This window comes from Nocardia sp. NPDC049526 (genome assembly GCF_044465765.1).
In the GTDB taxonomy this organism is placed as follows: domain Bacteria; phylum Actinomycetota; class Actinomycetes; order Mycobacteriales; family Mycobacteriaceae; genus Nocardia.
Genome location: NZ_JBITMA010000001.1, coordinates 751019 through 865350, shown reverse-complemented (window position 1 = coordinate 865350; position 114332 = coordinate 751019). Strand labels below are relative to the sequence as shown.

The 114332-nt window shown below is 65.6% G+C and carries 103 protein-coding genes, 5 tRNA genes, 1 other RNA gene and 1 pseudogene (1 of these 110 cut by a window edge); 53 read left to right on the top strand and 57 right to left on the bottom strand.

Annotation, left to right across the window (positions count from 1 at the left end):
* The 3 genes and pseudogenes from ACIBW7_RS03795 to ACIBW7_RS03785 form a co-directional block, all read right to left on the bottom strand.
* Positions 1-1011: the beginning of a 3-hydroxyacyl-CoA dehydrogenase NAD-binding domain-containing protein gene (locus ACIBW7_RS03795; RefSeq protein ID WP_364479855.1), read on the bottom strand. It extends 1140 nt beyond the left edge of the window; the window shows 1011 of its 2151 coding nt (coding positions 1-1011); the start codon lies at positions 1009-1011; the stop codon falls past the left edge of the window.
* A 115-nt stretch (positions 1012-1126) separates the two neighbouring features.
* Positions 1127-2341, bottom strand: a complete 1215-nt coding sequence (locus ACIBW7_RS03790) for an acetyl-CoA C-acetyltransferase (RefSeq protein WP_387294101.1) — start codon at positions 2339-2341, stop codon at positions 1127-1129.
* Between the two features lie 1877 nt (positions 2342-4218).
* Positions 4219-5793 (bottom strand): annotated as a pseudogene (locus tag ACIBW7_RS03785) (DNA polymerase III subunit gamma and tau); the annotation flags it as partial.
* Positions 5794-6260: 467 nt separating this feature from the next.
* On the opposite strand from ACIBW7_RS03785, the gene ACIBW7_RS03780 reads away from it, so the two are divergent.
* Both ACIBW7_RS03780 and ACIBW7_RS03775 read left to right on the top strand, forming a co-directional pair.
* Positions 6261-7085, top strand: a complete 825-nt coding sequence (locus ACIBW7_RS03780; protein ID WP_397043725.1) for a hypothetical protein — start codon at positions 6261-6263, stop codon at positions 7083-7085.
* 148 nt (positions 7086-7233) lie between these two features.
* Positions 7234-8463 carry an ammonium transporter gene (locus tag ACIBW7_RS03775; RefSeq protein ID WP_397044191.1) on the top strand — a complete coding sequence of 410 codons (1230 nt, stop codon included), beginning with the start codon at positions 7234-7236 and terminating at the stop codon, positions 8461-8463.
* A 76-nt stretch (positions 8464-8539) separates the two neighbouring features.
* Here ACIBW7_RS03775 and ACIBW7_RS03770 read toward each other — a convergent pair whose 3' ends face one another.
* The gene (locus ACIBW7_RS03770; protein WP_397043723.1) at positions 8540-9553 is read right to left on the bottom strand and encodes a neutral zinc metallopeptidase; all 1014 of its coding nucleotides are present in this window, start codon (positions 9551-9553) and stop codon (positions 8540-8542) included.
* Between the two features lie 166 nt (positions 9554-9719).
* Positions 9720-10787 carry a neutral zinc metallopeptidase gene (locus tag ACIBW7_RS03765; protein ID WP_397043721.1) on the bottom strand — a complete coding sequence of 356 codons (1068 nt, stop codon included), beginning with the start codon at positions 10785-10787 and terminating at the stop codon, positions 9720-9722.
* A 174-nt stretch (positions 10788-10961) separates the two neighbouring features.
* Here ACIBW7_RS03765 and ACIBW7_RS03760 point away from each other — a divergent pair, with 174 nt between their 5' ends.
* Complete coding sequence (locus tag ACIBW7_RS03760) at positions 10962-12572, top strand: DUF2207 family protein (RefSeq protein ID WP_397043719.1); 1611 nt, start codon at positions 10962-10964, stop codon at positions 12570-12572.
* 213 nt (positions 12573-12785) lie between these two features.
* On the opposite strand, the gene ACIBW7_RS03755 is transcribed toward ACIBW7_RS03760, so the two are convergent.
* From ACIBW7_RS03755 to ACIBW7_RS03745, 3 genes are all read right to left on the bottom strand, one after another.
* Complete coding sequence (locus ACIBW7_RS03755; RefSeq protein ID WP_397043717.1) at positions 12786-14051, bottom strand: ROK family protein; 1266 nt, start codon at positions 14049-14051, stop codon at positions 12786-12788.
* A gap of 403 nt (positions 14052-14454) precedes the next feature.
* Positions 14455-15888, bottom strand: coding sequence for an MFS transporter (locus ACIBW7_RS03750; protein ID WP_397044189.1), 1434 nt, complete (start codon positions 15886-15888; stop codon positions 14455-14457).
* A gap of 141 nt (positions 15889-16029) precedes the next feature.
* Positions 16030-16419, bottom strand: a complete 390-nt coding sequence (locus ACIBW7_RS03745) for a hypothetical protein (RefSeq protein ID WP_397043716.1) — start codon at positions 16417-16419, stop codon at positions 16030-16032.
* Between the two features lie 220 nt (positions 16420-16639).
* Between ACIBW7_RS03745 and ACIBW7_RS03740 the strand changes: the two genes are divergently transcribed.
* Positions 16640-19912, top strand: a complete 3273-nt coding sequence (locus ACIBW7_RS03740) for a protein kinase (RefSeq protein WP_397043714.1) — start codon at positions 16640-16642, stop codon at positions 19910-19912.
* A 67-nt stretch (positions 19913-19979) separates the two neighbouring features.
* On the opposite strand, the gene ACIBW7_RS03735 is transcribed toward ACIBW7_RS03740, so the two are convergent.
* The gene (locus ACIBW7_RS03735) at positions 19980-20693 is read right to left on the bottom strand and encodes a hypothetical protein (RefSeq protein ID WP_397043712.1); all 714 of its coding nucleotides are present in this window, start codon (positions 20691-20693) and stop codon (positions 19980-19982) included.
* Positions 20694-20806: 113 nt separating this feature from the next.
* Positions 20807-21400 carry an HhH-GPD-type base excision DNA repair protein gene (locus ACIBW7_RS03730; RefSeq protein ID WP_397043710.1) on the bottom strand — a complete coding sequence of 198 codons (594 nt, stop codon included), beginning with the start codon at positions 21398-21400 and terminating at the stop codon, positions 20807-20809.
* Between the two features lie 189 nt (positions 21401-21589).
* Here ACIBW7_RS03730 and ACIBW7_RS03725 point away from each other — a divergent pair, with 189 nt between their 5' ends.
* Positions 21590-22438, top strand: coding sequence for a class I SAM-dependent methyltransferase (locus ACIBW7_RS03725; protein WP_397043708.1), 849 nt, complete (start codon positions 21590-21592; stop codon positions 22436-22438).
* A gap of 60 nt (positions 22439-22498) precedes the next feature.
* Here ACIBW7_RS03725 and ACIBW7_RS03720 read toward each other — a convergent pair whose 3' ends face one another.
* Positions 22499-23788, bottom strand: a complete 1290-nt coding sequence (locus ACIBW7_RS03720) for an aminotransferase class I/II-fold pyridoxal phosphate-dependent enzyme (RefSeq protein WP_397043706.1) — start codon at positions 23786-23788, stop codon at positions 22499-22501.
* A 142-nt stretch (positions 23789-23930) separates the two neighbouring features.
* Positions 23931-24025: signal recognition particle sRNA small type (ffs, locus tag ACIBW7_RS03715), an RNA gene on the bottom strand.
* A gap of 139 nt (positions 24026-24164) precedes the next feature.
* On the opposite strand from ffs, the gene ACIBW7_RS03710 reads away from it, so the two are divergent.
* From ACIBW7_RS03710 to ACIBW7_RS03700, 3 genes are all read left to right on the top strand, one after another.
* Positions 24165-24252 (top strand) — tRNA-Ser (locus ACIBW7_RS03710).
* Positions 24253-24785: 533 nt separating this feature from the next.
* Complete coding sequence (locus ACIBW7_RS03705) at positions 24786-25778, top strand: zinc-binding dehydrogenase (RefSeq protein WP_397043704.1); 993 nt, start codon at positions 24786-24788, stop codon at positions 25776-25778.
* 157 nt (positions 25779-25935) lie between these two features.
* Complete coding sequence (locus ACIBW7_RS03700; RefSeq protein WP_397044187.1) at positions 25936-26940, top strand: RNA polymerase subunit sigma-70; 1005 nt, start codon at positions 25936-25938, stop codon at positions 26938-26940.
* A gap of 671 nt (positions 26941-27611) precedes the next feature.
* Here the strand turns inward: ACIBW7_RS03700 and ACIBW7_RS03695 are convergent.
* The 3 genes from ACIBW7_RS03695 to ACIBW7_RS03685 all read right to left on the bottom strand — a co-directional run bounded on the left by ACIBW7_RS03695 (position 27612) and on the right by ACIBW7_RS03685 (position 29927).
* Entirely contained in the window at positions 27612-28154 is a 543-nt protein-coding gene (locus ACIBW7_RS03695) for a hypothetical protein (RefSeq protein ID WP_397043702.1), read from the bottom strand.
* Positions 28155-28343: a hypothetical protein gene (locus tag ACIBW7_RS03690; protein WP_397043701.1), complete on the bottom strand. Its 189-nt coding sequence runs from the start codon at positions 28341-28343 to the stop codon at positions 28155-28157.
* 123 nt (positions 28344-28466) lie between these two features.
* Positions 28467-29927, bottom strand: a complete 1461-nt coding sequence (locus ACIBW7_RS03685; RefSeq protein ID WP_397044185.1) for a wax ester/triacylglycerol synthase domain-containing protein — start codon at positions 29925-29927, stop codon at positions 28467-28469.
* A 173-nt stretch (positions 29928-30100) separates the two neighbouring features.
* Between ACIBW7_RS03685 and ACIBW7_RS03680 the strand changes: the two genes are divergently transcribed.
* A complete protein-coding gene (locus ACIBW7_RS03680) occupies positions 30101-31726 on the top strand; it encodes a cytochrome bc complex cytochrome b subunit (protein WP_397043699.1) in 1626 nt (541 codons plus the stop codon).
* Between the two features lie 82 nt (positions 31727-31808).
* On the opposite strand, the gene ACIBW7_RS03675 is transcribed toward ACIBW7_RS03680, so the two are convergent.
* Positions 31809-32018: a DUF397 domain-containing protein gene (locus tag ACIBW7_RS03675; RefSeq protein ID WP_397043697.1), complete on the bottom strand. Its 210-nt coding sequence runs from the start codon at positions 32016-32018 to the stop codon at positions 31809-31811.
* 420 nt (positions 32019-32438) lie between these two features.
* On the opposite strand from ACIBW7_RS03675, the gene ACIBW7_RS03670 reads away from it, so the two are divergent.
* Genes ACIBW7_RS03670 through ACIBW7_RS03660 form a run of 3 tightly spaced genes read left to right on the top strand, consistent with a single transcriptional unit; the run spans position 32439 to position 34639 of the window.
* Positions 32439-32939, top strand: a complete 501-nt coding sequence (locus ACIBW7_RS03670; protein ID WP_397043696.1) for a DUF309 domain-containing protein — start codon at positions 32439-32441, stop codon at positions 32937-32939.
* Between the two features lie 20 nt (positions 32940-32959).
* Positions 32960-33892, top strand: coding sequence for a tRNA glutamyl-Q(34) synthetase GluQRS (gluQRS, locus tag ACIBW7_RS03665; protein ID WP_397043694.1), 933 nt, complete (start codon positions 32960-32962; stop codon positions 33890-33892).
* Between the two features lie 45 nt (positions 33893-33937).
* Complete coding sequence (locus ACIBW7_RS03660; protein WP_397043692.1) at positions 33938-34639, top strand: RDD family protein; 702 nt, start codon at positions 33938-33940, stop codon at positions 34637-34639.
* Positions 34640-34705: 66 nt separating this feature from the next.
* Here ACIBW7_RS03660 and ACIBW7_RS03655 read toward each other — a convergent pair whose 3' ends face one another.
* Positions 34706-35218: a DUF4190 domain-containing protein gene (locus ACIBW7_RS03655; protein WP_397043690.1), complete on the bottom strand. Its 513-nt coding sequence runs from the start codon at positions 35216-35218 to the stop codon at positions 34706-34708.
* Between the two features lie 29 nt (positions 35219-35247).
* Here ACIBW7_RS03655 and ACIBW7_RS03650 point away from each other — a divergent pair, with 29 nt between their 5' ends.
* Entirely contained in the window at positions 35248-36030 is a 783-nt protein-coding gene (locus ACIBW7_RS03650) for a queuosine precursor transporter (RefSeq protein ID WP_040685938.1), read from the top strand.
* A gap of 29 nt (positions 36031-36059) precedes the next feature.
* Here the strand turns inward: ACIBW7_RS03650 and tgt are convergent, their stop codons facing one another.
* The 5 genes from tgt to ACIBW7_RS03625 form a co-directional block, all read right to left on the bottom strand.
* On the bottom strand, positions 36060-37313 hold the full coding sequence (gene tgt, locus ACIBW7_RS03645) for a tRNA guanosine(34) transglycosylase Tgt (protein ID WP_397043688.1): 1254 nt from the start codon (positions 37311-37313) through the stop codon (positions 36060-36062).
* Positions 37314-37422: 109 nt separating this feature from the next.
* Complete coding sequence (locus ACIBW7_RS03640) at positions 37423-39336, bottom strand: ABC transporter ATP-binding protein (protein WP_397043686.1); 1914 nt, start codon at positions 39334-39336, stop codon at positions 37423-37425.
* Positions 39333-41141: an ABC transporter ATP-binding protein gene (locus ACIBW7_RS03635; RefSeq protein ID WP_397043683.1), complete on the bottom strand. Its 1809-nt coding sequence runs from the start codon at positions 41139-41141 to the stop codon at positions 39333-39335. The genes ACIBW7_RS03640 and ACIBW7_RS03635 overlap by 4 nt, the downstream gene beginning before the upstream one ends.
* 104 nt (positions 41142-41245) lie before the next feature.
* Positions 41246-41740: an Rrf2 family transcriptional regulator gene (locus tag ACIBW7_RS03630; RefSeq protein WP_329414363.1), complete on the bottom strand. Its 495-nt coding sequence runs from the start codon at positions 41738-41740 to the stop codon at positions 41246-41248.
* A 38-nt stretch (positions 41741-41778) separates the two neighbouring features.
* Positions 41779-42372, bottom strand: coding sequence for a TetR/AcrR family transcriptional regulator (locus ACIBW7_RS03625; RefSeq protein ID WP_364479936.1), 594 nt, complete (start codon positions 42370-42372; stop codon positions 41779-41781).
* A gap of 242 nt (positions 42373-42614) precedes the next feature.
* Between ACIBW7_RS03625 and ACIBW7_RS03620 the strand changes: the two genes are divergently transcribed.
* Positions 42615-44912 (top strand): MMPL family transporter, encoded by a 2298-nt coding sequence (locus ACIBW7_RS03620; protein WP_397043680.1) that lies wholly within the window; start codon positions 42615-42617, stop codon positions 44910-44912.
* Positions 44913-45163: 251 nt separating this feature from the next.
* Here the strand turns inward: ACIBW7_RS03620 and ACIBW7_RS03615 are convergent, their stop codons facing one another.
* Entirely contained in the window at positions 45164-45349 is a 186-nt protein-coding gene (locus tag ACIBW7_RS03615; RefSeq protein ID WP_397044183.1) for a hypothetical protein, read from the bottom strand.
* A 244-nt stretch (positions 45350-45593) separates the two neighbouring features.
* On the opposite strand from ACIBW7_RS03615, the gene ACIBW7_RS03610 reads away from it, so the two are divergent.
* Positions 45594-46484: an EamA family transporter gene (locus tag ACIBW7_RS03610; protein ID WP_397043678.1), complete on the top strand. Its 891-nt coding sequence runs from the start codon at positions 45594-45596 to the stop codon at positions 46482-46484.
* Here the strand turns inward: ACIBW7_RS03610 and ACIBW7_RS03605 are convergent.
* Complete coding sequence (locus tag ACIBW7_RS03605; RefSeq protein WP_397044181.1) at positions 46481-46681, bottom strand: hypothetical protein; 201 nt, start codon at positions 46679-46681, stop codon at positions 46481-46483. The genes ACIBW7_RS03610 and ACIBW7_RS03605 overlap by 4 nt on opposite strands.
* Before the next feature lie 164 nt (positions 46682-46845).
* Entirely contained in the window at positions 46846-47061 is a 216-nt protein-coding gene (locus tag ACIBW7_RS03600; RefSeq protein WP_063047047.1) for a hypothetical protein, read from the bottom strand.
* 144 nt (positions 47062-47205) lie between these two features.
* Here ACIBW7_RS03600 and ACIBW7_RS03595 point away from each other — a divergent pair, with 144 nt between their 5' ends.
* The gene (locus tag ACIBW7_RS03595) at positions 47206-47493 is read left to right on the top strand and encodes a DUF6191 domain-containing protein (protein WP_397043676.1); all 288 of its coding nucleotides are present in this window, start codon (positions 47206-47208) and stop codon (positions 47491-47493) included.
* Between the two features lie 88 nt (positions 47494-47581).
* Positions 47582-47755, top strand: a complete 174-nt coding sequence (locus tag ACIBW7_RS03590) for a hypothetical protein (RefSeq protein ID WP_397043674.1) — start codon at positions 47582-47584, stop codon at positions 47753-47755.
* Positions 47756-48213: 458 nt separating this feature from the next.
* On the opposite strand, the gene ACIBW7_RS03585 is transcribed toward ACIBW7_RS03590, so the two are convergent.
* The 3 genes from ACIBW7_RS03585 to ACIBW7_RS03575 form a co-directional block, all read right to left on the bottom strand.
* Positions 48214-48304: transfer RNA gene (locus ACIBW7_RS03585), tRNA-Ser, on the bottom strand.
* A gap of 62 nt (positions 48305-48366) precedes the next feature.
* The gene (locus tag ACIBW7_RS03580) at positions 48367-48801 is read right to left on the bottom strand and encodes a nucleoside deaminase (protein ID WP_397044179.1); all 435 of its coding nucleotides are present in this window, start codon (positions 48799-48801) and stop codon (positions 48367-48369) included.
* A gap of 28 nt (positions 48802-48829) precedes the next feature.
* On the bottom strand, positions 48830-49369 hold the full coding sequence (locus ACIBW7_RS03575; protein ID WP_397043672.1) for a tRNA adenosine deaminase-associated protein: 540 nt from the start codon (positions 49367-49369) through the stop codon (positions 48830-48832).
* A 58-nt stretch (positions 49370-49427) separates the two neighbouring features.
* Here ACIBW7_RS03575 and ACIBW7_RS03570 point away from each other — a divergent pair, with 58 nt between their 5' ends.
* Positions 49428-50378 carry a prephenate dehydrogenase gene (locus tag ACIBW7_RS03570; protein ID WP_397043670.1) on the top strand — a complete coding sequence of 317 codons (951 nt, stop codon included), beginning with the start codon at positions 49428-49430 and terminating at the stop codon, positions 50376-50378.
* 244 nt (positions 50379-50622) lie between these two features.
* Here the strand turns inward: ACIBW7_RS03570 and ACIBW7_RS03565 are convergent, their stop codons facing one another.
* From ACIBW7_RS03565 to ACIBW7_RS03545, 5 genes are all read right to left on the bottom strand, one after another.
* Positions 50623-51138 (bottom strand): putative glycolipid-binding domain-containing protein, encoded by a 516-nt coding sequence (locus ACIBW7_RS03565; protein ID WP_040685928.1) that lies wholly within the window; start codon positions 51136-51138, stop codon positions 50623-50625.
* 126 nt (positions 51139-51264) lie between these two features.
* Positions 51265-53484, bottom strand: coding sequence for an ABC transporter ATP-binding protein (locus tag ACIBW7_RS03560; protein ID WP_397043668.1), 2220 nt, complete (start codon positions 53482-53484; stop codon positions 51265-51267).
* Positions 53481-55292 carry an ABC transporter ATP-binding protein gene (locus ACIBW7_RS03555; protein ID WP_397044176.1) on the bottom strand — a complete coding sequence of 604 codons (1812 nt, stop codon included), beginning with the start codon at positions 55290-55292 and terminating at the stop codon, positions 53481-53483. Before ACIBW7_RS03555 ends, ACIBW7_RS03560 begins: the two co-directional genes overlap by 4 nt.
* Before the next feature lie 274 nt (positions 55293-55566).
* The gene (gene fadD32, locus ACIBW7_RS03550) at positions 55567-57486 is read right to left on the bottom strand and encodes a long-chain-fatty-acid--AMP ligase FadD32 (RefSeq protein ID WP_397043665.1); all 1920 of its coding nucleotides are present in this window, start codon (positions 57484-57486) and stop codon (positions 55567-55569) included.
* Positions 57487-57592: 106 nt separating this feature from the next.
* Positions 57593-58843, bottom strand: coding sequence for a KasA/KasB family beta-ketoacyl-ACP synthase (locus ACIBW7_RS03545; RefSeq protein WP_397044175.1), 1251 nt, complete (start codon positions 58841-58843; stop codon positions 57593-57595).
* A gap of 239 nt (positions 58844-59082) precedes the next feature.
* On the opposite strand from ACIBW7_RS03545, the gene ACIBW7_RS03540 reads away from it, so the two are divergent.
* The 3 genes from ACIBW7_RS03540 to ACIBW7_RS03530 all read left to right on the top strand — a co-directional run bounded on the left by ACIBW7_RS03540 (position 59083) and on the right by ACIBW7_RS03530 (position 61682).
* On the top strand, positions 59083-60237 hold the full coding sequence (locus ACIBW7_RS03540; protein ID WP_397043663.1) for a DNA cytosine methyltransferase: 1155 nt from the start codon (positions 59083-59085) through the stop codon (positions 60235-60237).
* A gap of 13 nt (positions 60238-60250) precedes the next feature.
* Entirely contained in the window at positions 60251-60673 is a 423-nt protein-coding gene (locus ACIBW7_RS03535) for a very short patch repair endonuclease (protein ID WP_397043661.1), read from the top strand.
* A 298-nt stretch (positions 60674-60971) separates the two neighbouring features.
* Complete coding sequence (locus tag ACIBW7_RS03530; protein WP_397043659.1) at positions 60972-61682, top strand: DUF998 domain-containing protein; 711 nt, start codon at positions 60972-60974, stop codon at positions 61680-61682.
* On the opposite strand, the gene ACIBW7_RS03525 is transcribed toward ACIBW7_RS03530, so the two are convergent.
* Positions 61679-63247 (bottom strand): esterase-like activity of phytase family protein, encoded by a 1569-nt coding sequence (locus ACIBW7_RS03525; RefSeq protein WP_397043657.1) that lies wholly within the window; start codon positions 63245-63247, stop codon positions 61679-61681. The genes ACIBW7_RS03530 and ACIBW7_RS03525 overlap by 4 nt on opposite strands.
* A 71-nt stretch (positions 63248-63318) precedes the next feature.
* Here ACIBW7_RS03525 and ACIBW7_RS03520 point away from each other — a divergent pair, with 71 nt between their 5' ends.
* Positions 63319-63729 (top strand): RidA family protein, encoded by a 411-nt coding sequence (locus ACIBW7_RS03520; RefSeq protein ID WP_397043655.1) that lies wholly within the window; start codon positions 63319-63321, stop codon positions 63727-63729.
* A gap of 10 nt (positions 63730-63739) precedes the next feature.
* Positions 63740-64468: a maleylpyruvate isomerase family mycothiol-dependent enzyme gene (locus tag ACIBW7_RS03515; protein ID WP_397043654.1), complete on the top strand. Its 729-nt coding sequence runs from the start codon at positions 63740-63742 to the stop codon at positions 64466-64468.
* A gap of 150 nt (positions 64469-64618) precedes the next feature.
* Here the strand turns inward: ACIBW7_RS03515 and ACIBW7_RS03510 are convergent, their stop codons facing one another.
* The 5 genes from ACIBW7_RS03510 to ACIBW7_RS03490 all read right to left on the bottom strand — a co-directional run bounded on the left by ACIBW7_RS03510 (position 64619) and on the right by ACIBW7_RS03490 (position 68304).
* Positions 64619-65056: a hypothetical protein gene (locus ACIBW7_RS03510; RefSeq protein WP_397043653.1), complete on the bottom strand. Its 438-nt coding sequence runs from the start codon at positions 65054-65056 to the stop codon at positions 64619-64621.
* Positions 65053-66135 carry a molybdopterin-dependent oxidoreductase gene (locus ACIBW7_RS03505; RefSeq protein WP_397043651.1) on the bottom strand — a complete coding sequence of 361 codons (1083 nt, stop codon included), beginning with the start codon at positions 66133-66135 and terminating at the stop codon, positions 65053-65055. The genes ACIBW7_RS03510 and ACIBW7_RS03505 overlap by 4 nt, the downstream gene beginning before the upstream one ends.
* A gap of 146 nt (positions 66136-66281) precedes the next feature.
* A complete protein-coding gene (locus tag ACIBW7_RS03500) occupies positions 66282-66944 on the bottom strand; it encodes a methyltransferase domain-containing protein (protein WP_397043649.1) in 663 nt (220 codons plus the stop codon).
* Positions 66941-67636, bottom strand: a complete 696-nt coding sequence (locus tag ACIBW7_RS03495) for a DUF2064 domain-containing protein (RefSeq protein WP_397043648.1) — start codon at positions 67634-67636, stop codon at positions 66941-66943. The genes ACIBW7_RS03500 and ACIBW7_RS03495 overlap by 4 nt, the downstream gene beginning before the upstream one ends.
* The gene (locus ACIBW7_RS03490) at positions 67633-68304 is read right to left on the bottom strand and encodes a glycosyltransferase family 2 protein (RefSeq protein WP_397043645.1); all 672 of its coding nucleotides are present in this window, start codon (positions 68302-68304) and stop codon (positions 67633-67635) included. The genes ACIBW7_RS03495 and ACIBW7_RS03490 overlap by 4 nt, the downstream gene beginning before the upstream one ends.
* Before the next feature lie 124 nt (positions 68305-68428).
* On the opposite strand from ACIBW7_RS03490, the gene ACIBW7_RS03485 reads away from it, so the two are divergent.
* Genes ACIBW7_RS03485 through ACIBW7_RS03475 form a run of 3 tightly spaced genes read left to right on the top strand, consistent with a single transcriptional unit; the run spans position 68429 to position 71468 of the window.
* Positions 68429-69751: a hypothetical protein gene (locus ACIBW7_RS03485; protein ID WP_397043643.1), complete on the top strand. Its 1323-nt coding sequence runs from the start codon at positions 68429-68431 to the stop codon at positions 69749-69751.
* 3 nt (positions 69752-69754) lie between these two features.
* Positions 69755-70450: a response regulator transcription factor gene (locus tag ACIBW7_RS03480; RefSeq protein ID WP_397043641.1), complete on the top strand. Its 696-nt coding sequence runs from the start codon at positions 69755-69757 to the stop codon at positions 70448-70450.
* Positions 70443-71468 (top strand): sensor histidine kinase, encoded by a 1026-nt coding sequence (locus tag ACIBW7_RS03475; RefSeq protein WP_397043639.1) that lies wholly within the window; start codon positions 70443-70445, stop codon positions 71466-71468. The genes ACIBW7_RS03480 and ACIBW7_RS03475 overlap by 8 nt, the downstream gene beginning before the upstream one ends.
* Position 71469: 1 nt before the next feature.
* On the opposite strand, the gene ACIBW7_RS03470 is transcribed toward ACIBW7_RS03475, so the two are convergent.
* The 4 genes from ACIBW7_RS03470 to ACIBW7_RS03455 form a co-directional block, all read right to left on the bottom strand.
* On the bottom strand, positions 71470-72522 hold the full coding sequence (locus tag ACIBW7_RS03470; protein WP_397043637.1) for an NAD-dependent epimerase/dehydratase family protein: 1053 nt from the start codon (positions 72520-72522) through the stop codon (positions 71470-71472).
* A gap of 385 nt (positions 72523-72907) precedes the next feature.
* A complete protein-coding gene (locus tag ACIBW7_RS03465; RefSeq protein WP_397043635.1) occupies positions 72908-73525 on the bottom strand; it encodes a carboxymuconolactone decarboxylase family protein in 618 nt (205 codons plus the stop codon).
* 2 nt (positions 73526-73527) lie between these two features.
* Entirely contained in the window at positions 73528-73851 is a 324-nt protein-coding gene (locus ACIBW7_RS03460; RefSeq protein WP_397043632.1) for a hypothetical protein, read from the bottom strand.
* Between the two features lie 46 nt (positions 73852-73897).
* Entirely contained in the window at positions 73898-75028 is a 1131-nt protein-coding gene (locus ACIBW7_RS03455; protein ID WP_397043630.1) for a nitric oxide synthase oxygenase, read from the bottom strand.
* Positions 75029-75514: 486 nt separating this feature from the next.
* Between ACIBW7_RS03455 and ACIBW7_RS03450 the strand changes: the two genes are divergently transcribed.
* Complete coding sequence (locus tag ACIBW7_RS03450) at positions 75515-76546, top strand: HoxN/HupN/NixA family nickel/cobalt transporter (RefSeq protein WP_397044174.1); 1032 nt, start codon at positions 75515-75517, stop codon at positions 76544-76546.
* Positions 76547-76631: 85 nt separating this feature from the next.
* A complete protein-coding gene (locus ACIBW7_RS03445; RefSeq protein WP_397043628.1) occupies positions 76632-77696 on the top strand; it encodes an alpha/beta hydrolase in 1065 nt (354 codons plus the stop codon).
* On the opposite strand, the gene hisC is transcribed toward ACIBW7_RS03445, so the two are convergent.
* Entirely contained in the window at positions 77693-78775 is a 1083-nt protein-coding gene (gene hisC / locus ACIBW7_RS03440; RefSeq protein ID WP_397043626.1) for a histidinol-phosphate transaminase, read from the bottom strand. The genes ACIBW7_RS03445 and hisC overlap by 4 nt on opposite strands.
* Before the next feature lie 96 nt (positions 78776-78871).
* Between hisC and ACIBW7_RS03435 the strand changes: the two genes are divergently transcribed.
* From ACIBW7_RS03435 to ACIBW7_RS03425, 3 genes are all read left to right on the top strand, one after another.
* Positions 78872-79612, top strand: a complete 741-nt coding sequence (locus ACIBW7_RS03435; RefSeq protein WP_397043624.1) for a dienelactone hydrolase family protein — start codon at positions 78872-78874, stop codon at positions 79610-79612.
* Positions 79613-79703: 91 nt separating this feature from the next.
* Positions 79704-79793: transfer RNA gene (locus tag ACIBW7_RS03430), tRNA-Ser, on the top strand.
* Between the two features lie 40 nt (positions 79794-79833).
* Positions 79834-79906, top strand: a tRNA-Arg gene (locus tag ACIBW7_RS03425).
* A 370-nt stretch (positions 79907-80276) separates the two neighbouring features.
* Here the strand turns inward: ACIBW7_RS03425 and ACIBW7_RS03420 are convergent.
* Positions 80277-81233 (bottom strand): helix-turn-helix domain-containing protein, encoded by a 957-nt coding sequence (locus tag ACIBW7_RS03420; protein WP_397043622.1) that lies wholly within the window; start codon positions 81231-81233, stop codon positions 80277-80279.
* A 191-nt stretch (positions 81234-81424) separates the two neighbouring features.
* On the opposite strand from ACIBW7_RS03420, the gene ACIBW7_RS03415 reads away from it, so the two are divergent.
* The gene (locus ACIBW7_RS03415; RefSeq protein WP_397043620.1) at positions 81425-82252 is read left to right on the top strand and encodes an alpha/beta fold hydrolase; all 828 of its coding nucleotides are present in this window, start codon (positions 81425-81427) and stop codon (positions 82250-82252) included.
* A gap of 185 nt (positions 82253-82437) precedes the next feature.
* On the opposite strand, the gene ACIBW7_RS03410 is transcribed toward ACIBW7_RS03415, so the two are convergent.
* The 4 genes from ACIBW7_RS03410 to ACIBW7_RS03395 form a co-directional block, all read right to left on the bottom strand.
* The gene (locus ACIBW7_RS03410; RefSeq protein WP_397043618.1) at positions 82438-83274 is read right to left on the bottom strand and encodes a hypothetical protein; all 837 of its coding nucleotides are present in this window, start codon (positions 83272-83274) and stop codon (positions 82438-82440) included.
* 184 nt (positions 83275-83458) lie between these two features.
* On the bottom strand, positions 83459-83665 hold the full coding sequence (locus ACIBW7_RS03405; protein WP_397043616.1) for a DUF397 domain-containing protein: 207 nt from the start codon (positions 83663-83665) through the stop codon (positions 83459-83461).
* A complete protein-coding gene (locus tag ACIBW7_RS03400) occupies positions 83662-84555 on the bottom strand; it encodes a helix-turn-helix domain-containing protein (protein ID WP_397043614.1) in 894 nt (297 codons plus the stop codon). The genes ACIBW7_RS03405 and ACIBW7_RS03400 overlap by 4 nt, the downstream gene beginning before the upstream one ends.
* Positions 84556-85336: 781 nt before the next feature.
* Positions 85337-85507: a hypothetical protein gene (locus tag ACIBW7_RS03395; RefSeq protein WP_397043612.1), complete on the bottom strand. Its 171-nt coding sequence runs from the start codon at positions 85505-85507 to the stop codon at positions 85337-85339.
* Here ACIBW7_RS03395 and ACIBW7_RS03390 point away from each other — a divergent pair.
* A complete protein-coding gene (locus tag ACIBW7_RS03390) occupies positions 85506-85754 on the top strand; it encodes a hypothetical protein (RefSeq protein ID WP_397043610.1) in 249 nt (82 codons plus the stop codon). The genes ACIBW7_RS03395 and ACIBW7_RS03390 overlap by 2 nt on opposite strands.
* Complete coding sequence (locus ACIBW7_RS03385; protein ID WP_397043608.1) at positions 85751-85969, top strand: hypothetical protein; 219 nt, start codon at positions 85751-85753, stop codon at positions 85967-85969. The genes ACIBW7_RS03390 and ACIBW7_RS03385 overlap by 4 nt, the downstream gene beginning before the upstream one ends.
* Before the next feature lie 232 nt (positions 85970-86201).
* On the opposite strand, the gene ACIBW7_RS03380 is transcribed toward ACIBW7_RS03385, so the two are convergent.
* Positions 86202-87203 carry an NAD(P)H-quinone oxidoreductase gene (locus tag ACIBW7_RS03380; RefSeq protein WP_397043606.1) on the bottom strand — a complete coding sequence of 334 codons (1002 nt, stop codon included), beginning with the start codon at positions 87201-87203 and terminating at the stop codon, positions 86202-86204.
* Between the two features lie 340 nt (positions 87204-87543).
* Between ACIBW7_RS03380 and ACIBW7_RS03375 the strand changes: the two genes are divergently transcribed.
* The 3 genes from ACIBW7_RS03375 (at position 87544) to ACIBW7_RS03365 (ending at position 89529) form a co-directional block, all read left to right on the top strand.
* Positions 87544-88719, top strand: a complete 1176-nt coding sequence (locus tag ACIBW7_RS03375; RefSeq protein ID WP_397043604.1) for a lactate 2-monooxygenase — start codon at positions 87544-87546, stop codon at positions 88717-88719.
* A 273-nt stretch (positions 88720-88992) separates the two neighbouring features.
* Positions 88993-89400, top strand: a complete 408-nt coding sequence (locus ACIBW7_RS03370) for a MarR family winged helix-turn-helix transcriptional regulator (protein ID WP_306306451.1) — start codon at positions 88993-88995, stop codon at positions 89398-89400.
* Between the two features lie 44 nt (positions 89401-89444).
* Positions 89445-89529: transfer RNA gene (locus ACIBW7_RS03365), tRNA-Ser, on the top strand.
* A gap of 280 nt (positions 89530-89809) precedes the next feature.
* On the opposite strand, the gene ACIBW7_RS03360 is transcribed toward ACIBW7_RS03365, so the two are convergent.
* Complete coding sequence (locus tag ACIBW7_RS03360; protein WP_397043602.1) at positions 89810-90868, bottom strand: hypothetical protein; 1059 nt, start codon at positions 90866-90868, stop codon at positions 89810-89812.
* A 300-nt stretch (positions 90869-91168) separates the two neighbouring features.
* Here ACIBW7_RS03360 and ACIBW7_RS03355 point away from each other — a divergent pair, with 300 nt between their 5' ends.
* Both ACIBW7_RS03355 and ACIBW7_RS03350 read left to right on the top strand, forming a co-directional pair.
* Positions 91169-91696: a DUF4231 domain-containing protein gene (locus ACIBW7_RS03355; protein WP_397043600.1), complete on the top strand. Its 528-nt coding sequence runs from the start codon at positions 91169-91171 to the stop codon at positions 91694-91696.
* Between the two features lie 68 nt (positions 91697-91764).
* Positions 91765-92115 (top strand): hypothetical protein, encoded by a 351-nt coding sequence (locus ACIBW7_RS03350; RefSeq protein WP_397043598.1) that lies wholly within the window; start codon positions 91765-91767, stop codon positions 92113-92115.
* 19 nt (positions 92116-92134) lie between these two features.
* Here ACIBW7_RS03350 and ACIBW7_RS03345 read toward each other — a convergent pair whose 3' ends face one another.
* The gene (locus ACIBW7_RS03345) at positions 92135-93337 is read right to left on the bottom strand and encodes a cysteine desulfurase-like protein (RefSeq protein WP_397043596.1); all 1203 of its coding nucleotides are present in this window, start codon (positions 93335-93337) and stop codon (positions 92135-92137) included.
* 228 nt (positions 93338-93565) lie between these two features.
* Between ACIBW7_RS03345 and ACIBW7_RS03340 the strand changes: the two genes are divergently transcribed.
* The 8 genes from ACIBW7_RS03340 (at position 93566) to ACIBW7_RS03305 (ending at position 101432) form a co-directional block, all read left to right on the top strand.
* Positions 93566-94174: a bacterial proteasome activator family protein gene (locus ACIBW7_RS03340; protein ID WP_397043594.1), complete on the top strand. Its 609-nt coding sequence runs from the start codon at positions 93566-93568 to the stop codon at positions 94172-94174.
* Between the two features lie 377 nt (positions 94175-94551).
* A complete protein-coding gene (locus ACIBW7_RS03335) occupies positions 94552-95379 on the top strand; it encodes an ABC transporter permease (protein WP_397044171.1) in 828 nt (275 codons plus the stop codon).
* A gap of 13 nt (positions 95380-95392) precedes the next feature.
* Positions 95393-96232: an ABC transporter ATP-binding protein gene (locus tag ACIBW7_RS03330; protein ID WP_364388457.1), complete on the top strand. Its 840-nt coding sequence runs from the start codon at positions 95393-95395 to the stop codon at positions 96230-96232.
* A gap of 206 nt (positions 96233-96438) precedes the next feature.
* Complete coding sequence (locus ACIBW7_RS03325) at positions 96439-97389, top strand: glycosyltransferase (protein ID WP_397044169.1); 951 nt, start codon at positions 96439-96441, stop codon at positions 97387-97389.
* Positions 97390-97591: 202 nt separating this feature from the next.
* Positions 97592-98710 carry a ribosome small subunit-dependent GTPase A gene (rsgA, locus tag ACIBW7_RS03320; protein ID WP_397043592.1) on the top strand — a complete coding sequence of 373 codons (1119 nt, stop codon included), beginning with the start codon at positions 97592-97594 and terminating at the stop codon, positions 98708-98710.
* A 56-nt stretch (positions 98711-98766) separates the two neighbouring features.
* A complete protein-coding gene (locus tag ACIBW7_RS03315; protein ID WP_397043590.1) occupies positions 98767-99471 on the top strand; it encodes a hypothetical protein in 705 nt (234 codons plus the stop codon).
* 200 nt (positions 99472-99671) lie between these two features.
* Positions 99672-100523 carry an SDR family oxidoreductase gene (locus tag ACIBW7_RS03310; protein ID WP_397043588.1) on the top strand — a complete coding sequence of 284 codons (852 nt, stop codon included), beginning with the start codon at positions 99672-99674 and terminating at the stop codon, positions 100521-100523.
* 348 nt (positions 100524-100871) lie between these two features.
* Positions 100872-101432, top strand: a complete 561-nt coding sequence (locus ACIBW7_RS03305; RefSeq protein ID WP_397044167.1) for an O-acetyl-ADP-ribose deacetylase — start codon at positions 100872-100874, stop codon at positions 101430-101432.
* A gap of 52 nt (positions 101433-101484) precedes the next feature.
* Here the strand turns inward: ACIBW7_RS03305 and ACIBW7_RS03300 are convergent, their stop codons facing one another.
* On the bottom strand, positions 101485-103380 hold the full coding sequence (locus ACIBW7_RS03300) for a glycosyltransferase (RefSeq protein WP_397043586.1): 1896 nt from the start codon (positions 103378-103380) through the stop codon (positions 101485-101487).
* A 124-nt stretch (positions 103381-103504) separates the two neighbouring features.
* On the bottom strand, positions 103505-104041 hold the full coding sequence (locus ACIBW7_RS03295) for a GtrA family protein (RefSeq protein WP_245720867.1): 537 nt from the start codon (positions 104039-104041) through the stop codon (positions 103505-103507).
* A gap of 108 nt (positions 104042-104149) precedes the next feature.
* Between ACIBW7_RS03295 and ACIBW7_RS03290 the strand changes: the two genes are divergently transcribed.
* Positions 104150-105130 (top strand): glycosyltransferase, encoded by a 981-nt coding sequence (locus tag ACIBW7_RS03290; protein ID WP_397043583.1) that lies wholly within the window; start codon positions 104150-104152, stop codon positions 105128-105130.
* Positions 105127-106713: a DUF2142 domain-containing protein gene (locus tag ACIBW7_RS03285; RefSeq protein ID WP_397043581.1), complete on the top strand. Its 1587-nt coding sequence runs from the start codon at positions 105127-105129 to the stop codon at positions 106711-106713. Before ACIBW7_RS03290 ends, ACIBW7_RS03285 begins: the two co-directional genes overlap by 4 nt.
* 176 nt (positions 106714-106889) lie before the next feature.
* On the opposite strand, the gene rfbB is transcribed toward ACIBW7_RS03285, so the two are convergent.
* On the bottom strand, positions 106890-107897 hold the full coding sequence (rfbB, locus tag ACIBW7_RS03280) for a dTDP-glucose 4,6-dehydratase (protein ID WP_397043579.1): 1008 nt from the start codon (positions 107895-107897) through the stop codon (positions 106890-106892).
* A gap of 305 nt (positions 107898-108202) precedes the next feature.
* Here rfbB and ACIBW7_RS03275 point away from each other — a divergent pair, with 305 nt between their 5' ends.
* Positions 108203-108910 (top strand): hypothetical protein, encoded by a 708-nt coding sequence (locus tag ACIBW7_RS03275; protein WP_397043577.1) that lies wholly within the window; start codon positions 108203-108205, stop codon positions 108908-108910.
* 344 nt (positions 108911-109254) lie between these two features.
* Here ACIBW7_RS03275 and ACIBW7_RS03270 read toward each other — a convergent pair whose 3' ends face one another.
* The gene (locus tag ACIBW7_RS03270; RefSeq protein ID WP_397043575.1) at positions 109255-110262 is read right to left on the bottom strand and encodes an alpha/beta hydrolase; all 1008 of its coding nucleotides are present in this window, start codon (positions 110260-110262) and stop codon (positions 109255-109257) included.
* Between the two features lie 221 nt (positions 110263-110483).
* Here ACIBW7_RS03270 and rfbA point away from each other — a divergent pair, with 221 nt between their 5' ends.
* Both rfbA and ACIBW7_RS03260 read left to right on the top strand, forming a co-directional pair.
* Positions 110484-111356, top strand: coding sequence for a glucose-1-phosphate thymidylyltransferase RfbA (rfbA, locus tag ACIBW7_RS03265; protein ID WP_063039813.1), 873 nt, complete (start codon positions 110484-110486; stop codon positions 111354-111356).
* Positions 111357-111359: 3 nt separating this feature from the next.
* A complete protein-coding gene (locus ACIBW7_RS03260) occupies positions 111360-111908 on the top strand; it encodes a dTDP-4-dehydrorhamnose 3,5-epimerase family protein (RefSeq protein ID WP_397043572.1) in 549 nt (182 codons plus the stop codon).
* Between the two features lie 86 nt (positions 111909-111994).
* Here ACIBW7_RS03260 and ACIBW7_RS03255 read toward each other — a convergent pair whose 3' ends face one another.
* On the bottom strand, positions 111995-113452 hold the full coding sequence (locus ACIBW7_RS03255; protein ID WP_397043570.1) for an MFS transporter: 1458 nt from the start codon (positions 113450-113452) through the stop codon (positions 111995-111997).
* A gap of 85 nt (positions 113453-113537) precedes the next feature.
* On the opposite strand from ACIBW7_RS03255, the gene ACIBW7_RS03250 reads away from it, so the two are divergent.
* Positions 113538-113960 (top strand): MarR family winged helix-turn-helix transcriptional regulator, encoded by a 423-nt coding sequence (locus tag ACIBW7_RS03250; RefSeq protein WP_063039799.1) that lies wholly within the window; start codon positions 113538-113540, stop codon positions 113958-113960.
* Positions 113961-114332 lie beyond the last annotated feature (372 nt).

Below are 114332 nucleotides of genomic sequence, written 5' to 3'. Positions count from 1 at the left end.
GGCAATGCCCGCGCCCATCATGCCCGCGCCGAGCACGCCGACCTTGCGGATCTCCTTCTTCGGGACATCCTTGGGCCGCGAACCACCGTTGTTGATCGACTGCAGGTCGAAGAAGAACGCCTGGATCATGTTCTTCGCGACCGGGCCGGTCAGCAGCGAGACGAAGTAGCGCGATTCGATCAGCGACGCGTTGTCGATGTCGACCTGCGAACCCTCGACCGCGGCCGACATGATGGCGCGCGGCGCGGGCATGTTGGTGCCCTTGAGCTGCTTGCGCAGGTTGGCCGGGAAGGCCGGGAGGTTGGCGGCGAAGGCCGGGCTGGACGGGGTGCCGCCCGGAATCTTGAAGCCCTTCTTGTCCCAGGGCTGCACGCCACCCTCGGGGTTGGCCTTGATCCACGCCTTGGCGGCGGGCACCAGCTCCTCGACCGAGCCGACGACCTCGTTGATCAGGCCGATCTCCTTGGCCTTGCCGGGGCGGTACTTGTTGCCCTGCAGCAGGAACTGCATCAGCGCGCCCTGCAGGCCGAACATGCGCACGGTGCGGATGACACCGCCACCGGCGGGCAGCAGGCCCAGGGTCGCCTCGGGCAGGCCGAGCTGCACGCCCGGCACATCCGCGGCGATCCGGTAGTGCGTCGCCAGGGTGATCTCCAGGCCACCGCCGAGTGCGGCGCCGTTGATCGCCGAGACGACCGGCTTGCCCAGGGTCTCCAACCGACGCAGCGCCGACTTGATGGTGCCGAGCTCCTCCATGAGGGCCTGGCCGTCTTCCGGGCCGACCTTCATCATGTTCTTCAGGTCGCCGCCGGCGAAGAAGGTCTTCTTCGCGGAGGTCAGCACCACGCCGGTGATGCTGTCCTTCTCGGCCTCGAGCCGGTCGACGGTGGCGGTCATCGACGTCTTGTACAGCTCGTTCATCGTGTTGGCGCCCTGGTTCGGGTCGTCCATCGTCAAAACGACGATGCCGTCCGAATCCTGCTCCCAACCGATCATGTTGGTCTCGCTCACAGCTCTGTGTCTCCTGTGTCTAATTGGCGGCGTTCGCGGTCCCTACGTGGTTACGCAAGCTCCCGCCTCCGGGCCTGCGCGAACGCCGCCGTGAATTCTCAGCTGTCGGTTGGGTTTAGACGCGCTCGATGATCGTGGCGACGCCCATGCCGCCACCGATGCAGAGGGTGACCAGCGCGTAGCGGCCGTTGCGGCGCTCCAGCTCGTCGACCATGGTGCCGGTGATCATGGCGCCGGTGGCGCCCAGCGGGTGGCCCATCGCGATGGCGCCACCGTTGACGTTCAGCTTCTCGTCCGGGATCTGCAGATCCTTCTGGAACTTCAGCACCACCGAGGCGAAGGCCTCGTTGATCTCGACCAGGTCGATGTCATCGAGGGTCAGCCCCGCCTTGGCCAGCACCTTCTTGGCGGCCGGAGTCGGACCGGTCAGCATGATGGTGGAGTCGGCACCGCTGGTGGCGGTCGCGACGACGCGCGCACGCGGGGTCAGGCCGGAGGCCTTGCCCGCCTCTTCCGAACCGATCAGCACCAGCGCGGCGCCGTCGACGATGCCCGAGCTGTTGCCACCGTGGTGGACGTGGTTGATCTTCTCGACGAAGTGGTACTTCTGCAGCGCCACGGCGTCGAAGCCACCCATCTCGCCGACCACGGCGAAGGACGGGTTCAGCTTGGCCAGATCCTCGGCGGTGGTGCCGGGACGCATGTGCTCGTCGTTGTCGAGGACGACGAGGCCGTTCTGGTCCTTGACCGGAACGATCGACTTGGCGAAGTAGCCGCCGGTGGTGGCCTTGGCGGCGAGCTCCTGCGAGCGCACGGCGTAGGCGTCCACGTCGTCGCGGGAGAAGCCCTCGATGGTGGCGATCAGGTCGGCGGAGACACCCTGCGGCACGAAGTAGGTGTCGTAGTTGGTGGCCGGGTCCAGCGCCCAGGCGCCACCGTCGGAGCCCATCGGCACGCGGGACATGGACTCGACGCCACCGGCGAGTACCAGGTCGTCGAAGCCCGAGCGGACCTTCTGCGCGGCCAGGTTGACGGCCTCGAGGCCGGAGGCGCAGAAGCGGTTGAGCTGGAAGCCGCCGACGGTGTCGGGCAGGCCGGCCACGGTCACGGCGGTGCGGGCGATATCGGCGCCCTGGTCACCCACCGGCGCGACCACGCCGAGGATCAGGTCGGAGATCCGGTCCTCGTCGAGGTTCGGGAAACGGCCGCGCAGCTCCTGGATCAGACCAACAGTCAGGTCGATCGGCTTGACCGAGTGCAGCGAACCGTTCTTCTTGCCGCGTCCGCGCGGGGTGCGGATGGCCTCGTAAATGTAGGCCTCTGTGGTCATATCGGAGTGTTCCTTCCTTAAGGGTGCGGCGGCCGAACATTCGTCCGTCCATGCGAGTGACCTCGCCGATCGGTCCGGAGACCGACCGTCCTGACGCTGTACAAAAGTCGACAAGCAGCGGCGATGACGAGTTCTTGATACCCGCATGCCTCCGCATACCATAGAACTTCGTCACACCGCGGCTCGCGGCCACCCGTTCATACTACCGCGGTGTGCGAACTCCGGTTAACTTAACGTCCTGTGAACAAGGGTTGTCAACCATCCAGCCGTGTGGCACCGAGCTCACTTTTGAGCAACTCCAAGGCCACCTCATCCGGGTCGCGCCGATCCCCCGGCGCCACCGGGGTCTGCGATTCGGCCAGCATCTCCTGTTCCTCCTCCGGTGTGGAGGGCGGCGGGACGCCATCGATCGGCGCGTAATCCATCGGGCCCGGGTCATCCGGTAGATCCGGGAAGTCGGGCGGCGGAATATCGTCGTCGCCGCGGAACGACCGTGCGTCACTACTCGGTGCGGGCCGCTGACCAGGGCCCGCCGCCGGATCGGAGGCCGCCGCCCTGGCCTGGCTCGGCCGCGAGAACCGCGGCGGCGCAGGTGCATCCGAAGCGCGTCCGGCCGGGTTGCCGGATTCACGTCCCGGCGCATTAGTAGCCTGCTGCCCGGCCTGACCACGCCCCCGGCTCGCCTTCGGCGCGGCAGCCGCGGGCCGAGGCGCGGCCCCACCCGCCTCCCAGCGCACCGGATGATCGCTGCCCAGCACGGCCCGCACTGCCGACCGCACCGCCTCCACATTCCGCGGATCCGACAACCGCTGCGCCAACGGCGCATGCTGATGCGCGAATACGATCACCTCCCCCTCGATCCGCGCCACCGACGCCCCCGACAACAACGCCTGCACCGTAGGCCCGAACTCCCGGACCTTCGCCCGAATCTCCCCCCAGGCCCCCTCCACCGCACGCAACAAATCCCCATCCCCCTGCCCCCCAGCCTCCGCACCGGCCTGGTCCGCGAGACCCTGCGCACCGCTGTCCTGCGCGGCACCTTGTGCGCTCCCCTGCCGCACAGCAGCAGCTTGCGCGCCGCCTGGCGGCGCCGCACCACCCGGCCGCGCGAGAGCAGGAGCCGCGGCCGCCTCGGTCGTCGACTCACTCACTTGCGCCGCCGCGCCAGCTCCGGTCTGATCCGCGACACCTCGCTCCGACCGTTGCACCGCAGCGTCGTGGTGCGCTGCGGCACTCGCGCCTGCGCCACTGGTCTGCTCGCTCGCTTGCGCCGCACCGGCCCTGGACGCCGCCTGATCTGCGGCAGCCCGGTCGGACTGCCGAGCCGAAATCGACTGCGCAACTTCCGAATCAGACGACGCTGGATTTTCGCCAGCCCCTGCGGCTCCGGCGTAGTCGTGCTCTCGCGGTGCAGTTTTCTCGGAGACCGCCTGTGTCCCTTCGGATTCCAACAATCCGGCCGCAGCCTGCGAATCCGCGCCGCCCGCCGGGCCGGCCACACCTCGACCGGGTGCGGCGGCTCGATCTGCAGATTCGACGCCTGAAGCGGCAAAGGCCTCACTACGAGCGGCATCGGCCAGGTCGACGCCGGCACCCGACGAAGCATCGGAGCGTGCTTGTCCCACAGCTGCCGCGTCGACGGGTGCGCCGACTGTCCCGGCCGAGGCATCGATTCCGGCCGGCTCTGCGGCACCGACCTGTTCATTGCTCGAACCCCGGTCGACAGCCGTGCGATCGGCACCCGCCCGAGTCTCGCCGCGCTCGGCCGTCGAATCATCCGGCACGAAAGCGAATCCGGCTCCCGTATCGGCTTGCCCTGCGGCCGCAACCTGCTCGGCCGAAGCCTCTGCTTCCGAAGCCTCTGCTTCCAATGGGGTCTGTGCTGCCGCAGCGCTCGGTCCGACCGCAGGATCCGGCCCACCGGCCGAACCCTCTGGATCGGCATCATGCCCGGCGGTCGAGTGCTGTTCAACAGCCGCTGCCCGCTCTGCAGGCAGGCTCTGCCCCAGGCCACCAGCCTGCGCGGGAGCACCAGCCTGCGCGGGAGCACCAGCCTGCGCGGGAGCACCAGCCTGCGCGGGAGCACCAGCCTGCGCGGGAGCACCAGCCTGCGCGGGAGCGCTCGCTGGGCTCGCGCCCGCGCGAGTGGCGTCCTTTTCGCGGCGGGCGGCGGCGAGGAGTTCTGCGCCTCGACGGCGGGGAGCTTCGTTGGACGAACGCGACGGTGCCGATTGGGCAGGGGCTTCGGGAAGTGCTGGAGCGGATGGGGCCGCGGCGGTGGGCGGTGCCATTGCTCCGGTGGCTATGCCGCGTTCGAGGCGCTCCAGGCGTTGCAGGGTTGCGGATTCGGCGTCGGAGACCGATGGGAGGAGCATGCGGGCGCAGACGATCTCGAGCAGGAGGCGCGGGGCGGTGGCGCCGCGCATTTCGCCGAGGCCCTCGTGCAGGAGTTCGGCGTGCCGGGCCAGGGTGGCCGGGCCGGTGCGTTCGGCCTGTTCGCGCATGCGGTCCAGGACATCGCCGGGGCCGGAGACCAGGCCGCGGTCGGCGGCATCGGGAACAGCCTGCAGCAGGATCAGGTCGCGCAGACGTTCCAGCAGGTCGACGGCGAAGCGACGCGGATCGTGACCCGCCTCCATGACGCGATCGATGGTGCCGAAGAGGGCAGCGCCGTCGCCGGCGGCGAGCGCGTCGATCGCATCGTCGATCAGCGCGACATCGGTCACGCCGAGCAGCGAAACCGCCCGCGAATAGGTGACACCCTCGGGTCCGGCGCCCGCGAGCAGCTGGTCGAGCACACTCAGGCTGTCGCGCGGCGACCCACCGCCCGCGCGAATCACCAACGGGTACACCGCTTCCTCGACCGGCACCTGCTCCTGCTCGCAGATCTTGCCGAGCAGTCCGCGCATGGTGGCGGGCGGCAGCAACCGGAACGGGTAGTGGTGCGTGCGGGACCGGATGGTGGGCAACACCTTGTCCGGCTCGGTGGTGGCGAAGATGAAGATCAGATGGGCGGGCGGCTCCTCGACGATCTTGAGCAGCGCATTGAACCCGGCCGTGGTGACCATATGCGCCTCGTCGACGATGAACACCCGATACCGCGACTCCGCCGGCGCGTAGAAGGCCCGATCACGCAGTTCACGAGTGTCGTCGACACCGCCGTGACTCGCGGCGTCCAGTTCGATCACATCGAGATTCCCCGGACCACCCGGTCCGAGTGCCACACAGGACGGGCAGACGCCGCATGGTGTCGAGGTCGGCCCCTGCACACAGTTCAACGAGCGCGCGAGGATGCGCGCCGAAGAGGTCTTGCCACAGCCCCGGGGACCGGAGAACAGATAGGCATGACTGATGCGACCGGTGTCGAGCGCGGTACTCAGCGGGTCGGTGACGTGCTCCTGACCCACCACTTCAGCGAACGTTGCCGGTCGGTACTTCCGGTACAGAGCCACGGCCAGAGGTTACCGGCGCCCACCGACAAAGCACATTCCCCTGGACCGACAGGCCGGGCGCGGCGTAATGCCGGGCGTTTCGCGACAGTAATGTGATGTAGATCACAGGATGCTCAGATCTTTGTTAGCCCCCACTGATCAGCGCCGAAGGCGGCAAAGTCGGAGCAATCGAAGATCGAGAACGGCCGAACAGCGAATTTTGGCGCCCGTCCAGTGCACTTCGCGGCGATTAGTTGAACTCGCACCCCGGTTCGAGAGCTATTTGCGGAGATAACGAATCAATCAACGAGCATGACATGGACGCAATCGCCTGGCTACCGTGGTTAGCGGCAACTTCGGTAGCCAAACCTTCATCAGGTTGGTGGCCCCGGCCGGTCCCTCATCCCGACCGGGGCACAACCTGAAATCCTACAATTCCGGCGCTTTTCGCCGAACTCACACCACTTCCACCGGAGGAAATTTCCACCGTGCCGTCGTGTGACGACATCGCCGCCGCCTGGCTTTCGAGCACCGATTTCGCCGACGACCATGCCGCCGTCGACCTGCTCAGCCGGGCGATCAGCCCCCAGGACTTCGCGATCAAGCGCGATTCGCTGCCGGTGGCCGCAGCCGCCGACCCGTCGACCGCCGCCGCCATCCTGGAACTACTGGAACGCGGCCAGGTGCCGACCATGGCGGCGATCCGCACCCTCACGGCGCAGAACGAGATGCGCCGGGAGGCCGAACGCATCGAACGCCTCGGCCGCCGGGCCCAGCGCAGCATCGATGACTTCGGCCGCGTACTTGCCCGGCTGACCGAGGACCATTGGCTCGCGCACGGCGCCGGCCCCACCCGGCGTGACGTACTGCAGTCCGAACCGGTGATGACACTGATCCGGGACCGGATCGGCGATATCGCCCCGACGGCGGTGAAACACCTGTGGTTGATCGAGCGCGCACAGCGCGCCGGCTGGATCGCCTCCAATGCCAATCCCGGATCCCTGTGCGCCGCACGACGTTTCTACTCCGCCAAGTACGGCAATCGGGTCTCGCTGCGACCGGTCAATACGATCGGCACGATCGTCACGACCTACCTGCGCGACTATCTGGCCGAAAATGACCGCGCGCCGCGCTGGTCCACCCTCGCCCACGACCTGCGCGACGATCGCGGCCGCCGGCTCTTCCACGACACCGCCGACGCGCGCATCCAGCGCCGGTGGCTCACCACCGCCGAATGGATGGCCGAGAGCGAGGACCTGCCGGTGCCCGGGCGACGCGGTCTGCGCGCCTTGGCCAAGAAGGCCCGGCGCTGAACTGTCTGGGCCGACACCCAGGGACAATGTGACCATTCGGTAACTTCTTCGCAACGCATGCACGCGTGGAAGGAGTTACCCCGTGTCCTCAACCATCGATCCCGCGGCCACCGCCTGGCTGCTCATCAGCACCGCCCTGGTGCTGCTGATGACACCCGCGCTGGCCATTTTCTACGGCGGGATGGTGCGCTCGACCGGCGTACTCAACATGCTGATGATGAACTTCATCGCGATCCCGCTGGTGACCGTGGTGTGGCTGCTGGCCGGATACAGCCTGGCCTTCGGCGAGGACGCGGGCGGCGGTCTGATCGGTAATCTCGACCACTTCGGGATGGCGGGCATCGATCCGAATTCGGTACACGGCACGATTCCGGAACTGCTGTTCGCTACCTTCCAGCTGACCTTCGCCATCCTGACCGCGGCACTGGTCAGCGGCGCGATCGCGGACCGCGCGAAATTCGCGGGCTGGATGGTCTTCGTGCCGCTGTGGGCGCTGGCGGTCTATGTGCCGATCGCGCACTGGGTGTGGGGGCCGGACGGCTGGCTCGCCTCATTCGGCGCACTCGACTACGCGGGCGGCATGGTCGTGGAGATCGCCTCCGGCGCCTCCGCGCTGGCGCTGGCCCTCGTGCTCGGCCCGCGCATCGGCTTCAAGACCGATGCGATGCGTCCGCACAATCTGCCGTTCGTACTGCTCGGCGCGGGTCTGCTGTGGTTCGGCTGGTTCGGGTTCAATGCCGGGTCTGCGCTATCGGCGAATGGTGTTGCGGCGGCCGTATTCCTGAACACCCTGGTGGCGGGCTGTCTGGGCATGCTCGGCTGGCTCGCGGTCGAGCAGATCCGCGACGGTCGGCCGACCACCTTCGGTGCGGCCTCGGGTGTGGTGGCCGGTCTGGTCGCGATTACGCCTTCGTGCGGTTCGGTGAACACGCTCGGCGCGCTCATCGTCGGCCTGACGGCCGGTGTGGTGTGTTCGTTCGCCGTCGGCTGGAAATTCAAGGCGGGCTATGACGATTCGCTCGACGTGGTCGGCGTGCACTTCGTCGGCGGCATCGTCGGCACGCTGCTGATCGGACTGTTGGCCAACCAGGTGATGACCGGTGGTGTCGAGGGCCTGTTCTACGGCGGCGGACTCGCGCAGTTCGGCAAGCAGCTGGTCGGCGTGCTCGTGGTCGCGGCGTATGCGTTCGCCGTCTCCTTCGTGCTCGGCAAGGCCATCGACCGGTTCCTCGGATTCCGGGTCAGCAAGGAAGACGAGACCGCGGGCATCGACTTCGCACTGCATGCGGAGACCGCGTATGCCGAAGGCGTGCACGGACATGCACCGCGTCGGCTCGGCGAGGGGCACTTCGGTCATTCGCACGGTGGCGATCACTGACACGAAACACCAACAGCGCCACGACACCTCGGCTGAGCCCGAAGTTACAACGTGTCCGTTGCGGCCGACGACACGGTTACGCGACGTCGTCCGAGGATGCCAGCCAGGTATTGCACTTGGGTGTCCGGTCGGTCTTGTAGCCCTGTGCGAACCAGTCCCCAGCGTTCTGCCCGGTGCCGTGATCGCGCGCGTCACCCTGCTTGTCGCCGCGCCCATAGGTGTCCTGCGTGGCGCGCGCCCCTTGCGCATCGGTGAAGGCGCCATCGTAGACCGATGTGCCGACGTACATTCCGGAGAAACACTGCGCTTGCAACTCCATGCGGCGTGACAACTCCAGCCCGCGAGCGCTGCGAGTGCCCGCCGCGCTGCGTTCGGTATTCATCTGCTGTGTCATCCCGGAGATCGCCTGCACGTGATGGCCGTACTCGTGAGCGAAAACCGCCAGGTAGATCACCACATCATTGCCGTACTTCTCGACCTGGATGTGATCGAGCGGCATGTAGATCGTATGGTTGGCCGAACAGTAGAACGCCGCATAGCTGCCACCGGATGAGGTACACGGCGACGGCTCGTCCTCCGCTCGGGCGGGCGCCCGAACATTCGGGCTGGAGAACGGCAGATTCGACCCCTGCAGGGCTTGCCGCCACTTCTTGTCCAGACAAGCCGCGGCGGCCTCGAAGAACCGTTGGGCCGCAGCAGCCGTCGCGGACCAGGACGGATAACCGCACTCGACATTGATCAGCCCCGTGTCGGCGTCGCTGAACAGCGGATTATCTCCGAGCTTCGCAACCGGTTGCGGCCCAGCGGGTTTCGTCGTGGTCGGCGCGGCGGGGCTGGTGGTCGCGGCCGCGGCGCGCGACGTCGGGCTCGGTGCGGAGGTCGACGAAGTCGGCGGAGTGTAGGTGTAGCTCGGCGTCGGCGGAGTGTAGGCCGATGGGCGGTTCCGCTTCTTCTCGTTATCGGCCGAAATCGCCGATGAGACAAACAGTCCGACGACCACGACGATGACCGTCAGCACTCCGAGCAGGGCGCTGAGCCCTGCACCCGACCTCCGGCGACGCGGCGGATAACCCGGCCGTTGATACGGCATCGGCGGACCGTACGGCGCCGCATAGGGCGGATGGTAACCGGGTGGATAACCCTGCGGCGGGCCATATCCTGGCGGCGGTTGCTGATATCCAGGTGCTGGTTGATATCCGGGCGGCGGCTGGTATCCGGGCGGCGAACCATAGCCGTAGGGCGGCTGGGTCATCTACTCAGGACACCGCACTGGCCGACGCGGTGAACGTATTGCACTGTGCCGCACGGTCTTTGTCCACCCCGATCTCGAACCACGTGCCACCGTTGTCCGCGGTCCCGTGATCGCGCATATCGCCGCGCTGGTCACCGCGGCCGTGTGCGTCGCGGCGGGCGAGGGTCATCTGCGCCGTGGACACCGAACCGCCATTGGCCGAGGAGCCGAGGTACATGCCGTCGAAGCAGTTGGCCTGCAACTCGATTCGGCGCGAAAGCTCCAAACCCTTCTCACTGCGCACGCCCGCGTCGACGCGATCGCTGTTGGCCTTGCGCAGGATTCCGGCCATCGCCTGCACGTGGTGGCCGTATTCGTGGGCGAATACCGACAGGTAGACGATCCAGTTGTCCTTGAACAGATCGGTCTGCAGCTGGCTGAGCGGCATGTAGATCGTTTTGTTCGCCGGGCAGTAGAACGCGGCGAAATTGCTCGTGGAGCCGGTGCACGGCGTGGTGATGCCGTCCGTGCTGGCGCTGACATTCAGTGTCGGCGATTGGAACGGCAGGTTCTTCTGTGCCAGTACGGGTTTCCACGCCGACTCCAGGCAGCTCGCGGCGGTCTCGAAGAACTTGCGCGCGGTGTCCACCTGCGTGCTCCACGGTGCGTAGGAGCACTTCGCCGGGATCAAGGTGGTGTTCGGATCGGTCAGCAGCGGGTTGGTTCCGGTCTCGGATACACCGCCGTTCGAATCCGGGGTGTAGGTCATGCTCGGACCGGGGCCCGACGAGGTGGTGCTGCTGAGCCTGCCGTGCGTAAACGCGCCACGCACCAAGCCGCCCGCGACCACGAAGACGATGATCAACAGCAGCGCGATCCAGCCGCCGCCGCTCTTGCGCCGCTGCGGTGGACGTCCGGGTGGGCCGTAGGGAGTCGGCGGCGGCATCGGCGCGCGCTGTCCGTATCCGGGCGCCGGATAACCGGGCTGCTGGCCATAACCCGGCGGCGGACCATATCCGGGTTGGCCGTAACCGGGCGGATAACCCGGCTGCTGGCCATATCCGGGCTGACCATAAACCGGCTGCCCCGGCACGGGACGATATCCCGGCTGCCCATATGGCGAACCGGGACGCGGCGGAACCGGTTGTCCACCAGGCGGAACCGGCCCGTAGCCGTACGGTGGTTGGGTCACGCCCCCGTACCCCCTCATCTCATGATCGCCTGCAGCCGCTGACGCAGCTTAGCAACTTGTCTAGAGTAGGCAGCCATGCTGACTTTACGGGGGGGCGTCGCGAGCGCGCTGCTTCTCGCCGCTGCGGGAATGCTGGCCGCCGCACCGGTTGCCCACACGGAGCCCGCAACCGATGGCGTCGATATTGTCGCGGATCTGAAACTGAGCCGCGAGGGTGTGCTCGAGGTCACCGAGAAGGTGACCGTCCCCGCCGACAGCGGCTTCAAAATGACTCTGCCGCTGCGCCTCAAGGTCGGCGACGATGTCGAACGCGTCTTCAAGGTCACCGATGTCGATACCAAGGGCGCGGGCACCGCGACGGTCGCGAACGATCTGTTCACCATCGATGCCAAGCCGGGCGAATCGACGTTCACCTACGCGATCCACAACACGGTCAGCGACGCACCCGGCACTCAGGTCTTCCGCTGGCTCGGCACCATCAATGCCGATGTCGCATCGATCGACGCATCCCTGATCAGCCCGAGCTACGAAATGGGCGTGGTGGATTGCAAATTGGGCCCGCCCGGCAATCTACGGCAGTGCTCCGATCTGCAGATCGAGGCGGACGGAGTGCTCTACTGGCGCCAGACCGACCTGCGCAAGGGCGACAATATCGACCTGACCCTGCAGTTGCCGCCAGGCACGGTGCCCGCCAATGCCGATATTCGCGACAACAGCGAGGCCGGCGCCTTCTCCTTCACGACGCCGGTGCTCGTCGCATTCGGTGTGCTGCTGCTCGCACTGGCCGCGATGGCGGCTTACGTGTTCAAGACCAGACGGGAAAACGCCGCCGCCACAGCCGGTTCGGAGACGATCGATCCGCTGCTGCGCGACGGTACGCAGGTCCAGTTCACCTCTCCGGACGGCATCCTGCCCGGCGAGGCGGGCGTCTTGCTCGACGAACATGCCGATCCGAGCGATATCGCCGCGACGGTGATCGACCTCGCTGTGCGCCGGTACATCTGGATCACGCCCGTCAGCGATAGCGATTGGCGTATCGACCGGGTGAACGCACCCGATGACCAGCTGCGCGATTACGAGAAGGCGGTTTACCGCGCACTGCTGCCGGACGGCACCGATTCGGTGACCGTCGGCGAGTTGCGTGCGCCAGGACGCGTGCCGTCCCAAACAGTGCGCAGCGCAATGCTCGCCGATGCGGTCGAACGCGGCGCGTTCATCGATCGGGCCCGCATCGGATTGCCGATCCTGTTGGGTGGGGCACTGATCGTCGCCGGTATCGCCGCGACCATCGCCTTGGCGCTCACCTCGGGCAGCGCACTGGTCGGCGTCGCGATCCTGCTCGCCGGCGTCGCGACGGTACTGCTGCCGCGATTCCTACCGGTGCGCACGGCCCAGGGTCGCGAACTCGTCGGCCAGATCCGGGCGCTGCAGCGCGGCCTCGACGCGACCACCCGCGACCAGATCCCGCCCGCAGACCAGGAATTGGTCTTCTCCCGTGCGCTGCCGTTCATGGTGATCGGCGGCCGCGCCGACAACTGGATCCGCGCCTTCCGCGACCTGAACCCCGCCGCCGACTCTCAACCCGGCCTCTACTGGTTCGGCACCTTCGAACGTGACCGCAACCTGCAACGCTTCGCGGGACACTTCCCGTACTTCATCACCGCCCTCGAAGGACTCTTCACCTGAGCCGGTGACCACGGCCATCGGCCCATGCAAAGCGGCCCGGTAGACAGCGTCCACCGGGCTTACGCTCGTCGCGGACGGAACTGTACTCGATGCGATCGACCGGCCAGCGAAATCGGCTGGCCGATAATTGCCGAACACAGCACCGGTTTGCATTGGGGCACAACGCGATCAACCGGCCACCGGGGACAACCCGGGGCCGGTCGGCGCCGTGATCTAGTCGGTCAGGGTGGTGCGGCGGATGGCGGCGAGGGGGTCGGCGTAGATGGCGCTGAGTGAGGTGACCACTGCGGCGAATTCCTGGACCTTGCCGCCGAATCCGCTGATGCGGATATCGGTCGGTGGGAGTTGGGAGGAGTGGTTGAAGGCGCGGGCGACGTGGGCGACCGCGGGGCGGTAGCCGGTGAAGGCCTGGCCGCCGAGGATCACCCGGTCCGGGTTGAGCATGTCGCGGACCATCGCGACGGTATGTCCGAGGATGGTGGCGCGCTCGGCGAGCAGCTCCTGCGCATCCGCCGCGCCCGCCTCGGCGGCGCGGTACAGGTCGGCGATGGTGGTGCCGCCGGTGCCCTTGTGCGCCGGAATGATCCCGCGCCCAACGGCTCTGGCGTGCAGCGACCGATCACCGACGGTCACCTCGAGGCAGCCGCGCCGTCCGCAGGTGCATTCGACATCGGAGCCGGTCGGCAAGTGCGCGATCGAACCGGGGCCGCTGCTGGGGGTATGCACCCGGCCATCCAAAGTCACTGCGATACCGGCGGTTTCGCGGACGTAGAAGTACAGGCTGCTGCCGGGACCACCGGTCCCACGCGGCTCGCCGGTCGGCAACAGCAGTTCCGACGCGGCCATGGCCTCGACGTGCGGCGCAACCGAGACCGGCAGCTCGAGCACCTCGCCGAGCACCGAACCGACCTGCGCCCCTTGCCAAGCCAGCTTGGGATGATCGACCACACCGGTCGCGGGATCGACCCGTCCACCGATCGCCACACCGGCCCAGAGCGGTTTGCGCCGATGCCAGCGCTGCAGGAAGGCCTTGGCACTGCGCGCGACGGTCGTGGTCGCGAAGTCCTGACCGGTCTGCGGCGTCGCGATCGCCAGCCCGCCGAGGATGCGCCCGCGCAAATCGGCCGCGACGATCTTGGTGACCGCGGCGCCGATGTGGATGCCGAGGGTCAGATAGGCCTCGTGGTCGATTTCGAAAGGCACCCGCGGACGGCCGACCGCACCCGATGCGGTCAGGTCGGGGCGTTCGCGCAGCAGCCCGGCGGCCAATAGCGCCGAGACTTGGCGGTTGACCGTCGCGATGCTCAAACCCGTTGTGCGCGCGGCATTGTCACGGGAGACCGGACCGCCGGTCGCGGCGCGCAGCACGGCTGCGGCCGGATTGTCGGCGATGCGGAGTTCCGGCGCGACGACGGGGCGCTGGACACGGACACGACCGGTTGCGACCCTGGAGACGGATCGATCAAGGGTGAGGGACATATGAAGATTCCTTGCTGAAGTCCCGTACAACGGGATGTGCCTACACGTGCGGCGGCGGGGCAGCGCACGAGCCGAAAGAGCGGCTCAGCTGCAGCAGGAACAACACAGTTCGCGAGTCAACGGCAGTCGCAGACCCAGTGCGGCGGTCACGTAGGTGACCCGCAGCGCGGTCGGACGGCTCGAAGACATGGGATCAAAGTTAACATCGAAATCGCCGCGCACCAAGCCCTATCGGCGGGCTGGGAACTCCTCCGATGCATGGTTCGTTCCGAAATCCTTGGCGCGCACCGGGTTCCGAGCAAAGTGTGGCCCAAAGCACGATTTGTCCGAAAAAGCCGAATGGGGGCCGCCGCTTCGGCGACCCCCATGGGGTGACTGGCTCGCCCGATCCCGGGCTGTTCGGTTACGCCGCTTCCGCGACCAACTGACGACCGGCCAGCAGTGCGGTGGCCGAGGCGATCAGCCCGACCAGCGCGACCACGGTAACCAGGTACAGACCCGGCCGGTACTGCGCGATGCTGGTGGCTGCGCCACCGCTGATCAGGCCGGTGACCACGGCCAGCACGACCGCCCCGCCGATCTGACCGGAGGTCTGCACCAGCCCCGACGCCAGCCCCTGCTCGTGGTCGGCGATGCCTTCGGTGGCCTGGACCATGACCGAGGAGAAGCCGAGCGCGAAGCCGAGGCCGAGCAGCAGGAACGCGGGCAGGTAGTCCACAACGTAGGTCGGGTCGGCGCTACCGCCGAAGGAGATGAACCAGACATACCCGATCACGAACGAGGTCATCGAGGCGATGATCATCGGCGTGGTGCCGTAGCGGTCGATCAGCTTGCCCGCGACCGGCGACAGGATCGCCACGATAATGCCCGTCGGAGCCAGGGCCAGCGCCATCTTCAGCGGCGTCCAACCCAGGGTGTTCTGCAGGTACAGCGACACGATCGTCTGGAAGCTGATGTAGGAGCCGAAGATGGCCAGTGCGGCCAGGTTCGCCCGGACGATCGACTTCACCTTGAAGATGCTCAGCCGCACCAGCGGGTGGGCCACCCTGTTCTCCACCACGAAGAACGCGCTCAGCAGAGCGACGGCGATTACCGCGGTCGCGACAACCGTTGCGGTGAGACCCTTTTCAGGTGCGGTGACGATGGTGTAGACGGCGGCCAGCATGCCACCGGTCAGCAGTGCGGCACCGGCGAAGTCGATGCGCCCCTGTTCCTTCTCGATATTGCGTGGCACCACGAAGTAGGCGGTGACCACCACGGCCGCGACAACCAGCACCGGGACGTAGAAGGTCAGGCGCCAGTCGACGCCGGTGAGCAGACCCGAGACGATCAGCCCGGAGGCGTAACCGGTAGCGCCGAAGACCGTGAAGATCGACAGTGCGCGGTTGCGGTCGTGGCCCTCCTTGAAGGTGGTGGTGATGATCGAGAGTGCGGCGGGTGCGGTGAATGCGGCGGCGACGCCCTTGATGATGCGGCTGGCGATCAGCAGCGCACCGTCGTCGACCAGACCGCCCGCGAGTGAGGCGAGTCCGAAAACCACCAGGGCCGTGAGGAATACCTGTCGACGGCCCAGCAGGTCGGCGGCGCGGCCACCGAGCAGCAGCAGGCCGCCGTAGCCGAGGATGTAGCCGTTGACGATCCACTGCAGGCTCTCGGTGTCGAGGCCCAGTTCGGATCCGATGGACGGGAGGGCGACGCCGACCATAGAGACGTCGAGTGCGTCGAGGAACATCGCCAGACCGGCGACGAACAGCACGGCCCACAACTTCGGGCCCCAACGGCCCGGGGTGTGCTCGGTAGATGCGGCGGTCCGGGTCTCGGATGCGGTAGCTGTCATAGTCACGTTCGGTAATTTAGATGCATACGCATTAAATGTCAACGCAAGTAATGCGCGCGCATGAAAGACCTGGTCATGATCTTGCCGGTCGACACGAAAAGGGCCCGCTCAGTACCGAGCGGGCCTGTGTCCGTGGCGGGATCAGCCCGGGTAGACGTAATGCTTGGGCCCGAAGTGGCCGGTTCCGCTGGAGCCGGCGTACGGCATGTCGAGTGGGGCGATATCGAGCTTGTGCGGGTTGCCGTCGAGATCGGCCTGCCAGCAATCCTGCTGTACGCCGTGGAAGCTGGTGCAAACGATCCGGGTGCTCGTACCGAACGGGGAGGTCAACCGGTTCCGATCGGAAAGTGGATTCCAGTAGTCGGGATCGGATTGGACCGCGAAGTTATTGGTCTCGTAAACCTCGAGTGCGCCGCCGCCATCCGAGGGCCAGTCGTCGGCAGCGGCGGTACCCGCGCCGATCAGCAGGCCGGCGCCGGCCGTTGCGAAGAGTAGGGCGATCCGCAGAACACGCTTGGTTTCAAAGCTCATCACTATCCCCTTCTGCTTCCAGAGTCTCTGAACAGCCAGCGCATGCTAACCGGGTCGGCCCCGCCTTCCCCGCCAGAAGAAGATCCCGCCAGCCGAGAAGCACAGGGCGGGGCCTACTCGATACTCTTTCGCCGATGTTTTCGGCGATACGCTGGCCTTGGCGGAAGGTGAGTGAAATTGCCGGTGTCCGGAGAGATGCTGGTCGGATCACATCCAGCCGATGACCGATGATGATCCGCTGCGGACCCGCCGTGACACGATCACCCCTGTCACGGCGGAGTTGGCTGCTGCTGGTTTCGAGGACGCGGTGGAGATCGGACGCGGGGGTTTCGGTGTGGTGTATCGCTGCACGCAGGCGGCGCTGGACCGGACGGTCGCGGTAAAGGTTCTGACCGCGGAATTGGACGAAGACAATCAGGCGCGGTTCGTGCGGGAGCAGCGCGCGATGGGCCGGTTGACCGGGCATCCGAACATCGTCACCGTGCTCGAGACCGGTACCACCGCCAGCGGGCAGCCCTATCTGGTGATGCCGTATCACCCGCTGGATTCGCTGGACGCGTGGATCCGCGAGAAGGGTCCGCTTCCGTTGGAGCGCGTGCTGCAGATCGGGGTGAAGATCGCCGGTGCGCTGGAGAGCGCACATCGTCTCGGTATCGTGCATCGGGACGTGAAGCCGGGCAACATTCTGCTCACCGACTACGGTGAACCAGCGCTGACCGACTTCGGTATCGCCCACATCGCCGGTGGGTTCGAGACGACGGCGAGCATTGTCACCGGATCACCGGCATTCACCGCACCTGAGGTGCTCGAGGGGGGCGATCCGACCTCGGCCGCCGATGTCTATGGACTCGCCGCAACCTTGTTCTGTGCATTGACCGGGCATGCCGCGTTCGAGCGACGCAGTGGTGAGAACATGGTCGCGCAGTTTGTCCGGATCACCACCCAGCCGTTGCCCGACCTGCGAGACAACGGCATCCCCGAGGACGTATCGGCGGCGGTGGAAAAAGCGATGAGCCGCAACCGCCACGAGCGGCCGTCGGCGGTGGCGCTGGGAAAGACACTTCGGCAACTGCAGCAGCGCCACGGGTTCTCGGTGGATGAGATGGCGCTGCAAGGTGAACCGAATCTCGAGCATCCCGGCCAGCAGCCATCGATGCGGGAATGGCGCAAGCCGACGGCGGCGACTCGGGACCACAGTACTAATCTGCCGCTCGAGCTGACCAGTTTCATCGACCGGCGCACCGAAGTATCAGAGCTGAAGAATCTGCTGTCGAGCGCGCGGCTGGTGACGTTGACCGGAACCGGGGGTGTCGGTAAGACGCGACTGGCGCTGCGGGCCGCATCCAGTGCGCGACGCGGTTTCGCCGACGGTGTGTGGTCGATCGAGCTGGCCGAGGTGTCCGACCCGGCGCTGCTGGTCGACGTGGTCGCAGCCACCCTCGGTGTGCGCAACGAGTCGGCCAGTCCGTTGCTCGAGGTTCTGATCGGCTTCCTGAACTCGCGAGAAACTCTGCTCGTTGTGGACAACTGCGAGCAGATCGTGGAGGCCGTGGCCAAGCTGACCGAAACGTTGCTGCGGACTTGTCCGGAGCTGCGAATCCTCGCCACCAGCCGCGAACCGCTGAATATCGCCGGGGAAGCAGTGCTGCGGGTGGCACCACTGACCGTCCCGGATCCAGACCGGGAGCCGACGCTGGGGGGGCTGCCCCGTTTCGATGCGGTGACGTTGTTCGCCGACCGCGCCGCGGCAGCAGTGCCGGGCTTCGAACTCGACGAGGACAACAAGGCCGCCGTCACCGGAATCTGCGCCCATCTGGATGGGCTGCCGCTGGCGATCGAGCTGGCCGCGGCCCGAATGCGCACGATGTCGCCGCAGCAGATCCTGGACCGGCTCACCGACCGCTACGCGCTGCTCACCCGCGGCAGTCGCACCGCGCCACCGCGGCAGCAGACACTGCAGTGGTGTATCGACTGGAGCTACGGGTTGTGCACACAGACCGAACAGCGGCTGTGGGCCAGGCTGTCGGTGTTCGCAGGCAGCTGCGAACTCGACGCCGTCGAGCAGGTATGTGGCACAGACCTGGCACCGGACATGCCGATCGATGTGCTTTCCTCCCTGGTGGACAAGTCGATCCTGGTCCGGGAGGAAACCGACACCATCGTGCGTTTCCGGATGCTCGAGACAGTCCGCGACTACGGCCGGGAAAAGCTACGAGAGTCCGGCGAAGACACCGAACTGCGCCGACGCCACCGCGACTGGTACCAGCAATTGGCGCTGGACGCGGAAGCCGAATGGATCAGCGACCGGCAGCTCTACTGGATCACCCGGCTCGAGCGCGAACTGCCCAATCTGCGCGAAGCGCTCGAATTCTGCCTGTCCGAGGACACCCCGGAAGCAGCCGAAGCAGGGCTGCGCACCACTGCCGCATTATACGATTTCTGGGGCTTATGCGGCCTGTTCAGCGAAGGTCGTTCCTGGATCAACCGCGTTCTCGCCCACCCCGGCGTGCAACCGATACCCGACCGTGTCAAGGCGCTCTGCGTCGGATGTCGCCTAGCCGCGCCGCAGGGGGATTTCCAGTCCGCGGCCGCTCTGCTGGACCAGGGACGAGTGCTCGCCGAACAGGCCCCCGACCGCGCGCTCCAGGCGCAGATCGCCTTCGCGGGCGGAGTTCTTGCACTGGCCAGCGGCGAAACAGCCAACGTATCGTCCTCCCTCGAACATGTAGTCGAGATGCTCAGTTCGGACAGGACGGGGGCGCTCTACATCGGTACTCTGACCATCCTCGGCTGGGCATACGAACTGAGCGGAGATACGACTCGAGCAACCGAGCATTTCCGCCGAGTATTTTCCATCACCGAAGCGCGAGGCGAACTGCTCTATCGATCGGCTGCACTACGCGGTTTGGGCGTGGCAGCATGGCAGCAGGGCGAGCGGGACAAAGCCCAGCAGCTGCTCGAGGAAGCGCTGCGAGTCAACCGACGGCCGAATAGTCCGGTGCTCAGCGCGTTCAGTTTCGAGGCGCTGGCCTGGACCGCTGCCGACCAGGGCGACGCCCATCGCGCGGCCGTGCTGCTAGGAGCCGCGCAGGGAATCTGGCTGGTGGGAAGTCGCGTTGGTGCTGTCTTTCCGGAGATGTCGCGCTTTCACGAGGAATGTGAGCGGATAGCGCGTCGTACACTCGGCACACGCGGATTCGACGCGGCCTTCCGGCAAGGTCAGGCGCTGGGCATGGGCGCTGCCATCGCCTACGCGGTCGGGGAACAGCGCGCCGATCCGGCGCCTGCATCCGCGAAATTGACCAAGCGCGAGCGACAGGTCGCCGACGTCGTCGCCCAGGGACTCAGCAACAAGCAGATCGCCGCCAAACTGGTGATCTCGCAACGCACCGTCGAAGGCCACGTCGAACACATCCTGACCAAACTCGGCTTCACCTCACGCACTCAGATCGCTGCCTGGATCGTGGCGGAGACCAAACGTGAGCGACCCTGACCCCGTCCGATATCCGGCAGCGAAACAGCTCCGCCCAGATATTGGGCGGAGCTGTCGCGTTTCGGTCCTACTTGGCCGGGACGAACGGCTGGTTGATGGTGGTGAAGTACTGGATCGCCGCACCGATCGCGACCGGCGCGGTCACGAGTATCTGACCGGCCAGGGTGCCGAGGGCACCAACGGCGATTATGCCGCCGAGGCAGCCGATGGCGGCGGCCGGAATGAACGGACCGAACAGGCCGACGATGGTCGCCGAGGCGACCGTGGCACCGGCGATACCGCCGAGCACGCAGCCCGCCGCACCACCGATGAGACCGCCGACCAGCGTGCCGACGGTGGCCGCCGCCGAGACGGTGCTCGTGAAGCGGGTCCAGGCCGCGACCTCACGGTCGTATGGGGTCTTCCAGGGGGCCTGGTCCTCGTAGGGCAGCGCGACCGGCTTGTAGACCGCGTGTTCGCGATCGATTTGCGGGGTCAATGTCGCGGTGCGATCGGAAATCTGTGCGGCGATCGGGAATTCGAAGTCGTCGATCCGGAACCGAAGCGGGGTGCCCGCAAGGACGGTGCCATCGGCGGCCTTGATCTCGAAGACATCGCCCGCTACCGCCAGCGAACCCGCGTCGGTCTTGATAATCGATGAATCGTTTACCGCTTCCGCGGTGAAATTTATTGCGCTGTCGTCGCTTTCGGTCGTGGCCGGGGCGGCGCCCGAGGTGCCGGCGGCCACACCGGTCGCCATGGTCACCAGCGCCGCGACGACGGCGAGTTTCCTCATCTTCATGTACTGCGTTCCCTCATCTAGGTGTTGCTACCGAGGGAAAAGCATCGACGAGAACTCAATCGGGCACGAGGGAAAAATGCAGGCAGATTCGAATAGGCAAACCTCGAGCGACTTCAGGACTTCTTGGCCGCGGCCTTCATCTGCTTCTTGAAAGCCCTTACCTCCAAAAGGGATTCGCTGTCGACGATATCGGCGGCCGAGCGCCTGGAGCCCGCTTCGGAGTAGGCGCCTGCCGCTGGCTCCCATCCCTTCGGCTGCACACCGAGCTGCTTGCCGAGCAGCGCGAGGAAGATCCTGGCCTTCTGATCGCCGTACCCCGGCAGGTCCTTCAAACGGCGCAGCACCTCTTTGCCGTCCGGATCGCCCTGGGTCCAGATGCGTTCGGTCTTGCCGTCGTAATGCTCGACCACATAGCGCGCGAGTTCCTGGGTGCGGCGGGCCATGGACCGGCCGTAGCGATGAATGGCGGGCGGGGTCGCGCACAGTTCTTCGAACGCCTCGGTATCGGCGTCGGCGATCCGCTGGATATCGAAGCCGTCCATTCGGTCGGCGATCTTCTTCGGCCCGCGGAAGGCATGTTCGAGCGGGAACTGCTGGTCGAGCAGCATGCCCGTCAGCAACGCGAAGGAATCCTCGGAAAGGAGTTTGTCCGCCTCCGGCTCCTGGGCGAGACACAGCTTGACAGTCGCGGACTTCGCTTTGGCCACGGGACTTCCTTTCGCTGGTACCGGACTTCTCCGATCATCTCACTCGAAGCCGCTCAACGACGGCTCGCAGGTCGCTCGAAAAGGTCGGCCGCGTGGTCCGGCCCACTCGGATCGATGGGTTGCCCGAATCGTGACCCACCTCACAGTCCTGCCGTGCGATGCGGTCGGTGCCGAAGTAGGCTCAGCGCCATGCCTCAGACGACGGCAATACCCACAGACGGAATCGTGCCCATGAATATGCAGGGGTTACGCCCGGATCGCTTCGATAGCGCGGGCCAGGATCAGTTGGTCGACGTGCGGGATCTGCAGGCGGCGCTGCCGGGCATCCGCCGACTGCGCACGTGGGCACATGAAGCATTGGCGCTGCAGCCCGGCGAGAGTGCGGTCGATGTCGGATCGGGCACCGGCTCGGAGGTCATCGCCTTCGCGGATGCCGTCGGCCCGACGGGCACCGCGATCGGTGTCGAACCCGATCCGCAACTGCTCGCCTCCGCCGAACGCCGCGCCGAACAGGCCGGTTCGACGGCCAAGTTCCATTCCGGCGACGCCTACGGGCTGCCGTTCGGCGCGAAAACCTTCGACGCCGCGCTCTGCGAGCGGGTGTTCCAACACCTGACCGCACCGAGTCGTGCCGCCAACGAGATCGCTCGGGTGCTCAAGCCCGGTGGCCGTGTCGTTGTGGTGGACAGCGACTGGGGCACGGCAATCGTGCATCCCGGCGACCGTCCGGTGGTTCGCGAGATCGTCGACACCCTGATCGCCGCAACCACCAACCCGTTCTCCGGCCGCAGGCTGCCCGGACTGCTGACCAAGGCCGGCCTGGTCATCGACGAGATCGGCTCGCACGCCCTGGTACAGGACCGGACGGTCGGCGCGGGCGCGCTGGTCAACCGCATCTCCGCCATGGCGGTCGCGCGCGGTTCCATAACCGAGGCACAGCGCGACCAGCTCATCGCGGATCTGGAACGGGGCGCCGAAACCGGTGACGTCCACCTATCGGTGACCATGTTCGCCGTGCTGGCACATAAGCCGCACTGATATTCGAGCGAAAGCACAACGGGCGCATACCGATTCGGTACGCGCCCGTTGTGTGTCGAGCTATTTGCCGAGCAATTTCTCGGTAGCCGCGAGCAGTACGCAGGTGGCCAGACCGTCCATCGCCTTCTCCAGTTCCGGCAGCTGGGGGAAGCTCGGGGCGATGCGGATATTCTTGTCCTCCGGGTCATTTCGGTACGGGAAGGCCGAACCGGCCGCGGTGAGCGCGATGCCCGCATCCTTGGCCAGCGCGATCACCCGGGCCGCGGTGCCCTCCAGGACATCGAGGCTGATGAAGTAGCCGCCCTTGGGCTCGGTCCAGGACGCCACCTTGGACGCGCCGAGCCGATCCTCCAGAATCTTCAGTACCAGTGCGAATTTCGGTTCGAGGATGGCGCGATGCTTCTGCATATGCGCGCGCACGCCGTCGGCGTCCTTGAAGAACCGCAGGTGACGCAGTTGGTTGATCTTGTCCGGGCCGATGCTCTTCTTCGCCGCGTGCTCGAGGTACCAGTTCAGGTTCGGCGTCGACGCACCGAGGAAGCTCACCCCCGCACCGGCGAAGGTGATCTTCGAGGTGGAGGCGAAAACGATGGGGCGGTTCGGGTTTCCGGCCGCGGCCGCCATACCGAGCACATCGAGGACGGGTGCGGCGGTATCGGTCAGCGGATGCACCGCGTAGGCGTTGTCCCAGAACAGGCGGAAGTCCGGCGCCGCGGCGGGCATCGAAACCAACTCCTGGACAACCTCTTCGGAGAAGATGACACCGGTCGGGTTGGAATAGTTCGGCACCGCCCACAGACCCTTGATCTGCGGGTCATCGGCCACCAGTTCGGCGACGGCGTGCACATCCGGTCCGTCGTGACCGATCGGAATCGGAATCATCTCGAAGCCGAGCGCCTCGGTGATCGCGAAGTGCCGGTCGTAGCCGGGGCTCGGGCACAGGAACTTCAGCGTTGGCTCGGCCACCCAGCGGCGCTCGGAATCCGGTGTGCCGTACAGCAATGCGTAGCTGATCACATCGTGCATCAGCTCCAGGCTGGCGTTATTGCCCGCGATCAGGTTCTCGACCGGAATGCCGAGCAGCTCACCGAAGATCGCGCGCAACTCCGGGAGACCGTGCAGCCCACCGTAGTTGCGGCAATCGGTACCGGTGCCGTCCTTGAAATCACCCGGACCGGGCAGCGTGAGCAGTTCCGCAGAGAGGTCGAGTTGTTCCGGCGAAGGTTTACCCCTGGTCAGATCCAGCGTGAGCTTCTCGGTCGCGAGCGTCGCATAATTCGCGGTCTGGGTCTCGTGTTCGGACACGAGCTCCGGGGGGCTCATCAAACCGATCTGCGTTTGCCGGGGCATCCTGAGCAGCCTTTCGAAGCAGCGAAGGGGCGATTGCGTCCGAGCCGATTACCGCGGTCGGACCGTTTGATCCAGCCGAGCGCATTCGACGTCCGGCGGACCGTGTTCACGTTACCCGGCGGTTGCTCCGAATTGGAGTGAATATAGGGGACCCCGCGCACCCGGCAGAGCCCGTTGACCCTTGCTGCCTTCCGGCCCTGGGGGAGTTCACAGGATGCGCGCCGCGCGGGATCCGTATGCAAGTGTAGCGGGCGGATCCGGCAATGATCATCACCGGGTGTACCGAGAAGGGTCGAAAAGGGACCGAACTGGGACTTCCCGCCCCAACCAGCCCCAATTTGGTGACCGGCCGGGGGCACCCGGTATGCTGCTGCACGGAGGATTCGCCTAGTGGCCTATGGCGCTCGCCTGGAACGCGGGTTGGGTTAACGCCCTCAGGGGTTCAAATCCCCTATCCTCCGCCACGAAACAGCAGGTCAGGACATGGTTGAAATGTCCTGACCTGCTGTTTTTTCGGACCGGTTGTCGACCGCTGTGCCGGGCGCTGCTCGACACGGGTATCGATGCGGGTCGGAGTTCATCCGCTATTTCGACGTGGTTGCGTTTGCGGCCGTCGACTTTCTGCAGTCTGCCCCGGTGACGCACCGCGCATCCTGTGACGGCTCAGTCGGGCCGACCCCGCCGTCGGGGGTTTCTCGCATCGGTGACTACAACCGGGTCACAAATTGTCGCCGCTGATATCGCCAACGCTGTTGGACGCACTCGACTCGGTATAACAGGATGTCCTGCGCCGCAGCGGGTCTCGTCGGCCGGCCGCTGCGGCGTGGCCGGTGTGGTCAGGGCGGTATCACAACTCACTCTCGTTGAATGCTGTCCGTGTTGGGGTTCCCTGCCGCTGGGCGAGCGGGGTGCAACGATTCGCGGCTGCCGATTCCTTTCTGTGGCGACCGAGGTCTACATGGTCGACCAGGCAAGCCGTGAAAGAGAGCTGATTGCTGTGAGTATTCCCACCACTATGCGCGCCCTGCAGCAGACCTCGCTGAAGGGTCCGCAGGATATGCGTTCGATCATCGACGCGCCGGTACCGGTGCCCGGCCCGGGCGAGGTCCTGATCCGAGTCGCGGCCGCCGGCGTCAACTTCGCCGACATCTCGAGGGCCTACGGCACGTTCCTGGACGGCCCGCAACCACCGTATCTCGCGGGTTTCGAGGCCGCAGGCGAGGTCGTGGCGGTGGGTGCGGCAACGACCGGCCCGCGGCCAGGGGACCGGGTTATCGGCGTCGGCTACGGAGCTTTCGCCGAGTACATGGTCCTGCCCGCAGCTGCGGCAGTGCCGGTGCCGGTCGGCTGGACGGGCGAGCAGGCGCTGGGCTTGGTCGTGAACTGGCCCACCGCACTCGCCGCACTCAGGCCTCTGGGCCGCATCACCGCCGGGGAGACCGTGCTGATCCACGCCGCGGCGGGCGCGACCGGCCAGGCCGCGGTGACCATGGCCGAGCACTACGGTGCGACGGTCATCGCCACTGCCTCGCCGGGCAAGCACGAGACTGTCCGGGCACTCGGCGCCGACCACGTTCTGGATTCCCGCACGGAGGACCTCGCCGCCGAGGTACTGCAGCTGACCGGCGGCATCGGCGCCGATCTGGTGCTCGAGTCCGCCGGCGGGGCCACCTTCGACGCCAGTCTGGCCGCGGCCAAGCGGGTCACCGGCCGGATCGTCGTCTACGGCGTGGCAGGCGGTGATGCCGCGATCACCAACTGGGAGCTGGTGTACAAGCACCAGGTCCATATCATCGGCCTCAACATCGGCGTGCTGAGCCAGGCCGCACCGCAGATCTTCGACGAGCTCATGCGTGAACTGTCCGCGCTCATCACCGCCGGCGTCCTCACGCCCGCTCGCCCGACCGCCTACGACTTGTCCGACGGCCCGAAGGCCCTCGCGGAACTCGAAACCCGCGCCACCACCGGCAAACTGGCACTGCTGCCCTGACATCCGGATGCCCGCTGAGCTGCGTTTCGATTCCTTCGCAACAGCATCCCGGTCGTAATCGGCGACGGTCCCGACTGGCGGGACCGGTCCGGACAAGGAGCAGCCCGTGGGATTGCATCGCGCATCCGGCCGACTGGCCGCGGCCTACACTCGCGACATGACGGCGCATGTGCCGGAGGCGGCGAACCAGGACCGGTTCGCCGCCGAAACCGAGCGGTTCCGCCGGGAACTGCTGGCGCACTGCTACCGCATGGTCGGCTCGGCCCACGACGCGGAGGACCTGGTACAGGAAACATATCTTCGGGCATGGCGTTCCTACGCAGGCTTCGAGGGCCGCGCGTCGATTCGGTCCTGGCTCTACAAGATCGCCACCAATGTCTGCCTGACGGCGTTGCAGCCGCGCCGGATCCGGGTGCTGCCCTCGGGCCTGACAGGGCCCTACGACGGACCGGATCGCCAGCCGAGTCACGTTGCGCCGGGCGAGGTCTCGTGGCTGGAACCGTTGCCGGACGGGTGGGTCGCCCCGGCCGCCGACGATCCGGCCGCGGCGGTGATCGCGCGCGAATCGCTACGGCTGGCACTCATCGCCAGCCTGCAGCACCTGCCCGCCCGCCAGCGCGCGATCCTCATCCTGCGCGAGGTGCTGGCGTTCTCCGCGCCCGAAACCGCGGAGATCCTCGGCACCACTACAGCCGCGGTCAAGAGCGGTCTGCAGCGCGCCCGCGCCCGGCTGGACGAACTGGATCCGGAGCCCGAGAAACTGCTCGAACCGACCGACCAGCGGGCGCGTGCACTGCTCGACGGCTACATCGCAGCCTTCGAGCGTTCCGACGCCGGTCTGCTGGCGCAAGTGCTGCGCACGGACGCCACGCTGGAGGCGACGCCATTCCGCGAGTGGTACGCAGGCCGGGTGAGGTGCATCCACATGCTCGACGCGTATGTGCTCGGCACACCCGGTGACTGGCAGATGATCGCTACTACAGCCAACGGCCAGCCGACCGCCGTCGTGTACTTCCGGGACGCGGACAGCACGTTCCGGGCAAACGGCATCGTGGTGCTGGCCCCAACTACTACCGGCGTCTCCCGCGTGATCGCACTCCACGATCCAGCGCTGGTCGCGATGTTCGGTTTCCCGGACACGCTCGCGCCGAACCGGCAGTAGCACCTCGCGGGATCCTTGAACTGAGCATTCAAGCCAGAACACTCAGCAAGACAAGAACTTTCGAGATCGGTCCGTCGAAGCGAACGGACCCGAAGCGTCGAGCAGAAAAGTCCGGGACCGGTCCCACACAAGACGAGCAACATTGCTGATCGAGCGCTACACCCTGCGGCGTTCGCACGAATACGCGCGGGTCGCCCCGCCACCGCACTCGAGGAGAGAAATCATGCGCTTCCGGACTACCGCCACCGCCGCGACCTTATCGATTGTCGGGCTTGCTCTCGGGATCTCCGCGATGGCCGGCCCCGCGGTCGCGCAAACGGCGGCTCGGACATTCGGCCCGGAGTTGACCGAGCAGCCGCCCGGCACCTTGTTCCAAGCTCGGGAAGAGTGCGAAATGAAGCGGAGTACATACTCCAACCCGTCGAAACTGCGTTGCTACGAGTGGCCGGATGGCCGATGGGTTCTCGCCGACGCCCGGTAATGCATTCCACTCAGATGAATCTCCCGGTGCCCACATGGATTCCGACCAGCTGATGTGGGCCCGGGACGCCTTGCCACCAGGCCCGAGCCCGGCACGCGGCCGGAGTGGCCAAGGAATTCACCGAACGCGATACGGAAACTCGTGTAGACCCACATCGCGTTCCGTGGGGCTGAAGCAATCGGCGACCGGATCAGTTGCCGAAAACCGTGGTCATGATCTGGGTGGCCCATTTGTTCATCGGCTGAATGACATTCAGGTAGGTCCAGCGGGTCGGGCGGACGACCGTGGTGCGCCAAGCGGCGGCCAGGGCTGTGCACATGGGGCGCAGAACTGTGCGGTAGACGGCGCGGCAGGGAGTTACCACGAGTGCGCCGACGATGGCGGTTGCGCCGAGCCAGCCGTAGATCAGGGCGGTGCGAAGTAGCCGCCACAGGGGGTGCAGGATCCAGTGCCAGAGTTGGTAGGCGGGCCAGGCGATCAGGTATTTGCACGCCAGGTACAGGACCCGCAGGGTGATGGCGGCGATCGGGAGCAGGATGTTTTTCGTGAGCCAGGTCAAGGCGGGGCGCAAGATTCGGCGCCAGAGGAAGGCCTCGATTGCGCGGCGGAGCGGGCGCAGGAAGTAGTCGAGGGCGAAGGCGGCTAGTGGGGTGAGGACCAGGCCCCAGAGGACGTAGTGCAGGAGCCAGCCCCAGAGGACGTCCTTGACGAAGGCCCAGGCGGGGCGGAACAATCAGTGCCAGATGAGGCGGCAGATCGGGTCGAGTAGGTGGTTCCAGATGTAGGTCAGGGCGGCGGCGGTGATGCGGCCGAGCAGTTCGATGCCCTCCCACACCAGGCGCAGTGGGATCAGGAGCACGATCGCGATGAGGCGTGCGATCCACTGGCCGGCCGACGTGGAGTCGGTTGGTGATGTGGTCATGGTTGCGCCCCCGCTCAATTGCCGCCGCAGCTGTCTCCGCCCGAATGTGCAGGCGTTCAATGTATTCGAACATGTCGATGTCATTCGGACATGAGTAGAAGTACTGCATCGGTCTGCGGTGAATCACCCGGTTGAAGTTTCGGGCTCTCCCAATTCTGCTATGGCACAGTCGAATATCTCGTTCAGCGCATCGCGTACCAGGCCGGTGTAGGTATCGATGTCCGGTAGTGCGGCGGCGTCGGCGTGGATCGAGACGGTGACGGTGTCGCCGAGGCCGTGTACGCCGTGGGTCAGGTGCATGACCGAGCCGATTGCGGGGAAGCCGCCGGTGAAGCGGACGGGTGCGCCGCCGAACGTCAGGTCGGCGGGGCCGCGGTGGACGCTGGAGACCACGGTGTGTCCGGCGATGGAGTCGGGGACAGTGTCGAGCGGGTAGCGCTCGATGTCGCGGCGTAGTAGTGGGGCGGGGGTGACGGCGGTGACGCGGTCCTGTGCGGTGAGCAGTGGATGCTGGGCGCGGGTTCGGCGATCGGCGAGGACTGCGGCGATCTTGTTCGCGCGGGCCGGTGGGTCCGGTTCGTCGATGAACAGGTCGACGCCGAGACTTCGGTAGTTATTGCGAGCCGCTATCCGATTGTCGGACAAGGCCATCGGCACTTGCGCGCCCAGACGGTCCGCTCGTTCACCTCGCGCGGTGAGGTAGCGATCGAGTGCGATCGACACGGCAGTCAGCGCGACCACGGTCACGGTGCAACCCGGAATGCGCAGCCGTTCGGCATCGCAGACGATCATCCGCACCTGGTGGGCGTGCCCATCTGTCGAATCGCTCCGGTTCACCAGACTCGGCGTGAACGCGGGCCCCGGCCCCGGAAGCCTTCCCGCCGTGGTCAATTCGGCCAATTCCTGCTGCGCGCGGAATGCCTGATAGCCACGAATCGCCGTGCGCGCGAACTGGATCGGCATCCGAAGCAGCGCCAGCACCGAATTCACATGTATGGGATTCACCGGCGCCGCCTCGACCGCTGCCGCACCGAGGCGTCGACCGAAGCCGGCGGACCTTCCACCCAGAGCCCGAGCAACCGGCGCGGCACCGATGACCGAGGCAACCAGCGCGGACTCGGCGACCTCGGAAAACAACCCCCTGGCGATCTCCGCACCCCGCCGCCCATCCGCCAACGCATGCGACATCTGCAGCACAACCACCATCGCCGGTCCAGCACCCCCTGGCGCACCGACGACCCCGCGAAACACATGCAACCGCCACGGCCGCGCCGCAGCGTCCACCCCGGTACCGAGCAGTTTGCCGAGCACCTCACACACACTGGGCCAATCCGGTTCCGGAAGGATATGTTCCACAAATTGCTCGGCACGGAATTCACACCGAACCCATGCCGGATAGTCGAGATCTCCGGGCAGCTCGCGCAGCCGCACCGACAGGTCGGCAATCTCCGCACTGCGGCGCGCGACGAACTCGCGCAGTTGCGCACCGGAACGCCCGGAATCGTCGAAGCAATACAGCATGAAAAGGTCATTTCGGGTACGGCCCGACAGCCAGTACATCGTCGCGTCCTGGGCGGCCACCATACTCACGACTCGACGATATGACACCGGTCACCGGCGGTATCGGCTGGCTCCCGCGAAACTGAATGATCTTGTTCCACATTGCGGTTCAGGGAAACCTATCGATTCCTGGTCGATCCCCTGCTACCGTCTGTAGTAGAACACGTACCACCACTCACCAGAGCGGGGTGTCGGCCATGGCTATTGACATAAGTCGTAAGGCAGGCGAACAAGCCAACTCCTTCGACGAGCGATATCAGGCCGCGAGATTCATCAAACGGTCGATCAACAAGGTTTTTCCGACCCACTGGTCGTTCTTACTCGGCGAGATCGCGCTCTACAGCTTCATCATCCTGGTGCTGTCCGGTACCTATCTGACGCTGTACTTCGACCCATCGATGGCCGAGGTCACCTACAACGGCGCCTACCAGCCACTGCGCGGAGTGTCCATGACCCGCGCCTACGAGACGGCGCTGAATATCTCCTTCGAGGTCCGCGGCGGTTTGTTCGTGCGCCAGGTCCACCATTGGGCCGCACTACTTTTCGCGGCCTCGATCATCGTGCACCTGTTCCGGATCTTCTTCACCGGCGCGTTCCGCAAGCCGCGCGAAGCAAACTGGGTGCTCGGCTCGCTACTGCTGATCCTGGCCATGTTCGAGGGGTACTTCGGCTACTCGCTGCCCGATGACCTGCTCTCGGGCACCGGCCTGCGGGCGGCGTTCTCCTCCATCACGCTCGGTATTCCGCTCATCGGCACCTGGATGCACTGGTTGATGTTCGGCGGCGACTATCCGGGCGAGATCATCCTTCCGCGCCTGTTCATCGCGCACGTGCTGCTGTTCCCCGGCATCATGCTCGCGCTGATCGCCGCGCATATCGCGCTGGTCTGGTATCAGAAGCACACCCAGTTCCCGGGGCCCGGCCGCACCGAACGCAATGTGATCGGCACCCGCATCGTGCCGGTGTTCTCCCTGGATCAGGGCGCGTTCTTCGCGTTCACCCTCGGTGTCGTCGCACTTATGGGCGGCCTGCTGCAGATCAACCCGATCTGGGCCTTCGGGCCCTACAGCCCGGCCAAGGTATCGGCGGGCACCCAGCCGGACTTCTACATGATGTGGACAGACGGCATGATGCGCCTGATCCCGCCCTGGGAGCTGTATCCGGGCCGCTATACCGTGCCCGCACCGTTCTGGGGTGCGATGATCATGGGCTTGGTCTTCACCGTGCTGATCGCCTATCCGTGGATCGAACGGCGCCTGACCAAGGACACCGCACACCACAACCTGCTGCAGCGCCCGCGTGACGTGCCGGTGCGCACCGCGATCGGTGCCATGGCGATCACTTTCTACGTGGTGCTGACGCTGTCCTGCGTGAACGACATCATCGCTTACAAATTCGACGTCTCACTGAACGCGACCACCTGGGTCGGCCGGATCGGCATTCTGACCCTGCCCGCGGTTGCCTACTTCGCCGCTTACCGCATCTGCCTGGGCCTGCAGCGCAGCGACCGTGCGGTGCTGGAGCACGGCATCGAGACCGGCATTATCAGGCGGCTGCCGCACGGCGAGTACATCGAGATCCATCAGCCGCTCGGTCCGGTCGACGAGCACGGTCATCCGATTCCGTTGGCCTATCAGGGCGCGACGGTGCCGAAGAAGATGAACCAGCTGGGTTCGGCGGGCAAGCCGGGCACCGGCGGATTCTTCCGGCCCGATCCGTGGCAGGAGTCCCGCGCCCATATGGCGGCCGAGCATGAGGAAGAGCGTAGGCAGCTCGCTGTATTACGCGCAGCTCAGGAGCAGACCGACGGCCAGCGCCACTGAGAAAGGCTGCTGAGTACCTGCGAAGGCCCCGAGTCCGTGCCGACCCGGGGCCCGTGCTGTTGGCTCGGACGTACCTGTTTGTTCAGGCGCGTCCGAACTCCCCCTCTGACATTCCGTTTAGGAACGCGTTCCACTCGCCGGGCGTAAACGCCAACAACGGACCGTAGCCGTTGTCTTTGGTGTCGCGGACCGCCACGTTGCCGTCGACGAGAAATGCGACTTCCACGCAGTTCCCGTCGGGGCCGCTGTATGTGCTCTTACGCCACACAGCGCCCGTCAAGTCAACTTCCACGGCACTAGCTCCTTTGCTGCGTCGAGAACGAGATTATTCTTCTGACATCGTTCTAACTAGCACCGGCATCCGGCGCGGAACGCCGAATCCCGCGGTGCGCCTTGCCAAAGCGCGCGACTTTCACGGTGCGTCGTGATCGCACTGCACTTCGAGGTGAATTCACCTCGCGGGGTCGCCCCCGCGCGGTAAACAGTAGCAGGTTCCTTGAGAATTTGCCGATCTCTTGCCCATTCAATGCTCGCATTTGCCAATCTTGCGAAGATGAAGAGTTGCGGGAACATTGCCGGAAGATGACATTCATTTCTATGTTTGCTGGGCAGCAAACTTTTTGGGACGTGATTGCTCCGTGATCCGTCAATTAATCATGATCGAACCAACTCGGGTGGACGCCTTCGACGCCATCCGTGGATGATGGGCAGCATGGTCGAACGCCCGCGCGACGAGGCAGGTCGCGCACGAAATCCCCGCCCACGTGACCGGTTCGGGCGGCCGCTGCCGGTTGGCAGCGTCGGCGTGCCGCGAATTCCGGACGATCTGAATCTGCCGCCCCAGCAAACTCTTTCCTACGCTCAGCAACTGCTGGATGACGGCCTGGCATTCAACGCACACGAGGTATTGGAGGCCGCATGGAAGAACGGGCCGTTCGCCGAAAGGATGCTGTGGCAGGGTCTGGCGCAATATGCGGTCGGCCTGACCCACATCCAGCGCGCGAATCCGAAGGGCGCGCGCACCCTGCTCACCCGAGCGGTGACCCGGCTGCGCGCCTACGAGGCCGATCCGGACACCGACCGAAACACAGCTGTGCCATACGGAATCGACCGCGCGGGTCTCATCGCGCACGCCGAGGACCTGCTGGCCGCCCTCGACAGCGGAACCTCGATTCCCGAAGACCGGCTCAAGCCGCAGCTGCTGATCCGGTGACCCGCGCCGGAGCCCCTAGCATGGCAAACGTGCCAGTAATCAGAAATCCAGCAGGCAGGTACGCCCCGAGCCCGTCCGGCGATCTGCACATCGGAAATCTGCGCACCGCGGTGCTGGCCTGGTTGTTCGCGCGATCGACCGGACGCCGCTTCGTGCTCCGGATCGACGATCTGGATCGCGTCCGGCCGGGCGCCGAACAGCGCCAACTGACGGATCTCGCCGCGATCGGCCTGGATTGGGACGGTCCCGTGGTCCGGCAGAGCGACCGGCTGCCGCACTATCGAGCGGCCATCGATCGGCTGACGGCGGCCGGGCTCACCTACGAGTGCTATTGCACCCGAAGGGAAATCCAGCAAGCCGCGACCGCACCGCACGGACCGCTCGGCCACTATCCGGGCACCTGCCGGGATCTGACCGAAGCCGAGCGGGCCGCGCATCGCACCGACGGACGTCCGGCCGCTCTGCGATTGCGTGCGCACGCGGGCGAATTCGAAATCACCGATGAATTGCACGGGCGCTACCGCGGCCCCGTCGACGATGTCGTACTGCGCCGCGGCGACGGAATCCCGGCGTACAACCTGGCCGTCGTCGTCGACGATGCGGAGCAGGGCATCGATCAGGTAGTCCGCGGTGACGATCTGCTCCCGTCGACGCCACGCCAGGCCTATCTCGCGACGCTGCTCGACCTTCCGGTTCCGCACTACGCACATGTGCCACTGGTGCTGAATGCCGCGGGCAAGCGACTGGCCAAACGGGACGGGGCGGTGACACTCGGCGATCAGCTCGCCCTCGGCAACACACCCGATCGGGTCGCGGCCGCACTGGCCAGTTCCCTGGGCTATCCCCCGGTTTCGCCCGCCGAACTACTCGACGGGTTCGACCCGGCCGATCTGACCCAGGAACCGTGGATACTCGATGAGAATGGGTTGTTGCAACCCGCGCGATGTCCGTAACGTACGCAATCGACCGATCTACTGATCACTGACGAGGACACACATATGACAAGCGGTGGGTACGACCCCAACCAATATCCGCAAGGCGGGCAACAATACCCAGGCGGCCAGCAGTACCCGCAGGGTGGACAGCCCCAATACGGCCAGCAGCAGCCGCCGCAGTACGGACAGCAGCCCCAGTACGGTCAGCAGCCGCAGTACGGTCAGCAGCCGCAATACGGACAGCAGCCGCAATACGGACAGCAGCCGCAGGATCCCTACGGCCAGCAGCAGCCCTACCCCCAGCAGCCCTATGGCGAGCAGCCGGGATACGGATACGGCGGACAGCCCGGTGATATCGGAGCCCGCATCGGCGCCCGCGTCATCGATCACCTGATCGTCAGCATCCCGGTCTACGTCATCATCTTGCTCATCCTGGGCTCCGGACTCGGCGGACAGATCGTGACCGGTCTGGTGGGCGCGATCGCGTTGCTCGGGTACTTCGTCGGCATGGAGACCTCGCAGGGCACCACCCTCGGCAAGAAGATCGTGGGCCTCAAGGTCGTCGCCCCCGGCGGCGCGGCGAAGATCACCCCGGAGGTCTCGCTGAAGCGCAACCTCTATGTCGCCCTCGGCATCATTCCGTGCATCGGTGGCCTCGCCGAGCTCGGCCTGATCATCTACATGATCATCACCACCTCGCAGGACCCGAACAAGCAGGGCTGGCACGACAAGTTCGCCGGCGGCACCCAGGTCGTCAAGGCCTGATCGCAGACCCGCGGTACAGCTCAGGGGCGCTCCCGAAATCGGGAGCGCCCCTGATGTTTTCAAGTCTTATGTCGTCGAGAGCGCGACGTTGAGAATCACGTAGACGATGGCGAGCACGATGCCGCCCGCGCCGACCCAGATACCGGCCAGCGCCAGGCCGCGGCCCTCCTGTCCGCGCTCCTTGATCTGGTTGAGCGCGATGACACCGAGCACGATCCCGACGATCGAACCGATGCAGGTGCACAGCCCGACCACCGAGGCGACCAGCGAACCGATTGCGAGTCCATTAGTGCCCTGGGCCTGCTGCGGATAGCCGTACGGCTGATACGCGCCCGGATAGCCCGGGGTCTGCGGGTACGGCTGCTGCGCGCCGGCGACCGGCTGCTGCGGGTAGCTCGGGTACTGCGACTGCGGCTGAGGTGGCGGCGTCGGGGCCGGCTGCTGCGGGTACTGCGGCGCGGAAGGGTACTGCGGTGCCGAGGGGTACTGCGGTACCGACCCCTGGGAGCCAGCCTCCGGCGACACGCCTTCGCCGCCGTACTGTTTCCACCATTCGTCGGAATCGCCGGGATTCGTCATTGCTACAGCCTATTCCACAACCTGGTTGGATGAAGCGCGTGAGTGAGTCCAAAACAGTCGAAGAACACCCAGAATCTGGGGGCCCCGCGGCGGCCCACGCGGCATTCGCCGTCGCCGCGCGGGGCTACTACACCCCCGTCGTCGCCCTGTTCACCGCGACGCTGATCATCTCGAATATCTGCGCAACCAAAGGCGTTCAATTCTTCACCGATCATTCGGTGAAGCTGGGCCCCATCGAGATCCTGCCGATCTCCACCGACGGTGCGTGGTTCCTGTTCCCCCTGGCCTACATCATCGGCGACGTCCTCAGCGAGGTGTACGGCTTCAAGGCCGCCCGCCGGGCCATCTACTACGGCTTCGCCATCCTGCTGCTCGCGGTCGTCTGCTTCAAGATCGCCATCGAGCTGCCCGCCGCGACCTTCTACGACAATCAGGAAGCCTTCCGATCCGTCATCGGCACCACCCCGCAGCTGGTCGCCGCGGGCCTGGCCGGGTACTTCGTCGGCGAGATGCTGAATTCGGCCTCGCTGGTATTGATCAAGGAGAAAACCAAGGAGAAGCACCTGTGGGCGCGGCTGATCGGCTCCACGATCGTCGGCGAATTCGGTGACACGCTGATCTTCTGCTCGATCGCGGCCACCGCCATCGGCATCGACAGCTGGGGACAGTTCGTGAACTACGTGATCGTCGGCTTCGTCTGGAAGACGCTCGCCGAGGTCATCGTGCTGCCGATCACCTATCGCGTGATCGCCTTCCTGAAGAAGCACGAGCCGAGCTACGCACCACGCGAAACTCCCGCGCTCCTGAGCTGAAAGTTATTGTGCGCGTCCGGACCTCGGAGTCACGGGGTCTGGACGCGCCCCCTCCAGCGCCCTAATGTTTCGGCCTTGTACTCGTCGAAGCAACCGCCCTCGATGCTCTCGCGAATCCGGTCGACGAGCCGAATCGTGTAGCGCTCGTTGTGAATTGTGCACAGCGTCGAGGCCAGCATCTCCTTGGCCTTGAACAGGTGATGGATATAGGCCCGGGTGTAGTTCGCGCAGGTATAGCAGTCGCAGGTGTCGTCGATCGGGGTGAAGTCGCGACGGAATCTGGCGGTATTGATATTGAATCGGCCCTCGGCGACATAGATCGCCGCATTGCGCGCGACCCGGGACGGGTTCACACAGTCGAAGGTGTCCGCACCGTTCTCCACCGCGACGAAGATGTCCTCCGGTTCGCTGATGCCGAGCATATGCCGCGGCTTGTCCTCGGGCAGTTCGTCACAGCACCAGCCGACGATGGTGCCGAGATTGTGTTTCTCCAGTGCGCCGCCGATGCCGTAACCGTCGAAACCCGTTCCGGCACTGCCGCGCAGCGATTCGAGTTCCCGACAGGCCTTGCGCCGCAGGTCTTCGTACTGTGCGCCCTGGATCACCGCGAACAGCGCCTGATACGGGCGACGCGTGCGCGCGGCGGTCAGCCGTTCGTGCTCGTCGATGCAGCGCTGCGCCCATTCGTGCGTGCGCTGCAGCGACTTCTCCTGGTAAGCACGGGTATTCAGCAGGGTGGTCAGCTCGTCGAAGGCGAACATGATGTCCGCGCCGAGTTGATGCTGGATGCCCATCGAAACCTCCGGGGTGAACCGGTGTTTCGAGCCGTCGAGATGCGAGCGGAAGGTGACGCCGTCATCGTCGACGGTGGCCAAGCGCTCTTTGCCTTTGGCGATCACGTCATCGCTTCGGATGTCGACCGCTTCCATGGCCAGCACCTTCTTGAAGCCGACACCCAGCGACATCACCTGGAAGCCGCCGCTGTCGGTGAAGGTCGGGCCGGGCCAGTTCATGAATTTGCTCAGCCCGCCCGCCTCATCGACGATGTCCGGGCCCGGCTGCAGGTACAGGTGGTAGGCATTCGCCAGCAGCGCCTGCGCGCCGAGTTCCTTCATGGTCTCCGGCAGCACCGCTTTCACCGTCGCCTTGGTGCCGACCGGAATGAATGCGGGCGTCGCGATATCACCGTGCGGTGTGCTGATCACGCCCGTTCGACCGTGTCGCCCCGGGATACGGGTACCGACGGTGAACGAGAAAGCTCCAGGATCAGCCACGCCGTACATCCTCTCAGGAACGCCGCAGTGCCCCGCATCATGCTGTCGCACAGCCAGCAGGCATCGCGCACAACACACACGTTATGCGCGATAGCTGCCCGCTATGTGACGCCGCGGGTCAGGCCTCGGCGGCGGCCGCAGCGAACTGGGAATTGTAGAGGCGGTAGTAGGCGCCGCGTTCTTCGAGGAGGCGCTCGTGGTTGCCGTGTTCGACAATGCGGCCCGCCTCCATGACGACGATCAGGTCGGCGTCACGGATGGTGGACAGGCGGTGGGCGATGACGAAGCTGGTGCGGTCCCGGCGCAGGGCCGCTGTCGCATGCTGGACCAGCGCCTCGGTGCGGGTGTCGACCGAACTCGTCGCCTCGTCCAAGACCAGGATGGACGGCTTGGCCAGGAAGGCGCGGGCAATGGTGATCAGCTGCTTCTCACCAGCGCTGACGCCCGAGCCCTCCTCGTCGATGACCGTGTCGTAACCGTGCGGCAGCGCGTGTACGAAGCGGTCGACATAGGCGGCGCGGGCGGCCTCGAGAATATCCGCCTCGCTCGCATTCGGATTGCCGTAGGCGATGTTCTCCCGGATGGTGCCCTTGAACAACCAGGTGTCCTGCAGCACCATGCCGATCCTGGAGCGCAGGTGATCGCGGGTGATCTCGGTGATATCGACGCCGTCGATGGTGATGGTGCCCGCATCGAGTTCGTAGAACCGCAGCAGCAGATTCACCAGGGTGGTCTTGCCCGCACCGGTCGGACCGACGATCGCGACCACATGCCCCGGTTCGGCGACCAGCGACAGCCGCTCGATGACCGGCGTCTCCGGTTCGTAGCGGAACGACACCGCCTCGAACTCGACCCGGCCGCGATCGACCGGACGGGTGTTCTCCATGACCGGATCCGCCGACTGCTCCTCGGCATCGAGGATCTCGAAGATCCGCTCGGCCGACGCGACACCGGATTGCAGCAGGTTGGCCATCGCGCCGATCTGGGTCAGCGGCTGGCTGAACTGCCGGGAGTACTGGATGAAGGCCTGCACCTCACCGAGCGACAGATTGCCGGTCGCCACTCGCAGGCCGCCGACCAGCGCCACCAGCACGAAGTTCACATTCCCGAGGAACATGATCGCGGGCATGATCAGCCCGGAGATGAACTGCGCCTTGAAACTCGACTCGTAGAGATCGTTATTGCGCTTATCGAATTCCTGACCGACCTCACGGTTGCGGCCGAATGCGGTGACCACCTCGTGCCCGGTGAAGGCCTCCTCGACCTGAGCGTTCACCATGCCGGTGTACTTCCACTGGTTCACGAAGTGCGGCTTGGAGCGTTTGGCGATCTGTGTGGTGACCACGATCGCGGCGGGCACGGTGAGCAGGGCGATCAACGCGAGCAGCGGCGAAATCCAGAACATCATGATCAGGATGCCGACCACCGAGAACAGCGAAAGGATCAGCTGGCTCATGGTCTGCTGCAGGGTCTGCGACACATTGTCGACGTCATTGGTGACACGGCTGAGCAGGTCACCGCGCGGTGTGGAATCGAAGTAGCGCAACGGAAGTCGATGGATCTTGTCCTCGACATCGCTGCGCAGCCGCTTCACCGTGCGGTTGATGACGATGTTGAGCAGGAAGGACTGGAGCCAGCTGAAGACCGCGGCACCGATGTAGAGCAGCAGCACCAGCATCAGCACCCGGCCGACCGCACCGAAATCCACACCGACACCCGGGGTGACATCCATCGCGCCGAGCATGTCGGCGAGGGTGTTGTTGCCCGCGGCCCGCAGGCGCTGGATCGCCTCTTCTTTGGTGATGCCACTGGGCAATCGGCGGCCGACGACACCATCGAATACCACGTTGGTGGCCTTGCCGAGGATGTAAGGGCCGAGCGTATTCAGCACCACCGAGATGATCGCGAGCGCGACGATCACGCCGACGTAGACGCGCTCGGGCGCCAGCCTGCGCAACAGCCGCTGCAGCGACGGACCGAACGATTTCGCTTTCGCATCCGGCGCACCGGGATTCACCGCTCCGGGTCTCATCGGATCTCCTCCCGCCGGGTCCGATACCCGTCACCGCTCGCATCGGGCGGCGATACGTTGCGCTTGGCGAGCACGACGGCCTCATCGGCGCCGAGCTGCGAGGCGACGATCTCCTGATATTCCGCGCAATCGCGCATCAACTGCTCATGGGTGCCGATCCCGGCCATCACGCCGTCCTCGAGCACCACGATCTGATCGGCATCGCGGATGGTGGTAACCCGTTGCGCCACAATAATTACCGAGGCAGCCCTGGTCTCCGGCCGCAATGCCTCGCGAAGTCGGGCATCGGTGGCGACATCCAGCGCGGAGAACGAATCGTCGAACAGATAGACCCGCGGCTTCTTCACCAGCGCCCGCGCGATGGCCAACCGCTGACGCTGCCCACCCGAAACAGTGGTGCCGCCCTGCGCGACCGGCGTCTGCAAACCCTGCGGCATATCGCGCACGAAGTCGGCGGCCTGGGCGATCTCCAGACATCGCCACAGTTCCTCGTCGGTGGCGTCGGGATTGCCGTAGCGCAGATTGCCTGCGATGGTGCCGGAGAACAGATATGCCTTCTGCGGCACCAGTCCGATCTGTTCGCGCAGCACTTCGAGGTCGATGTGACGGACATCGGTGCCGCCGACGTAGACCGCGCCATCGGTCACATCGATGAGCCGGGGAATCAGATTGAGCAGTGTCGTCTTGCCCGCGCCGGTGGAGCCGACGATCGCCGTGGTCGTACCCGGCTCGACCTGGAACCGGATCGCGGACAGCACCGGCTTCTCCGCACCGGGAAAGGCGAATTCGGCGAATTGCACATCTACCTGCGCCGGATCGCCCTTGAACGGCTGCGGCAGCCGCGGCGGCAGTACCGAGGTCTCGGTCTCGAGCACCTCACCGATCCGGTCGGCCGAGACGGCCGCGCGCGGCGCCATCATGGCCAGGAACGAGGCCATCATGACGGCCATCAGGATCTGCATGATGTAGGACAGCATCGCGGTGAGCGAGCCGATCTGCATTTTGTCGTCGTTGATCAGATGTCCGCCGAACCAGATCACCGCGACGGCAGTGATATTGCTGATCAGCATCACCAGCGGGAACATCAGCGCCATCAGCCGCCCGACCCGCAGCGAGGATTCGGTGAGTTCGGTGTTGGCCACGCCGAAGCGCCAGGTCTCCTGCCGTTCGCGCACGAACGCGCGCACCACCCGGATACCGGTGATCTGCTCGCGCAGCACCCGGTTGACCTCATCGATCCGGTGCTGCATATCGCGGAAGCCGGGCACCATCCTCACCACGATGACACCCATCGAAATGGCAAGTGCGGGCACCGCGATGAGCAGCAGCCAGGACAGACCGAGGTCTTCGCGCAGCGCCATGAAGATGCCGCCGATACACATGATCGGCGCCATCACCAGGATGGTGGCCGACATCACGATCAGCAGCTGAACCTGCTGGATATCGTTGGTATTTCGGGTGATAAGCGATGGCGCGCCGAACATGCCGACCTCGCGCGCGGAGAAGGTGCCGACCCGGTGCAGCACCGCGCCGCGCAGATCCCGACCCGCGCCCATCGCGGCCTGCGCGCCGAGGTAGACCGAGCAGGCCGAGGCGATGATCTGCACGCCGGTGACGGCGAGCATCCACAGACCGGTGGTCCAGATGTAGCCGATATCGCCCTTGGTGACACCGTTATCGATCAGGTCGGCGTTCAGGGTCGGCAGGTACAGCATCGCGATGACCGAGATGAGTTGTAGGCCGACGACGCCCGCCAATTGGGCCCGGTAGGGGGCCAGATGAGTGCGAAGCAGTCTGATCAGCATGATGAAAAGGAGGCTACCGGCAATCCGCGCGGTCCGTCGCGAACATTCCTGACCAGCAGCGATGTTCGCGCGCGAGGCTTTCGCCCGGTGTGCTCCGATTCGAATTATCGTCGGGCCCAGGCACCGGGATCCTCGGTGAGTGTCCCGATGAATCCGGGCAGCCGGTCCTGCGCGATATCGTCGATGGAGACATTCTCCAGCACCGCACGAATATTCACCCGCAGCGCGATCCACACCCGCTGCAACGGTTCGGCCGCACCCGGATACCGCACATCCTCCGGACGCTCGCCGCGCACCGAGGCCAGCGGGCCCTCGATCGCGCGGATCACATCGGCGATGGAGATCTGCGCGGCCGGGCGGGCCAGCCAATAGCCGCCGTCCGGGCCGCGTCTACTGGTCACCAGATCAGCTCTGCGCAATTCGGCGAGTACGGTCTCGAGCACCTTGGGCGGAATATGCTGCGCGGTCGAAATCGCCTCGGCCTTCACCACCGGGGCAACCTGCACGGCGACCCGATCCGACGCTCGGTGGATCTGCGGCGCGCGGGCGATCTCCAATAGGGTCCGCACCGCGTAATCGACCCTCGCGCTGATGTGCACGGCGGCTACTCCCTGGCCTCTTCTGTGTTCGAACGAATCTACGCGGTATGGCATCCGGTCAGCACACAGGTGGCCGCGTCCAGAAGTGTGCGTTCCACCACGGAATCCTCCACGCCGGGCACGAGTTCGGTGGACAACAGCGCGACCCCGAGCACTTCCAGTGCCGCACTGGCGCGCAGCTTGGCGACATCGTCTGCGCCGGGTCCGGCGAGCCATTCGCGCAGCACCCGAGTGGAATCCAGCATGTCCGGATACCGGTCGGCCATGACATTGATGATCGCGACGGTGTCGCGGACGCACAGCGCACCCGCGTCGCGGTGGCGGATCATGCCGCGCAAATAGGCGCGCAACACAGCACGCACGCCCTCCTCGTCATGCGGGACCGCATCGATATCCTCGATCACCGAGCGCAAGTGATCCACGATCGGATCGACGATCGCGAGTAACAGATCTAACTTCGAGGCGTAGTGATAGTAGAGCGAAGCCTTTGTGATTCCTACCGCATCCGCGACCTCGCGCAGGCTCGTCTGTTCGAAACCCTTGGCCCCGAACAGCTTTACCGCAGCGTCGCGAATTGCCATTTTTGTGCCGCCACCTGCGACAACAGCGTCGCCCGCGTCACGAACAATCATGGGATGATCCTCTCACCACTTATGCGCTGAGCTAACGTTGCCACCAGAATTGAGGTTGTACCTCCGCTTAGCTCCTGGGTAGTCTACCTACCGCACGGTAGGCAGAAAGCGTCAATGGAGGCGGGGGTCGGCAGGGCAATCCCCGCGAGTGCTTGTCTACGCGCCACGAACCAGCACGTAACCAGCCATCCGTAGTGACTGTTTGCAGGTCGCTCGAAGAGGTCAGCTAGGAGAACCCTTTCGTGTCCGTTTATCTGTATAGATGGGGAAAGTTCGCTTTCCGCAGGAAATGGATAGTGCTTCCGGTCTGGATTGTCCTCTTCCTGCTGCTCGGCGGCCTAGGCGCGCAGCTCAAGGAGCCGATGACCAATGACTTCAGCATGCCGGCGCTGCCGTCCGCCCGTGCCAACGACATTCTCGACAAGCACTTTCCCGGCGCCTCCGACGCCTTCAAATTCGACGCCGTTACCGGCACCTATGTCATTGCCGCACCCGATGGGCAGAAGCTGACCGATCCGGCGAACCGGGCGGCGCTGGAGGCCTTCATCGCCAAGCTCGGCACGCTCGACATCGTCGACCACAGCAAGCCGGTGATGGATCCGGTCGAGGCCGCCGAGAAGTCGGGCTGCATTACCGACCCGGATCCGTCCAAGTGCAGTGGCGCACCGCTGAACGTGCTCAGCAAGACGGCTCCCGACTCGGTCGCGTTCTTCAGCGTCCCGTTCACCATCAAGAAGTTCACCGACGTCACCGACGAGCAGCGCGAAGCGGCCTACAACGTCGCCAGCGATGCCCGCAATGCCGGGCTGCAGGTGGAGATGAGCGGCTCGATCGCGCAGAAGAACGAGGGACCGAGCGGTAAGTCCGAGCAGATCGGCATGGGCATCGCGCTGGTCGTCATGATCATCGCCTTCGGCGCCATTGTCGCCGCCTTCGTGCCGATCATCACCGCGATCGTCGGCCTCGGCGCTGCCACCTCGCTGATCTTCCTCGGTACCTCGATCATCGAGGTACCCAGCTTCACCACCTTCCTCGCGTCCATGATCGGCATCGCCCTCTCGATCGACTACGCGCTGTTCATCGTGTCGCGCTACAAACACGAACTGGCGGTGCAGGATTCACCGGAGGAGGCGGCCGGTACCGCACTCGGTACGGCGGGTTCGGCGGTGGTGTTCGCCGGTCTGACCGTCATCATCGCGCTCGGCGGACTCAGCATCGTCGGCGTCCAGTTCATGACGTTCATGGGCCTGGGTGGTGCGATCGCCGCGGCGTTCGCGGTGCTCACCGCAATCACGCTGATGCCGGCGCTGCTCGGTGCGTTCGGCCGGTTCCTGTTCAAGCCGAAGCTGCCGATCGTGGCCCAGCACGATCCCGAGGACGACAAGTCGGTCACCAACGGCATGCGCGTCGGCCGTTTGATCGGCAGGGCGCCCGCGGTAACGCTGCTGCTCAGCGTGGTCGTGCTCGGTCTACTCGCCGCACCCGCCGCCGGTCTGAACCTCGGCCTGCCGGGCGATGACAGCCAGCCGAAGACCTCCACCATCCGCAAGGCCTACGAGCTGCGCACCGCGGGCTTCGGTGAGGGCAGCAACGGCGTGCTGAATGTCGCGGTCGACCTCACCAATGTGCCCGCCGACCGGCGCGAGGCCGCGGTGAACGCGCTGCGGTCCAAGCTCGCGTCGTACCCGGGCATGGATTACGTGACCGAGCCCAAGTGGAGTGGTGCGGACAAGGCGGGCGCGCTGCTCGACGGCGTGCCGAAGTCGGGTCCGAACAACCAGGCCACCAAGGATCTGGTCAGTGACGCCCGCGATGCCGAAGCGCAGATGCAGTCCGAGTACGGCATCGAATACGGCATCACCGGCACCACGGCGATCTTTGCCGATGTCGACCATGTGCTGCTGAGCAAGATCGTGCCGTATCTGGCGATCGTGGCCGGTGCCGCATTCCTGCTGCTGATCCTGGTATTCCGCTCGATCCTGGTGCCGCTGACCGCGGCGCTCGGCTTCCTGCTCTCCATGGCGGCCACCTTCGGTGCGACGGTGCTGATCTTCCAGCAGGGCAAGCTCGGGCTGATCGAGGATCCGCATCCGCTGGTCAGCTTCCTGCCGATCATGCTGATCGGTCTGGTGTTCGGTCTGGCCATGGACTACCAGGTGTTCCTGGTGACTCGGATGCGCGAGGAATTCGTCGACGGCAAGTCGCCGAAGGATGCGATGATCGCCGGTTATCACCACGGTGCCCGAGTCGTCACCGCGGCCGCGATCATCATGATCTCGGTGTTCGGCTCCTTCCTGCTGGAAACCGACATCACAGCGAAGTCGATGGGTTTCGCACTGGCGGCAGGGGTATTGATCGACGCGTTCATCGTCCGGATGGTCGTGATCCCATCGCTGCTGGTGCTGATGGGCAAATGGTCCTGGTGGATTCCGAAGTGGCTGGATCGGATCCTGCCGAATATCGACGTCGAGGGCGCGAAGCTGCGTGAGCTGCAGCAGCGGTCCGCGGAGACGGTGCAGGTGCCGGTCGGCGTGAGCTGATCGGAACTTCCGGCTCGGCCCCGCACCCGGATTCGGGTGCGGGGCCGAGTGCGTTCCGAGACGACAGCGTTTTCGTGACGTCCGATGTCCGCGTCTCGATCTTGTGAGTGCAGCAGACTCGGCGAGGTTCGGCTCTTCGGCTCGCCGCCCGACCAGGTGCGACAGCCGGTGCGGGGCGGCTGATTTCGAATTCGGAACGCTCCCACTGGAATTCGCCGATGAACACTCGAATTCCTTTGGGAGACCGGGCATTACTGGCTAGGCTGCGGGAGGTTACACTCCTCGACCTTCGGGTTCACACCCATATAGTTGAGCGGACCGGCCAGCGCCGTCACGGCAATGGTGCCGAAACCAGCACAGTTGACCGGGGCGCTGTCGAAGTTGTGGCGCTGACCAGCGGCGACAACGCCGACGACCAGCCAGATCAGCAGAAGCATCGCTAACAGTCGCGCACCAGCGGAAGGCGCTGGTCTCGGGCGGGTCACACGCTCGCGCATCGTCATCGCTTCCTTTCGCACTCGCGTACCAACTCGGATACCCGCACGCGAGACGATCACTCTCCGGCCGGATGAGCGCTTGTGCCGATCACCACAGATCGGGCATCGATCGGCAAGGTAAGCACCGTTTTCGAGAAACCGACCAGTCCATTGTCATTTACTTAGGACACCTAGCTTTCGGGCTGTGAAGGTTCAGCCACGCGCGGCTCGCGCGGTGCCCGCGCCCATCCTCATCCTCGCCGCTATGGTCAGTATCCAACTGGGTGCGGGCTTGGCCAAGTATCTGTTCGAGATCATCGGCGCCAGCACGGCGGCAAGCGTGCGTCTAGCCTTCGCGGGCGCCATCGCATTGCTGCTGTGGCGGCCCTCGCTGCGCGTCGACCGCGCGGCACTACCCGGCATCACCGGTCTCGGTGTCGCCGTCGCCGGAATGAATCTGTGCTTCTATGCCGCCATCGAACGCATACCGCTCGGTATGGCGGTGGCCCTGGATTTCCTCGGACCGCTCACCGTTGCGGTCATCGCTTCGCGTCGCCCGCGTGATCTGGTGTGGACGGTGGTGGCCGGGCTGGGTGTGCTGATGATGGTGAAGACCGGCGGTCCGGTGTCGTGGACCGGCGTGCTGTTCGCGATTGCCGCGGGCGCGGGGTGGGGTGCCTACATCGCGTGCAGCGAGGTGGTCGGGAGGCATACGTCAGGACACGACGGTTTGGCGCTCGCAATGGCGTTCGGCGGCTTACTCGTGCTACCCGTCGCCTTCGCGAACGCGAGCCCGGCGCTGTTCGATCCCCTGGTGCTCGCGGCGCTCGCCGTTGTCGCGGTGCTCTCATCGCTGGTGCCGCACGCCATCGAACTCGAAGCGCTGCGCCGGATTTCGGCCGCCACCTTCGGTGTGCTGATGAGTCTGGAACCGGCGGTCGCGGCCGCGGCGGGACTGCTTTTGCTCGGCGAAGATCTCGCGCTCGTTCAGTGCGCCGGTATCGGCCTCGTCATCATCGCCTCGGCGGGCGCTTCCGGCACCGGTTCTACGAAAGCTCCTGAACCACAGCGGTATCTGGAGCCGGTACCGATCTAGGGACTCGGTTGCGGGACATTGCAGTCGCCGATCTTCGGGTTCACGCCCATGTAGTTGAGCGGGCCCGCGAGGACGGTCAGGGCGATCGTGCCGAAGCCCGCACAGTTGATCGGACCGCTGTCGAAATAGTGCCGCTGCCCCGAGGCGACAACGCCGATGACCAACCAGATCACGATCAGCACGCTGCCAAGTTTCATCTCGCCCATATCTCTCCCGCGAACCGCACGCACGGAATTTCAGCGAATTATCGCATCGCGCCGGGCGCGGTCGGGCGCGCCCGACCGCACGGCATGTCGCCGCCCGGCAGAGCACGCCCTGAGCCCTGAGGGTGGCCGAACCCTCGGAACTCAGCCCTCACGCATTACTGGCTTGGTTGGGGCACATTGCAGTCGGAGATCTTCGGGTTCACGCCCATATAGTTGAGCGGACCGGCGATCACCGTCACCGCAATCGTGCCGAAGCCGGCGCAATTGACCGGACCGCTGTCGAAATAGTGCCGCTGCCCCGCGGCAACGACGCCGATCACCAGCCAGATCAGCACCAGCAGACTGCCGAATCGAAAATAAGGCTCTCTCATCTAACTCTCGCGAATCAATCTCGCGCGGCTCGTAGTGCACCGCATCATCGCTGCGCACCCTCCCCGCGCTTACCTAATCGCCGTATACCCGCCCGCCGCCCACTTACCCAGGAACTCCACAGTCGGGGATTCCGTTGATGCCACATGGCGGATTTCCTGGGCTGGTCCATCCCTGGCTGGGTCCTACTGCTGATAGCCGTCGCCCTCTACGAAGCCCTGACTCGAAAACGCCGCAAACGCCGCAACCCCGTATCCGGCACCTTCACAGATGAGTTCACCGCCATGTTCTACGGGTCGAAGCGGATGGAACTGGACCACCGCGACTCGGTGTCGATGCTGCGTGACGAGGAAGCGCAAGGTGCGCCATCTCAGCTCGGGGTCGACCTGGACCGCCAGACCGTTGTCCTGCGACGGCAGGATTCGCAGCAGTAACCCGGCCGCATCGCGCGGACCGAAATCGGTTGCGCGATCAGTGAGCATCTTCCGCGGCCAGGCGCATTACCATCGAGGTATGGGTGGTATGAGGATCCAAATTACCGTCCGACGTCCAGAAGTGGTCACGTTCGTCGATGCGCACAGCGACAATCGGACCGCGAGCGTCGTGGAGGCGCTGAAGCGTGTCCAACGCCGCCGGTTGGCCGAAGCCGAAGCGATGACCATCGGTGTGCGCCAGGCTTTCCCGGACGCGAACTAGAGACGATCGGTCCCGCGGACCCGGCCGGAAAGGTGCGCCGGGCCCACGCGCGAACTCGTGCTTGTACTGCTGAATCGGATAGCGATAGTAGCGATTACAGCTACCACGGCGGTGGTGTCGCTCGAAAGAGGCTCGGCGAGTTTCGATCCCGAACATCTCACATCAGAGTGGGCAACCGGGTAGGTCACGGAATCGGCATGCGCCCCGGCCGGTGTCGGCGAACCGGCAGCCGCTTGCCGACGAGCCTCCGATGCCGTGCACGTAGGGCTGGCAACTCCGGGATCCAGGCCGACCTGGTTCATTCGAGCCCTCCACCGCGAGATGTCCAAATGGGCGACGAATATTGCCGTCATCACGCTGAGCGAGCAGCTGCGCGAGGCTCGTCCGGATGGCAGCCGCCGCTGAACCAGGAGTCGGCAAGAAAAAGCCCCTCACCTGTACTAACAGGTGAGGGGCTTTGGCGGTGGCGGAGGGATTTGAACCCTCGGAGGGGGGTTACCCCTCACACGCTTTCGAGGCGTGCTCCTTAGGCCGCTCGGACACGCCACCGCCGACAACCATACCGGACGGGGGGCGGATCGCTAAATCGGCTGCGGCAGGGGTGGGAGGGGTCAGCGTTGGGTGTGGAAGAAGGCGTCGAGGAGGGCCGCACATTCGGCTTCGAGGATGCCGCCGCGGACTTGGGGGCGGTGATTGAGACGGCGGTCACGGACTACATCCCAAAGGGAGCCGACGGCACCGGTTTTCGGTTCCCAGGCGCCGAAGACCAAGCGGCCGACGCGGGCGAGCACCAGGGCGCCCGCGCACATGGTGCACGGCTCCAGAGTGACCGCGAGTGTGCACCCCTCCAGGCGCCAACCGTCGCCGACGACGGCGGCGGCGCGGCGCAGGGCGAGGATCTCGGCGTGCGCGGTCGGGTCGCCGAGGGCCTCCCTGGCGTTCGCCGCGCGCGCGAGCTCGCGCCCGTCGGCAGCGAAGACCACGGCACCGACCGGTACGTCGCGATCGCCCGCATCGGCTGCGGCGGAGATCGCCGCGCGGACCATGTCGGTGTCGTCGGTGAGTAGGCCCACGTCAGCGCGGCAGCTTGTCCAGCACGGCCGTGAGTTCGTTGGCGAAACCGAGCCGCTGGGCGATCATGCCGAGCTGCTCATCCGGATAGAGATCGGTCTCGGCGAGGATCACGCTGAGCACGGGTTCGGGCAGGCCGAGGTCGGCGAGGACGCCGAGGTCGCCCTCCTCCCACGGCTCGATATCGTCGAGTTCGTCCGGATCGATGTCCGGGATTTCGATATTGAGGGCCTCGAGGACATCGGCGGCGATGTCGTAGTCGATCGCGGCCGTCGCATCCGAGACCAGCATCCGGGTACCGCTCGGCGCGGGCCGGAGCACGATGAAGAACTCGTCATCGATATCCAGCAATCCGAACACCGCGCCGGAACTGCGCAATGCCTTGAGTTCTGTTTCCGCCGCGGACAAATCGGTGAGCGCGGCCTGACTCAGCGGAGTACACCGCCATTGTCCTTCTTCGCGGACAACCGCCACTGCGAACCCTTCCACGTCGTCGTAATCATCCGACGCAGCCTTGTTCGTGCCCGAGCGCTGTGCTGCCATGGCCGCAACGGTAGTCGGCTCGAGCCGAAATGTTGAAGTCGTATGCGAATCTGTTCCGATGACTCCTGACCAGAAAGCACCGGTGTGTGTCCTCGGGACAGGCTTGATCGGCGGTTCGCTGCTGCGCGCCGCGGTCGGCGCGGGCTATGACGCGTGGGGTTACAACAGGTCGGAGGCGGGTGCGCAGGCCGCGCGGGCGGACGGATTCGACGTGACGGGGGAGCTGCTCGAAGTGCTGACCCGGGCCGCCGATACCGATGCGCTGATCGTCGTCTCGGTGCCGATGCCCGCGGTGGACCACATCCTCGCCGAAGTAGCCACCTTCGCGCCGCGCTGCTCGCTCACCGATGTGGTGAGCGTCAAGGCGCCGGTGGCCGAGGCGGTGCACAGGCACGGGCTCGCGGCTCGTTATGTCGGCGGCCACCCGATGGCCGGTACCGCCGAATCCGGTTGGGCGGCTACCGATCCCGGCCTGTTCCGTGCTGCGGTGTGGGCCGTCGGAGTGGATGAGGGCACCCATCCGGAACCGTGGCTTCGGGTGGTGCGCCTGGCGCTGGCCTGCGGTGCGGTGGTCGCCCCGGTGGTCGCGGACGAGCACGACCGGGCGGTGGCCCGGATCTCCCATCTGCCGCATGTCCTGGCCGAGGCGCTGGCGGTGGCCGGTGCGGCGGGCGGCGATCTGGCGCTCGGACTGGCCGCGGGTTCGTTCCGCGACGGCACCCGAGTCGCCGCCACCGCCCCCGACCTGGTCCGCGCCATCTGCGAACCGAACGCCGCCGCCCTGCTGGACGTGCTGGAGGAGACGCTCACCGTGCTCGGCGCGGCCCGCGACAGCCTCCGCGACGAAGGCACCCTGGTCGACCTCGTCGAAGCCGGGCACGACGGCCGCGAACGCTACGAAACCACGCAGCGCTGGGAGATCGCCGACGTCCGCCCCGGCGACCACAACTGGCTCGAGGCGCTGCGCGAGGCAGGCCGGCGCGGCGGGGTGATCACCAAACTGGACTGATCACAACGCGAGCGCCCGAATACCGAGGAGACGGCCTCATCGCGGCGCTCGCGAGCGCGGCGCTGGGAATCACCGTCAGCCCCGGACGGGAGTGTTTACGGCAAGCGGGCCGACGCGGCAGGGTGCTCACGAAACTTGGGAGCGACCCGCACGCACCACGCATTCGCCCGGCGAATCCGTGCGCGGTGCGTGGAAATGTGCGCGGCGCCGCAGCAATTCACGCATGAAGGTGCGAGGCACTGGCTCAGATGCGCTCGGCGAGACCCGGGTAGTCGAGGAGAAAGCCGTCGGCGTCGACGGTGACGGTGGCGCTGGAGACGGGAGAAAGCACGCTGATGCCGGTGGCGCCGCTGCTGTAGGTGAGGCTGGCCTCCTGGACCAGAAGGTCGGGGAGGCGTACGTAGACGACCGGGACCTGGATGTTGTCGACGCCGTTCTGCAGGCCGAAGCGGCGGATGGGGAGGGTATTGAAGAAGGGGCTGAGTACGACGTCGACGTCGAGGGCGCCCGCGAAGGTGGAGCGGACGTGGCCGCCGCCGGCGTCGACGAGCCAGTAGTTCTCCTCGTCCCTGGCGATCGAGGCCTGGCGTTCCCCGGCGGCGGTAGTGCTGCGCAGGGACAGTCGCTTCGTGACGCCGTTCTCGTCGGTGACCAGGTCATACGACGCGCTGAACGCGGGATGGTCGGCGCATTCGCCGCCGATCATGCGACCGGCGGCGCGGATGCGGTTGCCATTGAGCGTCACGCGGACGGACTCCATCCGTGACGCGTTGTGCGCGCGCCACGTGAGGATCGCCGGCCACCGCGATGTCGCCGGTTGGCTGTCGGGGCCGAGGTCTGGATTCGTCACGTATCTACCGTAAGCGACGCACGCGCCTTGCCCGCATCACACCAGCGACTCACGCCATGCCGCGTGCAGGCTGGCGAACCGGCCGGTGCCCCCGATGAGCTCGCTCGGCGTGCCGTCCTCGACGATCCGACCCGATTCCAGCACCAGCACACGGTCGGCGATGGCGACCGTGGAGAGCCGGTGCGCGATGATCACGGCAGTGCGATCGCACAGCACGGTCTCCAGCGCTCGCTGAATCTGCCGCTCGCTCGGAATGTCCAGACTCGAGGTCGCCTCGTCCAGCACGATCACCGCCGGATCCGCGAGGAACACCCTGGCGAACGCGACCAACTGCCGCTGCCCCGCCGATAATCGCCCACCGCGTTTGCGCACATCGGTGTCGAAGCCCGCGGGCAGCGCGGTGACGAACTCGTACAGCCCGACCGCGCGCGCCGCCGCGAACACCTCCGCATCACTGGCCTCCGGCCGGCCGAGCCGAATATTGTCGGCCACCGATCCGGAGAACAGATACGACTCCTGCGTAACCATCACGACATTGCGCCGCAGATCCGCATCGGACAACCGCCGCAGGTCGATACCGTCCAAGGCCACCGTGCCGCCCGACGGGTCATAGAACCGCGTCAGCAACTTGGCCAACGTGGACTTGCCCGCACCGGTCGCACCGACCAGCGCGATCACCTGCCCCGCCGGAATCTCCAGGGAGAACTCGGGCAGTACCGGACGCGCTCGTCCGCGCTCCCCGGATTGCGGCACAACACCTTCGATCTCCGCCGATCCCGCGCCGTTGGGCATCACCCCAACCGTGGTCACCGGCGTCGCACCCGGGCCCTCGGAAACGACCTCGGCCGATGCCGCGCCGCACGGCATCGCTCCAACCGCGAGCGGCTGCGCAGTCCCAGGGCTCTCCGAGCCGACCTTCGCGAGCGAGCGACGAGCCGAATCCGACAGTTCGAGATCGGCCGGCGCGGTGCCGCCCACCGCAGGCCCGACGGCACTCGGCAGCACGGCATCGGAGCCCGCCACCACAATGCCGGAATCCGACTGAACGAGCACAGCCTCCGACGACTCGGAAGATGCCGGGGCCGCAGATCCGTAGCCGAACCACACCCGGTCCATCCGCACGGCACCGGTTGCCTTCGCCAACGCAATCGGCTCCTGCGGCTCCCGAACCGAGGGCTCCTCCTCGAGCACACCGGAGATCTTCTCCAGCGCGGCGGCCGCGGACTGGTAGGCATTGAATACCTGGGCGAGTTCGTCGAGCGGACCGTAGAACTCGTTGAGGTACAACAGGTATGCCGCGAGGACGCCGACGGCGAGGTTGCCCTCGATCACCTGCCAGGCGCCGACAACGATGACGATCACCGTGGTCAGATTGCCGAGCAGGCGGGTGAGACCGGCATAGTCGCCCATGCCGCGCATCGCGGCGGTGGTCGCCTGGAAGTATTCGGCGTCCTCGGTCGCCAGCACCGATTCGTTGCGGACCTCGCGCCGGAAGGCCTGCACCGCGCGTATGCCACCCATCGACTCCACGAACTGCACGACCACTTTCGCGATGGCGCCGCGGGTGCGCCGGTAGCCCGCCCGCTGCCTGCGCTGCGCCCAACGGGTGACCAGCGCCAATGGCACGAATCCGAGCAGTACGATCGCGGCGAGCGTCTGATCGAGGTAGATCAGCAGCACCGCGATGGTCAGCACCGAAAGGATCGCGCTCAGTGCCTGATTCAGCGCGCTCTCCAGCAACTGCTGCAGAGTTTCGATATCACCTGTCAGTCGCGCGACGACCTTGCCGGAGGTGTACTTCTCATGGAAGGCCACGCTGAGCCGCTGCATGTGTGCGAACAGCCGGACCCGCAGATCGAAAAGCACACTCTGGCTGAGCCTTCCGGAGATCCGCAGGAAGACGAAGGTGGTGCAGACGCCGACGCCGACCGCACCGAGGTAACCCGCGACGGTGCGCGCCAAGGGCGCCCAGTTCCCCGCCATGCCCTCGGTGATGCCGATGTCGAGCCCGTGCGCGACGAAAAGCGGCGCCGAAACCATTGCGGCATTGTCGAGCACGATCAGCAGCAGGGCGAAGACCGCGAGTCTGCGATACGGCCGGACCAGGCTCAGCAGCAGGCGCCGAGATCGACCGGCCAGCACCAGATTTCCGGTCTCGGTGACCGCCTTGTCCTCGTTGGCGATGCCGCGCCAGTCGGCGACCTCGTCGCGGCCGGCCGAATCGTCGGCGGGGACGGTGGTTTCGGTGGTGGTCATGATTCACCTCCCATCAGCTCGCGGTAGCGACTGCTGGTCTCGAGTAGTTGATCGTGGGCGCCCTGCGCGACGATCCGGCCGTCGGCGAGCAGGGCGACCCGGTCGGCCAATGCCGCGGTCGAAGGTCGGTGCGCCACAAGCAATGTGGTGGCACCGGCCAGTACTGTGCGCAGCCGTTCCTGTACGCGCTCCTCGGTCTCCACATCGAGTGCGGACAGCGGGTCGTCGAGCACCATGATCCGAGTCCGCTCCCCCGCGCTTGCACGCGCGAGCACCGCGCGGGCCAGGGCCAGCCGCTGGCGCTGACCACCGGACAGGCTCAGCCCCTGCTCACCGATTCGGGTATCCAGTCCCCACGGCAGGTCGTTCACGAAATCGGTGGCCTGGGCGACATCCAGCGCGCGCCGCACATCGTCCTCGGTGGCCTCCGGATCGCCGAGCGCTACGTTCTCCCGCACACTCGCCGAGAACAGCACCGGCTCCTCGAATGCCACCGAGACCAGCGAACGCAGATCGGACACCCGCATCGACGCGATATCGATGCCGTCGATGGTGATGGCGCCATCGGTCACGTCGTAGAGCCGCGGAATCAGGTTGAGCAGCGCCGTCTTGCCGCTACCGGTCGCGCCGACCAGCGCAACCGTCTCACCCGGGCGCACCTTCAGCGAAATATCCTGCAGCACTTCACCTTTCGTGTCCGGAAAAGCGAAACGCACACCGTGCATCGTCAGTTCGCCGACGATCCGATCCGGCAGTGCCACCGGATCCGCGGGATCGGTGATTTCGACGGGGGTGTCGATGATCTCCCAGAACCGGTCCGCCGCAGTGCGCGCATCGTTCCACTCGGCGAGCAGGAAGCCGGTCCAGATGATCGGCCACTGCAGGAAGGTCGCCAGCGTGATGCTCGCGACCAGGGTGCCGAGCGTCATCGTCTCGTGTGCGACGGCGTAACCGCCGTAGCCGAGTGCGAAGGCGATGGCCAGCTGCGGCAGGCACACCATCGCCGACCAGAGCGTGGCGTCCAGCCGCACCTTGAGCAGTTCGGTCTGCTGCAGTTCCCGTGACTGCGCGTTGAACCGCCCGCCGAAGAACGCACCGCGACCGAATGCCTTCAACACCCGGATGCCCTGCGCCGATTCCTCGGCGGTGGTGGCCAGGTCACCGGCCTGATCTTGCGAGCGCCGCGAGGCCACGCCGTAGCGCCGTTCGAATCGCAGGCAGACATAGGACAGCGGGATCGAGAGGAACGCGAAGGTCAGCCCGATCTGCCAGCTCAGCGCGAACAGCACCACCAGACCGATCGGGATCACGATGAAGTGGATGATCAGGAACGGCCCCGCGAATGCGACGAACCGCTTCATGGTGCCCATATCGTCGACCGCGCGGGAGAGCAGCTGGCCGGACTCCCAGGCATCGTGCCGTCCGATCGAGAGCGTCTGCAGCTTGCGGAAGATCTTGGCGCGCATATCGATCTCGAACTGGGCCGCGGGCTTCGCGATCAGCCACCGCCGACCCCATACGCCGCACGCCTCCAGTAGACCGAGCGACAGCACCAGCAGCACCGGGAACACGACGCCGCCGAAATCGCGCCGCTGGATCGGGCCGTCGATAATCCGCGCGATGACCAGCGGAATCATGATCGCCGTCAGGGTGGCGAGCACCGCGAGCGTGGTGGCCCCGAGCAGCGTGAACCGATGTGGCCGCAGATACGGCCAGAACCGGCGAAGCGATTGCAGGCGGCCCGGCACCGCGGCGGCGGGCCGCTCCGGTCTGTCGACCTCCGTGTCGGCCAACGGCGTATCGAGCATGACGGACAAAGCTCCCCCTCGTGATCGTCTTGGATTGGCTGTGTCGCGAGCGGATCCCCGGTGATGTTCGCATCGGGGTCCGACATTTCAGCGTGGCATCAGTCCCGAGATCGGCCAACCGATTTTCCGCCATGTCCACAGCCAACAACCTCGAGCAAACTCGAGGTCAAGCCCCCCCCCGCACCACCCCCGAACGCACCGCACACGACATCGGCACCCGGATTTCCGGGCGCCGATGGCCGTTGCTTCAATTCTACCGTCGTATAACCCGCGCTCAGACGGTCATGTGCTCAGATTCCATCGGCGCATCGGGGAAGTCCTGCTGCTGATGACCGCCGCGCAATGTGCCCTCCAAATACGCGGCGCGGCAGGCGCGCCGGGCGATCTTGCCGCTGGACGTGCGCGGAATCGAGCCCGCCGGAACCAGCAGTAGCTCGCGCACCGTGACGCCGTGGCGCTGTGCGATCGCGCCGCGCACGATATCGGCGATCGGCTGCGGATCCAGCTTCGCCGCACCGGTGCCGCGCTCGGCCACGATGACCAACTGTTCCGAGGTGTCATCGGCATCGAAGGCGAGGCCGGAATGGCTGCCCTGTTCGAATACCGATGCGGGCAATTGATTGGCGGGCACCGAAAATGCCGCGACGAATCCGGGCCGCAGTGCGGTGCTGGATTCCTGCGCCGAGAATTCCAGATCCTGCGGATAGTGGTTGCGACCGTCGACGATCACCAGATCCTTCACCCGGCCGGTGATATACAGCTCGCCGTCCAGGTAGACACCGAAGTCCCCGGTGCGCATCCACTTCGCGTCCGGATCGGTGCCCTGTGCGTGACTGCCCTCCGGTAGTCGCTGCGCCAAGATGTTGTGGAAGGTCGCGACGGTTTCATCCGGCCGACCCCAGTACCCGATGCCCATATTGTCGCCGTGCAGCCAGATTTCGCCGACTTCGCCGTTACCGCGCTCGATGCCGGTTTCCGGATCGACGATCACCGCCCACTGCGATAGCGCCACGTAACCGCAGGACACCTGCGCAATCGAATTCTCCGTGCCCTTCGGCACTTCCACCATCCGACCCGCATTGAGCTCATGGCGATCGACGTAGACGACTTTCGCCTCGTCCTCGGCTTTGGTCGCGGAAACGAACAAGGTCGCCTCGGCCATGCCGTAGCAGGGCTTCAGCGCGGTCTTGGGCAGACCGTACGGCGCGAACGTCTCGTTGAATTTCTGCATCGACGACACCGAAACCGGCTCGCTGCCGTTGATCAGCCCGATCACATTCGAAAGATCCAGTTCCTCACCGGCTTTCGGCTTACCGCGAGCCGCCGCATGTTCGTATGCGAAATTCGGTGCGGCCGCGAAAGTTCCGGCGCCGTCGGAGGCGGCGGCCAGTTCCTTGATCCAGCGATACGGCCGCCGCACGAAAGCGCTCGGCGACATGATCGTGATGAATCCGCCGCCGATGGTCGGCAGGATCACAGACAGCAGACCCATATCGTGGAACAGCGGAAGCCAGGTGACGCCACGCGAATTCTCTTGCACCCCAATGGCATCGATCATTTGCAGCAAATTGGTGCCGACCCCGCGGTGGGTGATCTCGACACCGGCCGGGGTTCTCGTGGAGCCCGAGGTGTACTGCAGATAGGCGACGCTGTCGATATTGATTTCCGGTCGCACCCAGGTCGAGCCGACGCCGTCCGGAATCGCGTCCACCGCGATAATCCGCGGACGCTGGGCCGCCGGGAGGTGCCGGAAAAAATTCCGAACACCCGCGGCGGCCGAACCGACGGTCAGAATCGCCGATGGTTTGCAGTCATTGAGCACCGCGTGCAGGCGATCGGTGTGGCCCTGCTCCTCCGGATCGAACAGCGGCACCGCGATATTGCCCGCGTAAACCGCCGCGAAGATCGAGACGACGTAGTCCAGCCCCTGCGGGGCCAGCACCGCCACCCGATCACCCTGCCGAGTCACCTGCTGCAGCCTGGCCGCGACGGCCCGCAGCCGCACGCCGAATTCGTGCCAGGTCAATTCGATGTACTCGCCGTCACGCTCGCGCGAGTAGTCGATGTAGCGGTAGGCGAGCTCGTCGCCGTTCTCCGCGCTGTGCTTGTCGACGAAGTCGATCAGGGTCTTATCGCCACGGATTTTGATATTGCCCTGATCGTCCAAATAGTCGTCGAAGGTCTCGTCGATCATCGCCTTATCCTTTTGCCAACGCAGGCACTCAGGCCGTGCGATTACACCGAACACAGGTCGATAACGAAGCGTCGGGAAGGCTAGCAGGTGTGCCTTCCCGACTTATTCAGTACCGCCCGAAGGCGATCGCGACGTTGTGTCCGCCGAAACCGAACGAGTTGTTCACGGCGTAGTCGATTCGTCCGGGGCGGGCCTCGCCCTTGACCACATCGAGCTCGATTTCCGGATCCTGATTGTCCAGATTCAGCGTCGGCGGAACGATGCCGTCGCGCACCGAAAGCACCGTCAGCACCGATTCGAGGGCGCCGACCGCACCGATCGAATGGCCCAGTGCGGATTTCGGCGCATAGACCGAAGGATGGTCGCCCACGGCGGCATTGATGGCCTGCGCCTCGGCGGTATCGCCGATCGGGGTCGCGGTCGCGTGCGCATTGACGTGTCCGACATCGCTTTTGCTGATACCGGCCTTCTGGATGGCCCTGGTCATCGCCCGCGCGGCGCCCTTGCCCTCGAGATCGGGTGCGACCAAATGGAAGGCGTCGGAAGTGATCCCGGCACCCAACAGCCGAGCGTGAATCGTCGCGCCGCGCGCCTTGGCGTGCTCCTCGGTTTCGATGACCATCATCGCGCCCGCCTCACCGAAGACGAATCCGTCGCGATCCTTGTCGAACGGTCGCGAGGCGGCGCGCGGATCCTCGTTGCGGGTGCTCATGGCGCGCATCATGGTGAACGCCGCGATCGGCACGGCCTGGATGGAACCCTCGACGCCGCCGGTGACCACCATGTCGGCATCGCCCATCACGATCATCTGCCAGGCATTGGCGATCGCCTCCGAACCCGACGAGCAGGCCGAGACCGGCGTCACCACACCCGCTTTCGCACCGAGTTCCAGGCCGACGCAGGCGGCCGAGCCGTTGGGCATGATGCGCTGCACGGTCAGCGGCGACACCTTCCGGTAGCCGCCGTTCTGCAGCCGGTCGCGCGCCTCGGTGATGAATTCGCCGCCGCCGAGGCCGGTGCCGATGGCGACGCCGAGGCGGTTCTTGTCCACCTCCGGACTACCCGCATTGCGCCAGACCTCACGGGCCAGCACCACGGCCATCTGCTCCACATAGGACAGCTGTTGCCTCTCCTGCCTGGTGAGGCAATCCGCCGGCTTGACCTTCAGATGTCCGCCGATGCGCACAGGTAGCTCGAACTGCTCGATAAAGCTGTCCTCGAGGACATCGATGCCGCTCTCGCCGTTGAGCAGGCCCTTCCAGGTGGAGTCGACATCACCGGCGATCGAAGTGGTCGCCGCCAGACTGGTCACGACAACGTTGGGATAGTTTCCGTTCTTGGTCGACGGAATCTGCATTTCGCTCACTTTCCTGGCGTCACTCTTGGGATAAACCGGGAACTGCGCGTGGAAGGTCATCGAACGACCGAGCAAACCGCGATTCGACCGTGAGCATTATTCGGGGCATCCGGTCGGATCGGGTGCTCGACACACTACCGTGGCGGTCGCTGGTCGTCGCATTCGATGCTCGAGTAACCTGCTGAGCGGATACGCAGCGCTGGTGGTTCCGAGCGATCCGCGAGCAACCGCGAGAAGGGATGACTGTGACGGGCGGGCGGATGGTCGGGCTGTTCGCCGGTATCGGCGGGCTGGAGCTCGGCCTCGGGCGCCACGGCTGGCACACCGAGCTGCTGTGCGAGATCGATCCCGGTGCGCAGGCCGTGCTCGCCGCGCGCTTTCCCGGGATTCCGTTGCAGGGGGACATTACTCGGCTGCGCGCCCTGCCCGCCGGGACCGAGCTGGTCGCCGCCGGATTCCCCTGCCAGGACCTGTCGCAGGCCGGACGCACCGCGGGCATCACAGGTAAGCGCTCCGGTCTGGTGGACGAGGTGTTCCGGCTGGTGCGCCGTCAGCGTGGACCGCGCTGGCTGTTGATCGAGAATGTGCCGTTCATGCTGCAGTTGGGTCGTGGGGCCGCCATGCGGCACATCACGAGCGCGCTGGAGGAACTCGGCTACACCTGGGCATACCGGTTGGTGGACGCGCGCGCGTTCGGGCTGCCACAGCGCCGTCAGCGGGTGCTGATGCTGGCCTCGCGCACCGAGGATCCGCGCCGGGTGCTGTTCGCCGACGATGCCGGACCGCTCGATCTCGGTGACCCGGAACAGGATCCGTGCGGCTTCTACTGGACCGAGGGTGTGCGCGGACTCGGCTGGGCGGTCAATGCGATCCCGACGCTCAAGGGCGGTTCGGCGCTGGGCATCGCCAGTCCGCCCGCGGTGCGGTTGCCATCGGGCGAGCTCGTCACGCCGGGCATCGTCGACGGTGAGCGGCTGCAGGGTTTCGACGCCGACTGGACCGAACCGGCGACCACGGCGCCCGGAATTCGGCACGGGCACCGTTGGAAGCTGATCGGGAATGCGGTGAGTGTGCGGATGGCGTCCTGGGTCGGCGCCCGGCTGGCCGAGCCGCTGGACCCGATTCCCGGCGATGAGCCGTTGCCGCCGGGACGGCCGTGGCCGGTCGCCGCGTGGGGGCGCGCGGGTAATGCCTATCGGGTGCCGGTTTCGACCTGGCCGGTGCACGAGCCGTACGAGGATCTGCAGCATTTCCTCACCGATTCGCGACTGCTCTCGGCACGTGCGACCGCCGGGTTCCTGCGGCGCACCGGAATGGGCAATCTACGGTTCCCGCCCGGATTTCTGGCCGATGTGGAGAGTCATCTCGACCGGATGGGCGGCTGGGCGGCATGAGGTTCGGTAGGTCATGAATCCGGCTCGGCATCCGCTCACCGACGCCGCGACCAGTGCGCGGATGGCCCGTCAGCGGCGGACCGGAACCCGGCCCGAACTCGCGCTGCGCCGGGAATTGCATCGGCGCGGACTGCGCTATTACGTCGATCGCGCGCCCTTGCGCGGACAGCGTCGGCGGGCGGATCTGGTGTTTCCCCGGCTGCGCGTCGCGGTGTATGTGGACGGATGTTTCTGGCATCGGTGCCCACAGCACGCGACCGATCCGAAGAACAACGCGCAGTGGTGGGCGGACAAATTGAGCGGAAATGTGGCCCGTGACCGGGCCACCGATGCTGCGCTGGCGGCCGAGGGATGGCTGGTGATCCGTGTCTGGGAACACGAGGACGCCATTGTGGCGGCGGATCGGATCCAGAACGTCTTGGCCGAGCGGCGCTAGCTGACCCTTTCGAGCGACCTGCAAGCAGTCGCTAGCGGCGCTCCCGCACCCGAACCAGCGAGCGCGGCGCGTGCGCGGCCAGGTAGCCCGACACCGCCATTACCGTCAGCACCAGCATTCCGGCGATGGCCGTTGTGATTCCGATCATGGGGACCTCCTCAGTTCTACCAACCATCGCCGACGGACCTGACAGAACGCTGTGTTCGAGTTGGTAATGAGGTGTGTGACAGACCTGTCGGTGCGGACACACGCACCTACTATTGAACACCGGACCAACGAGGAGGCGGAGAATGGCCCAGTGACTGACAGCCGGAGCCTCGCCGAACGCCACGTCCGGGTGGCCTGCGGGCTCATCGCGGCCGCGATCGCGATCGCCGGACTCTGCTATTCGTCGTGGTTGCTGGAATTCGTGCTGAAGATCGACGTCGATCCGGTCAACTCCTTCCTCAGCGAACTCGATGCCGTTGGCAAACCGCATCGCGAGTTGTTCGCGACCGCCGACAAGATCGTCGGCGCATTGCTGATGCCGGCCGCGATCGCCGGGCTGCTGTTATTTCCGCGCCGCAGATTCACCACCATCGGCTGGGTCGCGCTGTTCTGCTTCGGCGCCGCGACCATCGGCGACGTGCTGCTGCCGCTGCGCGATTGCACCCCGCAGGACAACGCCGAATGCGGCGGCGGTGGCAGCGAACTGTTCCCGCAATTGCATCAGCCGCACGCGCTGACCAGCACCATCGCGGTCACCGCTATCGCCATCGCGACCTTCGCGTTCAGCGTGGCCGCCTTCCGGTATCACCGCTGGCGGATCCTGCGCGAGGCCGGTTTGGTGGTGCTGGTGATCGGGTCGGCGGCGACCGTGTGGATGTTGGTCGCCGACAACCTGACCGGCAATTACGCGCTCGGTATCGCCCAGCGGATCCAGGTCGGATCGATGTCGCTGTGGCTGATCACGTTGGCGGCCGCGGTGATTCTGGAAGGCCGTGAGTGGGTCGAGAGTGATTCGAGTTAGTCGACCTTGATCTCGACCGTGTGAGTGTCGAATTTCGCGGGCAGTTCGGTGGTGTCTACCTCGAGGATTTCGCCGGTGTCCTGCAGGCCGTTGGGCAGTGTCTTGGGCTTCAGGCCGAAGGGCGGCTGATCACCCTTGCCGGCAGCGAGGCCGAAATCGCTGTCGTTGGCGATGTAGAGAGTCTTACCGCCATCGAGTGTCGCGACGCCCTCGATCTTGTCGTGACCGAAGAACTTGCCGTCGGCGTTCAGGCTGGTGACCAGGGCGGCGAGATCCAGGTTCGCCGTCTTGGCGGCGGGGGTGACGCCCATTTTCTTCAGCGCCGCGGTCGCGTCATTCGTCGAGACGGTGCCGACCAGGGTTTCCAGCGGCCTGCCGTCGATCTGGAGGCCGCCGCGTTCCGGATCGTATTGTGCGCCGGGGACCTTCGAGTCCGGGCCGATGTCGGTGGCACCGGCGATATCGATGGTCCACAGCTTCTTATCGGCCTTCGGGGGCAGGTTGCCGTCGCGTTCGTCGACCAGGAAAGTGCTGGCGCTCAGCGCGGTGATCTCGGAGTCGGCGACCTTGGTGGTCTTCGGATCCTGCAGCGGAAGTACGAATTCCTTGACCGCCTTGGTTTTCAGGTCGACGGTGACGATGCGGGTCATCGGCACGTCTTTGGCCGAACCACCGAGGCCGGGGGTATTCAGGCCGCTCTGGACGACGCCGACGAGGGTGCCACCGTCGGGTGTGATGGTCAGGCCCTCCATGCCCTGGTTCGGGGTGCGCAGCGAAAGTTCCTTGGGCAGACCGGATCCCGGTCCGAATCGCTCCAGCTCAGCGCCCTTTGCGTCGAAATGCACCAGGAACGGTCCGTATTCGTCGGAGACCCAGAAGGTTCCGTCGGGCAGGGCGACCAGCCCCTCCGGGTCGAGGCCATGGTCGGTGGGCGGCAGGACATTTCCGGCGAGATCCTTGATGGTTTCACCGGTGCTCGCGGCGACATCGACCTGGCCGTTGAACGGGGTGCCGTTGGCGGTGTGCAGATCGATTGTGGATTGCCGGACCGCACGATTGCCGACCAGCTTGAATCGCCCGATCTTCGGCACGAATCCCGGTGTCGGGGTGAGCTTCTCGTTCTTGCCGGGACCGTCCACGTTCGGACCGCGATCGGTGAGTCCGTAGAACTCGCCCGGTGCGCCCGGCACCGGCGTCCATGCCGAGCCGTAACCGCTGGCCTGCACGGTGGTGCCGCCGAATTCGCCGAGCGGCGCAATGTCGGTGGTGTACAGGCGAACCGCGTCGGTGGTGGTGACCTTCAGCTCGTCGGTGCCGGTGTAGCCCGCCTTCGGCTGGTAGATCAGTGCGCCGTCCAGGCGGCGGGTCAGCGTGCCGTGTTCCGGATCGGCGATCGTCACGGCGGCGGTGCCACCGGTGACGGCCAGCAGGTCGTCCAGGGAAATCACCAGCGGCTGGTCCTTGGCCACGGTGAAGTCGGCCTTGGTATCCGAGGACGAGCAGCCTGCGGCCAGCACGCCCACACAGAGGACGGCGACCGCGGTGATACGAGGGTGCGCTTTCATCGTGTCTGCCTATCGCAGGCAGCCGACAAATGCCCTACGTCCGAATGACCAGATGATGTCATGCTGTCGCCATGGGTGATCGGATGAATATCGCGTCGGGTTCGGAGTTCGAGGATATCGTCGGCTACTCGCGGGCGGTTCGCGTCGGCAATACCGTCGCCGTCAGCGGCACCACAGCCTCGTTGCCCGGCGGGAATGCGGTCGGCGGCGACGATATCGGCGAGCAGACTCGAGAAGCACTGCGCCGCATAGGCACCGCACTGACCGAGGCCGGTGCCGGCCTGGCCGATGTTGTTCGGACGCGGATCTTCGTCACCGATATCGCTCGCTGGCCCGAGGTCGCGAAGGCGCATTCCGAGGTATTCGGCGATATCCGTCCGGCCGCGTCGATGTACGAGATCAAGGCGCTGATTACGCCCGCGCTACTGGTCGAGATCGAGGCGGACGCGATTTGTGCGACAGTTCCCGATTCGGGTCGCTAATGTCGGTTCGGTGACCAGCGACGCGCCGGAGACCACCGTTCAGCTCGAAACCGTCGCCGCGGCGACGAACCGTCTGCTCGAAACCATTCGCGGGCTCGACGATGACGTGACCGTGCCCTCGCTGCTGCCCGGGTGGACGCGGGGACATCTGCTCGCGCACATCGCGCGCAATGCCGACAGCCTGGTCAATTTGTTGCTCTGGGCGCGGACCGGGATCGAAACACCGCAGTACGCCAGCATGTTCATCCGGGATGCCGATATCGAGGCGGGTGCCCCGCGGCCACTTGCCGAGCAGTTGGCCGATAACGAAGCGGCGGCGAATCGCTGGCTGGCGCTTGCGCAGTCCGCTCCCGAGGAGGCGTGGACGGCGACCGTCCGGACCAGGCAGGGGCGGCCTATTCCGGCGAGCGAGGTCATATGGATGCGGCTGCAAGAGGTGGAGATCCATCATGTCGATTTGGCAGCCGGTTACCAACCTGGTGACTGGCCGATGGATTTCATTGCCCGGCTGCTTCCGCGGGCTGCTGCTGATTTGACGAAGGGGTTTGCCGCCGAGGGTGATCCGGCGGCCGCGTTCGAGGTGCGAGCCACGGATACGGGTTTCACCGCGACCGTCGGGAGTGGGTCTGCGGACCACACCGTCAGCGGGCCCGCATCCGCGCTGCTCGCCTGGCTCCTCGGTCGTTCGGAGGGCGCAGACCTCAGTGGCGTGCTGCCGATGCTTCCCTCATGGAAATAGCATTCCGAGGTGCACAGCGCGCTGTGACGCGCGCAACCGGCAGGTGTACGGTCCCGCCGGCGCCTGGTCGCGGTAGCCGAGTAGACGTCGCGCTTCGGTGCGAGCACCTCGCTACGATGCGGATCGGCGGCGGACCTTCGTATGTCGCGCTCACCGTAGGCCCGGTATCTGGTTGTCTGCGCGGCCTCGACGGGACCGACCGGCCACCGCGTGGGCGAGGAATACCAGCGACCACACGAGGATCAAGGCGACTGCCAGTCCGACGGGATAGTTGCGGTCCAGGACGGTGGGATTGCTCGGCATGCCGTCGCCACGGTCGAGGACCGGGAGAGCGATCAGTACCAGCGCGACCGAGCAGATGGCACCGCAGGCGGTGACGGCCCACCAGGTGCGTGGCAGCAGACGGCGAGCGGTGAGCCCGAGTGCGGCGCAGATCGGGGCGAAGACCGCATCGTGCAGCAGGATCCCGCCCGCGAACCAGATCGCGATCGAGTCGAGATCTGTTGGGGGTAGGTGGAATAACGCGCTGATGCCGTACCAGCCGAGCCAACTGCCGACTAGGAGCAGCAGTATGCGGGCCGCGATCATGGCAGCACCTCGATTTCGGACAGCCATTTCGTTTGCAGGACGCCGGGTCGGTTGGGTGCGATGAGACGGCATGGGTAGCCGTGGTCCAGATCGAGGGTTTCGCCATTGATGGTCAGGGCGACCAGGGTGCTGTCGTCGACCGCATGACGTTGCGGGAGAATCGAACTCCCGTAGATGCCGGTTTGCTCCAGCGAGCGGAAGCGGATATCGCCACCGGAATAGTCGCCGACCGCAGCCAGCAAATCCAGCAGACGCACCCCGGACCAGTCGGCTCCCGCGCTCCAGCCTTCGACGCAGGCAATCGGCAAGCCGGCCCGAGTCTGCGGCAGGGAAAGCAGTTCGTCCCTGCTGAATTGGCGCTGCCGATCGCCAATGCTGACCGTCAACCGGTACTCGGGATCACGGGCCCGGTCACCAACCCCGGCTGCCGCGGCCGATCGGTTGACCGGAACGCCCTGTGGCCCGTGCCCGCTGCGCGGCGCGAGCACGGCAGCCCAGCGCAGGAAAGGAATCGTCTGCCCGGCAACGGCCAACCCCGCTGCGACGGCAGCGACACCAGCACCCGTCAGCACGGTACGTCGCGAGATGTGCGGCTGCGCACTGGTGTCGGCAGGCGGCTCGGTCGGGGATTCGACCAGCGGATGTTGCAGCGCGTCCCGGATGACGGGAAGTTTGACGGCCAAATGCACGGCCAGCGCACCGACGGCGACGTAGGCCATGGCGTAGTGCGCGGTGGGGAAGAAGAACTTCCACGGGTAGTACTGGGCGATATTGAGGAGCCCGGTCGACAGCTGGAAGATCGTCGCGCCGACCAGGATCGCGATGGAGCCGCGTTCGAGGATTCGCAATGGCGAACCGATGATCGGGCGGTGGAACAGTCTGGGGTACACCGCCCAGAGCTTCACCAGCAGCAGTGGGATCGCGGCGACACCCGAGATCACATGCGCGCCCTGGGTTACCCGATACAGCCAGACAGGATGGACGGGCCACCAGAACCAGCTCGGTGGATGCTGAATCCAGTGGCTGAGCAAACCGGTGCTGAAGCACAGCAATATCGCGCTGCCCAGAGCGATTCCCACGCGACTCGCGACCGCGGGTCCGCGTGCGGATGTCACCCGTCGGCGCGCGGAACTCGCCTGTTCCCCTGTGCCCTTCGTGACGCCGGACCAACGGATGAAATTCGTACGAAATCGCGCTGGTGAGTCCATCCAGCTGCCGCGCTTCATCACAACGCCCACCGCCTATTCGAAGCGGGCCTGCCCCATCGCAACCAGGCGATATGCCGACCGGACACCTCCACCGCCGCCACCACGCGGAACCCAGCCGCCGCGGCCAACTCGTCGGCGCGATCTATCCCCACCCGCGCCCACGGAAACCATTCCCCCACCCGGTCTCTCGTCTCCAGCCGAATCGGGTTCGACACCACACCGGCACCGGGACGAGCGAATTCGACCACCACGATGCCATTGCGAGCCAGGAGTTCACCCGCGCGGGTCAGCAAGCGGACCGGATCGCCACCGATCCCGATATTGCCGTCCGCAAGAATCGCGTAGGACCAACGACCGGAGCCGGGTAGCGGGCCGAACAGGTCCCGCTGCAATGCGGGCGCTCCGCGAAATCTGGTGGTAGCCACGGCCATCGGCGAGATATCGACACCCAATGCGATGATCCCGCGTCGCAGCAGTGCCGCAACCAGCCGTCCCGGACCACATCCCAGATCCAGTGTTGGACCGTCGCAACAGCAGGTCAACGCCGCATCGGCCTGACGGTCGACATCGTCGAAACCCAGCCAGCGCCGGGTGCGCAGGGGGTGACGCCGTCCGTCTGCATCACGCACCCAGCAGTCCTCACCCGCCAGCGCGAGATCGAAGATATCGATACCGCTCATCGGTGTGCCAGCAGGGCATGGTGCAGCTGGTGGATCAACCGCGCGAACCGCCCGTCGGCTTCGCGCGCCACCTCGAGTGCGTCGGCGAAGGTGTCGACATCGTTGTAGCGCGGCAGCGAGCGCAGACGAAGTCCACAGTGCTGCATGGCTTCTCGGGTGTCTTCGCCGGTTCGATCGGTCGACATGGGAACGTCGACGAGTGTGCGCGCAGACTGTGGTGTCGGCAGCCCGAGCGCCCACCAGCCGCCGTCGTCGGCGGGCCCGAGCAGTGCGTCTCCGCGCAATACGAGCTCGCGGGCGGCCCAGGTCAGGACCTCCGGGCCGATCTGTGGAGTATCCATGCCGATCTGCAAAACCGGTAGCCCGTATCGCGCAGCATCGGCGTGCGCATTGGCCAGGCGCTCGCCGAAAGATGCCCCGCGCTGCGGGATGACCTCGAAATCAGCTAGCGCCCTGGCCACTTCATCCGCACACTCCGCATCCGCGAGCTCCCCGGTGAACGCGACGACGTGGTGCGCGACCGGACTCCGCGACATCGACTCCAAGGTATCCAGCAGCGATGCCGCGGCGACTCGAGCCGCATCACGCGGCGAAAGCGGCGGCGTCAGACGGGTTTTAGCGAGCCCAGCAATCGGGGCCTTTGCCAGCACCAGCAGCGTCGCGGCCACGGGCGACGGTTGAAAGTAATTCATCGCAGCACCGCCAAGAAGTCGCGAGTGGCGCGCAGGGTGCCGCGCCACGATCCGGATACCTTCGAAACACCGCCTGCCCGGGGCCGGTACGCGATATCGCGCTCGACGACGCGCCACCCCGCCCCCGCCGCACCGATGAGCAGTTGCAGCGGATAGCCGGAGCGGGTGTGCAGCGGTCCGAGGGAAAGCAAAGCGGCACGGCGGGCCACCCGCATGGCACCGATATCGTGCACGGGCAGCCCGTATCGGCGACGCAGCCGCCCGGCGACGACCAGATTGCCGAGCCGCGCATGCCACGGCCACACGCCCCGGCGCACCGGCTTACGCCGTCCGACCGCCAAATCGGCACCCGCACGCACCAGTTCGACCAGCGGCGGCAACTCCCTCGGATCCATCGATCCGTCACCGTCGAGAAAAGCGACCAAATCTGTTCTGGCCGAGGCAATCCCGGCCTGCACGGCAGCCCCGTAGCCGGGGCTCGCCTCGGATACCACGGCGGCGCCGCACCGGCGGGCCACCTCGGCCGTCGCATCGGTCGAGCCATTGTCCACGACCAGCGCATGGAACCCGGCCGGGATGGCCGCGAGCACACCTGGCAACGCCTCAGCTTCGTCTCGGCACGGAATGACAACGGTCACGCCGCCCGGGTTGTGGAGGGTCTCGGTCACCTGCTCGACGCTAGGCCAGCCCGGCCGAATCGAGGCCGCAAAACTGGTGACGAAACAGTGACATCCGCATTCAGAACCGCTCTAGCACGGGTTTTCCCGGCACTGCGGCTTTATCGTGATGGTCGTGCATGACGTGACGGAGGCCGCAGCACGGCCACGCGGCCGGATACGTGGCGAATATCTGGGAGCAGGCATTGCCGCCGCGCTCACCCTGACGGCATTCCTGGTCCCGCGAATTGCCAGCGAACACTGGCGGAGCAAGCTCTACGCGGGGTCGGCCCCCATTTTCGGCAACTGGTTGTCGCATGTCGGCTGGGGTTCGGTACCGGCCATCGCGATCGCGGTACTGGTCATCGGATTCGGTCCTGCGATGGCCGAGTCGCTGCCCTGGCGACGACTACTTGCGGTGTCTTGGGTCACTGCTCTGGCCTGGGCATTCGCATTGGCCATGATCGACGGCTGGCAGCGCGGATTCGCCGGACGACTCGCCGACGGCCACGAATATCTGCACGAGGTCCCCGGCGTCCGCGATATCCCGGCCACATTGCGCGGATTCTCCGGCCGCATCCTGGATTTCCAACCGGACTCCTGGACGACCCACGTCTCCGGGCATCCACCCGGCGCGCTGCTGTTCTTCGTCCTGCTCGATCGCATCGGCCTGCGCGGCGGCGGTTGGGCGGGGCTGGCGTGTCTGCTGATCGGGTCCAGTGCGATCGTCGCGGTCGCGGTCACGCTGCGCGCGCTCGGTGCCGAGTATCGAGCGCGAAAGGCATTGCCGTTCTCGACGATAGCGCCCGCCGCGATATGGATAGCGGTTTCGGCGGATGCCATGTTCGCGGGTGTCACGGCATGGGCGGTGGCGCTGCTGGCGATCGCGATCCGGCGGCCGTGGGTCGCGGTCGCTTCCGGTGTGCTTTTCGCGCTCGGCATCTACCTCAGCTACGGCCTCGTGGTTATGGCGCTACCCGCGGTCGCGGTCCTGGTCGCGAGCCGAACCGTCCGGCCGCTGCTACCTGCTGTACTCGGCGCGCTGATCGTCGTCGCTGCTTTCACGCTGTCCGGTTTCTGGTGGCTGGACGGCTATCACCTGGTGGTCGAGCGGTACTACCAGGGCATCGCCGCCGAACGTCCGAACGCGTACTGGATCTGGGCCAATCTCGCCGCCACCGTCTGTGCGGTCGGCCTGGCCACCGCCGCCGGTTTACCACGCGCGCTGCGCAGACCATTCGATGCGACCGCGCTCTTGGTAGCGGCGGGATTGTGCGCGATATTGGTGGCAGACCTCAGTGGCCTGAGCAAGGCGGAGACCGAGCGCATCTGGCTGCCGTTCGACGTCTGGCTGCTCGCCGCGACCGCGTTTCTGCCGCGGTCCACCGTCCGAGTCTGGCTATTCCTGCAGGCGCTCGGCACGCTCGTACTGGCCCACACGATCCTGACGAATTGGTAATCCATGTGCATTCTGATCGCCGACGACGACCCGCTGGTCCGTGATGTGGTGCGGCGCTATCTCGAACGCGACGGACTGACCGTCGTGGAGACCTCGGACGGCGCCTCGACCATGGCACAACTCACCGAACCCACCGGCGACCCCGTCGAACTGGCCGTCCTCGACGTGATGATGCCCGCCCCCGACGGCATCGAAATCTGCCGCGCGGTGCGTTCCGGCCCACGCCCGGACACCCCGATCATCCTGCTCACCGCACTCGGCGATGAAGACGATCGGGTACTCGGCCTGGAGGCGGGTGCCGACGACTACGTCACCAAACCGTTCAGCGCCCGCGAGCTCGCATTGCGGGTCGCCTCGGTGCTGCGGCGGTCGCAGGCGACGCGGCAGCCGAGCACGGACGTGCTGCGCGACGGTGCGGTCGAGGTGCGGCCGGATTCGCAGTCGGTGCTGGTGGACGGCAGGCCGGTGGACCTGACCGCGCGCGAATACGATCTGCTCGTCTTCCTGCTGCGCCACCCGCACCAGGTGTTCAGCCGGGAGGAACTACTGGCCAAGGTGTGGGGCTGGGATTTCGGCGACCTGTCCACGGTCACCGTGCACATCAAGCGGCTTCGGGCGAAACTCGGTGACCGGCACCGGATCGAGACGGTGTGGGGCCGCGGGTACATCTGGAGCCGGAATGGAGAATCCAGTGCCTGAGAACACCCTGCAATTGATCGGCTACGTGCTGGCCTGTTCCCTTCCGATCGTCGCCATCGGCGCGGCTATTCTGCGCGCCACCAGCAATCGCTCCATGACCGCGAGCATGGCCGTGCTGGTGCTGATCCCGACGCTGTCCACGCTCGCGGGCATTATCGGGGTCAGCGGGTTGATGTTCACCGATGAACTCGAGCGCACGGCGGTAGTGCTCGCCGTCGTCGCGGCGGTCACGGTGCCCGCGGCCTTGCTGCTCGGGCGAGAGCAGGCCCGAAAGACCGTCTGGGAGAAGCAGATCCGTGAGCAGGAGCGGATGGCGGAACGCTCGCGCCGCGAACTGGTCGCCTGGGTGAGCCACGACCTGCGGACCCCGCTGGCCGGTATCCGTGCGATGGCCGAGGGACTTTCCGACGGCGTACTCACCGGCACCGCCGATGTGGCGCGTTACGCGGAACAGATCGTGCGCGAGACGGATCGGCTGTCGGTCATGGTGGACGATCTGTTCGAAATGTCGAAGATCAACGCGGGCGCGCTGCGTTTGGAACTGGAGCCGGTCGATCTGCGCGAGTTGATCGATGAGGTGCTGGCCGCCAACCGACCGAATGCCGAACGCGCCGAAGTCCTCCTGCGCGCGGAACAGCCCGACTCCGAAATCGTTGTCGCGGCGAGCGATCGAGCCCTCGGCCGCGTACTTACCAACCTGGTCTCCAACGCGATCGCGCACACCCCACCCGGCGGCCAGGTAGCGATATCCGCCGGCACCTCCAACGGCCAGGCTTGGGCGCGCGTCGACGACACCGGCCCCGGCATCTCCGAGGCGGATCTGCCACGAATATTCGAGGTCGCCTACCGCGGCACCGCCGCACGCTCCCCCGTCGCCTCCGACGGCGTGTCCTCCGGCAGCGGAATGGGGCTCGCGATCGCCGCGGGTCTGGTCGAAGCCCACCACGGCGATATCAGCGCCGAGAACCGAGAGCAGGGCTGCCGCTTCGAAGTTCGGCTACCTCTCAACGAAAACTGAGCTAGGCGACCGGCGCACCGGCCCCCGCAACCGCCCGCAGTGGTGCGAAGGCGAATTCGGCGAGGCCGTCGTGCGGATCCACCTGCGCGGTGAATCCCAGAACGCGTTGCGCCTGTTCGGGGCTCGCGACGATATGCCGCACGTCGCCGGGGCGATAGCGTCCGGTGATCACCGGTTCGGGGCCACTGCGCGCCGCGGCCAACGTGGTGGCTACCGCGCCGATGGTGATCGGACGTCCCGAGGCGATATTGAGCGGAACAAAACCGGTATGTGCATATTCGACCGCCGCGAGATTCGCCGCAGCGATGTCACTGACATGCACGAAATCCCGCGCCTGCCTGCCGTCTTCGAAAACCTGCGGCGGCTCGCCGGCCTCCAGCGCGGATCGGAAGATCGCGGCAACTCCGGAATATGGCGTATCCCTTGGCATATCGGGGCCATAGACATTGTGATAGCGCAATGCGGTGACCCCCGATTCGGTTACCGCCGCCCACGCTGACGCGTAATGCTCCTGCGCCACTTTCGCCGCCGCATACAGACTCCGCGGCCGCAGCGGAGCATTCTCCGGCACCGCCTCCCAACTCAAAGCCTCATCCGAATCCGGATCCCGATGCTCGAACATCCCGTTCTCGAGATCCCCGCGCCTGCGCACCCCGACCTCGACGACCCGAGCCCCGCGATACCGCCCCTCCCCATAGACCACCATCGATGAAGCCAGCACCAACCGCCGACACCCGGCCCGGTCCATCGCCGCCAACAAAACCGCGGTCCCCAAGTCGTTATGACTGGCATAAGCAGGCGCATCCTGCGCACTCACCCCCGCCCCGACCACCGCCGCCTGATGACAAACCACATCGATCCCCCGCAACACCGGATCCAGCGCATCCGCATCCCGCACATCAACCAACCGCACGTTCTCTGGAACAACCGCGCCAACCCCGTGCGCCGCAGGCAACATCACATCGACCGCCACTACCTCATGCCCCGCACCGACCAACTCCCGATGCACCCGCGTCCCGATAAAACCCGCCGCCCCGGTCAGCAACACCCGCATTTCACCACCACCCCGAGTCCTCGTGCCCGACCCGTCCGCAACCCACTCCATCGTTTATCGAGGTCATGCCCCGATTCTGCTGCCAAGTCCGCAAAATTCATCGCAACCCGGCCACGCCGTCAGACTTTTGTCACGATCCCAGACGACTCCCGAAATGCCCGTCGACGCGGTGACCGGCGGATCGTGCCGCAGTCACTACCGGATTCCGCGATCGCCGCAGAGCACCACAGCGGCGGCCCGCGTTGCGGAAATCGTCACTCGATATGGGCCGGGTTGTTCCATTCGGCGCGGCGAACTCGCGGCCACCCACATCGAGCACGCAGCGACGGTCAGCGAGCGAGCCGACTCCGCCGCATCCCGAGAACACCCGCGCGAGCAGCGGATTTCAAGCGCCGCGGGAAAGGTAGCGGACGGGAGGTGGGGTTCGGTAGCCGAAGGCTTTGATGAAACGGGCGCCGATTCGGGCTTCGCCGGCTTCGAGCGCCTCGGCGCCCACGGTGTTCATTACTCGGTTGATGACATTGAAAAGAGTTGCTACCCAGACGGCTTCGTCGAAAGCCTCGGCGGTGACGCCGGCCTCACGGACTTTGTCGGCGTCGCCGGGAGTGAGGCCATCGGGATCTCGAACCATTTTGCCGACGAATTCGAGCATGGCGCGAGCTTCGGAGCGCAGCGGCGAGTTGTCGCCGTCGGCCAGGGCCGCATCGACCAGATTCGCAGCAATATATGCGCCCGCGATGCCCCGGTGGGCGGAGTCGCAGAAGGGGCATTCATTGGACTGGGAGGCCCTGGTTGCGAAGATTTCGCGTTCGGCGACAGTCCAGAAGGACGGTCCGCGCATAGCGTCCTGCATGAGGTCCGAAAGCGGGGTGCCGAAATAGCGGTGCCGGTAGCAGATGACCTTCATGACCGCGGGAACCTCGGTGCGTCCCAACCGCTGCATGGTCGCGAACATGATTCGGGCCGGGAGTTCTTGGCCGGATTCGACTGCGTCGAGCCACATTTTCAGCGCCCCTCCCAGGAGCGGCGGGCGGCGCGCAACCGTCGGTCGGCGGCGCCGTAGGCCGCGATGACGGCCGCCTCGAAGATCTCGTCGTCGCTGCGTCCCGCCTCGGCCAGCGTCGTGATGTTCTTCTCGGTGAGCCGATACGAACGTTCGGCGACCAGCTCGACGAAATCGGCGAGGTCCTCGGGGACCCCGGCCGCACCTTCTTCACCCGAGGCCCGCGCCCGAATCGACCGCCGCGCCTCGACCGGCAGCTGTCCCGGCGCAGCTTCGAGATGCGCGCCGAATTCTTCCCATTTCGAGCCCATGGAACGCCGTGCCATGGCCCCATTCTTGTCCATCAACCGCACTACCGCTGCCGAACGAAGATCAGATTTCACCTTCCCCGCCGAAGTCCCGCCGCACGAAATTCGGGCGCAGCTCCGGCTCGGGTTCGTCGTAGTAGCGGTGGAAGGTCGGGGTCACGCCCGAGGAAATCGGCGGATTGATCCAGCTCCAGTCGGTCGGGCATTTGCGACCCGCGGCCTGCTCCCGATTGACGTGGTCACAGAACTGTTTGGCGACCGTGTGATGGTCGACGATATACACCCCCGCCTTTCGAAAGCTGTGCAGCACCGCGCGATTCAATTCGACCAGCGCCTTGTCGCGCCACAGCGAACGTTCATGTCTGGTGTCCAGGCACATCATTTCGGCGATGAGCGGCAACATGTTGTACCGGGTGGTGTCGCTCAGATTGCGCGCACCGATTTCGGCTCCCATATACCACCCGTTGAACGGTGCGAACGGGTAGGTGATGCCGCCGACCTCCAGGTTCATATTCGAAACCGCGGGCAGCGCATGCCATTTCAGGCCGAGTCCGGCGAACCAGTCGAATTCGGGATGTTCGAGTTCGACCTCGCGGGCCAGTTCGGGCGGGATGTCGAACCAGCGGATCGGCTCGTCCGGTGTGCTGATGAGCACCGGCAGGATGTCGAAGGGCGTGCCCGCGCCGCGCCAGCCGAGCTTCATGGCGAATTCGGTGATCGCGATATTGGCCGGGTCGCCGGTGACGGTGCCGTCGCCGTTGCGATAACCGGCGTAGCGGATGAGTTGTGGGCTGACGATGCGGAATTCGCGACCGTCGGCCTGGCGCGGCGGTCCGACGGTGATCATCGATTGGATGGCGCCGCCGTTGGTCGCCATATGCAGGTGCTGCCAGCAGACCTCGGCCAGGTCGCGGGCCGAGCGCACCCGCCGTGCGTCGAGCAATTTCAGTGATCGCCAGTGCTTTCGCCCGACGCAGCGGGCGTGGTTGCGCCACGCGAGCTTGGCGCCGATCAGGATCTCCTCGGCGGTCTGCACGTAGCTGCCAGTTTGCTGGAGTTGTTCCAATGCGGTGCGGCGGCGGTTCGCGGATAGATGCGCGAGTTCGGGCAATCGGAAGAACTCATCACACTCCCGCATCCGCCTTTTCAGATCGAGTCCGAAAGGTTTTGTGTCAGCAGAGCTTTCGAGCGGCATGACAGGTAACGCTTGATTCACGGTTTTCTCCGGTCGGGCATCAGGTACTGCGTCTGAACAGACAGGCATTGATCGAGCAGAGAATTTCGCGCGCGGAGCGCAGCTGACACCGGGCTACGCCGGAGGTCCGCGCGGTAGCCTCCGCGTTGCGGGGAACCTGGATACGGCAGAAGCTTTCGGAAGCGGAGCCGTGCAGGCTGTCGAGTTGCCGAGCACGCGCACAGCATCATGACCTGGCTGCTGCCGTTTGCTGTCCACGATCATGCTCGTCCCAATCGACGCCTGAAAACGCCCGCACCGCAGCCTAAGACCGGTGTGCTGGCCGTGTGCCCCAATTCGACGTAATGCCTGTTCGGAATCTGCTGGGCACGGGCAACTGTTTGCCGATCCGCCCGAACCCGACCGACCTGTACGTTGCGTGCGCAGTACCGTTGTTCGAACGGTTCGTCCAGCAGTGAGGATTGGCTCGTGCGCAGCGTTATCGGTATGGCGGTGACCGTTCTGGCGCTGCATGTCATCGGCTGGGGCACTCTGCTGTTGTTCGTGGTGCCGGGGCATCACGTGGTGCAGGGCGCGGTCTTCGGAGTCGGTCTCGGCGTCACCGCCTACACCCTCGGCATGCGACACGCCTTCGATGCCGACCACATCGCCGCGATCGATAACACCACTCGAAAGTTGGTGGCGGAGAACGGCAAGCACAGGGTGCAGACGGTCGGTTTCTGGTTCGCACTCGGCCATTCCAGCGTGGTGTTCATCCTGGTCGCGCTGCTGGCGTTCGGGGTGCGGGCGCTCGCGGCGAATCTGGAGAACCAGGATTCGGGGCTGCAGCGGTGGACCGGGCTGTGGGGAACCAGCATCTCGGGTACCTTCCTGATCGTCATCGGTCTGCTGAATCTGGCCTCGCTACTCGGCATTTGGCGCGTCTTCCGACGGATGCGGCAGGGCGACTTCGACGAGGCGCAGCTCGAGCGCGAGTTGGACAGCCGGGGCCTGTTGAACCGGGTGCTCGCGCCGGTCGTGCGGCTGGTCGAGAAGCCGTGGCAGATGTTTCCGGTCGGGCTGTTGTTCGGACTCGGCTTCGACACCGTGACCGAGGTCGGCCTGCTGGTGATCGCGGGCGGCGCGGCCGCGACCGGACTGCCCTGGTATTCGATTCTTGTTCTGCCCGTGCTGTTTTCGGCGGGTATGGCGCTGTTCGATTCGCTCGACGGCTCATTCATGAGCTACGCCTACGACTGGGCCTTCGCCGAACCAGTCCGCAAGATCTACTACAACCTGGTGATTACTGGACTGTCGGTGGTGGTGGCACTGCTGATCGGTGGACAGGAGATCGTGTCGATCTGCGCCGACCGGCTCGAGGTCGAATCCGGGATAGTCGCGTGGATCGGAAAGCTGGATCTGGGCGATCTCGGCTACATCGTGGCGGGTCTGTTCGTGGCGACCTGGGTGGCGGCGGCAGCGATATGGCGCTTCGCCGGAGTCGAACGACGCTGGCAGGGTGACCTTGCCACGAAGTAGCCGAGCCGAATGCCCCGTGCCGCATACCGACCGGCATGTTTATGGCTTGCGCGCCTACTTTCGCATTTCTGGCAGGATGGGCGCCATGCTGTCTCGGCGCGAGGTGCGGCGTTGGGTCTCCAGCGCCATAGTCAGCGTCGCACTGATTGCCGGTGCGGCGGTGTTCGGTCCACCCCCGGTGCTAGCAGCGCCCGGCGATCAGCCCCGCCCGAACACCGGCTCGGCGGATGGTCCCTCCCCCGCGGAGCCGACCGTCCCCGGCGTGAGGCAGGCTTCGATCGATCGGATCGTGCCCGTCAACGACCGGTGGCTGCGGGTGTGGGTGAATTCACCCGCGATGAGTCGTGCCGTCGAGGTGCAGGTGTTGCTGCCGCGTGAGCAGAACCATCCGCGGCCGACCGTCTACATGCTCGACGGGCGCAGTGCCGAGGCGGAGAGCAACAACTGGACCGAACTCGGGCACGCGGACAAATTCTTCGAAGACAAAGACGTGAACGTGGTGCTGACGGTCGGCGGACCGGCCAGCTTCTACACCGACTGGCAGCGCCCGGACCCGGTGCTCGGCACCAATATGTGGGAGACCTTCCTGACGAAGGAACTGCCGCCGCTGATCGATGCGAAATTCAACGGCAACGGACGCAATGCCGTCATGGGCGTCTCGATGGGCGCCGAGGCCGCGATGATGCTGGCCTTCCGGCAGCCGAAGCTGTACACGGCGGTGGCCGCGCACAGCGGATGCTTCTCCATGGGCACCGATCTCGGACAGGCGCAGGCCCGCGCGGTGGTCGCGACCTACCGTGGTGGACCCGACAATATGTTCGGCGATCAGCACGATTCCGCCTGGCTCGACCACGACGTGCTGCTGCACGCGGAAGCGTTGCGCGGCAAGGCGATCTACCTGTCGGTCGGCAGCGGACTGCCCGGTAAATACGACACCCCGAACAACCCGGATCTGGTCAGCACCATCGGATTCGGCGGTCCGCTGGAGGCCGCGACCAATATGTGCACCCGCAGGCTGGCCGATCGACTCACCGCGCTCGGGATTCCGGTGACCGCGAACTTCCGGGCGACCGGGACGCATTCGTGGCCGTACTGGGCCGACGAGTTGGGTCTGTCCTGGCCGACGATCTCGCGGGCGTTGGGCGTTTAGCCGATCCCGAAGCGCGCCAGCACATCCGGATCGGTCGCGAACCGCAGGAACTGCTCGTTCTCGTGCGAATCACCGGTGGTCACCCGCACACCGTCGGTACCGTACGGCCGCAGCAGCACCCCCGCCTCGGCACTCACCTCACCGTATTGGGCGCTGCGCTCGCCCAGCGGCAGCCACAGGAAGTTCGACTCGCTCGGCGGCACCTCGTAGCCCGCGGCGAGCAGTGCGTCGCGCACCCGATTGCGTTCGACCACGAGATTGTCGGTGCGGTCGAGTAGCTCGTGCCGCGCCTCCAGCGAGGCGATCGCGGCCGCCTGCGCGACCCGGTTGACGCTGAACGGGATGTGCACCTTCATCAGTGCGGTGATCACCGCCGGATCGCCGACCGCATAACCCGCGCGCAGCCCCGCCAGACCGTACGCCTTGGAGAAGGTCCGCAGCACAACGACATTGGGCCGATTGCGCCCCAGCTCGACCCCGTTCGGACGCTGCTCGGGGGTGAGCCGCATGTATTCGAAATAGGCCTCGTCGAGCACGATCAGCACATGCTCCGGGATCGCGTCCAGGAAGCGGACCAAATCCGCCTCGACCACCGCGGTGCCGGTCGGGTTGTTCGGATTGCAGACGAAGATCAGCTTGGTGCGATCGGTGACTGCGGCGGCCATCGCATCCAGATCGTGCACATGCTCCGGGGTGAGTGGCACCTGCACGGCGGTCGCGTTGCCGACCTGGGTGACGATCGGATACGCCTCGAAGGAGCGCCAGGCGAACAGCACCTCGTCGGTCGGCGCGTCACAGGTGATCTGCACCAGTTCCTGACACAGCGCGACGCTGCCGCAGCCGACCGCGACGTTCGCCGAGGAGACGCCGAGGAAGTCCGCAATGGCCGCGCGCAACTCCGTGACCTGATTATCCGGGTAGCGGTTCGCCATTTCCGCGGCCTCGGCAATGGCCTTCGCGGCGGATGGGAGCGGACCGAAGGTGGTCTCATTGCTGGCGAGCTTGACCGCGCCCGGATGGTTGCGGCCGGGGACGTACGCCGGGATCGAATCGAGGTCCGGCCGGATGTGCGCTGTCACCGTTCAACCATATGCCGGGTACCGGAAAATCTGGGTGCCAGGGCCGCTCACGTGCAATTTCTCGCGAAGATCAGCAGATCCACCTACCCTTGTTTCATGTCGGGCATTTACGACGATATTGCGCCGCTACGTAGTCGCGACGACATCATTTCCGGTTCGGACCCACAACCATCGACCAACGATCGGCTTCGAACCGCCAGCGCCCAGGTGCCCATCACGGTGGCCGAGCCGGAGGGCAATGCGCGCGGCGGCATCGTGGTGCTGCACGAGGCCCGGGAGTTCACCGGGGCATTGCTGGAACTCATGAAGGCCCTGGCGACCGAGGGCTGGACGGTGGTCGCGCCCAATCTGTTCCATCGCATCGACGGCGAGCCGGCGCAGGAGGTTTTCGGCGACGAGCTCTTCGACGATTTCGACGCCTGCTTCGACTGGCTCACCCGCCGCGGCGTCTTTCCGGACTGCATCGGCGTGCTCGGCTTCGACCACGCGGGCACCGCGGCCTTCCTGGTGGCGACCAATCGCCCCGTCGGCGCCGCGGTCAGCGTCGCCGCATCCGGCATCGTCGAACCACTCACCGACGAGGCCGATGCCCTCATCCGCGCGGCTCCCAATCTGCAGGCGCCGTGGCTCGGGCTCTTCGGCGCCGACGACCCGGACACCCCGCCCACCCACGTGGATCAACTCCGGGACGCCACCGCCCGCGCCGCGGTCGCCAGCCTCGTGGTGACCTATCCGGGCCTGCACCACCGCGCCGACCGACCCGGCGGCGACGAAGACTTCGATCTGGTCGATTCCCAGACCCGGATTTTCGACTGGTTCGACAGCAATCTTCGGTGATTACCTGGCGTTTTGCGATCTGGACGTCGGCTACTGTAACCTTCCTGTTCGGCGGTTCGAAAGGACCGGTGCCCTCGAAGAGAAGGCTCCAGGAGGCGTGCCAGAGCGGCCGAATGGGACTCACTGCTAATGAGTTGTCCCTTCACGGGGACCGGAGGTTCAAATCCTCTCGCCTCCGCCACACCCCGGTTCGCCGGGGCTATACAACTGAACACAGGCATGCGCCCGTAGCTCAACGGATAGAGCATCTGACTACGGATCAGAAGGTTAGGGGTTCGAATCCCTTCGGGCGCACTTCATTCGCGGAAGGCTCATGCTCACGACGAGCGTGAGCCATTGCTCATTTCGTCATGTTTTGTGGGGGTGGAACCCCCACACCCCCACCCCGGAGGGCTTCGCCCCCGGACCCCCTGTCTGGCCGGAGGGCTTCGCCCCCGGGTGGTGGGTACGAATCCCCTCGGGCGCACTCGTATTTGTCGACATGAGTGCCCATCAACCTTGGCGGCCGTGTGCCCGTCAGCTGGCATGAACAGCCAGGTTCCACCACGAAACGAACTGCGCATCTTCGGATTTCAGCTCCCAGCGCGCGACGAGTTCGAAGAACTCATCTCTCGCAGATACCCCCGCAACGTAGCCTCTCGAAGATCACCGAGCGTCGACGACGTCAGCGCGGTCGCACTTCCTGCGGAGTGACCCCGAACCGCGCCTTGAAGGCGGAGCCGAAGGCGCTGAGGGAGCGGAAACCGCTGGCGTAGGCGATGTCGGCGACGGTGCGGGTGGATCGGGCTTCGCGGAGGCCGCGGTGCGCGCGGTCGAGCCGCTCGCCGCGGATCAGTTCGCTCGGTGTGGTGCCGGTGTGGTGCAAGGCCAGTTGGATCTGCCGCAGTGACCAGCCGAGGCTTCGCGCGATCGCGGCCGGTGTCAGGTTCGGGTCGTCGGCGTGCCGGCGGACGTGGTCACGAACCGCGGTGTCCACCGTGGCCAGCACGGTCGGCATCTCGTTTCGGTGGCGCAAGCAGAGGCGGAGCAGATCGACGATCGTGTCACAGGCCGAGGCGAACTCGGGCCCGTCGAGGGCATCACGTTGCTCACCGAGTTCGGTGATCATGCCGACGACGACCGAGCCCAGGCCCTTTCGCAAGTCGACCAGCGCAGGTCCCGCGCCGAGCTCGAGCGGCAGAGTGCCCGCGGGGACATTCATCACCCACCCGCGGGCAGCCTGGGGTTGACCGAAATCCACGGGACGCGTCTTGGTGACCACCGCGCCGTGCCCCGGAAGCACCTGGGCGGTGGTGTCGTCCTGTCGTACGCGCAACGCGCCGGACATCGGGATCATCACGCGCAGACTATCGTCGTGGTCCTGGCGGATATCCGCGCGCGTCCTGGCGTAGACGACACTGTCCGACCAGAAATCGATCAGCTGATAGCCCGCGTATCGCTGCACGGCCGTAGTTCCACGGAACGCCGACCGGCTGGCGAAACGGAACTGCAACGTGCCCTGGTTACGACAGACATGCTCAGCCCAGAGGTCGGCCGAATCACCGGGCGCGACCATGCCGGTATCGACCCGTTCCACCAGGTATGGCTTGGCGACCGACACGAGCAACCTCCCGACCGACATGCGCGTTTCCGTCAGACCCGTGCACATTTCAGGTCGAGCGCGCATCGGTCCGCGGCTTAGCGTTAGCCGATCGTACAGCTCACAGCCCATCGCACCGGTGCGTTGCTCAGCCGTCGGCGGGGCCCGTTCGGCACGGGCACGAACGTACGACGCGGCTGCGCAGGCTCGGAACCACCCGCACGGAGGCACAGATGAAGCGCACGCATACTCACGTATCGACTCGGCTGGGGCTGGTGCATGCCGTCATAACCGGCAGCGGCGATCCGATCGTGATGTGGCCGAGCCTTCTGATGGACGCTGCCCTCTGGGACGCCCAGGTCGATTACTTCGCGCGGAATCACCTGACCATCGCGGTGGATCCGCCCGGCCACGGGAGGTCCAGTCGTCTCGAACAGCGCTTCACCTTCGAGGAGTGCGCGGGCTGCGTGGTCGACATCCTCGATCAGCTCGAGATACGGCGAACGCATTTCATCGGGAACTCGTGGGGCGCCATGATCGGCGGCACCCTCGCAGCCACATTCCCTGAGCGCGTCGAAACCGCCGTGCTGATGAACGGCACGGCATCGTCGGCTCCTACCGTTCAGCAGATGCAGTACCGGATGCTATTGATGGTGATCCGGATTCTCGGCGGGATTCGCCCGCCACTCACCAAATCGGTGGTTCGCGCGTTTCTCGGTCCGACGACCGTAAGCACGCGCCCGCAGGTCGTCCGAAAGGTCGTCGACATCGCTCGTGGCAATGATCCGGTATCGATCATCAATGCCGTGCACTCCGTGGTGATCGATCGCCCGGACCAACGAGACCTCTTCGCCTCGATTACCTGCCCCACGCTGATCGTCGGAGGTCGCGAGGACCGCACCTTCCCCCTGCCCGAACTCCAGGCCATGGCGGACGCCATCCCGGGCTCGGAGCTCGTGGTCATCGACGGGGCCGCACACCTCACGGCCGCGGAAGTCCCCGACGAAGTCAACCGTCTGGTCGAAACCTTCCTGGCCAACCGCGCCGCGACGAGCAATTAGTCCGGGCCGTCGGCTCGCGAAGGCCAGGGGCCGGCGCCACTATTCGCCGGGGAGGGTGGAGTAGAGCAGGTTTCGGAAATCTGTGGCCGGTCGCGCTTCACGTTGGCGAGTGACCACGCCGATCTGATTCGGATACCGCCTGAACGCCAGATGCATGCGCCACCGACGGTCAGGTCAGGCGGACATCAGCGACGAACCCAACCCTGCGCTCGGTCGACCAGATTCCACCACGAAACGAACTGCGTATCGTCGGATTTCAACTCCCAGCGTGAAGCGAGCCGATCGAAGAACGCGTCATCAGCGGTCTTTCCGCCTTTCGGCTCTCCGATGTACACCAGCCGTTCGCCACCGTCGGCCTCGAACGCGGCGAGCGCGTCGGACGCCATCGTGTTGCCCCAGCCCGGAGGCCAGCAGAGGAACAGCACATCATCCGAGCCGCCGCTCGGACGTGCCGCGAACTCATCGAGATTTCCGACCCGATGCCATACGTCCGACTGACCGGCCGCACCGAGAAACGACGCGTTCTCCGTCTTGTCCGGCGGTTCGGAGTCGTACGCGTCGACGCCCACTCTCGCCTCGGTCAGCTGGGCCGCCCAATACCCGCGCCCGGCGCCCAGTTCGACTACCTTGCGGCCATCGCAGAACTGAGCCACCCACGCAACCGTCTCCGGAGACGGGATGGCGTATGCGTAGGCGGCCTGCAAGATTGTCTGGGCGAACCCCAGACGCGCACTGCCCTTCGCTCGACCACCGTCCACCACGCGACGGCCTTGGTACTCGGACACCGACGGCGCGACGATCTCCCAATACGGATTCGCGCTGACCGACCTGCCACCGGTCAGGTAATGCACGAACCGCAAATCGAACGCCGCATCGGCCCGAGCATTCCCCGTCCCCGACAGCATGGGCGCGGTATCCAAGTACTCCGCTATCTTCGGGTACTCGCCGCGAAGCCGCTCGTCATCACCAAGCAACGCCGCCAGTTCGTCCCGCCGATCCGCCGTCAACGCGAGCTCAGTCATCCGTCGATTCTGGACTGACACAGCCCAATTCGTGCGCACTTCCGCAGGCAGAGCCGACCCGCTCAACGATCACGCTCTGCTGTGCGACTCAAACGGGATTGTGGGCAGGACGCTTGGTGTGGGTACCCCTATACGCACAAGCCCCGCCATCCTCGAAGACGGGCGGGGCTGTCGCTCAGCGGAACTACGAGCGGTTGAATTCGCCGTCGACTACGCCAGTGGTGAACGCTTCCCACTCGCCGGGGGTGAAGACCAGCGCAGGGCCAGCCGTGTTCTTCGAGTCGCGAACACCGACCATTCCCTTATCGAGGAACGCGACCTCTACGCACTCCTGGCTAGCCGAACTGTGGCTGCTCTTGAACCACCGCGCCCCCGACAGATCGACATTCACCGAGCCAACTCCTCTGCAATCTGCTGAATCAGTCCGCGGCTCGCGTCCTCATCCAGTGCCACACGCTGAATGCCAGCATAGGCGTCCCGATACTCGTCGACCTCGTCAGTCTTCTCCAGGTAGAGCGCACCCGTGAAGCCCTGGATGTAAACGACGGGAGGTTCGGTCAGCTTCGCCGTTGGATGCCGAGGAAATTCGAGAAGAACGAACGAACCGGTGAATACCCCCTTATGCCTTCCAGCCGAGAGGGGAACCACACGCACCGAGACGTTCGGAAGTCGACTCGCTTCGACCAAGTGTGTGAGCTGCGCGGACATCACCTCCGGCGAGCCCTGGACGCGACGCAAGACGGACTCATCGAGCAGGACACGCATCTCGAGCGGCTTGGCCTTGCTGTGGAGTCGTTCCTGCCGTCTGCGGTGGAGTTCGATCCGGCGCTCGACCTCATCGGATGGCATGCCGGGAAACTCGGTCCAGTGCAGTTCCCGTCGGTACTCGGGGGTCTGCAACAAGCCGGGAATCAGAGTCGTGTGGTAGGAGCTGAACCGTTTGGCGGCGTCCTCCAGTCCGACGTAGAGATCGAAGTGTTTCGGTATGGCGTCGCCATAGGCATGCCACCACCCCTTTGCCTGAGATTCCTCGGTCAGCCCGAGGAGTACATCCGCTGTCTCATCCCCGACGCCGTACATCTGTGCCAGATGGATGATGAACAACGGATTGATGCGCGTCGGTTGCCCTGTCTCCATGCGCCAGAATGTCTGCTTCGATACGCCAATGGCCTTCCGGGCTGCCTCGACACCTATCCCCGCCTTTTCTCGCCGATCCCGGAGCAAGCGGGCGAGTATCCGGCGCGGGAGGATCGAACCTGTCGTCACTGCATCTGAGGTCATCGTGTCGGCTCCATAGCGTTGCTAACGGCTCACGTTCGTCTGGGAACCAATCTTGCCGTCGCTGCGGAATCTTGTGTGCTCGTTGCCGAAAGTATGCCTAGGAACGTTCCCAATGCCTGGTCGCGATGCTGAACTGGATGTGCGCTCGGATAGAACTCTCCCACCCTGCAGCAGTTGTCAGGGCCGGGCGCAACTAAGCCACCCAACGCGAGCAGAGGTCTAAATCGATGGACCACATAGCTTTTGGCGACAGCCCGGTTTCACGCTGCTACTTCTACAGGCGGGTTTGCGATCTTCCCGCGACCCTCGACCCGCCTCACCTCGGGCGAATCATCATGAAGGCCGACCACGTATGGGCGTTGATCATGCCCGCCCATCTCGGGCAAGCAGTCAAATTCCGCATGCAGCAACATGATTCGGATATCGGTCCGATCTTGTCGCATCCCAGGTCCACTCGCTGGACCTACCTTGTCAGGCCGGACATCCCGACGACGTGCGACTTTTCGCGGAGATGTTCCGGCTCAACGTCTCCGTGGTGCGGACAGGTGAGACAGTCGCGCTTCCCTCGCCAGCAGATCACTGTGTCGAGTTCCGGCGCTGGGTGCAGCCACCACAATGCACCTTCCGGCCCTCGGGTTTAGTCGTTGTCGACGCGATCCGCGCTTGCTCAGGTCAGCCGATGCAGCGGAGGGCGACAAATGCCTGAGTGCACATGTGGGCCATGGATCAAGGTGTCGATGTGCGGCGCGGCGCTGTTCAGGGCCAGTACCGGGGAGTTGGCTCAGGTGGCGTGCCCTTCGCGATTCTGCGCGGGCATGGTGCCCGTTGTCGATGGCCGAATAGCGGACCACTCGCCGATCATGCCGAATCCGCAACCGTGCCCTGGGCCGGTATACGGGTCGTCGACGACCGTGCTGACCACGCGCTCAACGCCATCGGAGTCATGCTCCATGAATAAAGTTGAACGACAACCAAAGACGGAGATAGCACCAGCGGTGGCCGCATTGCTCCAGGTATTTCATGAGCACACGCCGGAGAAATTGAGGCTCGCACCGATCGATAGCGTCACGCTCTGCCACACCCTCAACGGGATCACCGAGGTAGATGAAGCCGGTTGGTGCACCGACTACGACGACACGACCGAAGAGGACGCAACCGTTGTCCTGCCGATCAGCGTCGTAGATCGCGAGAAGCCATGAACGCGAAGGCATCTCCGAAACCAGGCGAACCGGATGTGCACCTGAGCGTATTCCTGCACGGTGCACGATTCGACTTCATCGCATGCCTCACCGCGGCACTGACTTTCGTACAGGAACATCAAGCGCGGCACTACGCCGATGCGGTAACAATGGACCTGGGTGACGCCAGCGGCTACCCGCGCCTCCCCAATGAACGGTTGTATCTGGAACCCTGAGCCGTCGCAGAGCCATTGCCGACCTCGCACAAGGTAGAGAGCTTGTGCGAGGTACCCACTAGTTGTGCGACACCGGACGCCCAACCTCGGTCCGGTGGCCCTCTCGCTCACCGATCCGTTTCCGCTCGAAATCCTTTGGCAAGATCTCGAAGTCGCACCGCCGGTGAATGGGTCGTCAGTGCGGGGCAGACCTGTTGCTCAGCGGAGCTGCGCCTGCTCTCGAGCCATCGTGTCAGGCCTCCCGGACGTTCAGGACCACCTTGCCGAAGGTCTCGGAGGAGTCCAGGAGGCGGTGGGCCTCTGCGGCTTCGGTGATCGGGAGTTCGGCGTGGATGACCGGGGCGATGGTGCCGTCCGCGATCAGGGGCCAGATGTGGCGGCGAAGTTCGGCGATGATGGTGGCCTTGCTGTCGGGGCCGGTGGTCGGGCGGTTGCGGACGTTGTTGGCGTGGACGGTGCCCCATTTGGACAGCAGCGCACCGAGATTCAGCTCGGCGGTGACGCCGCCCTGCATGCCGATCACCACGAGGCGGCCGTGTGGTGCCAGCGCCTCGACGTTTCGTGAGAGATAGGCGGCGCCCATGATGTCGAGGATGATGTCGGCGCCGGGACCGCCCGCACCGTTCTCGGCGCGGATCGCGGCGACGAAATCGTCCTCGCGGTAATTGATCAGGACGCTCGCGCCCAACTCGCGGCACCGCTTCAGCTTCTCCGCCGAGCCCGCAGTGACCGCCACACGGGCGCCCTGGCTCACCGCTACTTGAATGGCGTGCGTACCGATTCCGCTGCCGCCGCCATGGATCAGCACCAACTGCCCCGCGTCCAGCCCGGCGGTCATCGCGAGGTTCGACCACACCGTCGCAGCCGCCTCGGGCAGCGCGGCCGCCGCACCGAGGTCGAGCCCATCGGGCACCGGCAGCACCTGCGTCGCGGCAACCACGACCTTTTCCGCATACCCGCCACCGGACAGCAGCGCACACACCCGATCGCCGACGTGCCAATCCCCTACCCCATCACCTACTTCGGCGATGACCCCCGAACACTCCAACCCCATGACCTCGCTGGCCCCGGCCGGCGGCGGATAGAACCCCTGCCGCTGCAGCAGATCCGCGCGATTCACCCCGGCCGCGGCAACCTCGATCAGCACCTCCCCATGCCCCGGCACCGGATCCGCCGCCTCGCCCCACTCCATCACCTCGGGTCCCCCGAACCCGTTCAGCTCGATAGCGCGCATTGCCCCATCCTGCCCCCACCCCGGACCTGCCCGCTGCTCACCCCTGCCCGCGAGCGTGCACCCCGTGTACAGGCTGTTGCCGAATCGGCGCGGATTTTGGCCGTGCCACAGATCACCTGCCCGGATGGATTGCTGCCACGCGATCATGCTCGCCGGTAGGTGTTTCGGTCCCCCGCTGTGACGTCGCGATCGCCCGTTGGGCGTATTCGGCAACAGGCTCGGAACTGGATGTGCGGCTCACATGTGAAGCGCGGCGTCCCGCACTCTGGTCCGGTGTCGTCAGGCGGGGAATATGGCCAGCTGCCTGCGGGGTCGGGGGTGGGGGACTAGCGTTCCGGGCGTGAGCAGCTTTGTCGACTTCCAGAACGAGATCTACCTGGGTGGACTGGGTGGCGCGGTACCCGAATTGCCGTTGACGGCTGCGGGTTTGGAAGACCGGGCGCGTGCGGTGCTGAGTAAGGAAGCCTTCGCGTATGTGGCGGGGAGTGCGTCCGGGGAGCGGACGGCGGCGGCCAATCGGTCCGCATTCGACCGGTACCGGATTGTGCCGCGGATGCTGCGCGGCACCTCGGGGCCGGGTGCGCGCGATCTGTCGGTGGAGGTGCTCGGAACGCGACTGGCAGCGCCGGTGCTGACCGCGCCGGTCGGGGTGCTGGAGCTGCTGCACGAGGGCGGTGAGGTGATCGTCGCGGAGGTCACGAAGGAACTCGGCGTCGGCACCGTGGTCTCGACGGCGGCCTCGTCCACCATCGAGGACGTCGGCGCGGCGGCCGGTAGCTGGTGGTATCAGCTGTACTGGCCCGCCGATAACGAGCTGGCCCGATCCTTCGTCGAGCGCGCGGAACGGGCGGGTGCGTCGGCCATTGTCGTCACCGTCGACACCCCGAGCCTCGGTTGGCGACCCCGCGATCTCGAGCTCGCACATCTGCCGTTCCTGCACGGCAAAGGCATTGCCAACTATCTGTCGGATCCGGTCTTCCGCGCGAAGCTTTCCGCGCCACCGGAAGAGAGTGCGGATGCGATGCGAGCCGCGATCCTCACCTGGGGGGACCTGTTCGGCAACCACGCCCTGCGCCCAGCCGACCTCGCGCACCTCCGGGAGTGGACCGATCTCCCGATCGCGGTCAAGGGCGTCCTGCATCCGGCCGACGCCCGCCAAGTCGTCGACGCGGGCGCCGACGCGGTGATCGTCAGCAACCACGGCGGCCGTCAAGTAGACGGTGCCATCGCCGCCCTCGACGCCCTCCCCGCCGTAGTCGCCACCATCGGCGACCGCGCGGACGTCCTGTTCGACTCCGGCATCCGCACCGGTTCGGACGTGCTCACAGCGCTGGCACTCGGCGCGAAGGCGGTGCTCTACGGCCGCCCATGGGCATACGGTCTCGGCATCGCGGGCGGAGCGGGGGTGCGGCACGCGCTGCGCGTCCTGCTCGCGGACTTCGACTCCGTCATGGGGCTGTCCGGATGTGCGAGCCCGGCCGAGCTCGACCGCTCACTGATCGCCACAATCCGCTGATTCGCACCTCGGGTACCGGCCTCGGAGCTTGGTCGCCAGGGCCTGCACCCGTCCGCGTGTGAGTGCGCGCGCTTGTGTTCCCTCGGACATCGAATTCGGCGTGAGGTCCCCACGCTCGAGCGCCTGTCCAGGTCTTTCGCTGACGGCAAGGGCTGGCGTTTGCCCAGTTCAGGCGGGCTTAGAATGGAGCTTGTGCAACCCGAACCGAGCAGTCACGCGCCCGTCGAGCCGGAATGGCTCTCGTCGTCGCAGCAGCGTGCCTGGCGGGCCTACATGGACGGTAATCAGCGCTTGGCGACGGCTCTGAACCGTCAACTGCAACGCGACTCCGACCTCACCCTCGCGGAATACCGGATCCTCGTCCTGCTCTCCGAGGCTCCCGACCGTTCGTTGCGCATGAGCGAGCTGGCCGACGGCGTGCTGTCCTCGCGCAGTCGGCTCACCCATCAGATCCGCCGCCTGGAAACCCAGCGGATGGTCCGCCGCAATACTTGCCTCGAGGACGGCCGGGGCGTACTCGCCGAACTCACCGAGGAAGGTATGCGTCGGCTGGAGGCCGCCGCCCCCGGTCACGTCGAGGCGGTCCGCCGCAACTTCATCGACCTACTCGGTCCCGAACAACTCGAGATAGTCGGCGAGGTCTTCGCCCGCGTCGACCACGAGATCGGCAACTCCGACTGACCCGTCGGCAGACGGTGCACGGCACCGGGTAATCTCGTTGGCCTGGAGACGTGGCAGAGCGGCCGAATGCACTCGCCTTGAAAGCGAGCGTCGCGAGAGCGACCGGGGGTTCAAATCCCTCCGTCTCCGCAATCCCGACCTGGTCCGTCAGGTCTTTCACGGCAGCGAAACCGCAACGGTGGGTGGGGAATCCGGACACACCGCGACGCACGGAGCCCGCAGATGTGTGTCATGTTCGGGCTGGCTGACCGACACGACCGACCAGCTGATCGTGTCGGCACACCCGGACTTCGTCACGGCCGTAGAGCACCGTCGCGCAGAATCGCGCTGATGGGCGCTCTCGGCTATTCGTCCCACACCTGAATCGAGGTCTGGTCGACGGTGCGGCCGTCGCGCGGATCCGGGCCGATCAACCGGTCGCGGTGACCATCAATTCGGTCAGCAATCGCAGTGCGTGGTCCATGTCGGCTTCGGTCATCCGAGCCATACCGCAGGACGTGCTCAGCCCGCCGAAGGGACGCGGGTAATACTTCCGCGCTTGCGTCAAGGCCGAGCGGATATGGTCCGCACTCGCCTGCTCGTGCACGATGCCGGCGTAGATGGTCGCGTCGGTGGTCAGCTGCTCCAATGGCTGATAGATATCGGGATTGTCCACGTCGGCGAAGGGAAGTACGTCGGCCGCCGCCAGCGGAATATGAATACCCTGCAGCGTCCTGCCCTCCGGCCACGCCGCCGCAATGGCATTGACCAGGAGCACAACCGGCTCGAACCCGCTGATCTGCTTCAGCCACGTGCTGTGTTCCCAGTCGCCGCGACACAGATGGATCGTGACACGGGCGCCTTCCGGCATCCGGCGCACGAATGCCGCGAGATCCGAAGCCAGCTCAACAGCTTTCGCGGCACGCTCTCGCGCCGACTCGATCACTTCGATCGTCAACATGCGCCCGGGACTCTCGAGTTGGAACACCACGTCACCGTCGAACAACCGATGGATGGCGAAGATCTCGTCCAGCGCCGGTTTCCGGAACGACTCGTAATGCTGCTCGAGTCCGGCCTCACCCAAGGCGAAGTACGCATGGTCGTACGGATCGATAATGCACGCCTGATAGCTCTTGCTGCTGCCGCGCTGCTCGATCATGCGCCGCAGAATCGGCTCGGCCGCCTCGGCTTGGTCGAAATAACCCAGCAGCACGGGCGGAATCTCGAGCTCACGCTCACCGGCGTACTCGTAACCGGGCATACCCGGATACGCCAACTCGATATTGCCGTCCTTCACCTTCCGCATTCCAGGAAGCGCGAAGGTACTGCGCAGCCGCGGCATGATCCAACCGGGAAAAGCCGTGTCGCCCTCCGGAAACGACGGCAGGTACTCCCACATCGTGCCGAATTTCTCCATCGCGATCTGTCGTGTCGGTGCGTTGGCGCTGCCGACCAGATACGTCACCGGAAGTGAAAGAGCTGTCGCCATCGGTCGTCCTCTCCGTACGGATGTGCGGGGACTATAGCGCCGACGACCTCGGGTCGACTGCCACTCCCAGGCTGCGATCCGAGTCAGCCTTGACACGAAATATCCGGTCTCGCAGGTAAACTCACCGAATTGACGTGGCCGTTCGCCGCGTCCTGACCACCTCCCGGTACTGGGAACCGCATTGCGGTCCGCTGCCGTACCGCCGAAACCGGCTCGAGCGCAACGGTTTCGTCCGGTGCACGGATGCTGGGCTTTCCGGATCGCCGGACGTGGTCATGACGCTCGTCGATAATTGGTGGCGTGCCTCTAACCGAAGGTCTCGGCTCCAACCGGTCCGGCTCGGATGAGCCGAGCCCGCCTCTGATAGCGCCAGAGGACTACATCACGGATCGCTTGGAGCAGTACCAAGGTTGGTATGACAAGAAAGCCGTCACGATGAAGGCCAGGCATTTGCAGATCCGGGTCCTCGCCGTGGGCGGCGGCGTGACCGTGCCTGCACTTGTCAACCTCCCATTCGCGTGGGCACCGGGGGTGGTCACAGTGGTCAGTCTCGTTGTAGCGGCGTCGGTTTCGCTCGAGAGCGTCTTCAAGTATCGAGAGCAATGGAAGAATTACCGGTCGACCGAACAACTGCTCGGCCACGAAAAGGTGTACTTCCGCACCCGAACAGGACCGTACGAGCACTTGGGCAACACCAAGGCCTTTCGGACCCTTGTCGAACGAGTCGAAGGCGCAATCGCCGCGGAGAACTCGGCAACCCTGAACGTAATGACGACCGCCCAGCAGGCGAGCGAGCCGGCGTATCCGCGCGGCGCGGCGTCCAGCTGACCTCTTCGTCCCGGATCGATGCGCCCCGGGCAGCTGCATGACGCATCATCGATGCCATACTCGAATGTATGTTCGATAATCGACATCGAGACGTCTGGCGGCCGTACTCACCGCTCCTGCCGATCTACGTCGACATCGATCGCGTGCTTCCGCCGGATGGATCGCCGACCCGCGAGGTATCGGCGCGGGTGAAGAAATACGGCCTGGTCTTGTCCGGTCGGATGGCGGCCAGGCAGCGGGCGTGGCATCGGCTCGTGGACGGGCGTTGGGTGGCCAGCATCGAGGTGCCGGTCGAGACCAATGGGCAGTGGATTTATCTGGACTTCATCGCGCCGGCCGACGCGGTCGCACCACGCGAGGGCGGCGACGCGATGCCGGAACGACCGAGCAATAAGTGGGGGCAGCCGAAGCGATACTGACTACCGGCACCGTCCGCACTCACTCCAGGGCGGCGAGGGCGCGGCCGAGTTGGTCGATCTCGAAATTCGTTGTGTACGGGGCCAAGCCGACGGTTACGGCGCCGCCTTCGTCGTTGACGCCAAGGGCATCCAACAACCGGCTGCCGCCGTGGACGCCGCTCAAGGTGCCGATGCGGGCATCGGCGAGTTTGGCGGCTACCTTTTCGGCTTGCATGCCCGCCATGGTGAAGCTGACAGTGGGGATGCGGGTGGAGGCGCGGCCGATGACGGTCAGGTTGGAGATTTTGTCGAGCACGTCCATCAGGTGCTCGAAGAGTTGATCGTGGTAGTCCTGCAGCGAGGTGATGGAGATTTCCAGGCGCTCGCGGCGGGTGCCGCGGGCGCGCTCGTCCAGGCCCGCGAGGAAGTCGATGGAGGTGGTCAAGCCGGCGAGCAAGGCGTATTGGTGGCCGCCGACCTCGAGGCGTTCGGCGCCTTTCGCATAGGGGTTCAACGACATCGACGGAATACGGTCCAGGAAGGCCGGATCGCGGAAGACCAGTGCGCCGATCTGCGGACCACCCCAGGCGGGGGCGCTCAACGCGACGACATCGGCATTCAGTTCGTCGATATCGATGAGGGCATAGGGCGCGGCGCCGAAGCAATCGGCGACGAGCAGACCACCCACCTCGTGCACCCGATCCGCCGCGACCCGCACCGCGGGGGCCGAGCCGACGATCGGCGATGCGGCGGTCAGCGCGACCAGCCGGGCGGTCGGGCCGATCAATTCCTCGAACTGCCACGACGGCATCTCACAGGTCTCGATCTCGACCTCGGCCCAGCGCACATGCGCGCCGTAGCGATTCGCGATCCGCAACCACGGCGCGACGTTCGCCTCATCATCCAATCGCGACAGCACTATCCCGGTGCCGAGGCCGAGCCGCGAACTCAGCGACTCCGCCAACCAGGCCAGCAAAACCGCGCGGTCCGGTCCGAGTACGACGCCCGCCGGATCACCGCCGACGAGATCCGCGACGGCCTCGCGCGCCGCATCGAGAATCGCGGCACTGCGAACGGCGGCGCCATTGCGGCCGATATGGGAAAACGAAGAGGTTCGGAAACCTGTTGATACGGCACGAGATACCGAATCCGGGACCAGCATTCCGCCCTGCGGGTCGAGATGGATCCAGCCGTCGCCGAGGGACGGTATCAGGCCCCGAACCCTCGCGACGTCGTAAGTCATGTTGGCCACTCTAAGGGCAGCGGGCGAGCCTGGGTAACCGCGTTCCCCCTCACCGGCAGGCGGGGGTGCAGTGAACTGGGACTCAGCATGGCAACCGACTTTCAGCAAATCCGAACCACACGACCCGAACAGAATAGACGCCACCTCTGCGCCGCGGCACCGGCCCGGTGACCTGATCGAAGGCGACCGACTTAGCGCGTTCGCGGCTGACGCGACATGATAGGGACCATGACGCAATCGGATGGAGTACCCGAATCCATTGTCGTGATCGGGCCCGACGGCCGGCCGCTGGCTATTCCGGTCGAGTCCGGCTCGGACACGCCCTTCACCGCCCAGGTCGTTACCGACGGTGATGATAAATCCGACAATGCGGACAATAAGGACGACGTCGAGGAATCGCTCGCCGATATGGTCGAGCAGCCCGCGAAGGTCATGCGCATCGGGACCATGATCAAACAATTGCTGGAGGAGGTCCGCGCGGCTCCGCTGGACGATGCCAGCCGGACCCGGCTGCGCGAGATCCACAAATCCTCGGTGCGCGAACTCGAACAGGGTCTGGCACCGGAATTGCGCGAGGAACTGGAGCGGCTCACGCTGCCGTTCACCGATGACGCGGTGCCGACGGATGCCGAACTTCGCATCGCTCAGGCCCAGCTCGTCGGCTGGTTGGAAGGTCTTTTCCACGGCATCCAGACGGCGCTGTTCGCACAGCAGATGGCGGCGCGCGCGCAGCTGGAACAGATGCGTCAGGGTGCGCTGCCACCCGGCATCCACGCGACCGACCCGCGCGGGGGCCAGTCGAACTCGCCGATCGGCGGCTCCGGACAATATCTCTGACTAGATCCGAGTCGAGTGCCAGCCGGGTCGGCGGTGTCTGATTTGCGGCGATCGCGGGGCCCAACGTGGTTACGCTCCGCTACCGCCTCCGGGCCCTGCCGCTCACGCCGCGGGAAATTGCGAGGGTAGTGTCGAGCACCGTGCCGTCCGCTGCCGCCCGCCCCGACTCGGTCTCCGATGTGAATACGGCGCGTCCCGATGAGAGCTCGGATCGTCCTGAAGAGGGTTCAGTGCGTTCAGATACCAGCCAAGCGCGTACCGACGAGAGTTCCGATGAGACCTCCGTGCCTCCTGAAGAGAACACCGCGCCGGAGAATCCGGTGAGCTCCGACGCGGAAACGCCCGCGCCGGACGAGGCCGTCGCGCCGGCGAGCGCGATCGTCTCGGACTCGCAGACCTTCGGGCGCGCGTTCAAAGACTTCCGCGGCGGCTTCACGCAGCGCGAGCTCTGGCTGTCGCTCGGCTGGCAGGACATCAAACAGCGCTATCGACGCTCGGTACTGGGCCCGTTCTGGATCACCATCGCGACCGGTGTGCAGGCCGCCGCGATCGGCATTCTGTACTCGGCGCTGCTCGGCCAGTCGATCAAGTCGTATCTGCCGTATGTGGCCGTCGGCATCATCGTCTGGAATGTGATCCAGGCCAGCATCCTCGAGGGTTCGGAGGTCTTCATCGCCAATGAGGGGCTGATCAAACAGCTGCCGTCGGCGCTGAGCGTGCACGTCTATCGCCTGGTCTGGCGTCAGTTGCTGTTCTTCGCGCACAACATGCTGATTTACGGGGTGGTGCTGGTCGCATTCGGCGTCTGGGAAAAACTGCACTGGACCGCCATTTTCGCGATCCCCGCGCTCGGGCTGTTGTTCCTCAACTCGATGTGGGTCTCGATCGTGTTCGGCATCTTCAGCACCCGCTACCGCGATATCGCGCCGATCCTCGGCAGCCTCACGCTGATGCTGTTCGTGCTGACGCCGGTCATGTGGAATACGAAAAGCCTGCAAGAACAGGGCGGTCAGGTGAGCGAGCGCGCGAAGCTGGCCGAAATCGTGCCGACCTTCCATTACCTGGAGATCGTCCGTGCGCCGCTGCTCGGTGATGATCAGCATCTGTATCACTGGGTGATCGTCGGCACCATTACCGTAGTCGGCTGGATCGTGGCGATCTTCGCCATGAAGCTGTACCGTTCGCGCGTGCCGTACTGGGTATAGGAGATCGGGCCCGATGACCGACCATGTGAGTATCGAAACCCGCCAGGCGTGGGTCGAGTTCCCGATTTTCGACGCCAAATCGCGGTCGCTGAAAAAGGCTTTCCTCGGCAAGGCGGGCGGCGCGATCGGCCGCAATCAGTCCGACGTTGTGGTGGTCGAGGCGCTGCGTGACATCACCCTTTCGCTGAAAGAGGGCGACCGGGTCGGCCTGGTCGGACATAACGGCGCGGGCAAATCGACACTGCTGCGACTGCTTTCGGGAATCTACGAACCCTCGCGCGGCAGTGCTCGCATCCGCGGCCGGGTGGCACCGGTATTCGACCTCGGCGTCGGTATGGATCCGGAGATCTCCGGCTTCGAGAACATCATCATCCGTGGGCTTTTCCTCGGACAGACGCGTAAGCAGATGCTGTCGAAGATCGATGAGATCGCCGAATTCACCGAACTCGGCGAATATCTTTCGATGCCGCTGCGCACCTATTCCACCGGTATGCGGGTGCGCCTGGCGATGGGCGTGGTTACCTCCATCGATCCGGAGATCCTGCTGCTCGACGAGGGCATCGGCGCGGTGGACGCCGAATTCATGAAGAAGGCTCGGATCCGGTTGCAATCACTGGTGGCCCGCTCGGGCATCCTGGTGTTCGCCAGCCATTCCAACGAATTTCTCGCCCAGCTCTGCGATACCGCCATGTGGGTCGACCACGGGCAGATCCGTTTGCGCGGCGGTATCGAAGAAGTGGTGCGTGCCTATGAGGGCCCGGACGCCGGCAATCACGTCGCCACCGTGCTGCGCGAAATGGAAGCGGAACGGAAAATGGGAACAGAGCGAGAATTGGAGCGGAATCAGGCATGAGTGAGCCGACCGGGCAGAACGCCCCGATCGACGCGGGGCGCGAGGCCCTGATCGACTCCGTGCCGGCTTCCGACACACCGAACTCGAGCGCCCCGGCGAACGACTCCGCGCCAGGCGACGCAGCACCGCAACCAACGCCGAAGCCCGCGGATGACGAGGCGGCGCACACTCCGGACGACGACTCCGACGACCCCTCCCCCGCACAAATCGAAGCCGCCCGCACCCCAGCCGGCACCGGCCCCGACGCCAAGATCGTCGCCGTCGTCGTCACCCATAAACGCCGCGAGCTGCTCGCCGAATCACTGAAAGTCCTTGTCTCCCAGACTCGCCCGGTAGACCACCTGATCGTGGTCGACAACGCCAATGAAACCGAGGTCGCGGAGCTGGTCGCCCAGCAGCCGATCGAGGCCACCTACCTCGGCTCGGCGCACAATCTCGGCGGCGCGGGCGGTTTCGCGCTCGGCATGCTGCACGCGCTGACCCTCGGCGCGGACTGGGTGTGGCTGGCCGACGACGACGGCCGCCCCGACGGCTCGGAAGTCCTTGCCACGCTGCTGGATTGCGCGGGCCGACACGGTCTGGTCGAGGTGTCTCCGGTGGTCTGCGATATCGATGAACCGGATCGCCTCGCCTTCCCGCTGCGCCGCGGTGTGGTTTGGCGGCGGCTACGTTCCGAGCTAGGCGATGAAGACTTCCTGCCCGGCATCGCCTCGCTCTTCAACGGCGCGCTGATCTCCGCCAGGGCGGTGGATTTGATCGGCGTTCCGGACCTGCGGCTATTCGTACGCGGCGACGAGGTCGAGGTGCATCGCAGACTGGTTCGCTCCGGTCTGCCGTTCGGCACCTGTCTACAGACGGCCTACCTGCATCCCAACGGTGCCGCCGAATTCAAGCCGATCCTCGGCGGCCGCATGCACACCCAGTACCCGGACGACCCGGTCAAGCGCTACTTCACCTACCGCAACCGCGGCTACCTGATGTCCCAGCCCGGTATGCGCAAACTGCTGCCCCAGGAATGGATCCGCTTCTCCTGGTTCTTCCTCGTCACCCGCCGTGATCCGGCCGGTCTGCGCGAATGGTTCCACCTGCGCAGCCTCGGCCGCAACGAGCAGTTCGGCAAGCCGACCCCGGACCAGAAGCCCACCGACGAAAAATAGATTGCGCGGGTCTGCGCGCCATGCCAAAGTGGGCGAGCAACGTCGAGATGAGAGTGAGGAGGTGGAGATCGTGACACGGACCGTCCGGATTGTCGTGCCCGGATCAGCTGTGCAAACGCACGCTGCCGCACGAATTTCCGCCTCAGATACCTCTCGCTGAGTCCGGTTCGGGCTCGGCGCCCGACGAAGGATTCCTTCCATCATGGTCGATTACGACCTCCTCGTCCCTTACGGCTGGACCGAAGCCGTTGCCAATGAATACGACTCGCTCATCGACGATGGGTGCGTCCCCGCACGGGTGATCCGCATGGATCGCAGCGAATGCGATGTCGCGACGCCGACCGGACTCACGCGCGCCCGTTGCCCGCGTTTGTTTCGGCCTGAGCGGGGGCCGTCCGGGGTTACCCAGGCTGCCTCCCGGCCTGACCCGCTCAGGCGGGGTGCCGATTCCGAGATCAGTGGGCTGTGCACGGGTGACTGGGTGAGCATCGATGCCGAACTCGATGTGCGCCAGTTGCTTCCGCGCCGCGGCGCGATTACCCGCTCGGCCGCGGACCGGCGCGCACAGGGCCAGGTGCTCGCCGCGAATGTCGATACCGTGCTGATCTGCAGTGCGGCCGACAGCGATATCGACCTCGGGCGGATCGAGCGCATGCTCGCACTGGCCTGGGACAGCAGCGCACAGCCGATTGTGGTGCTCACCAAAGCGGATGCGGCGCTGGATATTCCGCTCGACGAAGTGCAGGCAGTCGCGCCCGGTGCGGTCGCCCTCGCGGTCAGTGCGGATACCGGATCGGGACTCGATGTGCTCACCGCGATGCTCGACGGCACCGTCGCGCTGATCGGTCCGTCCGGCGTCGGGAAATCGACGCTCGCCAATGCCCTGCTCGGCCAGGAAGTCTTCGCCACCAACGCAGTTCGCGCGGTGGACAAGAAGGGCAGGCACACCACCGTGCATCGAGAGCTGCGGCCGCTGCCCGGCGGCGGCACGCTGATCGATACGCCCGGTCTGCGCGGCATCGGCCTCTGGGATGCCGCGGAAGGCATCGAGAAAACCTTCAGCGATATCGAATCCATCGCGGCGCACTGCCGATTCGACGACTGCGCGCACAACGGCGAACCCGGCTGTGCCGTACAGGAAGCCATCGACAGCGGCGCGCTCACCCAGCGGCGCTTCGACAGCTACCGCAAACTCGAACGGGAAAACGCCTGGATGGCAGCGCGATCGGACAAGCGGCTGCAGGCCGAACGCGAGAAGGCGTGGCGAGATATCCGCAAGCAGCAGCGGCAGTTCTACCAGGAGAGAAGCTCGCGCCGCTGATTCGGTGGAAGCACGGTAGGGTCGGCACGCACAAATCGCTAAACGGGAGGGTGCAGATGAGTTACCCCGGCGGGTATCCGCCTCAGGGCCAGCCCGGGCAATGGCCCGGACAGCCCGCATATGGTCAGCCGGCGCCGCAGGGCGCGCCGAATCCCTACGGTGCGCCACCGCAATACGCGCCGCCCGCGGGGCAGCCACCGATCAGCCAACCGCAGGTGCCGCAATCGCCGTACGGCAGTCAGCCGCATATTCCGCAGCCGCAGTACGGCCAGCCCGTACCGCCGCAGCCGTACGGTCAGCCTGCTCAGCCCTATGGGCAGCAGCCGTACGGCCAGGTGCCCTACGGGCAGCCGGTTCCGCAGCAGGCACCGGCCCCGCCGGGCATCACCGTCGAGGCCTCCTATGAGTGGTTCGCCTTCCTGTTGGCGATCACCAAGCCGAAGATCCTGATCAACGGTCAGCGGGTGCCGAATACGCGGTGGGGTCAGAACCATATTCCGGTCGGCCCGGGGCAGTACCACGTGAAGGTGACCACGCCCTGGCTGTTCGATATGGGCCCGGCGAATGCGACGGCCGCGATTCAGGAGGGTCAGGGCGCACGGTTCTACTACAAGCCGCCCGCGGTCATCTTCCTCAACGGTGCGATCGGCCCGGTTCCGCAGAAGACGCCCGGCGCCATCTTCATCTACATCAGCTGGGGCATCGTGGCGTTGATGATCCTGTTGAACATCCTGTTGATCGCCGGTGCATCGAGCATCTGACAGCGTCGACATCTGACAGCGTCGAAAGGGCGTCGGGGTTCCGGCGCCCTTTCTTCGACCATCCTATGCAACTGGTTGCATAGGGTCCTGGGTTACCCTTGACGTGCACAACACCCGTCGGCGACTGCTCGCCGGTCGCTCGAACGGGTCGGCACGGCCGCGGGCGCACCCACCCGCGGCCTGGACGACAGGAGCAGGTCATGACGGAACCGGGATCGAAGCCGCTCGCGGGCAGGACGATGATCATGTCGGGCGGCAGCCGTGGCATCGGTCTGGAGATCGCCAAGCGAGCCGCCGCCGACGGCGCCAATATCACCCTGATCGCGAAGACCGACCAGCCGCATCCGAAGCTGCCCGGCACCATTCATACCGCCGCGGCGGAACTCGAAGAGGCGGGCGGAACCGTACTGCCGTTCGTCGGCGATGTGCGCATCGATGATTCGGTCGCCGAGGCCGTGCGCCAGACCGTCGAGCGGTTCGGCGGCATCGACATCGTCGTCAACAATGCCTCGGCGATCGACCTGTCCCCCACCGACGCCATCTCCATGAAGAAGTACGACCTGATGCAGGACATCAACTGCCGCGGCAGCTTCCTGCTCTCCAAGCTCAGCATTCCCGCGCTGCGCGAATCGGCCGCGGCGGGCCGCAACCCGCATATCCTGACCCTGTCCCCGCCGCTCAACCTGGACCCGAAATGGGCGGGCATGGCGCTCGGCTACACCATCGCCAAGTACGGAATGTCGCTCACCACACTGGGTTTGGCCGAGGAGCTCAAGGGCGACGGTATCGCCGTCAACTCGCTGTGGCCGCGCACAACCATCGCCACCGCCGCGGTCAAGAATCTGCTCGGCGGTGCGGAAATGATCGCCACCTCCCGCACCCCCGACATCTACGCCGACGCCGCCTACCTGGTCCTCACCTCGCCATCGAAGGAGACCAGCGGCAACTTCTTCCTCGATGACGAAGTCCTCGCCGCACACGGGATCACCGATCTGGACAAGTACCGCGTCGTCCCGGGCGATACCGAACTGACCACCGATCTGTTCCTCTGACGCCGATCCCGAAGGTGGCCCCCCCGGCCACCTTCGGGCTTTCAGCCCGCTACCGTCGCCATCGTGACCGGTAAACCAACCTTGGCCGCGATCTTCGAACCAGAGCCCGAGGGATGGGGGCTGCGCGGCGATCCCTACGTCTGGCAGGAAATGCGGAGTCTGCTCGAGGGTCTCGACCCGCCCTCGACTTCGACCGAGTTGATCGCACTGCTGCACGACACCTTCGAGCAGGTGGTCGGGTTGCGTCTCGAAGCGAAAGGCGCACCCGACAGCGTGCACCGACCGGAATTCGCGCACGGTGGCATGTCGAGCGGGATGGTCAGTCTCAGTGCCTGGCGGCAGGCGTTGATGCCGCTACTGGAAGGGCGCGCCAGGCACCTGATCTCGGGCGCGCCTGGTACCGCCACGATCATCCTTCGCCGGGGGGATATCACTGAGCAGCGGGTCGATGCGATCGTCAATGCGGCCAACTCTTCTCTGCTCGGCGGTGGCGGCGTCGATGGCGCAATCCATCGCGCTGGTGGCCCCGCAATTCTCGACGCCTGCCGCGATTTGCGCGCATCGCACTACGGCAAAGGGCTGCCCACCGGTCAAGCGGTCGCCACCACCGGGGGCGACCTGTGGGCCCGATGGGTCATCCACACCGTCGGGCCGGTCTGGTCGGCGAGCGAGGACCGCTGCGCCCAACTCGCCTCGTGCTACCGCGAATCACTGCGGGTGGCAGACGAATTGGGCGCACACACCGTCGCATTCCCGGCCATCTCCACCGGCATCTACGGCTGGCCGATCGATGACGGCGCGCGGATCGCCGTCGAGACGGTGCGCGAAGCGACAACGAATGTGACGGAAGTTCGCTTCGTCCTCTTCGACCAGCGCGCGTACGCCGCATTCGAATCCGCACTCCGGTGAGCACGCACAACATTCGGCGCCGCGCGATCATTTCGTGCGCGGCCGCGCCGGCTCAGTTCGGCTCGATGCCGTAGAGGCGCTCCCAGTTCTCCCGGCTGGTCAGCTCCGGCATCGCCGCGCGGTACTGCCGGGTGAGGTTGGGCAGTTCACGACGCAGGCGGCGCAGGACGCGGATGGTGCGGATGAGCAGGGCGCGAGCGCGCGCCTTATCGCGCTGCCGGACCCGGACACCGGACTGCGAGGCGTCGGTGACCACGACGTGGTCGAACAGCGAGACGTGCCACCAGTGCGCGTCCTCGCGGGTGACGCCGATCAGCCCGTGCTGGGTGCGGCCGGTCCACTGGGAGATGGCCCGCTTGATCAGCACCGCCGTGACCCGACTCGGTTCGCCACCGGCACGGCGCAATTGGATATCGGCCGAGCGCACCGGCGGAGTCGCGGCGGGATGCTTGACGGTCTCGGTGTAGTCGGCTCGACTGGTGCGGGCGGCGGCCAGCGCGGCGATTCCACCGTCGCGCAGGACCTTCGGTCCCTGCAGGAAGTCCTCGATGCCCTGCAGGGTGGTGTGCACCAGGCCGTACTGCATGGCGACCAGATGTTCGGCCAGATTCCGGAACAGCTGGCGGGTAATGGCTTTGCCGTCGAGATCGGTGTGCAGTGAACCGACGATCAACGAGTTGCGCGTGCTGAAGTAGCGCGCCCAGTCGTCGTAGTCCTTCCAATAGAAGTCCGCGTGCCACACCGCGGCATTCGGCAGCGTCACCGTGACGAACCCGTGCTCGCGGGCCCGGATGCCGTATTCGACATCGTCCCACTGGAAGAAGATCGGCACCGGCAGCCCGATCTCGGCGACCACCTCTGCCGGGATCAGGCAGGTCCACCAGGCGTTGTAGCCGGCGTCGACGCGGCGCTCCTGGTTCTTCTTCAGCATGCTGGTGTTGCGCAATGCCTTCGACACCTTCTGGCCGTGCTTGAGTTCGTGCAGATGCACTTCCTCGGCGCCGACATTCAGGTAATCCGGGTTGAGCAGGAACAACATCTGCGCACCGACCAGCGTCGGTTCCACGGTCATATTGGCGAAGGCGTTGAGCCGCAGCACCGTTTCCGGTTCGCAGAGGATGTCGTCGTCCATCAGGATGACGTCGGCGTGCTCGTTGACCGCGGACACCTCGTAGAGGCCACGGGTAAAGCCGCCCGCACCACCGAGATTCGGCTGCCGGATGTACCGCAGCTTGTCACCGAAGATCGGCAGCGTCTCCTGGAAACGCGCCTGGTTCTCCACCAGATCGGTGCCCTGATCCACCACGTAGACAGCGTCGATGGCCTCCAGAATCGGGGCGTCGGAGGCCAGCGCGGCCACCGTCTCGGCGCAGTCCGCGGCCCGGTTGAACGTGCAGATCGCGATGGCGACCGGGCGCATATGGTCGGGTGCGGTGCAGGACCAGGTCTGCGCGGAAATGCCGAGTTCGCCGCCGATGGCATCGAATTCGAGCCACAGCGCGCCACCGTCGACGTACTGGTCGAGCGGTGCGGTCAGGGTCAGCGGGCCGCTGGTGGTGATCTCAGCGGTCTCGATGATCCGGCGGTGCCCGGCGATATCGGAGGCGACCACCCGGACGCGGGCCTTCTTGGTCACATCGAGCACCATGCTCGCCCACACCTCGGTGACCGAGGTCCAGCGCTGCCAGTAGCTGGCCGCGAAGCGCCCGAAGTAGGTGTTGGTATGTGCGGACGCGCCCTTCTCCAGTCTGAGCTCCAGGCGTTCCCGATGGGCGCGACCCTTGACGACGGCGTAGAGCTCGTCACTCACCTTCGCCGACGGACCGGTGAAGATGCCGCGCTGCAGCACCAGCCGATCGGGCGCCTGGTGATCCACGCGCAGCGAGGCGGGCGCGGTCGAAGGTCGGTCATTTGTCTCGGTAACGGCCTGGGTAGCCGACTGATCCATGAAGTCCTCGAAATCGTTTTGGTGCCGACGGGACAGACACGCCCCTGGATGCCTTCGCGGCGGGTGCGAGGATATCAATCAGGCTCGGCGACTGCCCGTCCAGGAACCGAAGCGGTCTCGCTATTTATGGTTGCTTGTCGTTAGCCGAACTGTCCGAAGATCCGACGAATACGAATTTGTCGTAGGCCCAGTAGCGGAATACCACCGCGACGATCTGGCCGATGAGCGTGCCGGAAATGTTGTCCGACAGCGGTGAAGACAGGTCGAGCACATAGCGTGAGAACCCGAGACAGCCTAGTTGCAGGCCGATAGCGACCACATTGAATATGGCATACAAGAGGTACTCGCGCCCGGGGTTATCGGATTTCTTGTGCCCGAAGGTCCACCACTTGTTGCCGAAGTAGGTCACCACCGTGGCCACCGCGATCGCGATGATCTTGGCGGGCAGCGGCGCGTGGTACAGCACGCCCTCGCCACCCCAGAACACCAGCAGGTTGTAGGTGCCCGCGTCCACGAGGAAACCGATCGCGCCGACCACCAGGAAAGCGCCGCCGCGCCGCAGTGCGGCGATCACCTTCGCGGTCAGCGGCTCGTCAACGGGCGTCGATTGCGGTGAGCCGGACCGTTCGGAGAATGACACGGGCTGCTCTGGGTAAGACACCCGGCGACGGTACCTCAGTAGGCTCGGTGAACCGAGTGAGCACCAATAGGTACCGCCCTGTACCCTCCCGGTGTTCCCCATTCACCGCCGACATCGAGGATTGACCGGGTGGACTCCACCGAGCTCCGAATTGCCGCAGTGGTGCCATGCCACAACGAGGAGGCTTCGGTCGCCAAGGTCGTCGCCGACCTGCAGGCCGCCGTGCCGGGAATCGTCGTCTACGTCTACGACAACCGCAGCACCGATGCGACCGCCGAGCGTGCCCGCGCGGCCGGTGCGATCGTGCGCCACGAACACACCAAGGGCAAGGGCAATGTGGTGCGCCGCGCCTTCGCCGATATCGAGGCCGATATCTATCTGATGATCGACGGCGACGACACCTACGAGGCGTCGGCCGCGCCGCTGATGATCAAGACACTGCTCGACGGTCCGTACGACCATGTGCTCGGCGTCCGCAAACAGGACGAGGGCGCGTCGGCGTACCGCTCCGGCCACGAGACCGGTAACAAGGTGCTCAACGGCGTGGTCGGAAAGGTGTTCGGCGAGAACGTCGACGATATGCTCAGCGGCTTCCGGGTGTTCTCGCGTCGATTCGTGAAGAGCTTCCCGGCCGTCTCGCGCGAATTCGAGATCGAAACCGAGCTGACCGTGCATTCCCTGCATCTGCGGGTGCCGCAGACCGCGGTTCCGGTCGGCTTCCGTGATCGGCCCGCGGGCAGTGAGAGCAAACTGCGCACCTACCACGACGGATTCAAGATCCTGGCGCTGATCATCGGCCTGGCCAGACATGAGCGACCGGTCGCGTTCTACGGGCTGTTCGGCACGCTGAGCTGGCTGATCTCGATCATCCTGACCATTCCGATCGTGGTCGAGTTCTACAACACCCATGAGGTGCCCCGGTTCCCGACGCTGTTCCTCGGATTCACCCTGCTGCTGCTCGGCAGCCTGGCCTGGACTGCCGGCCTGATCCTGGACGGCATCCGGCGCTCCCGGCACGAGGCCGCCCGGCTGGTCTACCTGCGCTACTCCGCCGTCGGCGCGGATGACGCGCATGGCGGTGACGCGCACACCGGTGGAGCCGAGCGTTGACCACCTCGGCGGATCGAACCGCAACCGCCGCGAATCCGGAACCCGAGACCACGGACAACGATGTCGCGACAGCCGAATCCGCTGCCGCCGAACCTGATTCGAGCAGACCGAATCCGGTACGTGATTTCGGACGCCGGATCGTCGCCCGCTTCGGCGCCGCGACGGTCGCCTTCACCATCGTCGTCACGGTCTTCGGCGCACTGTTCGCCTGGATCACTCCGCCGTTCTGGGGCCACGACGAAATCACCCAGTTCGGCCGCGCCTACCAGGTCGCGCACGGCGGCTTCCTGCCGCAGCGGATCCACGACGATCGCGGCATCTCCTACGGCGGCGATGTGCCGATCAGCATCACCCAGCTGATGGGCTACGCGCTGCACGACTACACCACCAATCCGGAAGAGCCGGATCAGATGGTGGCCGATCCCGGCAGCTACGCCCGGATGGAGGGCACCGCGGTTTCCAAGGCCGCGGAGCCGGTCTGGTTCACCAATACCGCTGCCTACTCGCCGGTTCCGTATATCCCTGCGGCCATTGGCATTCGGGTCGCCGAGCTGTTCGGACTGAATGTCGGCGCAATGATGCTGCTGACCCGGCTCGCGGGCCTGGCCACCTACCTCGCGCTGGTCGGATTCGGTCTGTGGGCCCTGCGCGCGCACCGGGTGCAGTGGCTGGCGTTCACCGTCGCCGTGCTGCCGATCGCGGTCTTCCAGGCGGGCACCGTCACCGCCGACACCATGACCAACGCGCTGGCCATTCTGATGTCCGCGTTGCTGGTCAAGGCACTGTTCCTGGGTGACGGTCTCGGTCGCGTCGAGACCGCGGCGCTACTTGCCGCGACCCTCGCGCTGCCGGTCAGCAAGCCGACCTACGTGCTGATGGCCATGCTCATCGTGCTGGTGCCGACGAACCGGTTCGCCTTCGGCGGTGATTCCCGCTGGAAGCGTCTGCTCCCATGGGGTTTCGCTTTCCTGGGCGCGGCGACATTCGCGGTCTGGATGAAGATCGCGGCACCGACCACCGACGGTATGGGCCTGATGCGCCCACAGCACCAATGGAATTCGGTGCGTCCGAACGATCAGCTGCACGGGATCCTCAGCGATCCGGCGAATTTCGTGAGCGTCTTCGGCGAGAGCATCGCACTGCGCGACCAGCGGTGGTTCACCCAGTTCTTCGGCGAACTCGGCTTCGCCTACATCGACGTCCCCGCCCTGACGGTGTTGGCCTGCCTGCTCGCCTTCGCGGTCAGCGTCGGTATCGCGGATCGGATGAACACCGCGACCGCCACCTTCCGGCGCACGCTGATCGTCGCACTGACGATGCTCGCGAGTGTCGCGATGATCTACGTGACGCTGTACATGTCGTTCACCCCGGTCGACTACTACATCATCGACGGTGTACAGGGCCGGTACTTCGTGCCGCTGGCGATCCTCGCACTGGTGGTGCTGCTGCGCTGGATGCCGTTGCGGCTCACCGATATCCGCGGCCGGACCCCGGCCAAGGGTCCGGCCATCACGATCATCGCGGCCACGCTGGTGGCCCTGATCGCCGCACTCTGGAAGTACTACTCGATCGTCTGGGGCTGACAAACCCCCGCGCTCTCGGGCCGTGCCACAGGCCGACCAGGGTGACAACTGATTTCGGAAGAACATGGGTAACTCACCGAGTACGCCCAGAACCCGGGCACACACCGACCGCCAGCCCGGGAGCTGAACTTCAGCGCTCCCAACGTCCGGCCAGAGGCTCGGGGAGGCGGGGGAGCTCAGGCATTGATGGTCCGCTCGCCCGCATCGGCGTACGCGCGCTCGGTGCCGGCTTTGGCCGGACGCCACCAGCTCTCGTTGTTGCGGTACCACTGGATGGTGGCGGCCAGCCCGGCACGAAAATCCGAATACCTCGGCGTCCAACCGAGTTCGGTGCGCAGCAGCGTCGCATCGATGGCGTAGCGCTGATCGTGACCCGCCCGGTCGGTGACGTGATCGAAGTCGTCCGGATCGCGGTCGAAGGCCTGCAGGATCATCCGCACCACGGACTTGTTGTCGAGTTCACCGTCCGCGCCGATCAGATAGGTCTGCCCGATTCGCCCGCGCTCCAGGATGTCCCACACCGCGCGGTTGTGATCGTCGACGTGGATCCAGTCACGTATCTGATGGCCGGCGCCGTAGAGCCGCGGCCGCACCCCGTCGATGAGGTTGGTGATCTGGCGCGGAATGAACTTCTCCACATGCTGATACGGCCCATAGTTGTTGCTGCAGTTGGAGATCGTCGCGCGAACGCCGAACGAGCGGGTCCAGGCGCGCACCAGCAGATCGCTCGAGGCCTTGGTGGCCGAGTAGGGGCTGGACGGGTTGTAGGGAGTGTTCTCGTCGAATGCGGGTCCGTCCGGTGTGAGATCGCCGTAGACCTCGTCGGTGGAGACATGGTGGTAGCGCACGTCGTGGCGGCGCACCGCTTGCAGCAGTGAGTAGGTGCCGACGATATTGGTCTGCACGAACGGCCAGGGTTCGGCGAGGGAGTTGTCGTTATGCGATTCGGCGGCGAAGTGGACCACGGCGTCGACACCGGAGACGAGCTCGTCGACCAGATCCAGATCGGCGATATCACCGTGCACGAAGTCGACGCGCTCGGCCACCGGCTCGAGCGAGGCCCGGTTTCCCGCGTAGGTCAAAGCGTCAAGGACGGTTACGGTGGCGTCGGGACGCTCGGCCACGGCCTGTTGGACGAAATTCGCACCGATGAACCCGGCCCCGCCGGTTACGAGCAGTCGCACCCCATGACCTTACGTCGCCCGCCCGAGCCACTGGCGCCGGATCCGCTCGACTGTATTCACCCGCTCGACCAGGGTTTCAATCTGTGATGTCGGCCACTCCGGTTGAGTGCAAAGAAAGACGCGTGGTTCAGTTCTTTGTGAAAAGGCATGGTCAACGTACACATTTCAAAGAACCCACCAAGCCTCGAGTCGTGATGGTGAACAAAATTTGAATTAACGGTCACAACGGGTTCACCATGCGTTAGCTGGTCTAGATTTCGATCGTCTAGTCCCCCCGAACGCTTCACATCGAGGTCCAAAACAAAATGCTGATGAGGAAATTCGCCGCGACTTCGGCCCTGCTGATCGCCGCCATGGGCATCACCGCGGGCACCGTCAACGCGGCACCGGCGGAATCCGCCGACGCCCCGATCAACTTCACCGCGAACGCCACCGACACCCAGTCGATCATCACCACCGATGGTGGCTCGCTGGTCGTCGAGGACAACGCACTCAAGATCAAGGCCGCCAACGGCACCACCGTCGCGGGCACCCCGCTGACCTTCCGCGTCGACGACTTCGAATTCCCGATCGCCGCGGACATCGCCGACCACACCGCCACCCTGACCCCGCAGCTCGACATGGCGAAGGCGACCTACAAGCCGGTCGCGCTGCCCTTCGAGGACAAGGCCCCCTTCAAGACCGAATACGACCGTGAGGTGGCCGCCTTCAACCGCATGAAGGACACCATCGCCATGGGCGCCACCATCGGCACCCTGGTCGGCGGTCTCGGCGGCGGCGCTATCGGCTGCGTCCTCGGTGGTATCGCCGGTGCGACCGTCGCCTCGGCCACCATCGTCGGCCTGTTCGGCGCGTTCATCCCGGCCGCGGCCATCGGCTGCCTCGGCGGCATCATCGCCATCGGCGCGCTCGGCACCCTGGCCGGTCAGATCCTGATCACGGCTCCGGTCGCGATCGGTGCGGCGATCCAGTACTTCGCCACCACCAACGCCCCGTTCGTCGCGCCGAAGTAAGTCGAACGACGGCTCTGCACAACTGAAAACGAGCCCAGGAAACCCCGCCCGGTCATCGATCTGGCGGGGTTTCTGCTGCCGCTCGACCGAAATGGCCGGGCGAAGTTTGCGCATAACGAGGGCTGTGATCTGTCTGGTGGCGAAGTAATTTCAAGCATCATCCAGGTGAACAAAAAGTAAATCAAGTTGAACCAAATGGCGATGCCGGGTATTCGCGGGAATTCGAATTCTCCGACAACAGAATGAAATTCTCGGCACCGGTTCCAACCAAGAACCCCGCCCCGGAACGCCGCCGATAGGCGAGGTCCAGGTGCGGGGTTCGCGACTCGTCCGGCCGATCCAGGTCAGGCCGTCCGAGCCCTTTGGGGCTGCTCGAGGCGGGCGCGCACGAACCGGGAGACCCGGGCCAGTGCCATCCTGCTCTCGGGCAGGTTCGGGGCTATCGCCATGAAGGCGTGTACCTGACCGCGCCAGATCTCCAGCGCGTTCGGGACACCGGCCGCGGTCAGCCTGCGGGCCATGAGCTCGCAGTCATAGCGCAGCATCTCGTCTTCGGCGGTGATCAGCAGTACCGGCGGCAGACTCGCCAAGGCGCCGTTGACCGGCGACACCAGCGGATCCAGCACCCCGTCCACCTCGGCGCCGATCCGCACCACCGCCTCCAGCGCGGCCAGCGGCAGATAGGGGTCGCGCGCGACATTCATATAGTCGCGCTTGGCGGCGTAGTCCAGATCGAGCAGCGGGCTCAGCCCGATCAGCCCGCCCGGTGACGGCAGCCCGGACTCGATCGCGCGCAGTGCGGTGGCGAAGGCGAGGAAGCCGCCCGCCGAATCACCCGCGAACATGATCCTGGCCGGGTCCGCACCGTGCCGCAGCAGCCAGCGGTAGGCGGTCACGCAGTCCTCGATGGCAGCCGAGACATTGTTCCCGGGCAGCTGACGGTAATCGACATTGACGACCGGCAGTCCGGTCCGCCGGGCCATGCTGGCCGCGATCGGGCGATGGGTGCCGAGACCGCAGACGGCGAAGCCGCCACCGTGCATATACAGCACCGCACCGTGCCGCAGGGCGCGCGAACCACCCGAGGGACGCAGGATCTCCATCCGAAAACCGTTCAGCGTCACCTGTTCCCGATCGACACCACGCGGCTGCGGCCGCAGTCGCGCCAGACCGTCGATCGCGAGGGCACCGATCGGGATGGTCGTGCGGCTGACCGGAAACATCCGCAGCACCGGCCGCACCGTACCGAGGCAGGTCGCCAGCAGCAATCGAGCCGATGCGCTCGGGCCGTCCGGGTTCATCAACAGACCGGGATCACCCGCGTCGAATTCACTCCCGCTGATCGCAACCATCGCGCACCTACCTCACACTGGCGCGCCGAACCCGACCGAACGGTTCTCCAGGCGAGAGTCGACGCTGACATCTCACACGCTGATGTTTCACAACACCATAGCGTGATCTACGCTACATATATCGCCCGGCGCGCCGGTGCACCAAACGTTCGTGATCAATTTGTAGGCGAGTCGGAACCTCGCCGAAGCCGAGCTGGACGCGCCTGGCAGACTCGACGACCATGCGCGGAATCATCTTGGCCGGTGGCACCGGATCCCGGTTGCACCCGATCACGCGCGGGGTGAGCAAACAGCTGGTCCCGGTCTACGACAAACCGATGGTCTACTACCCGCTGTCCACGCTCATGCTGGCGGGCATCAGGGATATCCTGGTGATCACCACCCCGGAGGACGCCGACGCGTTCGCCCGCCTACTCGGCGACGGCTCGCAGTTCGGCATCTCGATCACCTATGTGGTGCAACCGGAACCGGACGGACTCGCCAAGGCGTTCGTCCTCGGCGCCGACCATATCGGCGGCGAGAGCGCCGCTTTGGTGCTCGGCGACAATATCTTCCACGGACCAGGCCTGGGTACCAGCCTCGAACGCTTCGCCGCGATCGACGGCGGCGCGGTCTTCGCGTACTGGGTCTCGGATCCGACCGCCTACGGCGTCGTCGAATTCACCGAGGGCCGAGCGGTTTCGATAGAGGAGAAGCCCAAGGTGCCGCGGTCCAACTACGCCATCCCCGGGCTGTATTTCTATGACAACGATGTCGTGGAGATCGCGCGCGGGCTGCGGCCCTCGGCGCGCGGCGAATACGAGATCACCGATATCAATCGCGCCTATCTGGAACAGGATCGGCTGCGCGTCGATGTCCTCGCCCGCGGCACCGCCTGGTTGGATACCGGCACCTTCGACTCGCTGCTGGACGCCGCCAACTACGTGCGCACCATCGAACAGCGGCAGGGCCTGAAAATCGCTGTGCCGGAAGAGGTCGCGTGGCGACAGGGCTTCATCGACGACGAACAGCTGTGCGCGCTGGCCGAACCGCTGGTTCGCTCCGGCTACGGGACATATCTGCTCGATCTGCTCGAGCGCGGACGGGATTGGTGAGCGATGGAGTTCCGTGAACTCGCCGTGCCGGGGGCATGGGTGATCACTCCGCGCCAATTCGGTGACGAGCGTGGCATGTTCTGCGAATCGTTCAAGGCCTCGGAATTCGAGAAGGTGACCGGTCGGCCGTTCGACCTGCGCCAGGTCAACTGCTCGGTCTCGGCGGCCGGGGTGCTGCGCGGCATCCACTACACCGAGGATCCGCCGGGACAGGCCAAATATGTGACCTGCGTGCGCGGTGCGTTCCTCGATGTCGTCGTCGATCTGCGGCCCGGCTCACCCACCTACGGACGCTGGGACAGCGTGGTGCTCGACGATGTCGATCGGCGCTCGATGTTCCTGTCCGAGGGGCTCGGCCATGCGATCCTGGCGCTGGCGGATCACTCCACCGTCACCTATCTCTGTTCGATCGAGTACACACCGGAATTCGACAGGGATATGGATGCCTTCGATCCGCGGCTGGGTATCGAATGGCCGAAGATCGGTCTGGACGGTCGCCCGCTGACGTATATCCGATCACCGAAAGACGCTGCCGCTCCGCCCTTCTCGTGAAGCTGAGACGCCCGGAAAGGGGCGAACGTCACCGCCCCCGATGAGGAGGGAGCGGTGACGTTCGACTTACCGTCGGCGGAGGGGATTCAGCCGACGAGCTCCAATTCCGGCTCCTGCGCCCGCGCCTTGGCACGCTTGGGCAGGTAGGCCGTCAGGGCGATGAGCGCGCCGACGATGGCGACACCGGCGGCGAACTGCAGTCCGGGCCGGAAGTTGTCGAGCATCGCGGAAGGAGTGCTCGCACCGGGGTCACCCGAGGCGATGATCGCGGTATTCACCGCGAGCACGATGGCCGCGCCGACCTGCATGGAGGTCTGCAGCACACCGGCAGCCAGGCCCTGCTCATCATCATCGATGCCGTTGGTCGCCTGAATATTGATGGCGGGGAAGCCGACCCAGCCGATACCGATCAGCAGCACCGCGGGCAGGATCATCGTCAGATACGACGGGGTGGTGTCCAGCCGCAGGAACAGCAGGTAGCCGATGGCCATCACGACCATGGTGATCGCGATGATCGGCCCGGTCCCGAACCGGTCGACGAGCTTATCGGAGAAGAACGCCGACGCGACGACCAGCAGACCGACCGGCAGCAGCGCCATGGCCAGCTTCAACGGCGACCAGCCCAGTGAATCCTGCAGGTACAGGGTCACGATGAACTGCCAGCTGAAATACGAACCCGCCACCGCGATGATCGCGAGGCTGGCCCGGACCAGCGTCACCTTGCGCAGGATGCCGAGGCGCACCAGCGGGTACTTCACCTTCTTCTCCACCGCGACGAATCCGGCGAACAGCACCGCGGCGCCGACGAACGAACCGACGGTGCGCGCCGAACCCCAGCCCACCTCGGGCGCGGAGACGACGGTGTAGACGAGCAGCAGCATGCCCGCGGTCGACAGCAGCGCGCCGAGGATGTCGTGCCCGCCCTCCTCGGCGGCCTCGTCCTTGGGCACCAGCACCCAGGCCGCGGCCAGTGCGGCGAGCGCGATCGGAACCGGAAGCAGGAAGGTCCAGCGCCAGCCGATACCGGTCATCAGACCGCCGAACAACAGACCCATGGAGTAACCGCCCGCACCGAACACGGTGTAGATGGACAGCGCCTTATTGCGGGCCGGCCCCTCGGCGAAATTGGTGGTGATGATGGACAGACCGGTCGGGGCGGTGAACGCCGCGGCCAGGCCCTTGATGAAGCGGGTCAGAATCAGCAGCGGGCCGGAGGTCACCAGACCGCCCGCCAGCGAAGCCAGCGCGAAGACGGCGAGCGCGATCAGGAAGACCTTGCGCCGCCCGAGCAGATCGGCGGTGCGACCACCGAGCAGCAGCAGTCCGCCGTAACCCAGTACGTAGCCGCTGACCAGCCACTGCAGGGTGGAAGTAGACAGATCCAGTTCGGCGCCGATGGACGGCAGCGCCACACCGATCATCGAGACATCGAGACCATCGAGGAACAACACAATGCAGAGGGTGATCAGCATGCCCCAGAGACGGGTGGACCATCTGATCGGATCGGTCGCCGTCGCGGCCGAAACGGTTGCTGCAGAAGTCATGGGCGGAACATTACATGCGTCGACATTAAATGCCAACACATTTAATGCACTTGCATCGGCCTGCGTGGAGCACTAGGATAGGGCCATGTCGAAGCCGTCGACAACACAATTAGCGGGGCGCGATGTGGCGCCCACCGGGTTGGTCGCCGAGTGGCGTGAGCTGCTCGACCGGCACGCCGCCGTGAGCTGTGCGCTCGAGAAGGAGCTGCAGGGCAAGCACGATATCGGCCTCAGCGAATTCGAGACGCTGGACCGGCTGGTCGACGCCGCCTGCGGCGACTATCGGATGAGCGATCTGGCCAACGACATCTACCTGAGCCAGAGCGCCCTCTCGCGCGCGGTGGCGCGGCTGGAGCGCGACGGACTGGTTTCGCGCAGTATGTGTGCCGAGGATCGGCGCGCGATTTTCGTCTGTCTGACCGAGAAGGGCCGCGAGGTCTACGAGTCGGCGCTGCCGACACATCGCGACGTGCTCGAGCGAACCTGGGGTAGTCGGCAGAAGTGCTGAGTGGCCCATACACATTCGGTGCCGAACAATTCGACTCTGCCGACCACCACGGAGCGAGTCACACGAGCGACGTGCTCGACCGGACCCGAGATGGGCAAAAGTGCTGGATAGCTAGCATCCACGCTTCCCAGCCACCACGAAGCGAGCCGTTCCAGCGACGCGTTCATGACCCGTCTCGCGTCCGCGCCATCGAAGCGCATGCGCCGCAGGCGCGAGTCTCGACCATCCGGCACGTGCGCATCACTGGCCGAACGATCCACCATCAGCGACCACCACGGAGCGAGTCTTACGAGCGACCGTTCGCGGCCCGTCTCGCGTCCGAGTCGTCGAAGCGCATGCACCGCACGCGTAGGACTCGACCACCCCTCGCGC

Excerpts from the sequence above, each read along its gene's own strand:
- ACIBW7_RS03315 (WP_397043590.1), top strand. The coding sequence starts at position 98,767 with ATGAGTTACCCCGGCGGGTATCCGCCTCAGGGCCAGCCCGGGCAATGG.
- ACIBW7_RS03720 (WP_397043706.1), bottom strand. The coding sequence starts at position 23,788 with ATGCCCCGGCAAACGCAGATCGGTTTGATGAGCCCCCCGGAGCTCGTG.
- ACIBW7_RS03460 (WP_397043632.1), bottom strand. The coding sequence starts at position 73,851 with ATGGCACGGCGTTCCATGGGCTCGAAATGGGAAGAATTCGGCGCGCAT.
- ACIBW7_RS03540 (WP_397043663.1), top strand. The coding sequence starts at position 59,083 with ATGACTGTGACGGGCGGGCGGATGGTCGGGCTGTTCGCCGGTATCGGC.
- ACIBW7_RS03410 (WP_397043618.1), bottom strand. The coding sequence starts at position 83,274 with ATGACTGAGCTCGCGTTGACGGCGGATCGGCGGGACGAACTGGCGGCG.
- ACIBW7_RS03395 (WP_397043612.1), bottom strand. The coding sequence starts at position 85,507 with ATGGAGCATGACTCCGATGGCGTTGAGCGCGTGGTCAGCACGGTCGTC.
- ACIBW7_RS03575 (WP_397043672.1), bottom strand. The coding sequence starts at position 49,369 with ATGGCAGCACAGCGCTCGGGCACGAACAAGGCTGCGTCGGATGATTAC.
- ACIBW7_RS03775 (WP_397044191.1), top strand. The coding sequence starts at position 7,234 with ATGACACCCGCGCTGGCCATTTTCTACGGCGGGATGGTGCGCTCGACC.
- ACIBW7_RS03455 (WP_397043630.1), bottom strand. The coding sequence starts at position 75,028 with ATGCCGCTCGAAAGCTCTGCTGACACAAAACCTTTCGGACTCGATCTG.
- ACIBW7_RS03465 (WP_397043635.1), bottom strand. The coding sequence starts at position 73,525 with ATGTGGCTCGACGCAGTCGAATCCGGCCAAGAACTCCCGGCCCGAATC.
- ACIBW7_RS03625 (WP_364479936.1), bottom strand. The coding sequence starts at position 42,372 with ATGATTGTTCGTGACGCGGGCGACGCTGTTGTCGCAGGTGGCGGCACA.
- ACIBW7_RS03360 (WP_397043602.1), bottom strand. The coding sequence starts at position 90,868 with ATGGCGACAGCTCTTTCACTTCCGGTGACGTATCTGGTCGGCAGCGCC.
- ACIBW7_RS03500 (WP_397043649.1), bottom strand. The coding sequence starts at position 66,944 with ATGAGCGGTATCGATATCTTCGATCTCGCGCTGGCGGGTGAGGACTGC.
- ACIBW7_RS03680 (WP_397043699.1), top strand. The coding sequence starts at position 30,101 with ATGGCTATTGACATAAGTCGTAAGGCAGGCGAACAAGCCAACTCCTTC.
- ACIBW7_RS03350 (WP_397043598.1), top strand. The coding sequence starts at position 91,765 with ATGTTCGATAATCGACATCGAGACGTCTGGCGGCCGTACTCACCGCTC.
- ACIBW7_RS03655 (WP_397043690.1), bottom strand. The coding sequence starts at position 35,218 with ATGACGAATCCCGGCGATTCCGACGAATGGTGGAAACAGTACGGCGGC.
- ACIBW7_RS03640 (WP_397043686.1), bottom strand. The coding sequence starts at position 39,336 with ATGAGACCCGGAGCGGTGAATCCCGGTGCGCCGGATGCGAAAGCGAAA.
- ACIBW7_RS03790 (WP_387294101.1), bottom strand. The coding sequence starts at position 2,341 with ATGACCACAGAGGCCTACATTTACGAGGCCATCCGCACCCCGCGCGGA.
- ACIBW7_RS03700 (WP_397044187.1), top strand. The coding sequence starts at position 25,936 with ATGACGGCGCATGTGCCGGAGGCGGCGAACCAGGACCGGTTCGCCGCC.
- ACIBW7_RS03745 (WP_397043716.1), bottom strand. The coding sequence starts at position 16,419 with ATGAGCTTTGAAACCAAGCGTGTTCTGCGGATCGCCCTACTCTTCGCA.
- ACIBW7_RS03445 (WP_397043628.1), top strand. The coding sequence starts at position 76,632 with ATGCTGTCTCGGCGCGAGGTGCGGCGTTGGGTCTCCAGCGCCATAGTC.
- ACIBW7_RS03660 (WP_397043692.1), top strand. The coding sequence starts at position 33,938 with ATGACAAGCGGTGGGTACGACCCCAACCAATATCCGCAAGGCGGGCAA.
- ACIBW7_RS03690 (WP_397043701.1), bottom strand. The coding sequence starts at position 28,343 with ATGACCACATCACCAACCGACTCCACGTCGGCCGGCCAGTGGATCGCA.
- ACIBW7_RS03670 (WP_397043696.1), top strand. The coding sequence starts at position 32,439 with ATGGTCGAACGCCCGCGCGACGAGGCAGGTCGCGCACGAAATCCCCGC.
- ACIBW7_RS03310 (WP_397043588.1), top strand. The coding sequence starts at position 99,672 with ATGACGGAACCGGGATCGAAGCCGCTCGCGGGCAGGACGATGATCATG.
- ACIBW7_RS03450 (WP_397044174.1), top strand. The coding sequence starts at position 75,515 with ATGGCGGTGACCGTTCTGGCGCTGCATGTCATCGGCTGGGGCACTCTG.
- ACIBW7_RS03520 (WP_397043655.1), top strand. The coding sequence starts at position 63,319 with ATGGGTGATCGGATGAATATCGCGTCGGGTTCGGAGTTCGAGGATATC.
- ACIBW7_RS03740 (WP_397043714.1), top strand. The coding sequence starts at position 16,640 with ATGACCGATGATGATCCGCTGCGGACCCGCCGTGACACGATCACCCCT.
- ACIBW7_RS03255 (WP_397043570.1), bottom strand. The coding sequence starts at position 113,452 with ATGACTTCTGCAGCAACCGTTTCGGCCGCGACGGCGACCGATCCGATC.
- ACIBW7_RS03605 (WP_397044181.1), bottom strand. The coding sequence starts at position 46,681 with ATGAAACTTGGCAGCGTGCTGATCGTGATCTGGTTGGTCATCGGCGTT.
- ACIBW7_RS03250 (WP_063039799.1), top strand. The coding sequence starts at position 113,538 with ATGTCGAAGCCGTCGACAACACAATTAGCGGGGCGCGATGTGGCGCCC.
- ACIBW7_RS03510 (WP_397043653.1), bottom strand. The coding sequence starts at position 65,056 with ATGATCGCGGCCCGCATACTGCTGCTCCTAGTCGGCAGTTGGCTCGGC.
- ACIBW7_RS03340 (WP_397043594.1), top strand. The coding sequence starts at position 93,566 with ATGACGCAATCGGATGGAGTACCCGAATCCATTGTCGTGATCGGGCCC.
- ACIBW7_RS03385 (WP_397043608.1), top strand. The coding sequence starts at position 85,751 with ATGAACGCGAAGGCATCTCCGAAACCAGGCGAACCGGATGTGCACCTG.
- ACIBW7_RS03580 (WP_397044179.1), bottom strand. The coding sequence starts at position 48,801 with ATGGTCCGCGCGGCGATCTCCGCCGCAGCCGATGCGGGCGATCGCGAC.
- ACIBW7_RS03370 (WP_306306451.1), top strand. The coding sequence starts at position 88,993 with ATGGACGGTAATCAGCGCTTGGCGACGGCTCTGAACCGTCAACTGCAA.
- ACIBW7_RS03480 (WP_397043641.1), top strand. The coding sequence starts at position 69,755 with ATGTGCATTCTGATCGCCGACGACGACCCGCTGGTCCGTGATGTGGTG.
- ACIBW7_RS03420 (WP_397043622.1), bottom strand. The coding sequence starts at position 81,233 with ATGTCGGTCGGGAGGTTGCTCGTGTCGGTCGCCAAGCCATACCTGGTG.
- ACIBW7_RS03570 (WP_397043670.1), top strand. The coding sequence starts at position 49,428 with ATGACTCCTGACCAGAAAGCACCGGTGTGTGTCCTCGGGACAGGCTTG.
- ACIBW7_RS03565 (WP_040685928.1), bottom strand. The coding sequence starts at position 51,138 with ATGGAGTCCGTCCGCGTGACGCTCAATGGCAACCGCATCCGCGCCGCC.
- ACIBW7_RS03305 (WP_397044167.1), top strand. The coding sequence starts at position 100,872 with ATGCCGCTACTGGAAGGGCGCGCCAGGCACCTGATCTCGGGCGCGCCT.
- rfbA (WP_063039813.1), top strand. The coding sequence starts at position 110,484 with ATGCGCGGAATCATCTTGGCCGGTGGCACCGGATCCCGGTTGCACCCG.
- ACIBW7_RS03735 (WP_397043712.1), bottom strand. The coding sequence starts at position 20,693 with ATGAAGATGAGGAAACTCGCCGTCGTCGCGGCGCTGGTGACCATGGCG.
- ACIBW7_RS03275 (WP_397043577.1), top strand. The coding sequence starts at position 108,203 with ATGCTGATGAGGAAATTCGCCGCGACTTCGGCCCTGCTGATCGCCGCC.
- ACIBW7_RS03555 (WP_397044176.1), bottom strand. The coding sequence starts at position 55,292 with ATGCTCGATACGCCGTTGGCCGACACGGAGGTCGACAGACCGGAGCGG.
- ACIBW7_RS03650 (WP_040685938.1), top strand. The coding sequence starts at position 35,248 with ATGAAGCGCGTGAGTGAGTCCAAAACAGTCGAAGAACACCCAGAATCT.
- ACIBW7_RS03725 (WP_397043708.1), top strand. The coding sequence starts at position 21,590 with ATGCCTCAGACGACGGCAATACCCACAGACGGAATCGTGCCCATGAAT.
- ACIBW7_RS03495 (WP_397043648.1), bottom strand. The coding sequence starts at position 67,636 with ATGAATTACTTTCAACCGTCGCCCGTGGCCGCGACGCTGCTGGTGCTG.
- ACIBW7_RS03380 (WP_397043606.1), bottom strand. The coding sequence starts at position 87,203 with ATGCGCGCTATCGAGCTGAACGGGTTCGGGGGACCCGAGGTGATGGAG.
- ACIBW7_RS03270 (WP_397043575.1), bottom strand. The coding sequence starts at position 110,262 with ATGGTTGCGATCAGCGGGAGTGAATTCGACGCGGGTGATCCCGGTCTG.
- gluQRS (WP_397043694.1), top strand. The coding sequence starts at position 32,960 with ATGGCAAACGTGCCAGTAATCAGAAATCCAGCAGGCAGGTACGCCCCG.
- ACIBW7_RS03685 (WP_397044185.1), bottom strand. The coding sequence starts at position 29,927 with ATGGTGGCCGCCCAGGACGCGACGATGTACTGGCTGTCGGGCCGTACC.
- ACIBW7_RS03755 (WP_397043717.1), bottom strand. The coding sequence starts at position 14,051 with ATGTCCCTCACCCTTGATCGATCCGTCTCCAGGGTCGCAACCGGTCGT.
- ACIBW7_RS03345 (WP_397043596.1), bottom strand. The coding sequence starts at position 93,337 with ATGACTTACGACGTCGCGAGGGTTCGGGGCCTGATACCGTCCCTCGGC.
- rsgA (WP_397043592.1), top strand. The coding sequence starts at position 97,592 with ATGGTCGATTACGACCTCCTCGTCCCTTACGGCTGGACCGAAGCCGTT.
- ACIBW7_RS03330 (WP_364388457.1), top strand. The coding sequence starts at position 95,393 with ATGACCGACCATGTGAGTATCGAAACCCGCCAGGCGTGGGTCGAGTTC.
- ACIBW7_RS03600 (WP_063047047.1), bottom strand. The coding sequence starts at position 47,061 with ATGAGAGAGCCTTATTTTCGATTCGGCAGTCTGCTGGTGCTGATCTGG.
- ACIBW7_RS03595 (WP_397043676.1), top strand. The coding sequence starts at position 47,206 with ATGGCGGATTTCCTGGGCTGGTCCATCCCTGGCTGGGTCCTACTGCTG.
- ACIBW7_RS03390 (WP_397043610.1), top strand. The coding sequence starts at position 85,506 with ATGAATAAAGTTGAACGACAACCAAAGACGGAGATAGCACCAGCGGTG.
- tgt (WP_397043688.1), bottom strand. The coding sequence starts at position 37,313 with ATGTACGGCGTGGCTGATCCTGGAGCTTTCTCGTTCACCGTCGGTACC.
- ACIBW7_RS03535 (WP_397043661.1), top strand. The coding sequence starts at position 60,251 with ATGAATCCGGCTCGGCATCCGCTCACCGACGCCGCGACCAGTGCGCGG.
- ACIBW7_RS03545 (WP_397044175.1), bottom strand. The coding sequence starts at position 58,843 with ATGCAGATTCCGTCGACCAAGAACGGAAACTATCCCAACGTTGTCGTG.
- ACIBW7_RS03415 (WP_397043620.1), top strand. The coding sequence starts at position 81,425 with ATGAAGCGCACGCATACTCACGTATCGACTCGGCTGGGGCTGGTGCAT.
- ACIBW7_RS03300 (WP_397043586.1), bottom strand. The coding sequence starts at position 103,380 with ATGGATCAGTCGGCTACCCAGGCCGTTACCGAGACAAATGACCGACCT.
- fadD32 (WP_397043665.1), bottom strand. The coding sequence starts at position 57,486 with ATGATCGACGAGACCTTCGACGACTATTTGGACGATCAGGGCAATATC.
- ACIBW7_RS03560 (WP_397043668.1), bottom strand. The coding sequence starts at position 53,484 with ATGACCACCACCGAAACCACCGTCCCCGCCGACGATTCGGCCGGCCGC.
- ACIBW7_RS03760 (WP_397043719.1), top strand. The coding sequence starts at position 10,962 with ATGCTGACTTTACGGGGGGGCGTCGCGAGCGCGCTGCTTCTCGCCGCT.
- ACIBW7_RS03635 (WP_397043683.1), bottom strand. The coding sequence starts at position 41,141 with ATGCTGATCAGACTGCTTCGCACTCATCTGGCCCCCTACCGGGCCCAA.
- ACIBW7_RS03615 (WP_397044183.1), bottom strand. The coding sequence starts at position 45,349 with ATGCTTCTGCTGATCTGGCTGGTCGTCGGCGTTGTCGCCGCTGGTCAG.
- ACIBW7_RS03750 (WP_397044189.1), bottom strand. The coding sequence starts at position 15,888 with ATGACAGCTACCGCATCCGAGACCCGGACCGCCGCATCTACCGAGCAC.
- ACIBW7_RS03435 (WP_397043624.1), top strand. The coding sequence starts at position 78,872 with ATGTCGGGCATTTACGACGATATTGCGCCGCTACGTAGTCGCGACGAC.
- ACIBW7_RS03470 (WP_397043637.1), bottom strand. The coding sequence starts at position 72,522 with ATGCGGGTGTTGCTGACCGGGGCGGCGGGTTTTATCGGGACGCGGGTG.
- ACIBW7_RS03400 (WP_397043614.1), bottom strand. The coding sequence starts at position 84,555 with ATGACCTCAGATGCAGTGACGACAGGTTCGATCCTCCCGCGCCGGATA.
- ACIBW7_RS03770 (WP_397043723.1), bottom strand. The coding sequence starts at position 9,553 with ATGCCGTATCAACGGCCGGGTTATCCGCCGCGTCGCCGGAGGTCGGGT.
- ACIBW7_RS03260 (WP_397043572.1), top strand. The coding sequence starts at position 111,360 with ATGGAGTTCCGTGAACTCGCCGTGCCGGGGGCATGGGTGATCACTCCG.
- ACIBW7_RS03525 (WP_397043657.1), bottom strand. The coding sequence starts at position 63,247 with ATGAAAGCGCACCCTCGTATCACCGCGGTCGCCGTCCTCTGTGTGGGC.
- ACIBW7_RS03590 (WP_397043674.1), top strand. The coding sequence starts at position 47,582 with ATGAGGATCCAAATTACCGTCCGACGTCCAGAAGTGGTCACGTTCGTC.